The 111,726-nt window shown below is 68.1% G+C and carries 101 protein-coding genes and 10 pseudogenes (1 of these 111 only partly in view); 55 read left to right on the top strand and 56 right to left on the bottom strand.

Annotated features, from left to right (window positions below; genetic code table 11):
- Positions 1-412 precede the first annotated feature (412 nt).
- Positions 413-574 (bottom strand): annotated as a pseudogene (locus ACZ4RZ_RS40505) (hypothetical protein); the annotation flags it as partial.
- A gap of 353 nt (positions 575-927) precedes the next feature.
- On the opposite strand from ACZ4RZ_RS40505, the gene ACZ4RZ_RS40510 reads away from it, so the two are divergent.
- The 3 genes and pseudogenes from ACZ4RZ_RS40510 to ACZ4RZ_RS40520 form a co-directional block, all read left to right on the top strand.
- Positions 928-1,518 carry a hypothetical protein gene (locus tag ACZ4RZ_RS40510; protein ID WP_467752434.1) on the top strand — a complete coding sequence of 197 codons (591 nt, stop codon included), beginning with the start codon at positions 928-930 and terminating at the stop codon, positions 1,516-1,518.
- 271 nt (positions 1,519-1,789) lie between these two features.
- Positions 1,790-2,143, top strand: coding sequence for a VOC family protein (locus ACZ4RZ_RS40515; RefSeq protein WP_467752435.1), 354 nt, complete (start codon positions 1,790-1,792; stop codon positions 2,141-2,143).
- Between the two features lie 121 nt (positions 2,144-2,264).
- Positions 2,265-2,354, top strand: a pseudogene (locus tag ACZ4RZ_RS40520) (IS5 family transposase); the annotation flags it as partial.
- Positions 2,355-2,597: 243 nt separating this feature from the next.
- Here ACZ4RZ_RS40520 and ACZ4RZ_RS40525 read toward each other — a convergent pair.
- On the bottom strand, positions 2,598-2,771 hold the full coding sequence (locus ACZ4RZ_RS40525) for a DUF6207 family protein (RefSeq protein WP_467752437.1): 174 nt from the start codon (positions 2,769-2,771) through the stop codon (positions 2,598-2,600).
- Between the two features lie 130 nt (positions 2,772-2,901).
- Between ACZ4RZ_RS40525 and ACZ4RZ_RS40530 the strand changes: the two genes are divergently transcribed.
- From ACZ4RZ_RS40530 to ACZ4RZ_RS40550, 5 genes are all read left to right on the top strand, one after another.
- Positions 2,902-3,165, top strand: coding sequence for a hypothetical protein (locus ACZ4RZ_RS40530; RefSeq protein ID WP_467752439.1), 264 nt, complete (start codon positions 2,902-2,904; stop codon positions 3,163-3,165).
- 436 nt (positions 3,166-3,601) lie between these two features.
- A complete protein-coding gene (locus ACZ4RZ_RS40535) occupies positions 3,602-3,856 on the top strand; it encodes an alpha/beta hydrolase (RefSeq protein WP_467752441.1) in 255 nt (84 codons plus the stop codon).
- A gap of 69 nt (positions 3,857-3,925) precedes the next feature.
- Complete coding sequence (locus ACZ4RZ_RS40540) at positions 3,926-4,324, top strand: hypothetical protein (protein ID WP_467752585.1); 399 nt, start codon at positions 3,926-3,928, stop codon at positions 4,322-4,324.
- A complete protein-coding gene (locus ACZ4RZ_RS40545; RefSeq protein WP_467752443.1) occupies positions 4,273-4,539 on the top strand; it encodes a hypothetical protein in 267 nt (88 codons plus the stop codon). Before ACZ4RZ_RS40540 ends, ACZ4RZ_RS40545 begins: the two co-directional genes overlap by 52 nt.
- 699 nt (positions 4,540-5,238) lie before the next feature.
- Positions 5,239-5,802: a DinB family protein gene (locus ACZ4RZ_RS40550; RefSeq protein ID WP_467752445.1), complete on the top strand. Its 564-nt coding sequence runs from the start codon at positions 5,239-5,241 to the stop codon at positions 5,800-5,802.
- Between the two features lie 176 nt (positions 5,803-5,978).
- Here the strand turns inward: ACZ4RZ_RS40550 and ACZ4RZ_RS40555 are convergent, their stop codons facing one another.
- The 3 genes from ACZ4RZ_RS40555 to ACZ4RZ_RS40565 form a co-directional block, all read right to left on the bottom strand.
- Positions 5,979-6,497 carry a transposase family protein gene (locus ACZ4RZ_RS40555; RefSeq protein WP_467752586.1) on the bottom strand — a complete coding sequence of 173 codons (519 nt, stop codon included), beginning with the start codon at positions 6,495-6,497 and terminating at the stop codon, positions 5,979-5,981.
- A 177-nt stretch (positions 6,498-6,674) separates the two neighbouring features.
- Complete coding sequence (locus ACZ4RZ_RS40560) at positions 6,675-6,965, bottom strand: zinc-ribbon domain-containing protein (RefSeq protein ID WP_467752447.1); 291 nt, start codon at positions 6,963-6,965, stop codon at positions 6,675-6,677.
- Positions 6,966-7,449: 484 nt separating this feature from the next.
- Entirely contained in the window at positions 7,450-7,887 is a 438-nt protein-coding gene (locus ACZ4RZ_RS40565) for a GNAT family N-acetyltransferase (protein WP_467752449.1), read from the bottom strand.
- A 181-nt stretch (positions 7,888-8,068) separates the two neighbouring features.
- Between ACZ4RZ_RS40565 and ACZ4RZ_RS40570 the strand changes: the two genes are divergently transcribed.
- Together ACZ4RZ_RS40570 and ACZ4RZ_RS40575 are read left to right on the top strand one after the other, a co-directional pair.
- Positions 8,069-8,326: a hypothetical protein gene (locus ACZ4RZ_RS40570; RefSeq protein WP_467752451.1), complete on the top strand. Its 258-nt coding sequence runs from the start codon at positions 8,069-8,071 to the stop codon at positions 8,324-8,326.
- Complete coding sequence (locus tag ACZ4RZ_RS40575) at positions 8,323-8,694, top strand: fic family toxin-antitoxin system, toxin component (protein WP_467752453.1); 372 nt, start codon at positions 8,323-8,325, stop codon at positions 8,692-8,694. The genes ACZ4RZ_RS40570 and ACZ4RZ_RS40575 overlap by 4 nt, the downstream gene beginning before the upstream one ends.
- A 155-nt stretch (positions 8,695-8,849) precedes the next feature.
- Here the strand turns inward: ACZ4RZ_RS40575 and ACZ4RZ_RS40580 are convergent, their stop codons facing one another.
- The 6 genes and pseudogenes from ACZ4RZ_RS40580 to dhaM form a co-directional block, all read right to left on the bottom strand.
- Positions 8,850-9,338, bottom strand: coding sequence for a DUF6207 family protein (locus ACZ4RZ_RS40580; protein WP_467752455.1), 489 nt, complete (start codon positions 9,336-9,338; stop codon positions 8,850-8,852).
- Positions 9,339-9,739: 401 nt separating this feature from the next.
- Entirely contained in the window at positions 9,740-10,912 is a 1,173-nt protein-coding gene (locus tag ACZ4RZ_RS40585) for a N(5)-(carboxyethyl)ornithine synthase (RefSeq protein WP_467752456.1), read from the bottom strand.
- 292 nt (positions 10,913-11,204) lie between these two features.
- Positions 11,205-11,582, bottom strand: a pseudogene (locus ACZ4RZ_RS40590) (IS701 family transposase); the annotation flags it as partial.
- A 45-nt stretch (positions 11,583-11,627) separates the two neighbouring features.
- Positions 11,628-12,083, bottom strand: a complete 456-nt coding sequence (locus tag ACZ4RZ_RS40595) for an ATP-binding protein (protein ID WP_467752458.1) — start codon at positions 12,081-12,083, stop codon at positions 11,628-11,630.
- 76 nt (positions 12,084-12,159) lie between these two features.
- Positions 12,160-12,450 (bottom strand): HPr family phosphocarrier protein, encoded by a 291-nt coding sequence (locus tag ACZ4RZ_RS40600; RefSeq protein ID WP_467752459.1) that lies wholly within the window; start codon positions 12,448-12,450, stop codon positions 12,160-12,162.
- On the bottom strand, positions 12,434-12,826 hold the full coding sequence (gene dhaM, locus ACZ4RZ_RS40605; RefSeq protein WP_467752461.1) for a dihydroxyacetone kinase phosphoryl donor subunit DhaM: 393 nt from the start codon (positions 12,824-12,826) through the stop codon (positions 12,434-12,436). Before dhaM ends, ACZ4RZ_RS40600 begins: the two co-directional genes overlap by 17 nt.
- Before the next feature lie 60 nt (positions 12,827-12,886).
- Between dhaM and ACZ4RZ_RS40610 the strand changes: the two genes are divergently transcribed.
- The 6 genes and pseudogenes from ACZ4RZ_RS40610 to ACZ4RZ_RS40635 all read left to right on the top strand — a co-directional run.
- Positions 12,887-13,666 carry an IclR family transcriptional regulator gene (locus tag ACZ4RZ_RS40610; RefSeq protein ID WP_467752463.1) on the top strand — a complete coding sequence of 260 codons (780 nt, stop codon included), beginning with the start codon at positions 12,887-12,889 and terminating at the stop codon, positions 13,664-13,666.
- A gap of 334 nt (positions 13,667-14,000) precedes the next feature.
- The gene (locus ACZ4RZ_RS40615; RefSeq protein WP_467752464.1) at positions 14,001-14,771 is read left to right on the top strand and encodes an MIP/aquaporin family protein; all 771 of its coding nucleotides are present in this window, start codon (positions 14,001-14,003) and stop codon (positions 14,769-14,771) included.
- Positions 14,768-15,766 carry a dihydroxyacetone kinase subunit DhaK gene (gene dhaK / locus ACZ4RZ_RS40620; RefSeq protein WP_467752466.1) on the top strand — a complete coding sequence of 333 codons (999 nt, stop codon included), beginning with the start codon at positions 14,768-14,770 and terminating at the stop codon, positions 15,764-15,766. Before ACZ4RZ_RS40615 ends, dhaK begins: the two co-directional genes overlap by 4 nt.
- A 152-nt stretch (positions 15,767-15,918) precedes the next feature.
- Positions 15,919-16,545: a dihydroxyacetone kinase subunit DhaL gene (gene dhaL / locus ACZ4RZ_RS40625; protein ID WP_467752467.1), complete on the top strand. Its 627-nt coding sequence runs from the start codon at positions 15,919-15,921 to the stop codon at positions 16,543-16,545.
- Positions 16,542-18,230: a phosphoenolpyruvate--protein phosphotransferase gene (locus ACZ4RZ_RS40630; RefSeq protein ID WP_467752469.1), complete on the top strand. Its 1,689-nt coding sequence runs from the start codon at positions 16,542-16,544 to the stop codon at positions 18,228-18,230. Before dhaL ends, ACZ4RZ_RS40630 begins: the two co-directional genes overlap by 4 nt.
- A 65-nt stretch (positions 18,231-18,295) precedes the next feature.
- Positions 18,296-18,490, top strand: a pseudogene (locus ACZ4RZ_RS40635) (dihydroxyacetone kinase subunit DhaK); the annotation flags it as partial.
- A gap of 88 nt (positions 18,491-18,578) precedes the next feature.
- On the opposite strand, the gene ACZ4RZ_RS40640 reads toward ACZ4RZ_RS40635, so the two are convergent.
- Positions 18,579-18,776 carry a hypothetical protein gene (locus tag ACZ4RZ_RS40640; protein ID WP_467752597.1) on the bottom strand — a complete coding sequence of 66 codons (198 nt, stop codon included), beginning with the start codon at positions 18,774-18,776 and terminating at the stop codon, positions 18,579-18,581.
- Between the two features lie 175 nt (positions 18,777-18,951).
- A pseudogene (locus ACZ4RZ_RS40645) lies at positions 18,952-19,086 on the bottom strand (hypothetical protein); the annotation flags it as partial.
- A 313-nt stretch (positions 19,087-19,399) separates the two neighbouring features.
- Between ACZ4RZ_RS40645 and ACZ4RZ_RS40650 the strand changes: the two are divergent.
- On the top strand, positions 19,400-19,858 hold the full coding sequence (locus ACZ4RZ_RS40650) for an SRPBCC family protein (protein WP_467752471.1): 459 nt from the start codon (positions 19,400-19,402) through the stop codon (positions 19,856-19,858).
- A 464-nt stretch (positions 19,859-20,322) separates the two neighbouring features.
- Here ACZ4RZ_RS40650 and ACZ4RZ_RS40655 read toward each other — a convergent pair whose 3' ends face one another.
- The 5 genes from ACZ4RZ_RS40655 to ACZ4RZ_RS40675 form a co-directional block, all read right to left on the bottom strand.
- Positions 20,323-23,073: a bifunctional YncE family protein/alkaline phosphatase family protein gene (locus tag ACZ4RZ_RS40655; protein ID WP_467752472.1), complete on the bottom strand. Its 2,751-nt coding sequence runs from the start codon at positions 23,071-23,073 to the stop codon at positions 20,323-20,325.
- A 4-nt stretch (positions 23,074-23,077) separates the two neighbouring features.
- A complete protein-coding gene (locus tag ACZ4RZ_RS40660; RefSeq protein WP_467752474.1) occupies positions 23,078-24,436 on the bottom strand; it encodes an ABC transporter permease in 1,359 nt (452 codons plus the stop codon).
- Complete coding sequence (locus ACZ4RZ_RS40665; RefSeq protein WP_467752476.1) at positions 24,433-25,374, bottom strand: ABC transporter ATP-binding protein; 942 nt, start codon at positions 25,372-25,374, stop codon at positions 24,433-24,435. The genes ACZ4RZ_RS40660 and ACZ4RZ_RS40665 overlap by 4 nt, the downstream gene beginning before the upstream one ends.
- 352 nt (positions 25,375-25,726) lie before the next feature.
- The gene (locus ACZ4RZ_RS40670) at positions 25,727-26,620 is read right to left on the bottom strand and encodes an RNA polymerase sigma-70 factor (RefSeq protein WP_467752478.1); all 894 of its coding nucleotides are present in this window, start codon (positions 26,618-26,620) and stop codon (positions 25,727-25,729) included.
- Entirely contained in the window at positions 26,617-27,819 is a 1,203-nt protein-coding gene (locus ACZ4RZ_RS40675) for an NAD(P)/FAD-dependent oxidoreductase (RefSeq protein ID WP_467752480.1), read from the bottom strand. The genes ACZ4RZ_RS40670 and ACZ4RZ_RS40675 overlap by 4 nt, the downstream gene beginning before the upstream one ends.
- A 266-nt stretch (positions 27,820-28,085) precedes the next feature.
- On the opposite strand from ACZ4RZ_RS40675, the gene ACZ4RZ_RS40680 reads away from it, so the two are divergent.
- Positions 28,086-28,982, top strand: coding sequence for an MFS transporter (locus ACZ4RZ_RS40680; RefSeq protein WP_467752588.1), 897 nt, complete (start codon positions 28,086-28,088; stop codon positions 28,980-28,982).
- Positions 28,983-29,075: 93 nt separating this feature from the next.
- Here ACZ4RZ_RS40680 and ACZ4RZ_RS40685 read toward each other — a convergent pair whose 3' ends face one another.
- From ACZ4RZ_RS40685 to ACZ4RZ_RS40705, 5 genes are all read right to left on the bottom strand, one after another.
- Positions 29,076-30,476, bottom strand: coding sequence for an FAD-dependent oxidoreductase (locus ACZ4RZ_RS40685; protein WP_467752482.1), 1,401 nt, complete (start codon positions 30,474-30,476; stop codon positions 29,076-29,078).
- Between the two features lie 626 nt (positions 30,477-31,102).
- On the bottom strand, positions 31,103-32,401 hold the full coding sequence (locus ACZ4RZ_RS40690; RefSeq protein WP_467752484.1) for an MAB_1171c family putative transporter: 1,299 nt from the start codon (positions 32,399-32,401) through the stop codon (positions 31,103-31,105).
- Between the two features lie 226 nt (positions 32,402-32,627).
- Entirely contained in the window at positions 32,628-33,812 is a 1,185-nt protein-coding gene (locus tag ACZ4RZ_RS40695; protein WP_467752485.1) for an MAB_1171c family putative transporter, read from the bottom strand.
- A gap of 3 nt (positions 33,813-33,815) precedes the next feature.
- Complete coding sequence (locus tag ACZ4RZ_RS40700; RefSeq protein ID WP_467752487.1) at positions 33,816-34,346, bottom strand: toxin-antitoxin system, toxin component; 531 nt, start codon at positions 34,344-34,346, stop codon at positions 33,816-33,818.
- A 772-nt stretch (positions 34,347-35,118) separates the two neighbouring features.
- On the bottom strand, positions 35,119-35,442 hold the full coding sequence (locus tag ACZ4RZ_RS40705; protein WP_467752488.1) for a putative quinol monooxygenase: 324 nt from the start codon (positions 35,440-35,442) through the stop codon (positions 35,119-35,121).
- A 146-nt stretch (positions 35,443-35,588) separates the two neighbouring features.
- Between ACZ4RZ_RS40705 and ACZ4RZ_RS40710 the strand changes: the two genes are divergently transcribed.
- The 3 genes and pseudogenes from ACZ4RZ_RS40710 (at position 35,589) to ACZ4RZ_RS40720 (ending at position 38,210) form a co-directional block, all read left to right on the top strand.
- Positions 35,589-36,422 carry a helix-turn-helix transcriptional regulator gene (locus tag ACZ4RZ_RS40710; RefSeq protein WP_467752490.1) on the top strand — a complete coding sequence of 278 codons (834 nt, stop codon included), beginning with the start codon at positions 35,589-35,591 and terminating at the stop codon, positions 36,420-36,422.
- 152 nt (positions 36,423-36,574) lie between these two features.
- On the top strand, positions 36,575-37,267 hold the full coding sequence (locus ACZ4RZ_RS40715) for an SDR family NAD(P)-dependent oxidoreductase (RefSeq protein WP_467752492.1): 693 nt from the start codon (positions 36,575-36,577) through the stop codon (positions 37,265-37,267).
- A gap of 90 nt (positions 37,268-37,357) precedes the next feature.
- Positions 37,358-38,210 (top strand): annotated as a pseudogene (locus ACZ4RZ_RS40720) (IS5 family transposase).
- On the opposite strand, the gene ACZ4RZ_RS40725 reads toward ACZ4RZ_RS40720, so the two are convergent.
- The 3 genes and pseudogenes from ACZ4RZ_RS40725 to ACZ4RZ_RS40735 all read right to left on the bottom strand — a co-directional run bounded on the left by ACZ4RZ_RS40725 (position 38,203) and on the right by ACZ4RZ_RS40735 (position 39,257).
- Complete coding sequence (locus ACZ4RZ_RS40725) at positions 38,203-38,442, bottom strand: hypothetical protein (RefSeq protein WP_467752598.1); 240 nt, start codon at positions 38,440-38,442, stop codon at positions 38,203-38,205. The pseudogene ACZ4RZ_RS40720 and the gene ACZ4RZ_RS40725 sit on opposite strands and share 8 nt — an antisense overlap.
- A pseudogene (locus ACZ4RZ_RS40730) lies at positions 38,399-38,677 on the bottom strand (helix-turn-helix domain-containing protein); the annotation flags it as partial. The gene ACZ4RZ_RS40725 and the pseudogene ACZ4RZ_RS40730, both read right to left, overlap by 44 nt.
- A 67-nt stretch (positions 38,678-38,744) precedes the next feature.
- A complete protein-coding gene (locus ACZ4RZ_RS40735; RefSeq protein ID WP_467752493.1) occupies positions 38,745-39,257 on the bottom strand; it encodes a PadR family transcriptional regulator in 513 nt (170 codons plus the stop codon).
- Positions 39,258-39,312: 55 nt separating this feature from the next.
- Here ACZ4RZ_RS40735 and ACZ4RZ_RS40740 point away from each other — a divergent pair, with 55 nt between their 5' ends.
- The gene (locus tag ACZ4RZ_RS40740; protein WP_467752495.1) at positions 39,313-40,002 is read left to right on the top strand and encodes a cysteine hydrolase family protein; all 690 of its coding nucleotides are present in this window, start codon (positions 39,313-39,315) and stop codon (positions 40,000-40,002) included.
- A 33-nt stretch (positions 40,003-40,035) separates the two neighbouring features.
- Here ACZ4RZ_RS40740 and ACZ4RZ_RS40745 read toward each other — a convergent pair whose 3' ends face one another.
- From ACZ4RZ_RS40745 to ACZ4RZ_RS40765, 5 genes are all read right to left on the bottom strand, one after another.
- Positions 40,036-41,361, bottom strand: a complete 1,326-nt coding sequence (locus tag ACZ4RZ_RS40745) for a serine/threonine-protein kinase (RefSeq protein ID WP_467752497.1) — start codon at positions 41,359-41,361, stop codon at positions 40,036-40,038.
- Positions 41,358-43,283 (bottom strand): caspase, EACC1-associated type, encoded by a 1,926-nt coding sequence (locus ACZ4RZ_RS40750; RefSeq protein WP_467752499.1) that lies wholly within the window; start codon positions 43,281-43,283, stop codon positions 41,358-41,360. The genes ACZ4RZ_RS40745 and ACZ4RZ_RS40750 overlap by 4 nt, the downstream gene beginning before the upstream one ends.
- A 2-nt stretch (positions 43,284-43,285) precedes the next feature.
- The gene (locus ACZ4RZ_RS40755) at positions 43,286-43,711 is read right to left on the bottom strand and encodes an effector-associated constant component EACC1 (protein WP_467752501.1); all 426 of its coding nucleotides are present in this window, start codon (positions 43,709-43,711) and stop codon (positions 43,286-43,288) included.
- Positions 43,712-44,264: 553 nt separating this feature from the next.
- Positions 44,265-44,927, bottom strand: a complete 663-nt coding sequence (locus tag ACZ4RZ_RS40760) for a response regulator (RefSeq protein WP_150497990.1) — start codon at positions 44,925-44,927, stop codon at positions 44,265-44,267.
- Entirely contained in the window at positions 44,902-46,074 is a 1,173-nt protein-coding gene (locus ACZ4RZ_RS40765; protein WP_467752502.1) for a sensor histidine kinase, read from the bottom strand. Before ACZ4RZ_RS40765 ends, ACZ4RZ_RS40760 begins: the two co-directional genes overlap by 26 nt.
- A 175-nt stretch (positions 46,075-46,249) precedes the next feature.
- Between ACZ4RZ_RS40765 and ACZ4RZ_RS40770 the strand changes: the two genes are divergently transcribed.
- Positions 46,250-48,520, top strand: a complete 2,271-nt coding sequence (locus ACZ4RZ_RS40770; RefSeq protein WP_467752503.1) for an MMPL family transporter — start codon at positions 46,250-46,252, stop codon at positions 48,518-48,520.
- A gap of 67 nt (positions 48,521-48,587) precedes the next feature.
- Here the strand turns inward: ACZ4RZ_RS40770 and ACZ4RZ_RS40775 are convergent.
- The 3 genes and pseudogenes from ACZ4RZ_RS40775 to ACZ4RZ_RS40785 all read right to left on the bottom strand — a co-directional run bounded on the left by ACZ4RZ_RS40775 (position 48,588) and on the right by ACZ4RZ_RS40785 (position 51,412).
- Positions 48,588-49,591, bottom strand: a pseudogene (locus tag ACZ4RZ_RS40775) (IS5 family transposase).
- Between the two features lie 87 nt (positions 49,592-49,678).
- A complete protein-coding gene (locus ACZ4RZ_RS40780; protein ID WP_467752504.1) occupies positions 49,679-50,647 on the bottom strand; it encodes an IS481 family transposase in 969 nt (322 codons plus the stop codon).
- Between the two features lie 225 nt (positions 50,648-50,872).
- Positions 50,873-51,412: a GNAT family N-acetyltransferase gene (locus tag ACZ4RZ_RS40785; RefSeq protein WP_467752506.1), complete on the bottom strand. Its 540-nt coding sequence runs from the start codon at positions 51,410-51,412 to the stop codon at positions 50,873-50,875.
- Positions 51,413-51,724: 312 nt separating this feature from the next.
- Here ACZ4RZ_RS40785 and ACZ4RZ_RS40790 point away from each other — a divergent pair, with 312 nt between their 5' ends.
- Positions 51,725-51,928 (top strand): hypothetical protein, encoded by a 204-nt coding sequence (locus tag ACZ4RZ_RS40790; protein ID WP_467752508.1) that lies wholly within the window; start codon positions 51,725-51,727, stop codon positions 51,926-51,928.
- 419 nt (positions 51,929-52,347) lie between these two features.
- Here ACZ4RZ_RS40790 and ACZ4RZ_RS40795 read toward each other — a convergent pair whose 3' ends face one another.
- Entirely contained in the window at positions 52,348-52,701 is a 354-nt protein-coding gene (locus ACZ4RZ_RS40795; RefSeq protein ID WP_385424196.1) for a VOC family protein, read from the bottom strand.
- Positions 52,702-53,347: 646 nt separating this feature from the next.
- Here ACZ4RZ_RS40795 and ACZ4RZ_RS40800 point away from each other — a divergent pair.
- Positions 53,348-53,757: pseudogene (locus ACZ4RZ_RS40800) on the top strand (nSTAND1 domain-containing NTPase).
- Between the two features lie 352 nt (positions 53,758-54,109).
- Here the strand turns inward: ACZ4RZ_RS40800 and ACZ4RZ_RS40805 are convergent.
- Entirely contained in the window at positions 54,110-54,829 is a 720-nt protein-coding gene (locus ACZ4RZ_RS40805) for a helix-turn-helix transcriptional regulator (protein WP_467752510.1), read from the bottom strand.
- A gap of 132 nt (positions 54,830-54,961) precedes the next feature.
- On the opposite strand from ACZ4RZ_RS40805, the gene ACZ4RZ_RS40810 reads away from it, so the two are divergent.
- The 3 genes from ACZ4RZ_RS40810 (at position 54,962) to folE (ending at position 56,661) form a co-directional block, all read left to right on the top strand.
- On the top strand, positions 54,962-55,507 hold the full coding sequence (locus tag ACZ4RZ_RS40810) for a DUF2231 domain-containing protein (protein WP_467752511.1): 546 nt from the start codon (positions 54,962-54,964) through the stop codon (positions 55,505-55,507).
- A 79-nt stretch (positions 55,508-55,586) separates the two neighbouring features.
- The gene (locus ACZ4RZ_RS40815; protein ID WP_467752512.1) at positions 55,587-56,006 is read left to right on the top strand and encodes a hypothetical protein; all 420 of its coding nucleotides are present in this window, start codon (positions 55,587-55,589) and stop codon (positions 56,004-56,006) included.
- Position 56,007: 1 nt separating this feature from the next.
- Positions 56,008-56,661 (top strand): GTP cyclohydrolase I FolE, encoded by a 654-nt coding sequence (folE, locus tag ACZ4RZ_RS40820; RefSeq protein ID WP_467752513.1) that lies wholly within the window; start codon positions 56,008-56,010, stop codon positions 56,659-56,661.
- A gap of 175 nt (positions 56,662-56,836) precedes the next feature.
- Here the strand turns inward: folE and ACZ4RZ_RS40825 are convergent, their stop codons facing one another.
- Positions 56,837-58,057 (bottom strand): MFS transporter, encoded by a 1,221-nt coding sequence (locus ACZ4RZ_RS40825; protein ID WP_467752515.1) that lies wholly within the window; start codon positions 58,055-58,057, stop codon positions 56,837-56,839.
- Positions 58,058-58,125: 68 nt separating this feature from the next.
- Between ACZ4RZ_RS40825 and ACZ4RZ_RS40830 the strand changes: the two genes are divergently transcribed.
- Positions 58,126-59,163 (top strand): ArsR/SmtB family transcription factor, encoded by a 1,038-nt coding sequence (locus tag ACZ4RZ_RS40830; protein WP_467752517.1) that lies wholly within the window; start codon positions 58,126-58,128, stop codon positions 59,161-59,163.
- Positions 59,164-59,828: 665 nt separating this feature from the next.
- Here the strand turns inward: ACZ4RZ_RS40830 and ACZ4RZ_RS40835 are convergent.
- The gene (locus tag ACZ4RZ_RS40835) at positions 59,829-60,071 is read right to left on the bottom strand and encodes a transposase (RefSeq protein WP_467752519.1); all 243 of its coding nucleotides are present in this window, start codon (positions 60,069-60,071) and stop codon (positions 59,829-59,831) included.
- 657 nt (positions 60,072-60,728) lie between these two features.
- On the opposite strand from ACZ4RZ_RS40835, the gene ACZ4RZ_RS40840 reads away from it, so the two are divergent.
- Together ACZ4RZ_RS40840 and ACZ4RZ_RS40845 are read left to right on the top strand one after the other, a co-directional pair.
- Positions 60,729-61,298: a carbonic anhydrase gene (locus tag ACZ4RZ_RS40840; RefSeq protein ID WP_467752521.1), complete on the top strand. Its 570-nt coding sequence runs from the start codon at positions 60,729-60,731 to the stop codon at positions 61,296-61,298.
- Positions 61,299-61,947: 649 nt separating this feature from the next.
- The gene (locus ACZ4RZ_RS40845) at positions 61,948-62,475 is read left to right on the top strand and encodes a DUF2716 domain-containing protein (protein WP_467752523.1); all 528 of its coding nucleotides are present in this window, start codon (positions 61,948-61,950) and stop codon (positions 62,473-62,475) included.
- A gap of 14 nt (positions 62,476-62,489) precedes the next feature.
- On the opposite strand, the gene ACZ4RZ_RS40850 is transcribed toward ACZ4RZ_RS40845, so the two are convergent.
- On the bottom strand, positions 62,490-62,741 hold the full coding sequence (locus tag ACZ4RZ_RS40850; RefSeq protein ID WP_467752590.1) for a transposase: 252 nt from the start codon (positions 62,739-62,741) through the stop codon (positions 62,490-62,492).
- Positions 62,742-62,749: 8 nt separating this feature from the next.
- On the opposite strand from ACZ4RZ_RS40850, the pseudogene ACZ4RZ_RS40855 reads away from it, so the two are divergent.
- Positions 62,750-63,741 (top strand): annotated as a pseudogene (locus ACZ4RZ_RS40855) (IS3 family transposase); the annotation flags it as partial.
- A 249-nt stretch (positions 63,742-63,990) separates the two neighbouring features.
- Here the strand turns inward: ACZ4RZ_RS40855 and ACZ4RZ_RS40860 are convergent.
- The 5 genes from ACZ4RZ_RS40860 to ACZ4RZ_RS40880 all read right to left on the bottom strand — a co-directional run bounded on the left by ACZ4RZ_RS40860 (position 63,991) and on the right by ACZ4RZ_RS40880 (position 68,141).
- On the bottom strand, positions 63,991-65,007 hold the full coding sequence (locus ACZ4RZ_RS40860; protein WP_467752525.1) for a Gfo/Idh/MocA family protein: 1,017 nt from the start codon (positions 65,005-65,007) through the stop codon (positions 63,991-63,993).
- Complete coding sequence (locus ACZ4RZ_RS40865) at positions 65,004-66,023, bottom strand: Gfo/Idh/MocA family protein (RefSeq protein WP_467752526.1); 1,020 nt, start codon at positions 66,021-66,023, stop codon at positions 65,004-65,006. Before ACZ4RZ_RS40865 ends, ACZ4RZ_RS40860 begins: the two co-directional genes overlap by 4 nt.
- Positions 66,020-66,772 carry an HAD family hydrolase gene (locus ACZ4RZ_RS40870; RefSeq protein ID WP_467752527.1) on the bottom strand — a complete coding sequence of 251 codons (753 nt, stop codon included), beginning with the start codon at positions 66,770-66,772 and terminating at the stop codon, positions 66,020-66,022. Before ACZ4RZ_RS40870 ends, ACZ4RZ_RS40865 begins: the two co-directional genes overlap by 4 nt.
- The gene (locus ACZ4RZ_RS40875; RefSeq protein ID WP_467752528.1) at positions 66,769-67,230 is read right to left on the bottom strand and encodes a PTS sugar transporter subunit IIAB; all 462 of its coding nucleotides are present in this window, start codon (positions 67,228-67,230) and stop codon (positions 66,769-66,771) included. Before ACZ4RZ_RS40875 ends, ACZ4RZ_RS40870 begins: the two co-directional genes overlap by 4 nt.
- Positions 67,231-67,409: 179 nt before the next feature.
- Positions 67,410-68,141 (bottom strand): GntR family transcriptional regulator, encoded by a 732-nt coding sequence (locus ACZ4RZ_RS40880; protein ID WP_467752529.1) that lies wholly within the window; start codon positions 68,139-68,141, stop codon positions 67,410-67,412.
- A 296-nt stretch (positions 68,142-68,437) separates the two neighbouring features.
- Between ACZ4RZ_RS40880 and ACZ4RZ_RS40885 the strand changes: the two genes are divergently transcribed.
- The 9 genes from ACZ4RZ_RS40885 (at position 68,438) to ACZ4RZ_RS40925 (ending at position 78,620) form a co-directional block, all read left to right on the top strand.
- Complete coding sequence (locus ACZ4RZ_RS40885; protein WP_467752530.1) at positions 68,438-69,664, top strand: PTS transporter subunit EIIC; 1,227 nt, start codon at positions 68,438-68,440, stop codon at positions 69,662-69,664.
- Positions 69,665-69,731: 67 nt separating this feature from the next.
- Positions 69,732-69,884: a hypothetical protein gene (locus tag ACZ4RZ_RS40890; RefSeq protein ID WP_467752532.1), complete on the top strand. Its 153-nt coding sequence runs from the start codon at positions 69,732-69,734 to the stop codon at positions 69,882-69,884.
- A 395-nt stretch (positions 69,885-70,279) separates the two neighbouring features.
- Positions 70,280-71,059 carry a glucosamine-6-phosphate deaminase gene (gene nagB / locus ACZ4RZ_RS40895; protein WP_467752533.1) on the top strand — a complete coding sequence of 260 codons (780 nt, stop codon included), beginning with the start codon at positions 70,280-70,282 and terminating at the stop codon, positions 71,057-71,059.
- A complete protein-coding gene (locus tag ACZ4RZ_RS40900; protein ID WP_467752535.1) occupies positions 71,059-72,003 on the top strand; it encodes an ROK family protein in 945 nt (314 codons plus the stop codon). Before nagB ends, ACZ4RZ_RS40900 begins: the two co-directional genes overlap by 1 nt.
- Before the next feature lie 128 nt (positions 72,004-72,131).
- A complete protein-coding gene (locus ACZ4RZ_RS40905) occupies positions 72,132-73,067 on the top strand; it encodes a hypothetical protein (protein WP_467752592.1) in 936 nt (311 codons plus the stop codon).
- Positions 73,068-73,288: 221 nt separating this feature from the next.
- On the top strand, positions 73,289-73,786 hold the full coding sequence (locus tag ACZ4RZ_RS40910; RefSeq protein WP_467752536.1) for an ATP-binding protein: 498 nt from the start codon (positions 73,289-73,291) through the stop codon (positions 73,784-73,786).
- Between the two features lie 1,069 nt (positions 73,787-74,855).
- Positions 74,856-75,803, top strand: a complete 948-nt coding sequence (locus tag ACZ4RZ_RS40915; RefSeq protein ID WP_467752538.1) for an ABC transporter permease — start codon at positions 74,856-74,858, stop codon at positions 75,801-75,803.
- Positions 75,804-75,903: 100 nt separating this feature from the next.
- Positions 75,904-76,923 carry a sugar ABC transporter substrate-binding protein gene (locus ACZ4RZ_RS40920; RefSeq protein WP_467752540.1) on the top strand — a complete coding sequence of 340 codons (1,020 nt, stop codon included), beginning with the start codon at positions 75,904-75,906 and terminating at the stop codon, positions 76,921-76,923.
- Between the two features lie 125 nt (positions 76,924-77,048).
- Positions 77,049-78,620, top strand: a complete 1,572-nt coding sequence (locus ACZ4RZ_RS40925; protein WP_467752542.1) for a sugar ABC transporter ATP-binding protein — start codon at positions 77,049-77,051, stop codon at positions 78,618-78,620.
- A gap of 1,111 nt (positions 78,621-79,731) precedes the next feature.
- Here ACZ4RZ_RS40925 and ACZ4RZ_RS40930 read toward each other — a convergent pair.
- From ACZ4RZ_RS40930 to ACZ4RZ_RS40940, 3 genes are all read right to left on the bottom strand, one after another.
- Entirely contained in the window at positions 79,732-80,112 is a 381-nt protein-coding gene (locus ACZ4RZ_RS40930) for a hypothetical protein (RefSeq protein ID WP_467752544.1), read from the bottom strand.
- Between the two features lie 959 nt (positions 80,113-81,071).
- Entirely contained in the window at positions 81,072-82,283 is a 1,212-nt protein-coding gene (locus ACZ4RZ_RS40935; RefSeq protein ID WP_467752545.1) for a hypothetical protein, read from the bottom strand.
- A gap of 5 nt (positions 82,284-82,288) precedes the next feature.
- The gene (locus ACZ4RZ_RS40940; RefSeq protein ID WP_467752546.1) at positions 82,289-82,834 is read right to left on the bottom strand and encodes a hypothetical protein; all 546 of its coding nucleotides are present in this window, start codon (positions 82,832-82,834) and stop codon (positions 82,289-82,291) included.
- Positions 82,835-83,837: 1,003 nt separating this feature from the next.
- Between ACZ4RZ_RS40940 and ACZ4RZ_RS40945 the strand changes: the two genes are divergently transcribed.
- Complete coding sequence (locus ACZ4RZ_RS40945) at positions 83,838-84,689, top strand: hypothetical protein (protein ID WP_467752547.1); 852 nt, start codon at positions 83,838-83,840, stop codon at positions 84,687-84,689.
- Between the two features lie 251 nt (positions 84,690-84,940).
- Here the strand turns inward: ACZ4RZ_RS40945 and ACZ4RZ_RS40950 are convergent, their stop codons facing one another.
- A complete protein-coding gene (locus ACZ4RZ_RS40950; RefSeq protein ID WP_467752549.1) occupies positions 84,941-85,303 on the bottom strand; it encodes a DUF6207 family protein in 363 nt (120 codons plus the stop codon).
- Between ACZ4RZ_RS40950 and ACZ4RZ_RS40955 the strand changes: the two genes are divergently transcribed.
- Positions 85,199-85,414, top strand: a complete 216-nt coding sequence (locus ACZ4RZ_RS40955; RefSeq protein WP_467752600.1) for a hypothetical protein — start codon at positions 85,199-85,201, stop codon at positions 85,412-85,414. The genes ACZ4RZ_RS40950 and ACZ4RZ_RS40955 overlap by 105 nt on opposite strands.
- A 177-nt stretch (positions 85,415-85,591) precedes the next feature.
- On the opposite strand, the gene ACZ4RZ_RS40960 is transcribed toward ACZ4RZ_RS40955, so the two are convergent.
- Entirely contained in the window at positions 85,592-86,293 is a 702-nt protein-coding gene (locus ACZ4RZ_RS40960) for an NAD(P)-dependent oxidoreductase (protein ID WP_467752550.1), read from the bottom strand.
- Positions 86,294-86,407: 114 nt separating this feature from the next.
- Here ACZ4RZ_RS40960 and ACZ4RZ_RS40965 point away from each other — a divergent pair, with 114 nt between their 5' ends.
- The 3 genes from ACZ4RZ_RS40965 (at position 86,408) to ACZ4RZ_RS40975 (ending at position 90,843) form a co-directional block, all read left to right on the top strand.
- Entirely contained in the window at positions 86,408-87,127 is a 720-nt protein-coding gene (locus ACZ4RZ_RS40965) for a TetR/AcrR family transcriptional regulator (RefSeq protein WP_467752552.1), read from the top strand.
- Positions 87,128-87,329: 202 nt separating this feature from the next.
- Positions 87,330-89,069 (top strand): ISL3 family transposase, encoded by a 1,740-nt coding sequence (locus ACZ4RZ_RS40970; RefSeq protein ID WP_467752553.1) that lies wholly within the window; start codon positions 87,330-87,332, stop codon positions 89,067-89,069.
- Between the two features lie 514 nt (positions 89,070-89,583).
- Entirely contained in the window at positions 89,584-90,843 is a 1,260-nt protein-coding gene (locus ACZ4RZ_RS40975) for an MFS transporter (protein WP_467752554.1), read from the top strand.
- A gap of 356 nt (positions 90,844-91,199) precedes the next feature.
- Here the strand turns inward: ACZ4RZ_RS40975 and pdxR are convergent, their stop codons facing one another.
- From pdxR to ACZ4RZ_RS40990, 3 genes are all read right to left on the bottom strand, one after another.
- Entirely contained in the window at positions 91,200-92,618 is a 1,419-nt protein-coding gene (pdxR, locus tag ACZ4RZ_RS40980; protein WP_467752556.1) for a MocR-like pyridoxine biosynthesis transcription factor PdxR, read from the bottom strand.
- A gap of 8 nt (positions 92,619-92,626) precedes the next feature.
- Complete coding sequence (locus ACZ4RZ_RS40985) at positions 92,627-93,010, bottom strand: MmcQ/YjbR family DNA-binding protein (protein ID WP_075033306.1); 384 nt, start codon at positions 93,008-93,010, stop codon at positions 92,627-92,629.
- An 845-nt stretch (positions 93,011-93,855) separates the two neighbouring features.
- Entirely contained in the window at positions 93,856-94,527 is a 672-nt protein-coding gene (locus tag ACZ4RZ_RS40990; RefSeq protein ID WP_467752557.1) for a TetR/AcrR family transcriptional regulator, read from the bottom strand.
- A 396-nt stretch (positions 94,528-94,923) separates the two neighbouring features.
- Here ACZ4RZ_RS40990 and ACZ4RZ_RS40995 point away from each other — a divergent pair, with 396 nt between their 5' ends.
- The 4 genes from ACZ4RZ_RS40995 (at position 94,924) to ACZ4RZ_RS41010 (ending at position 100,449) form a co-directional block, all read left to right on the top strand.
- Positions 94,924-96,072 (top strand): PAS domain-containing protein, encoded by a 1,149-nt coding sequence (locus ACZ4RZ_RS40995; RefSeq protein WP_467752559.1) that lies wholly within the window; start codon positions 94,924-94,926, stop codon positions 96,070-96,072.
- 139 nt (positions 96,073-96,211) lie between these two features.
- A complete protein-coding gene (locus tag ACZ4RZ_RS41000) occupies positions 96,212-97,111 on the top strand; it encodes a zinc-binding dehydrogenase (protein ID WP_467752561.1) in 900 nt (299 codons plus the stop codon).
- Between the two features lie 462 nt (positions 97,112-97,573).
- Positions 97,574-98,515: an NADP-dependent oxidoreductase gene (locus ACZ4RZ_RS41005; protein WP_467752563.1), complete on the top strand. Its 942-nt coding sequence runs from the start codon at positions 97,574-97,576 to the stop codon at positions 98,513-98,515.
- Positions 98,516-99,561: 1,046 nt separating this feature from the next.
- Entirely contained in the window at positions 99,562-100,449 is an 888-nt protein-coding gene (locus ACZ4RZ_RS41010) for an SDR family oxidoreductase (protein ID WP_467752594.1), read from the top strand.
- 69 nt (positions 100,450-100,518) lie between these two features.
- Here the strand turns inward: ACZ4RZ_RS41010 and ACZ4RZ_RS41015 are convergent, their stop codons facing one another.
- Entirely contained in the window at positions 100,519-101,931 is a 1,413-nt protein-coding gene (locus ACZ4RZ_RS41015) for a DUF2399 domain-containing protein (protein ID WP_467752565.1), read from the bottom strand.
- Positions 101,928-103,412: an SbcC/MukB-like Walker B domain-containing protein gene (locus tag ACZ4RZ_RS41020; protein ID WP_467752567.1), complete on the bottom strand. Its 1,485-nt coding sequence runs from the start codon at positions 103,410-103,412 to the stop codon at positions 101,928-101,930. The genes ACZ4RZ_RS41015 and ACZ4RZ_RS41020 overlap by 4 nt, the downstream gene beginning before the upstream one ends.
- A gap of 3 nt (positions 103,413-103,415) precedes the next feature.
- On the opposite strand from ACZ4RZ_RS41020, the gene ACZ4RZ_RS41025 reads away from it, so the two are divergent.
- The 3 genes from ACZ4RZ_RS41025 (at position 103,416) to ACZ4RZ_RS41035 (ending at position 105,558) form a co-directional block, all read left to right on the top strand.
- Positions 103,416-103,703, top strand: coding sequence for a hypothetical protein (locus tag ACZ4RZ_RS41025; RefSeq protein ID WP_467752568.1), 288 nt, complete (start codon positions 103,416-103,418; stop codon positions 103,701-103,703).
- A gap of 159 nt (positions 103,704-103,862) precedes the next feature.
- Positions 103,863-104,450: a TetR/AcrR family transcriptional regulator gene (locus ACZ4RZ_RS41030; protein ID WP_467752569.1), complete on the top strand. Its 588-nt coding sequence runs from the start codon at positions 103,863-103,865 to the stop codon at positions 104,448-104,450.
- An 88-nt stretch (positions 104,451-104,538) separates the two neighbouring features.
- The gene (locus tag ACZ4RZ_RS41035) at positions 104,539-105,558 is read left to right on the top strand and encodes a zinc-dependent alcohol dehydrogenase family protein (RefSeq protein WP_467752570.1); all 1,020 of its coding nucleotides are present in this window, start codon (positions 104,539-104,541) and stop codon (positions 105,556-105,558) included.
- Between the two features lie 415 nt (positions 105,559-105,973).
- On the opposite strand, the gene ACZ4RZ_RS41040 is transcribed toward ACZ4RZ_RS41035, so the two are convergent.
- Both ACZ4RZ_RS41040 and phoU read right to left on the bottom strand, forming a co-directional pair.
- On the bottom strand, positions 105,974-106,552 hold the full coding sequence (locus tag ACZ4RZ_RS41040; RefSeq protein ID WP_467752572.1) for a suppressor of fused domain protein: 579 nt from the start codon (positions 106,550-106,552) through the stop codon (positions 105,974-105,976).
- Between the two features lie 506 nt (positions 106,553-107,058).
- Positions 107,059-107,727 (bottom strand): phosphate signaling complex protein PhoU, encoded by a 669-nt coding sequence (gene phoU / locus ACZ4RZ_RS41045; RefSeq protein WP_467752573.1) that lies wholly within the window; start codon positions 107,725-107,727, stop codon positions 107,059-107,061.
- A gap of 207 nt (positions 107,728-107,934) precedes the next feature.
- Here phoU and ACZ4RZ_RS41050 point away from each other — a divergent pair, with 207 nt between their 5' ends.
- A complete protein-coding gene (locus ACZ4RZ_RS41050) occupies positions 107,935-109,998 on the top strand; it encodes a SpoIIE family protein phosphatase (protein WP_467752575.1) in 2,064 nt (687 codons plus the stop codon).
- Positions 109,999-110,393: 395 nt separating this feature from the next.
- Positions 110,394-111,726: the 5' portion of an IS1182 family transposase gene (locus ACZ4RZ_RS41055; RefSeq protein WP_467752577.1), read on the top strand. It continues 404 nt past the right edge of the window; only the first 1,333 of its 1,737 coding nucleotides appear in the window; it begins with the start codon at positions 110,394-110,396; its stop codon lies beyond the right edge, outside the window.

The raw sequence follows: 111,726 nt of genomic DNA on the forward strand, positions 1-111,726 counted from the left end.
GCGCCACACATCTCGTTGCGGTCAACAGTGCAGATCCGTAAACACAGTTGAGGTCAGAGCAGCCCAAAGAAGCGATTCCCCCCACGCCTAAAGGCGCGGGTCCCCTCGCTAGATATCGGATGGTGACCACGGCGAACGCTCCGTTCGCCGACGTCTCGCCGGATCCTTCTTTCACGCACACGATCGTGCCCGGCGTGATCTCCAGAACCCCGTGCCGCCGTCACCGGTCGTCTGAGCCGAGTCGCCCAGCGCCATCACCTTCTGGGCGTCGGCCGATGCGCCGGACTCCTTCGAAGCTGAAGTCATCGCCTTGTCCGGCGGCTGGTCCCGGTCACCGAGACACAGTCGCCCACCCCGCAGCAGGGCGACACCGTCGTACTTTTCGGCCGGCGTCGTGCAGCGCCTGAGCGGACTACGTGCCGCCTTTCCTCGTGCGGTTCAGCATGGCGTCCAGCGTGATCGCCGCATCGAAGTGCGCCAGATGGGTGAATGCCTGCGGGAAGTTGCCCAACTGGCGCCCTGGCAGGTCGATTTCCTCCGAGTACAACCCCAGATGCTTCGCGTACGTCAGCATTCACCTGCCCAGCGGCGTCAATCTCGCTCAGGGCGACAACGGATGGGGCGGACAGGCCCGCGTCGGTCGGATACGGGACGCGCGCCCGTCAGGAGGTGCCCCCGCCAGGTTTCGAGGTAGCTTTCAGTGAAGTAGAGGGCGGCCGCACCGCCCGACCCCCGAGGAGACTGGGGTGAGGACATGCCGGACGCCCCCCTGTCCAGTCGGCGCGATGGCACCACGCGTGGCAGCCGAACATGACAGGACGTCACCCCACCGATCCCGGCGGTCCGAGCAGTTCGCACGAGCCGGAGCCGCACCAGGCGGCGTAGGGCGAGGCCCGCTGGCCGATGGCGGTGGCCGTGGTCGCCGCCATGGTGCTCACCCTGCTGCTGCCCGACGACCTGCGCCTGGGGCCCCGCTGGCTGCTCCCATTGGCCGAAGGGCTGCTCCTGGTGACACTGATCGCGGGAGACCCGGGGCGGATCAGCCGCCGCTTGGCCACCCTGCGTGCGGTATCAATCGCCCTGGCCGGTGTGCTGGCGGTCAGCGCCATCTGGTCGACCGTCCAGCTGATCGACGACCTCATCCACGGCGGGACCGAGACCAATTCCGCCGCCGGCCTGCTGCAGGCAGGCGGCAGCGTCTGGGCCTCCACCGTCCTTGCCTTTTCCCTGCTGTACTTCGAACTCGACAGCGGTGGAGCTGCCGCCCGGGCCCACCGCATGCCCACCACCCCCGAACTCGCCTTCCCCCAGCAGCTCAGCCCCGACCTGAACGCCACAGACTGGCGCCCCCGCTTCATCGACTACCTCTACCTGGGGCTCACCAACTCCACCGCCTTCAGCCCCACCGACGTCATGCCACTTGCCCCATGGGCCAAGATCGCCATGTCCGTCCAGTCCCTCGTCTCCCTGCTCATCCTCGGACTCGTGATCGCCCGAGCCGTCAACGTTCTCGCCTGAGAACCGGCCGCCGCAACAAACCACCGGATCGTGCGTCCTGCGCGCGGGATCGGCGACAAAGAGGCGCGCACGCCCCCGGTCCCGACCTCGTTCGGTGGAATACGTAGCCTCCCTCGGCGCATGGTGGTCACACAGCCGCGCGAGGCGGAACGGGGCCGGGGCGATCGCGGGAGGAGCGTGCCACCGGGGCGGTTCTTAAGGCGGTCGTCGACCTGAGCGGGCGATGGTGTGGTGCCAGCCCGTCCGATTGCCGTCCTGGCAAGATAGCGGCATGGAACGTGTGCTTGGAATCGGCGGATACTTCCTGCGGGCCACCGACCCGGGGGCCCTGAGTGCGTGGTATCGCGATTGCCTGGGCCTGGACGCCGATGAGAACGGCATGTGGCGTCAGGAAGCCGGGGTGACGGTGTTCGCGACGTTCGAGTCCGAGACCGACTACTTCGGGTCCCGCGCCCAGCAGACCATGCTCAACTTCCGGGTCCGCGACCTGGATGCGATGCTCGCGCAATTGCGCGCCAAGGGAGCGGATGTGGCCCCAGAGACTCAGGACATGGAGGGTGTCGGTCGATTCGGCTGGGTCGCCGATCCCGAGGGCAATCGGATCGAGCTCTGGCAGCCCGCCTGACCGTGTCATCACGCAGGCAGTAACGTGCTGGTATCCCACCAGGTTGTCTGATCCCAAGGCGCCCCTGCATGACGCCGTTTGCGCCCTGAGGACAGGCTGTGCCCGACGGTACTAACGAAACGTGACGCGTCATCGCCCGTATCCCAGCGATCTGTCCGATGCCCGCTGGGAGTTGATCGGGCCCACCCTGACTGCCTGGCGAGCCGGGCGCAGGGGCAAGGGCGGACAGAACTCACCGAAGCCCTCGCCCGATACGGCGGCCGACGATGGAAGCCGTCCAATACCCAGAGCCTGTCTCCTTGACCGGTCAGTGACTCGTGGCGGGGCTGGGTAGGTCGTGCTCGTATACGGAGACCCTCACTCGGCCGTTCCTGCCACCGTCAAGGTGCTTCGCCGACAGGACGGGCAGGTGTTATTTCGCGCTGGGATTTCGCGACGTTCTCTCATTTGAGTGTCACTTGATGGTCAGGGTGAGCTGGGAAATTGCTGGCCTGACGTGACATCTAGTGAGAGACGATCTTGGCAAGTCATGCAAAAGCGCAGCGAGGACGGTGTCCTCGTCGAAGCCCGCCACGTCGATGACGAGCAGGCCGGGTTCGGACAGGTGCGCTTCTCGGGTCGGGTCCACGTCTGTCAGTACGTGTTCGTGTACGGCCGGAGTTCTGTTCAGGCTCCGGATTCATCCGACCGGGCGAGTTGTCAGTGGCGACGTCTACCGTCCCTTGTATGACCAAATCGCCGAACTCCCCTGAGATTGCATGGGTGTTGGAGGCCACCATCCGGACAGCGCCAGCCGCCTCGCGCTGCCACCACCGGATAGCTCCGGTGAGGTCGAGGACGGCGCCGTCCTCGATCATCTGCACGCGCGGCGTGAAGTCTTCCAGCAAGCGGCGCAGTCGTTCCGGGAGTTCGACGTCGACCTCGGGCGGCAGGTCGAAGGAGAGGTGGAGGATGCGGCGGCCGCTCATCGTGGGAAGTCCACCGGCCGCATCCAGTCCGCGACTGCACGATCCGCCCCGTAGGGCGAGGTTCGCGAGCCCGACCATTGACGCGACGAGGTTCAAGGTAAGGACCGTGCCGAGCCGGCAGCCGTCCATCAGGTTGGGCTGCCGGCTGGAGCGCAGGCGCGGGGGCGTCTCGCGCAGCAAGCCCCTCATCCCGTCCGGGCCGTGCCACGGGGTGAGGGAGAACCCGGCGTTGGCCTCGGCCGGGAGAGCAGCCCTCCGACCCCCTACCGTCCGTGGGCCGCGCCCCGTACGCGCGCGGATGCTGGAACGAAAGGGGCAGATCTCGCCCGGCGTGAGGACGGCAAGCCGGTGGGGCTGTCCGCCATGCGCGGCACGATTCTGTCGGCCAACAGCATTTGAACCATTTGCGGGATGGGACTCCGCGGGGGAAGGTGGAAGGCGTGATTGTCATGCTCAATGACACCGGACGCCCACCCCGGAAGAAGCAATCATGAGCCAGCCCACCCACCTTGACGTCGAGGTTCCGGCTCCCGACGGCCTGATTCTGCGCGGAAGGCTCTCTCTTCCCGACGGCCCTGGCCCGCATCCCGCGATCACCATGGCCCACGGGTACGGCGCAGTGAAGGAACAGACCCTCCTGCGCCTCGCCGACGTATTCGCCGAGGCCGGCTTCGCCGTCCTGGTCCACGACCACCGCACCTTCGGCGCCAGCGACGGCACCCCGCGCCAGGACATCGACCCCTGACGGCAGATCGAGGACTGGCGGCGCGCCCTCACCTATCTGGAAGCCCGCCCCGAAGTCGACGCCACCCGAATCGGCCTGTGGGGATCCAGCTACGCCGGCGGACACGCCCTCGTGCTCGGCGCCCCCGACCGCCGCCTGAAGGCCGTCGTCGCCCAGGTACCCACCATCAGCGGCTTCGAGCAGTCCAGGCGCCGCGTCGCCCCCGACAACCTCCCGGCCCTGGAAGCCGCCCTCGACGCCGACGAACGCGCCCAACTGGCCGGTGAACCACCGCACACCCAGGCCCTGGTCAGCGCCGACCTGCCGTCGCCGCCTCCTACAGGGCTCCGGACGCCGTCAGCTACTACCTCCAGGAGCTCCCCAGCGGCACCCGCTGGGACAACTCCGTCACCGTCCGCTCCACCCGCAAGGCGCGTATGTACGAGCCGGGCGCGTTCGCCGATCGCGTCTCTCCCACCCCGCTGCTGATGATCGTTGGGAAGCAGGACACCGTCACACTGACCGACACCACTCTCGCCGCCTACAACCGGGCGTTGCATCCGAAAGAGCTGGTGATGCTCTCCGGCGGGCACTTCAGCCCGTACACCACCGAGTTCGCTCAAGCCTCGGCCGCAGCCACCGACATCCTCCGCAGCCACCTGGCACCGAACGCGAGCCGACAGGCGGGTACGGCGGATCGCTGAGCCCCGTCAGGGGACGACGGTCAGCAAGCGCGATCCGCACCACGGGCCGGCTGCCGAATCGCGTCCGTCCGCGCGGTCTGCGAGCACGCATTCGCGCACCTGAGGAATTGGCGCATCATCACCAAGCTTCGGCTGTCAGCCCGTTACGCGACGACGCTGCTGCGGGCGCTGCTCGTGCTGACCAACACCGAAGTCGCACGCTGACAGACGATCTTGGGATCTGGCAACCGCCCGCGGTCAGTACGAGTACGAGTTCGCTGCCTCACCTGTCCCCGATGACCAGCGGGTTCGAGTTGGAGGAGGCTCAGTGTCCTTCTCCTCATCCATGCCTGGACGACGACCGGTGGCGCCGGAAGCACCGGCCCAGCCACAGAACGTCACTGAGTCTTCGCCATCTTCGAACATGCAGGTCGGAGGCTCTGGCGTGGCGCTCGCTCGGGATACTCATGCTCATCTCGGGCGGGAGTCTGCGGCCTTGATCATCCGTCATGTCATCGGTCGAGGCTGCCACATTTGGGTCATTGAACCCAACCCAGCCAGCCGGGTTGTTAATGTCGAACAACCGCTCGCGGCGGCGCGGCCCGAAGGGCACATCAGCCCCCAGCGTCATCTCCCGTGCGGTACGCTCTCGCGGCCCACGGCCGGCGACGGCGTCCGCGAGGGTCGCAGCCAGGTCTCCGTTGTATGTAGTGTGCGGAAATGACAAGAAGCGAGCGGCTCGCGGAGCAGCTGGACTGGTACTGGCACAAAAACCTGCGGCCGCGGCTGGACGGTCTTACCGATGAGGAGTACTTCTGGGAGCCGGTGCGTGGCTGCTGGAGCATCCGCCCACGTGGCACGTCGGCCGCACCGATGTCGGCAGGTTCGGGGGAATGGACGATGGACTCCGCGTCCCCTGACCCGGTGCCGGCGCCGGTGACCACGATTGCCTGGCGGCTGGCGCACATCATCGTCTCCTGCCTGGGCTATCGGGTCGGATGGCACTTCGGCGGCCAGGACGTCGACTCCCAGACATTCGCCTACGCGGGGACCGCTGACGAGGCGCTAAAACAGCTCGATGAGATGTATGGGAGATGGAACGCGGGGGTCCGCGAGCTCTCGGACGCTGACCTGGAGAATCCGCCCACGGTGGGTCCCGAGCGGTTTCCCATGGAGAACAGGGTCCTGCACGTCAACAGGGAGCTGATCCATCACGGCGCCGAGATTTCCCTGCTGCGCGACCTCTACCGCTGGCAGGACGGAGCCGTACCGCGCCGAATATGACTTTCCGGTAACCGGCGATCGAGTTTCGGAAACCTACGTGGACTCCGTGACGCTCCGTGGCTGCGAGCTTCAGTGAAGCTGCGCCCTCTTGAAGTAGCTGGTCAGGGTGGTGGCGTGAGGGTCGTTCGGGGTGGTCATGCTGGTGTTGGGCGGATGTCTCGGGTGTAGATCATCTGTCAGCGGGCTCCTTCGAGGTTCGTCAGGACGAACAGGGCGCGCAGCAGGCCGGTCGCGCGGGCGGGATCGGTGCGGAGCTTGGTGAGGATCCGCCAGTTCTTGAGATGGGCGAAGCCGTGCTCGACCGGGGCGCGTGCGGCGGCGCGCGCCCGGTTCGCTTCCTTTTCGCTGGTGGTGAGCTTGCGGGCGCGGGTGGCCTTGAAGCCGGTGACGACCACGGGGTCATCCGGGTCGTCGTCCAGGCCGCGGAAGCCGAGATCGGCCAGGGCGCCGAGGCCGGCGGCGCGTAGGTGGGACAGGATGCGGTCACGGCGGGCGGCGGTGATGTCGTGAGTGCGGCCGGGCCGAGCCGCGGAGATCCAGATCATCCGGCCCCGTTCGTCGGTCAGGGCGAGGACGTGCAGGCCGTGGCGGTGGTGTTTGCCGGAGTAGTTCGGCCGGTTCGCCGTCCCGGTGCGGCGCTGGGTGGGGATCAGGGTGCCGACGATCAGGACGACCTCGCCGCCCCGCCGGGCGATCTAGTGATCGCTAGTCGTCCCCGCGCCCGCGGGGGTTGCTCGAGCGGTGGTCCTGGCCGCGGTCCGTGGCGCGTCGTCCCCGCGCCCGCGGGGGGGGCACAAGTAGATGTATGCCATGGCCTGGCCCACCTTGGGACCCTCCGCACAGGCGCGGGGAGCAGGCGAGGACGAACCTGCTCAGGACTGGTGCGGCTGCTGCTGCGGTTGCTCCAACGTCTGACCGCCGTGGCCACTCGAGGACTGCGCCAGCAGCTGCTCCGCCTGCTCCTTGGTCGCCTTCTGCTCCGCACCGCAGAAAGTGCACTGCGTCGCGTACTTCGTCGAGAACGGGAAAAGCGGAACGAAGAACAGCGTGAACTTCGTGACGCGCTTCCTGAGCGTGTGCGCGGAGGGATTGCCGCACTGGCCGCACACCAGCGTCAGTATCGCGAGCTGATACAGGTATCCCTTGGTGCCAAAGATGATCACGCTGTGGTCCCTCCCAGGTCAGTGCTCGGAGCGGCGATGTGCGCTCACGGGGCACAGTCTCGTGCACATCGTGCGCGTGGCGGAATTGCGCACCCGCAGCGTCATCTTCCGCCACCGCCAGGGGTATTCGTAGTGCATCAAGTGGTACGACGCCAAGGCCGACGCCGCCGACAGACCCTGGGGGCTGCCGGAAGTCGAGAACAAAGCCCACGTCCGGCAGCGAACCCATCAGGTCAGGATCGAAGAAGTACGCGACGTCGTCCCACAGCAGATCGGACACACCGCCATGCTGCCTGGCAGCCCATCCCCGCGCAGCCCGATTTCCTTGACGAACCACATGGGGGCCCGGGGCGGGTGTGACCGGCCCGGGGTGTCGCGGGCGGCACCAGCCTCTGCCGGTCTCCGGCCGTGAAGACGCCCTGCGACAAGGCGGCGCGGGCCACCGGGAGTGTCCCGCTTTCCTGCGATGGCTTGTGCTTGTTCCTCAGCTGTCCATCGGGAACCGATAAACCCTCGACTGCCGGGCTTGGAAGCCCAGACGTTCATACAGCCGGTTCGCTGAGTCGCGATCCGGTCGAGAGGTGAGGTCGACCGTCCGGGCGCCCGCTTCCCGGGCAATCCGGAGGGCTTCCTCGGTGAGCAGGGCCGCGACGCCCTGGCCGCGGGCCTCGCCGTCGACAACCACGTCTTCGATACGGGCCCGCAACCCGGAGGGCAGAGGCAACAGCACGAGAGTCAAGGTGCCGATGATCGAGTGGGGCATCCGAGCGACGAGCACGGTGTTCGCATCACACGTCACCATCCGGTCAACGGCCTCGAAGTCGAGGGGCTCGGCAGTCGAAGACAACTGCGGCAGCAGCCGCCTGAACGCGTCGACGAGTTCCTGGCTCGCTTCCCGGATGATCTCAACACGGACGTCCATGCCGCGAGCCTATCTGTGCCACGTCCCACAGAGGGGGCCGCGTTTCCCCAGCAGGTCGACCGGGATTCCAATGCTCCGCAGGTCAATTTCATCGGGACTGCGCACCTTCGCGGGGGACACGCATGGAGTGCAGGGCGACCATCACTTCCAGGGCTGCTACCACCCTGCTACCTTTAGGTGTATGACCTCCGCGAAGAAGCAGACGCAGGTCCGGCTGGAGCCCGATGTGCTCGCGGCCGGCAAGGACGCCGCGGCCGCCCGCGGGCTCGACTTCAACCGGTACGTCGAGCGCCTCATCATCGAGGACACCACCGGCGCCCGCGCCGCCGGAATGGCCGCCGCGCAGCGCCTCATCGACCAGCACGGCGCCTTCCTCGACGACTTGGAAGAGCAGCTGGACGCGCCGTATGAGCGGTCGCAGCCCGGTGCCGCTGCGTGATCCTGCACATTGACGAGGCCTGGATCCTCGAAGTCGCCGAGCGGGCCGGCCGCAGCGATCCCGGCGTCGACGACTACGGGGTGCCTGTTGCCGCTGTCGCCCGCCACCGCGGTGAGCTCCTCGACCACCCCGTCTACGACGGCCCGTACGCCCGGGCCGCTGCCCTGGTACACACCCTGGGCCGCTGCCGCTGGCTGGAGCGCTCCAACCTCACCGTCGCCTGCGCCGTCGCCGTCATGTACCTGGAAGCCAGCAACATCCCCGTCAACCCCACCCGCGAGCAACTCACCGCGCTCGCCCACGAACTGAACAACCCGCGCTCCACGGCCACTCGCATCGCCGCCTTCCTGCGGACCTGGAAACCCTGATCGGCAGGGCGGTCGGCTGCCCTGCAGCGTGACCGCATCCCGGCTCCGCTGAACATGTTCACCCCGAGGACGAGCGGGCCGCCCGTGGAGTGTCGCCTGGCTGCCGACCGTCACGGGGAGACGGAACGCGTGCGCCCTGGTGTGGACGGGCGAGTTCACCCAGAAACCGCCCGCACAAGAGGCGCGCGTGGCACGGTAGAGACAGACGTGGCCCGTCGCTCTCCCCCGTAGCGGCGGGCCATGCCCGTGCCGTCGGGGCCATCCGGCGTGCGCGGCGGTCCATCGCTGGCGTCGGAGTACCAGCGCGGCGGTAGCGGGACGCAGAGCGGCTGTGGCCCGTCCTGGTGGGGGAGTGTCTGGCGCAGGTCAAAGCAGAGGCGCAACCGTACCCCGGGCTGGCCGGGTTCTCGGGTTGTCCTGTCTGCCGTCGCGGTCGCCCACGTGCGGACGAGCATGTCCTGGAACGTGAACGCCGTCGCATCGTCGGCGGCCGCGACTTCTAGCTGTGGACGGCAGGAACCGTTCCATCGGCATTTCTGATCCGAGAGATCACAGCGCTGAGTACGTCGGCGAGTTCTGGAGTCACAAGCGATAGTCGTTCTTGGTGGTTTTTGACGGCGCGAGCTGAAGGAGTGGAACGACATCGCCTGTTGTGGGCAGCTTGGACCTGATGATGCTGTGGTGCCCTAGCTCACTGAGTTCTTCGATTCGGATGCCGGTGTGTCGCAGGATCTCGATAGTGGCCCAGGCCCAGAATCCCATTTCTCCTCAATGCCCAGTTCGCGTCGGTGGCCTTGCGTATCCCGGACGGTCAATGGCCGTCCGTCGGCTAGAGGGCGTCTGAAAAGCCTGTCAGCGGGCAAGCTGCCTGGTAGCGGGGTGGTGGCGCAGTTTCGGGGGCTGGGGTGTGCGGGCTGCGTACCCGATGCTCGACGGATCTTTCTGATTCGGAGTGGGAGATCCTCCGTCCATTGGTTCCGGCGGTCAAGGCCGGTGGACGACCGGCGAAACACACCCGGCGGGAGATCCTCAACGCGCTGGCGTACTAGACCCCTGAGCTCAACGGAGTCGCCGGGACCTCGGGAGCGTGGGGGTAGGCGGCTGACCGGTGCTGGAAGGAGAGGATCTTCGGGTTCTGGACGACGCCGTCGCGGATCTCGATGGCCTTTTGGATCGTGACGTCGGTGTCCCATGCCGCGGGGCCGCTCATGACCTTGCGCAGGTAGGGAAGGAGCGCCTCGCTGATTTCCCAGGTGGCGGAGTTCCACAGGTGGGACGGGCTGTGATCCACCGCGTAGTAGTGGCAGCCCGACCCCACCGAGGGCATGGGTTCGCCGAAGGTGGTCGGGTGGGCCCATGCGAAGCCCATGCCCTCGTCGCAGGCGACGTCGATGAAGAAGGTTCCCGGCCGGAAGAGGGCGAGTTCCTCGTCGGTGACGAACATGAGCGGCGCGTCGGTGTCCTGCAGGACGCAGTTGACGATGATGTCGAACCCGGCCAGGTACTCCGCCAGCGGCTCGGAACCGGCCGCGGTGGTTGCCCGCAGGCGCGACGGATCGTCCTCCTGCGCCTCGAAGTGGCCCATCACGACCGAGGGCATCGGTGACGCCACCGCTGCCGCGGCGCGTTGGGTGAGCACGGTGACGTCGGAGACCCCCATGGCGCCCAGGCCCGTGACCGCTCCGCGCGCCGTGGCGCCGAAGCTGATGACCACCGCCCGCAGGCGGCGCCCGTAGCTACCGGTCAGCCCGCCGAGCTGCAGGGCGTGCAGCACCGAGCAGTAGCCGGCGAGCTCGTTGTTCTTGTGGAACACATGGACGCTGAAGGCGCCCGTGGAGGTCCAGTGGTTCATGGCTTCCCAGGCGATCAGGGTCAACCGTCGGTCGATGCCGATCTGGGTCATCTTCTCGTCCTGCACGCAGTGCGGCCATCCCCACAGCACCTGGCCCTCACGCAGCGCGGCGATGTCGTCGTGCATCGGTTTGGGCAGCAGCGCGACGTCGCACTCGGCGAGGAGTCGCTCGCGGGAGCGCAGGCCGGCCACAAGTGGTCGCAGCGCGTCGTCGGCGACGCCGAACCGTCGGCCGTAGCCCTGTTCGAGGAAGATCCTCTCGCGTATGTCCGGGGCGATCCGGTCGAGGTGGCGGGGGTGCAGCGGCAGTCGGAACTCGTTCTCCTTGTGGGAGGAGGCGAGTACTCCGAGGCTCATCAGGCTCATGTGGGGCGGCTCATTTCCGACCGGACGCGATGTGCTCCGACCTTGCCGTTCCCCGAGGGCGACGCCGACATGGATGACGGCGTGCGAGGTGCGCTCGGTACCGCCACCGTACTCCGGTGCCGGCCGCTCAGCGCCCGCCGCTCGTTTGAGCTCGAAGGATCCACAGGTCCAGTAGTGCTTCGTTGGGTTCTGGCTCTGCTTCTGCCTGTGGTGAGGGGGCGGCCGCAGGTGGTGCAGGTGCCGGTCCATCACCTCAGCAGGTCCTGGAGGGCGTTCAGGACCTGGTAGAGGGTCAGGCCGGCATGTGTGCTTTTGGGTCGAGCCGCCGCAGGGTGAGGAAGGCCTGGGCGGCGGTGACGAGGGTGACGTGGTGGTGCCGGCCGCGCCAGGTGCGGCCTTCGAAGTGGTCCGGGCCCAGGCCGTGTTTGAGTTCGCGGTAGACGTGTTCGATGCGCCGGCGCATCTTGGCCCACCGCACCAGGTCTGCGATCGGGGTGGTGGCCGGCAGGTTGGTCATCCAGTAACCCGTCGGCTCCGCTGCTTGTTCGGGCTGTTCGGCCAGCAGGGTCCGCAGCGGCAGCACGCCGTCCCATCGGCTGTGTCCACCGGCCTTCTCCTGGGCGGTGCGGGAGGCTGCCTTGCCCGACGGCCTGACCTCTGCACGGCGAAACGGGAGGTCATCACCCCCTTACTGCGGCTGCCGTGCCACGGATGGTCAAGTCCTCATGTGGAGATCTGCCCATCGGGTGGTCCTCTCGGGATGGCGGGATATTCCGTGGCGTGTGGAGAGGGCCGCGACGATGCCGTTTCCGCGACCGTTTTCCTTGTGTTCGGAGGGGTGGGCGCCGTCGGGCGATGTGCGCCGTTGAGGTCCTGGCCCCGCGTCGGTGACTTCGATGCGGAGGGCGCGGCAGCTGCCGACCTCGGGCATGGACAACCGCAGCACTGCTGGAGGCAGTGCGTGGACGATCGCGTTGGCGGTCAGTTCGGAGATCACCAGGAGGGCGTCGTCGGCTGTCGGGGTGGGCACGCGCCATTGGGTGAGGACGGTGCGTGCGCGTCGGCGCACGGCGGAGACGGTCTCGGGGATGTGCGGCAGCGCGCAGACGTGCTCGGCCCGGGAGGGCGGGGCCAATTCGGCGTCAGACGTGCTCGTGGCGGGGACGTTCACCCTCGGGCACCTCCACTGGTCTGTGCTTTTCATGCCGGAAGCGGCGGCTGGTTCCGTACCGCTGGTGGCGGTCCGGTTACTCGGCGGTGGCGAGGAGCTGGGCCAGAGTCATGACGGCCTGTTCGGCGTCGTGGCCTTGGGCGCGGACGGTCACGGTGCTTCCGGCTGTGGCGCCCAGGCCCATCACGGCGAGGACGCCGGTCGGATTGACTGTCCGGTCGGCGTACTCCAGCTGTATGGCGCTGGTGAATCCGGCTGCGGCCCGGGCGAGTTGGCCTGCGGGGCGGGCGTGGAGGTTGGCGGGCAGGACGACGGCCGTCTCGTGCTTGGACGTGGTCGTGGCGGTGGTGTCAGAGCTTGTGGACATGGCGGGCCTCCATGGCGGCGTCGGCAACGGTCTTCAGGTCGGCGCCGGATGCGGCGGTGACGACGGCTGCGACGGCTCCTTCGACGAAAGGTGCGTCGACGATCAGCACGTCGGGGTGGGGATGGTCTTCCAGGACGGTGCGGGCGGTGAGGACGGAGCTGCCGAGGTCTGGCAGGACGACGACGCCCCCGCCGCGGTCGGCGTGCCGGATCGCGGCGAGGACGAGGTCGTAACTGGTGCCGATCCGGCCGTCGTCGGTTCCGCCGGCGGTGGCCAGGGGGACCGTGTCGGAGCCGATCTGTTCCACCAGCAGGCGAAGGCCCGCGGCGAGCTCGGCGCTGTGGGACACGAGTACGATGCCGACAGATGCGCTCATGAACGCTTACCCTAAATCTCGGAACGCTGTTCATCAATACTGAATCCAGGAGAATTTTCGATGGTGCAGGCGGTACAGCGCGCGGTGCAGATACTGCGGGAGCTCGCGTCCACCGGGCCCCGGCTCGGAGTGACCGAGCTGGCCGACCGCCTGGGCGTGGCCAAGCCGACCGTGCACGCGCTGCTGCGCACACTGGAGGCCGAGGGGCTGGTGGTGCAGGACCGGGACAGCTCGAAGTACCAGCTCGGCCCGGACCTGGTGCAACTGGGCAACGCCTACCTGGACACCCAGGAGCTGCGGACCCGCTCGCTGACCTGGGCGGACCAGCTCGCGAACCGAACGAACGAGGCGGTGTGGGTGGCCGTGCTCACCGGCGACCACGTGCTGGTGGTGCACCATGCCTTCCGGCCCGAGGGGGCCGTGCAGATCCTCGAGGTGGGCGCCAGCATCCCGTGGAGCACCTGCGCCCTGGGCAAGGCCATCGTGGCCTTCGTTCCGGCCGACGAGCGCGAGCGACTGCTCGCGGGCGAGCCGGCCGTGCTCACCGGCGCCAGTATCACCGACCCGGAGGAGCTGGCGGGCCAGCTGAAGGAGGTCCTCAGGACGGGTTACGCGATCGAGGACCAGGAGTCCGCCATCGGGGACGCGGGTATCGCATCCCCCGTCTTCGACCGCTCCGGCGAGGCGGTCGGCGCCATCGGCATTGTCGGGCCTGTCGAGCGCCTATTGGACGAAACGGCACGTCAGGAGCTTGCAGTCGCCGTCCGGGAGACCGCCCGCAACCTCTCCCGCGACCTGGGCGCCCCCAGAGGGGCGGCCGCACGCACCACGATGACCTGACCTGCCCCCGCAGCCCGGTAGCGGCTGTCCTCCTTCCCGCACCCCGCCCTCTGATCCAGGCCCCTCGGCACGCCGCCGCGGGGCCTTCTCCTTGTCGAAGGATCGCGCGATGGCTGCCGAACCTCTTGACAGGTAGGAAACGCGGGCTTAACTTCCGGAACAACGTTCATCCATAGTGAACATTCTTACAGCCGGGTGCTTAAAGCTGCCCGGTTTCCCCTGAGCCGGCCGCCAGGTTGCCCGACCCCTGACCTGGCGGCCACCTCCCTTCACAGCCCGCTCGCATGCGGAGGAGGTGAGACGCCCAAGCTGCCGCTCGGCACTGGGCGCCATCATGGAAGAGAACACTTACCCTCAGAAATTGCTCGCCGAGGTGCTGGGCACCGCGATGCTGGTGTTCATCGGCGTCGGTTCGGTCCCCGCAACGCTCATCGTCAACGGCAAGGCCCCCTTCACCTTCGCCGATCTGGGCATGATCTCGCTGGCGTTCGCCACGGTCGTCATTGCGATGATCTACGCGATCGGCCATATCTCCGGCTGCCAGATCAACCCGGCCATCACCCTCGCGCTCGCCGCGACGAAGAAGATGCCCTGGCGGGACGTCCCCGGCTACATCACCGCCCAGGTCGCCGGCGCGGCCCTGGGAGCGCTGGCAATCATCGGGGTGCTAGGCCACAAGGCCGTAGACCTCGGTCTGGGTATCGCCTCCTACGGCCCTCAGGTCAGTGCCGGCCAAGCCTTCTTCGCCGAAGCCGTCGGCACGGCCATCCTCGCCTTCGTCGTCTTCGGCGCCATCGACCACCGCTCGGCCGGCGGCTTCGCCGGGCTCGCCATCGGGCTGGCGGTGTTCGCCATCATCATGGTCGTGGGACCCGCCACCAGCTCCGCGATCAACCCGGCCCGCGTCATCGGTCCCATGCTGGTCGGCCAGCTCTTCAGTGGCACAGTCCACTGGAACCAGCTGCCGGTCTACCTGATCGGCGACGTCGTCGGCGCGGTTGTCGCCGGCTTCCTGTACATCGCCTTGAACGCCCGCCGCAGCGTCGGCGCCACGGCCAAGGAAGCAGCCGAGCCTGCTGCGACTCCCCAAGGAGCCCTGTCATGAAGAAGCTCATCAATGCCCCTGAAGCGGTGCTGGACGAGGCGCTGGCCGGGATCGCCGCCGCCCACCCCACGCTGAGTGTCGACACGGAGAACAAGGTGATCGCCCGGGTGGGCGGCGCCAGGCCGGGCAGGGTCGCCCTGATCTCCGGGGGCGGTTCCGGGCACGAGCCTCTGCACGGCGGCTTCGTGGGACTCGGCATGCTGAACGCGGCCTGTCCCGGTGAGGTGTTCACCTCGCCCGTCCCCGGCCAGATGCTGGCCGCGGCCCAGGCCGTCGACGGCGGAGCAGGCGTGCTGTTCATCGTGAAGAACTACACCGGTGACGTCCTCAACTTCCAGATGGCCGCCGAGCTGGCCGCCGAGGAAGGCATCACGGTGGAGACGGTCCTGGTCGACGACGACGTCGCCGTCCAGGATTCCACCTGGACCGCCGGACGTCGCGGCACCGGGGCCACCGTCTTCGTCGAGAAGATCGCCGGCGCTCTCGCCGAGCAGGGTGCGGACCTCGCTGCCGTGGCGGAGATGGGCAAGCGGGTCAACGCCGCCTCCAGGTCCTTCGCCGTGGCGCTGACCGCCTGTACCTCCCCCGCCTCCGGCAAGCCCGGCTTCGACCTGCCCGAGGACGAGATGGAGGTCGGCGTCGGCATCCACGGCGAACCCGGCCGCAGCAGGGAAAAGCTCCGCCCGGCCAAGGAGATCGTGGCCACCGCCCTGGACGCCATCCTCGCCGACCAGCCGCTGGGTGCCGGGGACGAGACCATCGTCATGGTCAACGGCCTGGGCGGCACTCCGCTCATCGAGCTGTATGTCGTCTTCCACGAAGTCGCCACCGCACTCGCCGACAAGGGCATCGTCATCGCCCGCAACCTCGTCGGCAACTACGTCACCAGCCTGGACATGGCCGGTGTTTCCCTCACTGTGTGCAAGGCCGATGCCGACATGCTCTCCCTGTGGGACGCACCCGTGAACACCCCGGCCCTGCGCTGGGGCACCTGAACCGAGTCGGGGGCGGGGCCGCGCGTACGCGAGGGCCGGGCCGCCGGAGCCTTCCCGCGTCGGCTCTCCCCGGACTGCACCCCGCGCATCCGCCCCCGCCCCCGGCTCACCCAACGTCAGCCAGCCACACCCCAACCAGGAACGGAGACTCCGTGGACACCGACCTCGCCCGTACGTGGGTGCAGGCCATCGCCGCCGCGGTGGAGACGCATAAGGACTATCTCACCCAGCTCGACTCGGCCATCGGCGACGCCGACCACGGCGTCAACATGCACCGCGGCTTCTCCGCCGCCACCACGGCCTTGGCCGACTACAAGGCAGACACCCCCGGGGCAGTGCTGGTCAAGACGGGCAGCACCCTGATCTCCAGCGTCGGGGGCGCCTCCGGTCCGCTCTACGGCGGCGCCTTCCGCGCCATCGGCAAGGCCCTGGACACCGCCACCGCCGACACACAGCAGTTCGCCGCCGCACTCGCCGCCGGCCTGGCGAGCGTCCAGAAGCTCGGCGCGGCCGCACCCGGCGACAAGACCATGATCGACGCTTACGCCCCCGCACTGGCCGCCTTCCAGCAACAGGCCGACGCTGGAGCCGACTTCGCCGCCGCAGCCGTGGCTGCTGCCGACGCCGCCGAAGAGGGCATGCGTGCCACCACCCCGATGCAGGCCCGCAAGGGCCGCGCTTCCTACCTCGGCGCCCGCAGCATCGGCCATCAGGACCCGGGCGCCACGTCCACCGCCTTCATCTTCCGCGCCCTCGCGGAGACAGCGGTGGCCCGATGACCGACCGCCGCACCTACACCGGGCACACCGCCGCACCCGGCATAGCCCTCGGCTTCGTCCACCGCACCGACCGGCCACCCACCAGAACGGTGCTCCCTCACCGCACCAGCGGCGACCCCACGCTGCAGATCACCGACGCCTTCGACGCCATCGCCGCCCGCCTGCTCGACCTGTCCACCTCACTGCGCGAACAGGGCAAGGACGAACAGGCCGACATCATGGAAGTCAACAGTTACATCGCGCAGGACCAGGATCTGCGTGACCAGGCCATCAAACGAGCGAACGACGGCCAGCCGGTACCCGTCGCCGTCCGGCAGGCCATCGACGCCTACGCGGGAACCATCGCTGCCCTGCACGATCCAACCCTTGCCGAACGCGCCGCAGACGTCCGGCAGGTCGGCCGCCGCGTCCTGGCCCATCTGCACGGCGACACAGGCCCCGTCCCCGACCAGCCCCTCGTCCTGGTCGCCCACGAGATCGGCGCCGCCGACCTGCTGGAACCCGGCCAGACGGTGACAGCGGCCATCTCCGTGACCGGCGGCCCGAATTCCCACGCTGCGATCGTCGCCCGCTCGCTGGGCATTCCCCTCCTTCTGGCCGTCGACCCCCGGCTGCTCGAGCTGCCGGACGGGCGGGAGATCCTGCTCGACGCCGACCTGGCCAGCGCGGTCGCCCACCCCGACGACGACGAACGCGCCAGGGCCCGGCACGCGATGGCGACCGCCCGAACCCGCAGGCTCGCCCTCGCCGAAGAGCGCCACCTGCCCGCAGAGACACTCGACGAGCACCGCATCGTTCTGCGGGCCAACGTGGCCACTCCGGCCGAGGCCCGCGCGGCCCTGACCACGGGCGCCGAGGGTGTCGGCCTGCTCCGCACCGAGCTGCCCTTCCTCAACCACCCCGCCTGGCCCACCCGCAATCAGCACGCGGCCACCCTCGTCCCCGTCCTGCGCGCTCTCACTGGGCAGGTCGTCACGGCTCGCACTCTCGACTTCGCCGACGACAAACTGCCGCCGTTCCTCGCCGACGGCCGCGAGGGCCGGCGGCTCGGGCGAGGTCTGCCCCTCATGCTCGCCCAACCGGACGCCTTCGCCGAGCAGTTCCGCAGCCTGCTCAGCGCCGGAGCCGACACCGACCTGCGCATCATGATCCCCATGGTCGCGAGCATCGACGAACTACGCGCCTGCCGACGCCTTCTCCAGGCTGCAGCCGCCGAAGCCGGCGTCCCGACGCCACCCCTGGGCATCATGGTGGAACTCCCCGAAGCCGTCGCCGCAGCCGACGACCTCGCCCGCGAAGCCTCCTTCCTCTCCATCGGCACCAACGACCTCACCTGCCAGGTCCTGGGCCTGGACCGGCGCGACCCCACCGCCACCCCCGCCATGGCGGCACACCCCGTCGTACTCGACGCCATCGCCCGGGTCGTCACTGCCGCCCACCGCCACAATCGTCAGGTCTCCGTCTGCGGCGACGCCGCCGCACACCCCCTCGTGACCCCCCTCCTCATCGGCATCGGCTGCGACAGCCTCTCGGTCGCCCCCGCCGCCCTCGACGAGGTCCGCGCCCGCATCCGCCGACTGCGCCATGACACCTGCGCCTCCCTGACCGCCATTGCCCTGACACGCGAAACCCCCGAAGAGGTCTGGCGACTCGCCGAGCAGTGCTGCCAGCCGTCGCTGCCCTGACCCGAACAGCGCACACGGCGCGATGTCCGCTGATGTTCTTATCCAGTCGAGAAAGGGCCTGAACCGTGAAGAAGCTCATCAACTCGCCCGATGTGGTGCTTGCCGATGCTCTCGTCGGCGTGGCCGCCGCGCACCCCTCGCTGACGGTCAACACGTCCGACCGCTACATCGTCCGCGCGGGCGGGCCAACCGCTGGGAAGGTCGGCCTGGTGTCAGGTGGCGGGTCCGGGCACCAGCCGCTGCACGGCGGGTTCGTCGGGTACTGCACGGCCGACGCGGAGTTGATCAGTGCCGGCCAGGGGCTGGCGCCGGTGGAGGAGCCGAAGCACTCGCGGTAGCTGTCGAATGTCAGGGGGCGGAGAGGGAGGGAGGTTTGGTGGCGGCGTCCTGTTCGCTGTGAAAGGAGGTGAGCAGCATCCACGCGATGGGCAGGAAGAAGAAGACGCCCGCCGTCCAGGCGCTCAGCCCCAACAGGGCACTGCTGCGCCGGGACTTGCCTGGCCGCCCGTCGGCCCGGGTGGGCTTCGGCATCACGCTCGTGCTCATATCGTCTCCTCCTTGAGGAGTGTTCGGCGCCGACGCTCGCGGGCGGCGGGCTCGGTTCGACGACGGCTGTGTCACGGCCGTGCGTGCGCTCGTCGAGGGTGCCGGCGCCGAGCAGCCGCTGCAGGGTGAGCTGGGGGACGTCGGCGATGTCTCCAGCGGTGTGCAGGCCGTACTCGGCGAGCAAAGCGGCGGCCTTGGAGCCGACGCCGGGCAGTTCACGGACAGGGCGGGGCCGCAGGAACACGGCGATCGCCTCAGGGGAGTCGTCGACGATGGTCCCCGGACCAGACGGGGTGAGGGCGCAGGCCAAGCCGGCGAGTATCCGGTTAGGACCGGCGCCCGCCGAGCTGCGCAGCCCGAAGTAGGCCAGGGCCCGCAGCTGGACAAGCTCGGTGATGCCGCGGGCATGACGCTGCCGAGTCGGGGCCGCGTCCTCGTGGTCGTGCCGCTCGCGTCGCGAGATGCCCGGTGGTCCCGTAGGGTCGCGGTGCCGCTACGTCAGGACGGGCGTACGGCGCGGCCCTCGCGCGTGCCCGAGGCAGTTCCCATGCGGCCCAGCGTTCCGGCGGACGCCTGCCGAAGGGGCCACGGGCGCGTTGCGGCTCGACCGATCAGGAGTGCCCATGTCAGGACAGTTCGAAGCGATGGTCGAGGTCGATCGTCCCGTCGAGGAGGTGTTCGCCTACCTCGCCGACGGACGCAACGATCCGCAGTTCAGCCCCCGGGTGCTCAGGATCGAGCGGGTCCCCGACGCCCCGACGACTGTGGGTACGGTCTTCCGGAGCACAGTCAAGGACGCTGGGATGAAGACCGCCAGAGAGTTCCGCATCACCGACCTCGAAGCCCCGGTGAAGATCCGGTGGGCCGAGGTGTCGAAGAACAGCGTGACGGCACGCGAAGGCGGCTACGACCTGGAGCCGCTGGCCAGCGGCAGAACTCGGGTCCGTATCTTCAACGTTCTGGAAGGTCACGGGCTGGGCAGGCTCCTCGTCGGCCTGGCGCTCGCCGCCGCCCGCAAGGACGCTGACGGCTTCGGCGCCCGGATCAAGGCGGCAGCCGAGGCGGCGATCGATCCGCGCTGACGCCACTCGGGCGGGCCCGCCGGTCAGGGCGGTGACAACTGGCAGCCGAGGCCCGCTCTACCTTCCCGCGGTCCCGGCCCTTGAAGGACTCCAGGGTGAGCCCGCAGTACAGCGGGTGGCCCCAGTAGTCACCTCGAGTGGGCAGGTGGCCGCGGCGGGCGAGTCCGACGGTTGTGCCCGGGTGCACGGTCATGCTGCAGCGCTCGGCGAGGTGGTGTTCGGCGAGGGTCGCGCCCACGTCCGGCATGGTGCCAACGGCCTGCAGGATGGTGCTGATGCGGGCCAGGGCGTCGTCGAAGACGGCCGCGGACCAGCGCTCGCCGGCGACGTCGGGCTGGGGGATGAGTCCGAGGCGCTGCGCGCGCTCGAACTGCCACGTGGCGGTGATGAACCGGCGGGGGACAGAAGAGGCCCCTGGCCGGCGGTGACGCCGGCCCGGGGCCCCCTTGACGCGATCAGCTACGTCAGCCGTCGGACTCCGACGACGGGATGTAGGCGCCCGGCACGTCCTCCGGCGCGAAGATCTTGCTCTCGCCGGGGTACGGCTTGGTCCAGTTGTGCGTCTGGTACCACGTGAAGTGGTTCATCTGCTCGGGGTTCGCGAAGTCGGGAATGGCGTTGGGCCCGGTCAGCCGCTGGTGCGACTTCCAGCTCTCCCACTTCGCCGCGACCGACTGCTTGTCCGCCGGCACCGTTGCAGACGTCGGCGCGGGCGCCGCCTTGGCGTCCTGCGGCGCCGGGGTGTCCAGGCCGCAGGAAGGCGGGGTCTTCAGGCCGAGGGTCAGCGAGGTCCGGTTGGGTGCTGCCGTGAACGGCGTGTTGTTCGCGTTCTGGGTGAACGCCCCACGCATCGGGGTGGCCGCGCTGTCCTTCTGGTTCATCGGGTGGACCCCGAGGATCTGCTCGATGGTCCGGATCATCGTGATCTGCGAGTAGTAGTGGTTGTCGACGGTGCCGTGCTGGGCCCAGGGGCTGATGATCTGGATCGGGGCACGGTGGCCGTCGACGTGGTCGAGGCCGGCCTGGGAGTCGTCCTCGACAACGAAGATCGCCGAGTCCTTCCAGTACTTGCTGTGCGAGATCTCGTCAACCATCCTGCCGACCGCGAGGTCGTTGTCCGCGACCTGAGCGGCCGCGTTCGCCGGACCACCGGTGTGGTCGTTGGAGAGCCAGAACATGTTCAGGTTCGCAGGACCGTTCTTCTCGAAGTCCTGCTTCCAGATCTCCTCCTTGTAGATGTCCGGGACGCTGGTGTCGAACTTCGGGAAGCCGGGCACCGACACCTTGTTGAGCGACGGGATCGCCGAGCCCGTTTGAATGGGGTAGGCGGTCTTCTGCCCGGTCGCCTGCATGTTCTTGGTGTCGCAGTACAGGTTCTGCCAGGACGCGCCGGACGGCTTGCTCTCGAACGACTGGAACTCGCCGAAGTCCTTGACGGACTTCCCCGCCGCCTGCGCACCGGTCCAGATGAAGCCGGACTTCTGGTGGCCGAGAGCGTCGTCCTCCGTGTCGTAGCTGCGCGTGTACTCACCGGCCGAGGACTCGGTGTACTCCGGGTCGTCGGCCTGCATCAGCCAGTTGTGGCCCTCGGCAGAGTTCGTGCCTATGTCGTACGTGTTGTCGTACAGCCCGAACTGCTCTGCCAGCGCGTGCTGGTTCGGCGTCACGTTCTCGCCGAACTGCGTCAGCGACGCATCGCCATTGCCCTGCGGCATGTCACCGAAGACCTGGTCGTAGGTCCGGTTCTCCTTGACGATCATGAAGACGTGCTTGATCGTCGAGGGGTCGCCGAGCTTCACCGGGACCGGCACCGGCTTCGCGTCGCCGGCACCCTGGGTGACCGAGCCACCGTGCCAGCCGTTCTGGGTGAAGACCTTGCCGGTGTAGGACTTGATGACGCTGTCGTCCGGCAGCGTGAACTGCGTCAGGCTCGACGTCGTGTCGTGGGTGCCGTGCCCGGCCTTGTTGGTGGGGCGGCGGGCGTCGATACCACGGGTGTTGGAGACGACCACGTTCTTGCCGACGGTGGTGATCTCCGCGGGGAAGTAGTCCGTCGGGAGCAGGCCGACGTAGCTGGCCGGCTCCTGCGGGGAGGTGTACCGGTAGACGGCGACCGCGTTGGCGCGGCCGAGCGTCACCAGCAGGTGACCGTCGTCGGTGAGCGTCACCGCGTTGGGCTCGTAGCCGACCGACGCCTCCGGCCACGGCTGGGTGGCGATGGTCTGGACGACCTTGTCGTTGGCGGTGTTGATGACCGACACGTTGTTGTCGGCGGTGTTGGTGACGAACACCGCCCCGTTCTTGGCGTACATCGCGGTCGGGTGCAGACCGACGTCGATGCTCCCGACGGCGGCGGACGGGTCCGCCAGGTCGATGACGCTGACCGTGCCGGTGGTGGTGGCACCGGTGTCCGGGTTGGCCGGCACCTGGGTGCCGTAGGAGTTGATCGTGGTGTCGTCGGCCTTGGCCGGACGCCCGCCCTCGTTGCTGACGTAGAGCTTGTTGCCGACCAAGGCGATGCCACGGGGGGCGTTGCCCACGGTCCAGTTCTGCTTGATGGTCCCGGTCGCCGCGTCGATGGCGACCACCCGGTTCTGGCCGTTGACCGCGGAGTACACGGTGGAGCCGTCGGCCGAGAACACCGCCGCACCCACCAGTGCGTGCTTGGAGCCGTCGGCCGGGATCGAGATGGTCGTCGGGTTGGAGAGGGTGCCGTCCGGGTTCACGGTGAACTTGGTGTAGCCGTCGCTCTGGCCCAACCACAGCTGCGATCCATCGGGCGAGTACGTCGGGCCCTCCTGGCCGACGGCACCGCTCGTGATGCGCAGGTCGTCCGTCGAGGAGATGCCGACGCGCTGCTTCACCTGCCCGGTCTTGAGGTCCATGACGACCAGCGACGCATCACCGTCGGCGATCGAGGCCGCGAGATGGCTGCCGTCCGGGCTGACCGAGGACGACATGATCTTGCCGTTGTTGATGACGGTGCGGCTGCCGTACGGGGCGATGTACTGGTCGGCGGAGACAACCTGGCCGTTGGCGGTGACCTGGCCGACCTGCTGGGTGCCGAACTGGCTCGTCTGGGCAACAGCAGTGCCCGTGACGGCGAGGGCGACAGCGATTCCCGCCGTTACCAGAGTGGTCCGGCGGCCGACGCGTCTACCGAAAAGGCTGATCTGCTCCTTCTCGTTAATCCGACGCTGCCGTGTTACCTGCATGGAATTATCCCTTCAGGGTGGTGTCGAGCAGTTCGACGTTGCCGTCGAACTGCCACATCGGGTTCGGTGCGTCCCCCTGCGGGGTTCGCACCAGGAAGTAGCCGTTCACTTCCTTCGGTCCATCGCCGTCGGCCATGAACCGCCCGTCTGGGGTGACGTCGAGTTGGTAAATGGCCGTGCCAATGGCCTCGACGTCGGGGAGATGCCAGGAGACGACGCAGCGCCAGTCGTTGCCCGGCCCCTCCGCGGCGACCCTGACGCTGCCCTTGTCACATGTCGCCGTGGCCTTCAACTGCGCTTCGGTGACGGCGGGGCGGTTGAGCTGCTGGGTCTGCATGCGGTAGAGGTGGGCGAACGCCGTGGCGACCGAGCGCTGCACCTTGTCCTGCTCGATCCCGGAGCCCGTGGCCCCGGTCGTCGCGGTGACGACCACGACCGTCACGGCGACCAGTCCGACGAGCGGCAGGACTCCGGCGGTGACCGCGCGGCGCCCCGAGCCGTCGTAGCTCGGGTTGGTGAAGTCGCGCCGCACGAAAAGCACGTAGGCCAGCACTGTCGCGGTCACGGCCCACAGCAGGCTGACCACGATGCCGATCAGAAGCGGGCCGAGCTGTGCCGGGCTGGTGAACAGACCGTTCCAGGCGATGAAGGCGTAGCTGGGCAGGGAGATGCGTACGGCGACGGGGAGCGGCATCATCTGGGCGAGCTGCATCGCGAGCGCGACGAGCGCGGGCAGCAGCAGTCCCATCGGGGACCGCCCCAGCGTGACGGACCCGAGCAGTCCGATCGCGGCCAGGGCCAGGGTCGGGGCGAGTACGCAGACCCAGGCGAGGAGGACCTTCCCTGCGGCGTCCGCCGACGTCAGCAGGTGGCCGTCGAGGCCTACCAGCGGCTGGTTGCCGACCGCCACGACCCCGCCGACCGCGCTGGAACAGGCCAGCCCGGCCACGAGCAGCAGGATGACGGTGAGGCTGGCCAGTGCCTTCGCCGCGAAGATCCGCCGGGGCGACCGGACCGCCACGAGCAGGTGGCGCCAGGTGCCGAGCCGGTCCTCGGAGGCGAACACGTCGCCGGCGACCACCGAGGTCAGCAGCGGGAGCGCCCAGGTGCCCGCGAAACCGAGCATCACCAGCGGTCCGGCCCACCCCGTGGCGTGCATCCAGCGGCCGAAGAGGGTGTCGACGGGGAGCGTGCTCTGCTGGCTCACCGCGGCGACGAAGAGCGCCGGCGCGATCCAACAGGCCAGGACCAGCAAGCGGATCCGCCATTGCGAGACCAGCTTGACCAACTCGAACCGGTAGCCGCGCGGAACCGAGACGCGGCGGGCAGCGGCAACGTTGTCGTCGGCGATGATCGCGGTCATCGACCGGCCTCCTTCTGCTCGGTGAGGGCGAGGAACGCGGCTTCGAGCGGCGACACCACCGGGGCGAGCTCGCGCAACGCGATGCCCGCGTGCACGAGCCGCACCACCAGTTCGTCGAGCGCGGGCACCAGCGCGCGCACGACGAGCACCTCGGCGTCGTGCCGTGCCCCGGCGTCGTCGACGACCCGGATCCCGGCCGAGTCGACAGCGAGCCGGCGGGCGGCCTGCGGGTCGGAGGTGAGCAGCCGGTAGTCGAGTTCAGAGTTCTCGGCGGCCAACTTGCCCAGCGGGCCGGAGAAGACGACCCGTCCGGCGGCGACGATGGTGACCTCGGAGCACAGTGCCTGGAGGTCGTCCATGCGGTGACTGGAGAGCACGACGCTGGTGCCGTCCGCCGCGAGCCGGGTGAGGACACCGTGTACGTGCTTTTTGCCGGCCGGGTCGAGGCCGTTGGAAGGTTCGTCGAGCACGAGCAGCCGGGGCTTGGTGAGCAGGGCGGCCGCGAGCCCGAGCCGTTGACGCATGCCGAGGGAGAAGCCGCGGGCCTGGTCGTCGGCGACATCGGTGAGCCCGACCTGGTCGAGCACGTCGTCGACCCCCGCTGTCCGCGCGTCACGGCCGCGGAGAGCGGCCAGCGCCGCGAGGTTCTGCCTGGCGGTGAGCGAGGGGTAGAGGCCGGGGCCGTCCACGAAGCCGGTGACACCGTCGGGAGCGGCGAGCGCCCGCCTGACCGGCGTACCCAGGATCTCGAGGCGGCCGCTGTCGGCGACGGCCAGGCCCAGCAGGAGACCGAGCAATGTTGTCTTGCCGGCGCCGTTCGGTCCGACCAAGCCGTGGATCTGACCCTGCGCCACATCCAGATCGACGCCGTCGAGTGCGACGACGTCGCCGAAGCACTTGGTGATCCCGCGAGCCTGGACTGCGAGGAGTGTGTCCATGAGCCCCTTCTTTCGAAACACACAGGGACCTTAGGGACGGCACACAACGCAGGCACGGACGGCTGGTTGAACGCTCATGGAACGGATCGTCAAGGCGTCGGCAAGTCCGTGTGCACAAAATAGCCAGCATCGAGCCAGACTTGGGCAACCCTCAGCAGACTGCGCCAGGACGGTATTCTCGGCGAAGCCGAAGCCCGTCGGCTCGCCCGCCTACGTCTGCGTGGCACCGATGGGCCTTTGGGTGGCGACCAGCGGAAAGAACGCATGCGACCTTTTCAACGATCTCGGCCTTCCGATTGCGCTTCTGCGGTAGGGAAACATTTCGACGACGATCCCGTGCTTCCTGGTCTCCCTACCGGCTGATCTGACGCGGAACCGCCACAGCGACGAGCTTGTCCGGGTTGCGGATGGCGTAGATGTTGGTGATCTTCCCGTCGATGATCTCGACCAGGAAGACGCCTTCTGGGTGGTCGCCGCTGGAGACCACCATCGCGGGCGTGTTGTTGCAGTTGACTACCTTGATCCGCGGGTCCGCCAGCCGTCCCATGCGGAAGATGCTCATGAGGACCGCGGCCACCTTCTCCGCCCCCACCACCGGCCGACGCGCCGCGGTGGTCTTGCCGCCGCTGTCTGCGGTCCAGGTGGCGTTCGGTGCGAGCAGCGAGAGCAGCCCCTCCAGGTCACCGGTTGCCGCCGCGGTCATGAACTGCTCGGTGATCCGCGCGGTCTTCGCCGCGTCGACGGGCTCGAAGCGCTTACGCCGCGCCCGCACGTGCTCGCGGGCGCGGTGCACCACCTGGCGCACCGTCACCACGGACTTACCCACCGCCACGGCGATGTCGTCGTAGTCGAAGCCGAACACCTCGCGCAGCACGAATACCGCACGCTCATCGGGGGTGAGTGTTTCGAGCAGCACGAGCATCGCCATCGACACTGACTCGGCGAGCACCACATCGGCCGACGCGTCGTTCTCGTCGAGCAGCAGCGGTTCGGGCAGCCACGGGCCGATGTAATCCTCGCGACGGCGCGCACTCGCCCTCAGTGCGTTGAGCGCCTGACGGGTCACCAGCTGTGCCAGGTACGACTTGGTGTCCCGCACCGTCGCGAGGTCGACGTCGGCCCACCGTAGGTAGCTGTCCTGCAGCACGTCGTCGGATTCGGTTGCCGAACCGAGTATCTCGTAGACGATCGTGAACAGCAGCGGCCGCAACAGGGTGAACCGCTCGGCGTGCTCGTCGGTGCTCACGGGGAGGTGACCTCCTGCGAAGCGGAGGTCGGCTGCTCGGGACGCGGGCCGCCCTTGGGCCACCCCATGGAACCCGGCTTGTGGGCCTCACGGCGGATCCTCTTCGACACTACGAACTTGCAGGTCACTTCCTTGATCGCCGCGCCCATGCGGCCGCCGATGTAGACGTTCACCGCGGTGTCGTCCTTGCGGGCGAGCTGTCGGATGGCGGCGCGTCGGCCGAGGCTGACGCACGCCCCCGTGAAGGCCAAGTCGATCACCGCCGGTTCGGTCCCCGCAATGCGGCTCAGCACGGTGTTGGCCGCCTGTGCCCCGAGCGGCCCGGCGGCGTAGCCGCTCATCCGCAGCGGCTGGCCCGACGGTGCGGCGGCGTCGCCGGCCGCGACGATGCGGTCGTCGTCGACGCTGGTCAGCGTCTCGTCGGTGAGCAGCCGGCCGAGCGTGTCGGTGCGCAGCCCGCTCGCCGCCGCCAACTCCGGCACGCCGAAACCTGTCGTCCAGATGGTCAGTGCGCTCGGACGCACCGCACCCTCGGCAGAACCGTCGGCAAGGACGACCGCATCCGGCCGGACCTCGGTCACCACGCCGGCCTCAAGTACGGCGACGCCGTGCCGGGTCAGCCACTTGGCGACGTATCGGCGCCCCGGTGCACTCAGGGAGGGCGCCAGGGTCCGGCCACACACCAGCGTGACCGTGCGTCCTTGCTCGGCCAGTTCGGCGGCCGTCTCGATGCCGGTCAACCCGCCGCCGACCACGGTGACCGGAGCATCGAGGGGCAACTCCTCCAGCCTGGCGCGCAGCCGCTGTGCGGACTCGAATTCAGCGATGGGCAAAGCGAATTCGACCGCGCCAGGCACCGATGACGGTGTCGCTGCGGTGCTGCCGACCGCGTAGATGACGTAGTCGTAGTCCAGGGCGCGGCCCGATGCCAGCTGCACGGTGCGGGCGGCGGTGTCGATGCGTGTGGCGCTGTCGACGACCAGCTGGATGCCCTCGCCGAGCAGCGTGCCGTAGTCAATCGTGGCATCGCCGGCACGGGCCACGAACTGGTGCAGCCGGATGCGTTCGATGAACTTCGGGCGGGGATTGACCAGAGTGATGTCGACGTCGGCGCGCATCCGCAGACGGTTGGTCGCGAGCGTTCCGGCGTAACCACCGCCGATGACCACGACCTTGCTGGGGTTGCTGTGTTCGGTCATGCCCTCAAGACACCGCGGACCGCCGAGACGTGACACGATGCGACGTGACGCACGTCACTCCACTTGAGGACGCGGAAAGACGCCGACCGGGGCGGGCAGCGACGTTCCCGGCGGCAGTCGGGTGCCGACGGCCGCGAACGTCCGCTGGTCCTCGGGGAACATGAGGAAGCACTGCAGCCCAACGAGCCGATCCTGCCCTCAAGTTCACCTTCAACAGCCCTTCGGCATGCTGAACTCGTGGCCCCCTGCGCGGCATCGTCTCGAATCTGGCGGCGGGACGCGGCCTCCAGCAGGCCAGTTCCCTGCTGGCGTCCGTCAGGAACGCCACTCGAATCCTTGGCCCGACCGCAGCCGGCCTGCTGACCGCTTCCGTCGGAGGCGGCCGGGCGATCGGCGCGGACGCCGCGTCCTTCCTCCTGACGGCCGCGTTCTTCGCTCGGATGTCGCTGCCCGACCTGCCACCGCGCACCGAGGGCGGCCCGACGATGCTCGGCGAACTGCGCGAGCGCTGGAGCTACTTCAGCTCCAGGCCGTGGATCTGGACGGTGACGTTGGCCTTTGCCGTCTGCAACGCCCTCAACATGGGTGTCTGGCAGATCCTGGGCCCGGTGATTGCGAACGGCACGATCGGTGCTGCGGGCTGGGGAATGGTGCTGAGCGCCCGCGGTGCCGGGGCGCTGCCGGCCAGTGTGGTGAGGGTGAAGCTGACGGTGCGGCGGCCCATGGTGCCGGCGCTGTCCTCGATGACGATGGCCGCCGTCCCGCTGATCCTGCTCGGCGTTGGCGAGAACACGTTTTGGCCGGCTGCGGCGGCGTTCGTGGTGGGAGTGGTCTCCGAGTTCTTCACCGTCGTGGGGGAGACCGTTCATAACACCCACCTCCCGGAGCGGCTGTTCTCCCGGCTCGGCGCCCACGACGAGTTCTGGTCCTTCGTGCCCATCCCCATCGGCCAGCTGTCCACGCCGGTCCTCGCCGCGGCGTTCGGAACGGCGACGATCGCCGTCACCGGCGGCGGGGTGGCGGCGGTGACGATGCTGGTGCCGTTGCTGGTGCGGGCCGGTGACGACATACCGCAGGGCGCGTCACCTCACGCTCGGGGGCGCGGTTCCCGGTCTGGGCTCTCCGTCATCGAGACTTGCCGAATGGATCGAGTTGCGTTGTAGGCGAGCAGCACGCCGGTCACTGCACATGCCAAGAAGGGAGGTTCAGCCATCCCGGGGTGTGGGATGCACAACTGACCTCAGATGGGAACGAGTTCAGGTGGTGGCGGCTCCGCGTTCGTGCTCCGTCAGCGGCGGGCCTTCTAGTGAAGGTTTCTTCCGGCCGAGGTAGACCAGGGCGAGCATGTCGGGCATGAGCAGTCGGGCAGGCGGTCTTTCCATGCTCATCACATCCAGCAGGATGCGTAGGGCATGCGGGTTGCGCGAGCCGGCGTCGACCGCCTTGTCGACGAACGCGGCGAGGGTCTTTTCGAGGCGGGTGGGGGGCTGGTCACTGGCGCCCGGGTAGAACACGTCCTGGCCTACGGCCAGGCTCCAGGCGTTCTCGACTGGGCGTGCCGCAGCTTTTTGGATGCGCCGGGCTGTGCCGGGTGCGCCGATGTGCTGCTGCTGCAGGATGCGGCGCAGGGCGATGACGCTCTGCGCGGCAGCGCTCAGCCCGTGACCGTAGACGGGGTTGTAGCCGGCGACGGCGTCCCCGAGCACAGCGAAGCCATCGGGCCAGCGGGTGGCCTTCTCGTAGTAACGCCGCTTGTTGGCGGTGCTGCGGGTGGTGACGACGTCGGTTTCGGGTTCGGCGCCCGCGAGCAGTTCGCCGATGATGGGGTGGGGCAGGCTGAGGGCGAAGGGTAGGAACTCGTCGTTGTGGCTGCTGGGCTGCCCACCCCGGGTTCCGGCGAGCGTCACGAGCCATCGGCCGCCTTCTATGGGGGTGATGATGCCGCCCCGGCCGGGGACTTGGCGGGGATCGGCCTGGACATTGACAATGGGGAAGCCGTCTGCGGCGCTGCCTGGTGCGCGGTATGTCCGGCTGGCGTAGCCGATGCCGGCGTCGACGGTGCGCTCGTGGATCGGTGGAAGTCCGAGGTTCTGTAGCCAGGCGGGGGCACGGCTGGCGCGGCCGCTCGCGTCGATCACCATGTCGGCTGGGAGGGATGTTTCGGACCGATCCGCCCGTATGCTGACGCCGGTCACGCGGTCGCCGTTGCCCTGCAGGGAGAGCAGTTCGGTCTGCTGTAGGAGGGTGATGCGTTCGTCCTGCAGAACCCTGGTGCGGATCACGGCGTCGAGGAGGTCGCGGCTGCACAGGAGGTTGGTGTGGCGGGCGTGGCTGAACCTGCGGAACCACTGGCCCGACGGGGCCTTGGACACCAAGTCGGTCATGATGTGCGGTGTGTGGGCGCCGCGGGCGACGAGCTGCTCGATGATGCCAGGCAGGATGTCCTCGAGGGCTTTCACGCCGCCGGACCACAGCACATGAGCGTGGCGGGCCTGCGGCAGTCCCTTGCGGGGTTGCGGGCCATCGGGCAGCACATCGCGTTCGATGATCCGAACGTCTGCGAAGTCGGCGAGCACGGTTGCGGCGAGCATGCCCGTCATACCCCCTCCGATGACCACCGCGGTGCGGCGGGAGGCGGTTCTGGCTGGCGATGACATAAGGTGCACTCTTTTCTCTTGCGGGCAGAGAGGAGCCGTCGGACTTGGCTCAGCCATACGCGACAGCGCATCACTTACGACTGGGCGGCGCGGAGTGGCTGACTGGTCGGCGAGCAGCCGGCGCACCGTCTGTGGCGGGATGCCGGGAGCGGCGGCCAGGCCGTGCTTGTCCAGTGCCTTCTCCGGGGCGTGGTCAAGGGACACGGGCAGGCAGACGAGGCGTTGCCCGATCGTGTGGGAGGCCGTAGCCGTGTCTGGCGTAGCCGCGCTAGCGCTCACGTCCCCCACGTTGTTGGCCTTCTCCCCAGGGCGCGCGGTGCCGCCGTCTCTATTCCCTGTGTGCCAGGTCGTACGTCTCCGGAAGCCGATACGGCATCCTATTGTTCAGTGAAAGATACGGAGTTGACCACCGCGCGTTGCGCGTCAGTCAGCGGCGGGTAGAGCAGGGGTCAGTTGGCCGATCATCGGATGTGGCAGCTGGAGTGCGAAAGGGACGAAGGCGTAGGGGTTGTCAGTGGCCTCTCCGCCGCGTGCGCCGCTCAGACTTACCTGCCAGAGGCCGTTCTCGATGGGGATCAGCAGTCCGGCCTGGTGTGGGCCGGCCGTATGCGGCACCTCCCTTTGCGCTAATCATGGCTGGTGGTCTGGGCGGCGGCGTGCCGCCGTGCCTTGGCCACGATCGGCGACGACGACAGCGCCCGCGAGAGACGCACCATCAGTTGCGGTTTCGAAATGGACTGCAGCGTCCCCGTTCTCGCCGGTACCTCGGCGCTGTCATTGTGGGAAACCTGTACGCGGGCCGCGGCCAGCATCGCCGCCTCGGCCACCAGCGTGGCCTGGTGTGCAACATGCTGGGGTACGCCGTCACCTGCGGACGTCGCCGGCGTTCGCGGCGCTGCACGGAAGGGCTGCGTGACCGCACCGGCTGTCGACCGCAGGAGCGTTCGCACTCCGGAAGTACCATCGGCGGCAAGTGCTGCCACAGCCTCGGCGTACGCGGTCGTGCGCACCTGGTCGTCAAGATAGGGCGAGCAGGCCAAAACACCGTCCCAGATTGCGATTTCCTGTCGTGCCAGGCGCACGACGGGCGGATCCCACCAGCGGATGATCCCCTCTGCCGGCGCGCGCAGCGATTGCATCTCCGCCCACAGGGGCTTCAGAAGCCGGTAGCGCCTCAAGGCGCGGAGATTGTCAACTGCTGGCGGCCCGAGCCTCGGTATGGCGAAGCCGCAGGCGCTGGTGATGCCAGCGAGCATGACCAGCGGAGGGGACACATCGGTGGAGAGGAAATCCCAGTCGACGCCCTCCCAGCGAGCTGCCATGGCGGTGTACTTGGCGACCTGGTAGCCCGCGTCGAACGTCAGGCCGACGATGAGCAAGATCAAGCCGGCGCGGGTCACGCCATGCACCTCCCGGAGCCAGCTCACGCTCATGACGGCAAGGGCGACGGTGGCGGCTGTATGCGCGACCATGTACAGCACGATCATTTCGCGCATGTAGGGCGTGTTGGCGTAATACGTGTCCAGGTCCCGGGCCCGTTCCACGGGCACGTCGGCCAAGGCGAACAAGACCCAGATGCCTGCGATCACCAGCCCGTACACGGCCAGTACGAGCCGGGCAGCGTGCTGACGTGTCTCCGGCGGCCCGCCCTTCCAACTGATCATCAGTATGAGGTAGCCCGCGCTGAGGGCGGTCATGCCCGCGTAGACGAGCGGGGCGCTGAAGTTCGCCACGCCGGTCGTGTCATTGACGAACCGGATCGTGGGCGGGGCGGACAGGATGCACACACAGGAGCCGACCAGGAGAATCGCGCTGCTCGATGCGATGAGGGCATCCCGCCAGACTCCCGTGCCTGCCGACAGCTTCAGCCCGGCGGCAAGCAGGAGGAGAACGCCTGGAATGTAGAAGACGATGCCGCTGTCCACTAGGTCGCCCCTCCTTCGGGGGAGTTGGCCGGGGTCGGCCGTCTGGACGGCGGTCGCGGCGCCGCGACCCGACGCGGCGGACGTGGTGGCTGCGGCGACGCGGCGGCGGATGCGGGCACGGCGGCACGGCACACGCGCCTGCCGGCGGCCCGTGGGGGCAGCCACGATGGTGGTCGGTCAGGAGGGACGGGGCGACTACGTAACCCGGCGTGGAGGGTGGAGGGGCTCATGTCCGGTTTCCTTCGTCAACTGCGGCCGCAGCCGCGCCACGGGCTGTCGCGACGATGGGGGACGTGCGCAAGGCACGTGCCACGCCGACCAAGGTGGCGCGCGCGGCGAGGCCTGCAGAGTGGTCAGATCCATCGGTATTGGCGAAAGCGCCGTTGGACTGGGCGCGGACAGCAGCAGCGATCATCGCCGCGAGGCCGATGCGTGAAGCATCCTCGTTTCCGTGGCCCGCGGCCCGGGCCGCTGTCTGCGCACGCGAGCGAACCCGGTCATCGAGATGCGGGCGGACGAGGTTCAGCCCGTCCTGGATGCCGGCCTCACGCTGGGTGAGCCGCACGGAGTACGACGAATACCAGGGGATAGGGGCGGCGAGCGGGCTACTGGGGGAGACACTGCTGAGTTCGTGCCACAGGGGGCCAAGCCGCCACCAGGTCACCACGGCGTGCCAAAGCCCGATCACCCGCGGCCCCAGCAGGGGCACCGTGAATCCGACGGTAGCAACGGTAGCGGCCAGGCCCACGAGGCCGGGCGCCAGGATGGTGCTCAGGACGTCCCAGTCGTTGCCGGTCCACCGCGCCGCCACCGCGATGAGCTTCAGTGTGCTGAACGACAGGTTCAACAGCCAGGCTGCAACGAGGAGCCACAACCCGGCCCGCAGCCATCCGTGGACCTGCAGCGCCCAGCGCCAGCACAGCACCGTGGTTGCCACCGCGGCGGTCATGTGGCCGAGCAGGTACAGCGCGATCATCTGCCCGATCCAGGGCGTGGTGGCGTAGTAGGTGTCAAGATCTGTACGCCGCTCGATGGGGGCATCTCCCATCATGAAGAGGACGACGAGCAGCGTGATCAGGATGGTGTAGCCGATCTGCCAGCGCCGAGCTAGACGCCGCACATGGTCGGCTGACCCTCCGCGCCAGTGAAGAATCAACAGCAGGCAGGAGGCGCTGTAGGCGCTGACGATGGCGTAGTCGAGGGGAGCGGCGAGATTCGGGATGCCGCTGGCATGGTTCACGGCGGCAACAGTGGGCGGGACGGCGAAAATGAATCCGGCGCCACCCAGGAAGATCACCCAGCAAACCGACCGGACCAGCGGGTCACGCCAGGTTCGCACCAAATCAGGCAGCTTTGCCCCGAGGCCGGCCCACAGAGCAAGCGCGGGTATGTAGTAGGGCGAGGCGTCCACGGGTCAGACCTTGGACCGGCGGTGTCCCAGTGAGGCCCCGATCCGGCCCGCAATCTGGGTCCGGTCTGTGGAGGGGCTGCTGGGTTCCCCCTCCAGCCAGATCCGCAGATGCGTGACCGCCCGCAAGGCGAAGGTCTCGGCTTCCTGCTCCGAGCGCTCATGGAACTCGGTACGTGCGGCCACAGCCCTCACCACCTGCTGGAGATCGGCCCGGCCGCTCAGCGCTCGTGCAGCAACGGAGACGCCCGCGGCGTGGTGGCCGCAATCTCCTCTGACCATGTGCCAGATCTCGTGGCACATGATCGCAAGCTTGTGGACAGGCGCCGCCCGTTTGTCGACGAGGATGATGTCGTGCTCCGGCATGTCGAGCCACAGGCCCGTGGCGGTGCGGTGCGGGAACTCTTCTTTGAGGAGGATGACCTGACGGCCTCTGATTTCGGCGACCCTGTCAATCAGGGCGGCGAACAGTGCGTCTGGGTCCGTGGGAATGGGAAGGCTCAGCCCGTCGACCAGCTGGCCGATCAGGTTCCGCATCGCCCTGGCTTTGCCTGTGCGCACTGCTCTCCCCCCGTGAACCTCAGCATGGGGCACCGTCGGACGGCGCCCGCTGTTCCCACCCTGCCTGCAAACACCCGGTCGAAGGTGTTCGGTGCTCGTGCCGATGGGTCAGTCCCGGCGCAACACCCACAGCCAGATCAGCGGCGCGGACTCGAGCACGCCCAACTCGGTACGCAAATATGTCAAACCAGGTACCCCGTCGGCCACACCAGGCCCTGCGAAGTGCACAAGCTGAGGGGGGCTGAAATCCTGATCAGGCCGGATACAGACCGATCTGGATCTGGCGCATCCGATGCGCTCACGACGCCGTCCAGCTCAGCCGAAAGGCCCCGCCGGTGACTGCGCCCGCCGGGGCGCGCAGCGTGAACATCCCGCCTCGGACGCCATCGTGTCTGTCTACGGGACGAGGGTGCTCCCGTGATCAGTGTGACTCGTTGTGAGGACTGTCCGCTCCGAACCCTGTGCGTCCTGTGCTTTTCTGCGCTGCAGGATGGCGTCGATCCAGTCAGTCACCAACTGGAGTTCGCCTTCGGCCAGTTGCGGTGTTACCCGCGGCCAACTCCCTTAGAACGACCGGCAATAGGCATCGGGTGTGGGGGAGGCTGCAGAGCAGGCACGGGTCCACGTGATCATGGAGTCTCTACGCTCAGTGATCACGAAGGATGGCCGTGCCCGCGCTGCCGTCTTGCTACTCGAAACCGCTCAGCATCGGAGGACGACCATCAGGACCGCCGTGCTCCGGGTCGGCCTACCGTGCCGGGCGGAACGGCTGCAGGAAGCGGATCCCGTCCTTGATGCTGCCGTCCATCAGTTCCAGCAGTTGGGGCACCAGGTCCTGCATGCGGGGTGCCTGCAGGTGGCCTTCGAGGGCCTCGCGGCTCTCCCAGCGCTCGAAGATGACGAACGCGCCCGGTTGTCCCTCGACCTGGTGAGCCTCGTAGTCGATGTTGCCCGCGTCGTAGCGTGATGCGGTGACGGCGGCTGTCATGAACGCCTTCATCGCGGCTTCCTTCCCGGATTTGGCCCGGGCTTCCCACAGCACGGTGACGTAGTGGTTCGACGTGGTGGTCATGCTTGCTCCTCCTGACTCCGAACAGCATCGTTGTGCGCCGTTCACGACTCGACACTGAGCCCAGGGGAGCGTCGGCGGGAGCTACGGGGCTTCGTGGTACAGCGCGTACCACCCAGCGGGGCGGGGTGTGCGGGAGGATGGTGTGCATGGATCAACTCGGTGCCGCGCTGCGGGCGTGGCGGGACCGGCTGGATCCCGTGACGGTGGGCTTGGCACACGGGTCACCCCGTCGGGTCCCCGGTCTGCGACGCGCGGAGCTGGCGACGCTGGCCGGCATCTCGGTCGAGTACGTGGTCCGGCTGGAGCAGGGACGGGTGGCGACACCCTCGGCGCAGGTCTGCTCGGCCCTGGCTCGCGCCCTGCACCTGTCCGACGACGAGCATGCTCACCTTTTGCGCATGGCTGGTCACGCAGCGGATCCGAGCCGGGTTCCGCGAATGATCCCAGGGAGCCTGTACCGGATCGTGGACCAGCTCGCCGGCAACCCGTTGGCGATCTACGACGCCACCTGGCAGTTGCTGCACTGGAATCCGCTGTTCGCGGCCACGTTCGGCGATCCCACGGTCCGCGGTGTGGGAGATCGCAACGTCCTGGTCTGGCAGTTCCTGGGTGAGCTGCCCCGGGTCCGGCAGACGGCGGCCGAGCGGGCGGCGTTCGAGGAGTCCCTCGTCGCCGACCTGCGCGCGACGACGAGCCGGTACCCCGACGATCCCGACCTCGCGGCGTTGGTATCGAGGCTGAACCTCAGCCCACGGTTCTGCGAGTTGTGGAGCCGCCGAGCGGTGGGCGGTCACCAGAGTGCGCACAAACTCGTCCAGCACCCGGATGTCGGAGACATCGCCATGAACTCCGACATCCTCAACACCCAGGACACGAACCTCCGCCTCGTGGTGTACACGCCTCAGCCAGGCACCGCCGCCCGCAGCAAACTCGAATTCCTTGCGGCCATTGGGGTCCAGAGGATGTCTCCTCAGAAATGAAGGCCCGCGTTCCGCCTCGTCCGGTGGACCAGGCTGCTGGGTGGTACGCGCGGTACCAGGAAGTCCCGTAGCTCCCGCCAACCCTCCCGGGGACCCAGCATGGAGTGCGTGAACAGCGCACGACCGTGCTGTTCGGACCAGGAGGAGCCAGCATGACCACCACATTCATCACCGGGGCCAACAAGTCCCTCGGTTTTGAAACCGCTCGTCGCCTCGTCGAGGCGGGGCACACCGTCCTCCTCGGTGCCCGCCACCGTGAGCGCGGTCGGGCCGCGGCCGAGTCGCTCGGCGCCCGGTTCGTTCAGATCGACGTGACCGACGACGCCTCGGTCCAGGCCGCGGCCGCGGATGTCGCCGCGCATGAGGGAACGATCGACGTCCTGGTCAACAACGCCGGCGTCCTTGGCAAGGTCGGCCCCGTCGAGGAGTACACCGCGGCCGACGTGAGCGCCGTGCTCGACGTGAACGTCGTCGGGATCGTGCGCGTCACGCACGCCTTCCTCCCGCTGCTGCGCAAGTCGCCGAACCCCGTCATCGTCAACGTGTCCAGCGGGATGGGCTCCTTCAGCATGACCCAGGACCCGGCGCGGATCGAGTCGCGGTATGCCCTGCCCCTCTACTGCGCCTCGAAGGCCGCGGTCACGATGCTCACGACGCAGTACGCCAAGGAACTGAAGGACGTGAAGGTCAACGCCGCAGACCCCGGGCAGACCGCGACCGACTTCACCGGCGGCCTCGGACACAGCGTCGCCGACGGCGCAGAGTCCATCGTGACCCTCGCGACGATCGGCCCGGACGGGCCGACGGGACAGTTCATCGACCGATCCGGGAACCTCCCGTGGTGAACCTGCCCTGAGCTCAGGGTCGGTCGACCCGCCGCCCTGCGCGTACCTCATGCTCGTAATCTCTACGCTCAGTGATCACGAAGGACGGCCGTGCCCGCGCTGCCAGCTTGCCTGCTCGAACCCCTGTGGGACCAGTTCGCCGCGCTCCTCCCCGTCCGGGAGGAGTTCGTCGTCGGCCACCCGCTGGGCTGTCACCGCCGCCGGATCCCCGACCGAACCGTCTTCGAGCACGTCGTGCTCGCGCTGGTCCATGGTTCCGGCTACGAGCGGATCTCCACGCCCGGATGCTCGGACCGCACCATCCGCCGACGCCTCAAAGAGAGGGTCCCGGCAGGGGATTTCCAAAGTGCTGCACGCTCTCGCCCTGGACGCCTACGACCGGATGATCGGCCTCGACCTTGGCGAGATCTCGGTGGACGGCTGCATCACCAAGGCCCCGTCCGGCGGGGAGAAGGCCGGCCGCTCGCCGGTAGACCGGGGCAAGCAGGGGCTGAAGCGCTCCGCCGCCTGCGACGCCCGCGGCGTCCCGCTGGGGATCGTCTCCGAGGGGGCCAATAGGCATGACTCGCCACTGCTCGGACTGACCCTGGACGCCGCGCAGGAGCAGGTCGGCATGCTGCCGGACACCGTGAACGTCAACCTCGACCGGGGCTACGACAGCATCAAGTCCCGTGCGTTGATAGCCGAGTTGGGGTTCACTGCCGAGATCGCCCGCAAGGGTGTACCCGCCCCGATCCAGGCCAGCAGGCGCTGGCCCGTCGAGCGCACGCATTCGTGGATGAACGGCTACGGCAAGCTTCGGCGCTGCACCGAGAGAAACGGCAGGGTCGTGGACTTCTACCTCTACCTCGCCGCTACCCTCGTCACACTTCGCATGCTGATCTGGCAGGCACGCAGCCGCTACCGCTGGGATGGCCGACCCACCAGCCGCCGCCTCAAGTGATCCATTTGCCGGTCGGTCTTAGCCCGTGCGTGTTGCGCAGCCGGGCCATCGGATCGGCGGCCTGACGCTCCAGGTCCTGCAGGATCGACTGGAGGGCGATGTTGAGTGAGGCGTGCGGTTCTGCGGAGAGCCAGCCGTTGGGCTGGCCGAAGAAGAACTTCTCGATGCCGGCCTGCGTGGAGGCCAGCGGGCCGCCAGAACGGACTGGGCGCCGCTCCGCGCCCTGCGGCAACGCTGATTGGGGCGTCGAAGCCGTCGGCGTTGAAGTTGTGGATCACGTCCGGGACCCGGTCGTCGCTGGTTAACGTCACCTCGGCGATCTTCGCCACCGGCATGCCCTGCGCGGACAGCAGCACCATCTGGGCCCGCCGCCAGGTCACCACCGAGCCGGCGCCCCGGCGGATGATCCGCAGCGGGCGCTGCCCCTCGTCGTCGTCAATCTCGCGGACCCGTACCGGCTCTGCCACTCCCACAGTCTCTTGGAAAGAGGAGGTGTCCGGGTCCAGAACATGCGGGGTGCCTGCCGACGCCGTGTCAGGCCAACGCGCCCCGAAGCCAGGATCTTTCAGCGCGGCTGGTGGCGCGGGCGATGGTGAGCATGCCGCGTCGGTAGGGGTCGTCGGTGTCGTCCGCGCCCAGTGAGCGGTCACCGTCATGGAAGAAGCTCGCCGGCTGTTCCAGGAACTCCAGCCGGCGGCGCGGTACCGCGTGCTGGTCAGCAGTGTCGGGCAGGTGGGAGAGGAAGTCCAAGATCGTGAAGTACCGGGTGCTGTCGCTGATGTCCAGGCCGTTGGCATCCCGCAATCGGCGCAGCAGCTCACAGCGGCCGGCGTCTGTCAGGTTCAGGGTGTGCCGCTGAGCGGCCAAGGCGCCCGGTTCGGCCCGTCGGCCGAGCAGCCCGGCGTTGACCAGCCGGTTGATCGCCGGGTAGAGGCTGCCGTCGCTGACCGGCCGGACATGGCCGGACAAGTGAGCTATCCGGTGGCGCAGTTGATAGCCGTGCAGCGACCCCTCGGCCAGGAATCCCAGGATCGCGAGTTCGAACATGCCGTTACTCTCGCACATCGAAACGAGATACCTCGAATCGATGCAGGAGGCGGGAATGACGTACACCGAAGAATGGGTGACCACGCGAGCGCGCAACACCTACGAGCGAGGCCGGGCATCGTTCGACATACGGCCCGAGCGGACAGCACTGCTGGTCATCGACATGCAGGACGAGCTCGTTCAGCCCGGCTGGAGTCCCTACTGGGTGCCCGCGGCCACCCGGATGGCGCCCCGGCTGCAGCAACTGGTCGAAGACTGCCGGGGCGCCTCGGTCCCGGTGATCTGGACCATCGTCGACGACACCCATCTCGGACTGGACCGGCCGCACGCCCTGCGCTTTCTCCCGCACGCCGACAGCGACCGGCACCGACCAGGCCCTGCCGAGGTATGGGGCCACATGGGCCGCCGTCCCGATGAAGCCTTTATCCGCAAGCCCTCCTACGGGGCGTTCTACGACACTCCGCTCAACACAGTGCTGCGCAACCTCGATCGCAACACGGTCATCGTCACGGGAACGCTCACCAACTACTGCTGTGGCACCACGGCCCGGCAGGCATATGAACGCGGCTACAAGGTAGTCTTCGGATCCGATGTGACGGCCACCGACGACGAGTCTCGGCAGGAACCAGAACTCGCCGTTCTGCGTAAAGGTTTCGCGCTCGTGCTGACCGCCGAAGAGATCGCCAATCGACTGACCGCAGCTGCCCCGGGGTCAGACGACGAGGAGCGGGCGAACGTTGCTTGATGCGGCACTAGTTTGGGGAGACAGCCGAGGAGATCACTTCCGGACCTTCCCGCGGAAAGCCGGAACCCAGCGGAGCCAGCCGCGACGCGGGATTCGCGGCAGCGGTGGTGTGTCGGCGGGCAGGAGGGCCGTGTGGGTGCGCATGGACACCTCGTCCATGGGGCCGGGCTCGGGTTCGTCGCGGTCCGTGGTGCCGGGGACGTACGGCGGACCGCTGCCCGGAGGCGGGCCGAAGGTGCCGAGGGACGGTGGCGCAGGCAGGGTGAGCGGTGCGGGTACCGGGGCGCTGCCGTTGAGTACCACGGTGCTCGGGTCCGTCGGCTGTGCCTCGTCGGGCGTCGCGGCACGGGGGGCGAACAGGGACCTGGTGTCGTCGTCGGTGGGGAGCGGCCAATCCTGCAGAACGGTCTGCGGCGACGACTGGCGCGAACCATCCCACGCGAGGGCCCTGCCCTCGTGTTCCAATGTCTGGCGTTGGATGTGTGCGGGCAGCCATTGCCCATGGGCCAGTAGCCGGGAGATCCGATCCGTCTCCGCAGCGGGCAGCGTTTTGATCAACGCGTCGATCGAGGGCCGGCGCTCCGGTTCCTTCTGCAGGCAGGGTTCGACCAGTGAGGCGATCTCCTCGGGGAGCCCCGTGAGGTCGGGGTCCTCGCGGATGACCCGGAAGGCCGTCTCGACCGCGTTCGCCCCCACGAAGGGGCTGACGCCGGTGGCGGCGAAGGCGAGCGTGCACCCCAGCGCGAAGACATCACTGGCGGGTCCCACCTCGGTGCCCCCCCGGATCAATTCCGGTGACATGTAGCCCGGCGTTCCCACGGCCACGTTGGTCGCGGTGAGCCGGGTCGTGTCGACGGCGGCCGAGATACCGAAGTCGATCACGCGAGGGCCATCCGCGGCGAGCAGGACGTTCGAGGGTTTCAGGTCGCGGTGGATGACCCCCGCAGAATGGATCGTTTCCAGCGCGCCGAGCAGTCCGAGACACAGCGCCAGCACCGTCTCAGTGTCGAGCGGTCCGGACGCCTCGACCGCCTCGAGTACCGAGGGCCCCGGGACGTACTCGGTCGCCAGCCACAGATGCTCGTCGCGAAGTCCGCTGGATCCCAGAACAGCGGCGCTGAACCTCCCGCTGATCCGCGAAGCCACGTCGAGCTCGCGCACGAACCGGCTCCGGAAAAGCTGGTCCTCGGCGAGCTGATCGTGCAGCACCTTGACCGCGGCCAGCTGCCCGGTCATCGAGCGGCCCAGATACACCCGGCCCATGCCCCCGGAGCCGAGCCGTCCGAGCAGTCGGTAGGGGCCGATCTGTACGGGGTCCGAGGCCCGCAGGGTGTGGTCCGGTCCGGGGGCTGCGGTCACCGTGTACCTCCGGGGGTCCCGGCCCCGTAGAAGATATGCCTCTTGAACCGGCGGTCCGCCTTCTTGCGCCAGTGCGCCAACAGGATGCGGTTCTCAGTGGTTTCGGGTGCATCGGGGCCCAGCACGCGGTCGAGGTCCGGCAGGACGGCGTGGAACTGGCGGATTGCGTCACCCACCGCGCCCTGGACCGCCATCCAGTGGGCCAGCCGGGCTCGGCTGACCACCGTGACCCGGTCGTCGGGGCCGAGCACCCAGGCGAGGTCGCTCACCAGCAGGGTGAACAGCGCCACCGCTGACTCCGGTTCGCCCGTCTCGCCGGTCCAGTGGGCGAGCTGGCTGCGGGCGAGCAGGGTCTCGCGGTCGTCGGGGCCCACGACACGGCTCAGGTCCGGCACCACGGCGTCGAACAGCTCCCGGGCCCGGTGCCGACGGCCCGCTGCTCCTGACCACTGGCCCAGCCGCGAGCGGCTGATGAGGGTGTGCCGGTCGTCCGCCCCGAGGGTCCAGGACAGGTCCGGTACCAGGGTGGTGAGCAGCCGCACGGCGGGCTTCGCGCCACCGGCCCGCCCCGTCCAGTGCGCCTGGTTGAGCCGCCCGGTGAAGGTCTCGCGGTCCTCCGCGCCCAGGACGCGAGACAGGTCGGGTACGAGTTCGCCAGTCAGCCGTGCCGCCGCCGCAGGGGCGCCCGCCTCCCCGGTCCAACGGGCCAGCCGGCCCCGACCGATGAGGGTCTCGCGGTTGTCGGGGCCAAGGATGCGCGTGAGGTCGGGGACGACGGACGTGGTGAGTCGCAGCGCCTCGTGGTGCTGGCCCGATTCGCCGATCCAGTGGGCAAGTTGACTCTGACCGACGAGGGTCGCCTGGTGGTACGGGCCCAGCACCCGCGTCATGTCCTTGACGGTGTCGGTGGACAGCCGCAGCGCTTCCGCGGCGTCGCCCTCCCTGCCCGTCCAATAGGCGAGGTTGATGCGGCCGATGAGGGTTTCGGGGTTGTCCGGGCCAAAGGTCCGGGTGAGATCGGGCACGACCTCGCTGAGCAGCCGGATGGCCTCGGCCGTCTGGCCCTCCTCACCGCGTCGGCGGCCGAGGTCCCGGCGTGCCAGCAGCCCGTCCCGGCTGCCCGGCGGCCCGGTCACGTTCGGCTCGACGACGGCGCCGCGCCTGCCGCGACGCCTGGGGCGGGTCAGGATCAGGAACTCGGCGGTGTCGGTGCCGCACTGCTGCGGTTCGGGCAGGCCCTTCGCCGGCAGGACACGCTTGAGGTGCCGGAACAGGGCGCCGAGCGTGACCTCGGCCGCCGAGGTGGCGGGGATGCCGTCGCGCAGGGCGAGCAGCAGTTCGCCGGTGAACGCGGTGTGCCGTTCGCCATCCCGGAAGCGGGCGGGTTCGTTCGCGGCGGCAGATGTAAGGGTGTAGGTCCCGGTGATCTCCATCTGGTCGATGAGCGGCTCGTGCACGTGAGTGGGGGAGAGGCCGCCCGTGATGGCCCGCCCCGAGAAGCAGCAGTCGAGGATCAGCACCCTGTTGCGCGCCGGGCTGGCCAGGAATGCCTCGCGGATGCCCTGGAAGGGGAAGGCTGTGAAGGAGGGCGCGTCGGCTACGGACTTGGCAAGCCCGAGGTACAGCTCACGCCGCTCGGGGCCGACCATCCCGTGCCCCGCGTAGTAGACGAGGAAGACGTCCTCGGCCTGTCGTGCGGCTTCCAGCAGCGGCAGTCCGAGATCCCGCGGGGTGGCCGGGTCGAGCACGACTCGGGTGGTCTCTGCTGAGAAGGCGCCGGGCCGCCCTTCAGTGAGCAGCCGTTGGAGGTCGCGGACGTTGTTGCGTACGGCGGGGACGTTCGGGAGGAGAGGGTCCTCCGTGTACGCCGCTGTGCCCAGCAGCACGGCGCGTGAGCGGCCCGGGTTGGGTGGACGCAGCATGGTCAGCTTTCCGGTGAGGATGCCTCGCCGAGGGCGGGGGCGGCGTCGGGGGAGACAACGCCCCGGGCCGGATCGGCGTCCGGGTGCAGGGCCGTCCGCAGCAGGTCCTCGACCGCGGTGAGGTCCTTGGCGTGCTCGACCGCCACTTCCGTGCGCCTCCCGTCGGGGGCGACCACCTTGACGCGGACTGTGCTGCGGCGGGGCTGCTGCAGATACACGGAGAGCGCCCTCGCCAGCGCGGTAAGTGCGCCTCCCGCGCCGACCGCGACCACCACGATGTCGGTCCAGCCGCCCAGTTCACCGGTGCCGGGCGCGGGCGCGGGGGTCCGTACCCGCCCACGTAGGAGTGTTTCGTCGTTCAGCCAACTGATGAGGTCCGCAAGGGAGTCGGGCCCTTCGGAGCTGTCCACCGCCAACAGGGATCGCATGGCAGACCGCCTCTCCACGTACGCCTGATCGCATTGGGCCCGCGAGTGGGCCCCCCGTATGCCGTGCGTCATCAAAGTGTGCCACTGCGGGATCGGAGAGTGGCAGGAAAGCCGGAGCACCCGGCAACAGCGGTCAGCCGACCCGGTGTTCCTCCCTGTCCCTGGCGCGCAGGACCAGGTCGTGGCCGAGCTGATTGACGTACACCGGCTCGGAGCCTGCCTCGGTGAAGGCGGAGGAACGGCGACGTGCTGTGCGCTCGCGTCCAGCCGCCGCCCCCAGGGCAAAGGTTCTCTGACGCGGCACTAGGGCGCGTATCGAGTCGTGATCATCGGGTGGTCCTGGTGAGGTCTTTGATCCAGATCATCGAGGCGTGCAGGTGGAGACTGGCGAGGTAGCTGTCGGGAGTCTTGTCGTATCGGGTGTCTCACCGTCCCAGTTCCGGCCTCCTGGTACGTCACGCTCTGGGGCGGGTGAGGCACGTGGAGCCGACGTGAGCCGACCGGTGCACTGATGTCCGGGCGGGGACTCATGGGACATGGCCCGGCACCCGGCTCAGGTTCCGGGGAGGATACGGCGCGTTTCGTAGGCCCACATCGCGATCTCGACCCGGTTGCGGGCGCCGAGTTTGGCCATCAGGCTGGCCAGATGCGTCTTCACCGTGCTGAGGCTGATGTGCAGTGCATCGGCGATCTCGGTGTTGGTCAGCCCGCGAGCGACGGCGAGGAGCACCTGCTCCTCGCGGGCGGTGACGGGGGAGACCGGCTGGGCCACGGGCCGGCCGGCGGGCAGGTCCGCGAATGCCTGGAGCAGACGGACGGTGACGCTGGGCGCGATGAGCGCCTCACCGTCGGACGCCGACCGTACGGCCTGCGCCAGAAGGTCCGGTCCCGTGTCCTTGAGGAGGAATCCGCGGGCGCCGGCACGCAGTGAGCCGTAGACGTACTCGTCGAGGTCGAACGTGGTGATGACGACCACGGCCAGCGGGTCGGCGACGCCCGGGCCGGCGACCAGCCGGGTGGCCTCGAGCCCGTCGAGTACGGGCATGCGGATGTCGAACAGGCAGACGTCGGGGCGTAGTTCGCGGGCCAGACGTACCGCTTCCCGCCCGTCGGCGGCCTCGCCGACCACCTCGATGCCGGGCTGGGCGTTCAGCATGATCCGCAATCCGGTGCGGATGATCGTCTGGTCGTCAGCGACGAGGACGCGAATGGACACCGCTCTCGCTCCTCGCTCTCGGCAGTTCGGCTTCGACATGCCAGCCCCGGTCAGTACCCGGGCCGGCTCGTAGTGTGCCGCCGAGCAGGGTCGCGCGCTCGCGCAGTCCGGTAAGTCCGTATCCGTCGCGACCCCGGCCGGTGCGCCGGCCGTTGTCGCGCACGCTCACCCGTACCGTGTGCCGTTCCGCGGCGACCCGAACGACGAGCTCGGTCGCGTCGACCGCATGGCGCAGCGCGTTGGTCACCGACTCCTGCACGATCCGGTAGACGGCCGCGTCCACGGCCGGGGGCAGCGATTCCAGTTCGCCGTCCAGCCCCAGGTCGACCCTGAGGCGGCCACCTGGGGTGCGCACCAGGCGCTCCAGATCCGCGACACCGGCAGGAGGCGCCAGCTCGGCGCCAGCCCCGCGGTCGCGCAGCGCGGCGACCATGGCTCGCATTTCCTCCAGCGTGCGCGCACCTTCCTCCTCGACGCCCTCCAGCGCCTCGACGGCGGCGGCCGGGTCGGTGCCCGCGAGCACCCGGCCCGCCTGGGCGCGGATCACCATGGCCGAAACATGGTGGGCCACCGTGTCATGCAGTTCCCGGGCGAGCTGCTCGCGCTCGCGGGAGCGTACCTTCTCCAACTGCCGCTCGCGAGCGGTCGCCAGGAACCGCACGGCGGCCCCGATCAAGCCGGGCAGGAACAGGAAGACGAAGCCCCCCACCTGTTCCGCGGCCGGGGTGTCGTCCGTAACGGCCGACATGGCGAAGGCCCCGAGGATCACCGCGCCGCCCAGCACGATCTCCCGTCCCGACCCCCACCGGGGCAGCGCATACACCAGTACGAGCACGATCGCGCCGGTGTTCAGGCCGACGGGCTCGCTGGGTGCGGCGACCAGGGAGGCCACCTGGAGCAGGATCATCGAACCGAACGCCAGCACGACCATCGCCAGCGGGCGGGTCCGGCGCCACAGGGGCAGCACGCACAGCCAGACGGCGAGCACCACGGCCACCGGCCGCCACACCACGTCCTCGCGCAGTGCGGCCTCCAGCACCACACCGCCCAGGCCCGCGCCGAGCAGTGCCCAGTCCCGCCACACCCGGGCGGGCGCGTCGGGCGGCCGTGGTTCGGTCCACAGGGTTCGAAGGTCGTCTCGCAGCACGGTTCTCAGCCTAGGGACCGCGCCGTGCCGCGCATCGGCCGAAAGGACGGGGCGCTACTCCGTCCTGGGGCCGACGGATCCGCGGCCCGCGAGCCGATGTCCCGCAGCGCCGCGGCGACGAGCCTCGGCATCGGCGGCCGTACAAGGACGGCCGACGAGGTGGTTGGAGGACCCGATGCTCTCGAAAGCCCTCTTGCGCGTGGGCGCAAGCGCCGCCCGCCATCCCTGGCGGATGATCGCGGCATGGCTGATCGCCGCCACGCTCGCCGTCCTGGCCGCGGTCACCGTCGGCGGGCGTACCGCGGACTCGATGACCGCTCCGGGACTGGACTCCCAACGGGCCGCGGAACTGATCGAGCGGGCAGGCACCGGCCAGGAGGGGATGACCGCCCAAGTGGTCGTCACCCCCCTCGACGACGGTGCGACGTTCCTCGACCACGGCAGCGCGCGCACCGCGCTCGCGCGGCTCCAGGACGAGGTGAGGCGGCTGCCTCATGTGCTCGGCACGACCGACCCGGCGGGGGCACTCGACACAGGCGGCGACACCGCCGTGCGCGGCGGCCTGGTCTCGGCCGACGGACGGATCGCCGTCGTCCGGGTGCAGTACCCCGACCAGAGCCGGCTGTCGGCCAAGGACCTCCACGCCCTCGTCGATCTCGGCGACCGGCTGCGCGGCGAGCTGCCGCTGCGCATCGAAATGGGCGGGAACCTCTTCTACGTCTTCTCCGACCCCGACGGCGGCGCGAGCGAGCTGATCGGCCTCCTCGCCGCGGCCGCGATCCTGTTCCTGGCGTTCGGTTCGCTCGTCGCCGCCGCGCTGCCGATCGGCATGGCGGTCTTCGGGCTGACCGTCGGAGTCGCCACGATGACGGTACTCGCGGGGATGACGGACGTCCCGACCTTCGCCCCGGTCCTGGGCAGCATGGTCGGGCTCGGGGTGGGCATCGACTACGCCCTGTTCGTGCTGGCCCGCCACCGGGAGTACCTCGCGCGCGGACTCGATCCCCACGAGGCGGCCGGACGGGCGGTGGCCACGGCGGGGCGCCCCGTGGTCTTCGCCGGCGGCACCGTCGTCGTATCGATCCTCGGCCTGGCGGTCGCGAACGTGCCGTTCATGACGGTGGGCGGGGTTGCCGTCTCGATCGTCGTCCTGACGATGGTGCTCGCGTCGGTGACGCTGCTGCCGGCCTTCCTCGGCGCGGCGGGCCCGCGCCTGGCCCGGGCCGGCCGGATCGGCCGGGCTCTGCAGACCAGGAAGCTGGGCCGACTCGCACGGCGGCGGGACCCGGCGGCAGGCGCCGCCCACGCCGCCGGGTGGCGTCGCTGGATCGGGCACGTCAGCCAGCACCCGGTGCCGTACGCGGTCGGCGCGGCGGGGCTGCTGCTGACCGCGACGCTGCCCGTGCTCGGCCTGCGCGTCGGCCTGCCCGACGACGGCTCACTTTCCCACAGCCGTACCGAGCGCCGGGCCTACGACCTCGTCGCCGAGGGGTTCGGCCCGGGCACCAACGGTCCCCTCGTCATCGCCGCGGACCCCACCGGTGATCCGGGAGTGCTGGACCGACTCGTCGCAACGGTCGCGGCGGATCCGGGCATCGCATCCGTCGCGCCGACGCACATCGATCGGGCCACCGGCATCGCGACCCTCGTGGTGTTCCCGACCACCAGCCCTCAGGACAAGGCCACGGCCGACACCATCGCCCGGCTGCGCACCGACGTGCTGCCCACGGCGATCGGGCACGGCCCGGCCAGGGCCCACGTCGGCGGCGCCGCCGCGAGCCTGTCCGATGTGGGCCAACGCACCAGCCAACGCCTGCCGGTGATCGTCGCCGCCGTGCTGGCGATGTCGTTCCTGCTGCTGATGCTGGTCTTCCGCTCGATACTCGTACCGCTCAAGGCGGTACTGCTGAATCTGCTGAGCATCGGCGCGGCCTACGGCATCATGGTCGCGGTCTTCCAGTGGGGCTGGGGAGGCGCACTCATCGGGCTGGAAGCGACGGTTCCGATCGTGTCGTTCATCCCGATGTTCCTCTTCGCCATCCTGTTCGGCCTGTCGATGGACTACGAGGTGTTCCTCCTCTCCCGCGTACGCGAGGAGTACCTGCGCACCGGCGACAGCGGCACGGCGATCGTTGAGGGCGTCTCGCGCACCGCCCGGATCATCACCTCGGCCGCCCTCATCATGGTGGCGGTCTTCCTGTCCTTCGCCGTCGCCGAGGACCCCTCCACCAAAATGTTCGGGCTCGGCCTGGCCACCGCGATCCTCATCGACGCCACGGTCGTACGCATGGTGCTGGTACCGGCGACCATGACACTCCTCGGCCGGACCAACTGGTGGCTGCCGGGGTGGCTGGACCGGCTGCTTCCCCGCGGCCCGGTCGGCACCGACGACACCGACGCGGAATCCACGGGTGAAGCCCCGCGTCCACGGCTGGTTGACCGTTGACTCAACTCCTGCCCGCCCTTGGCGTCCGGCACCTCAGCGCGTCACCTAGGGGCATATCGAGTCGTGATCATCGGGTGGTCCTGGTGAGGTCCTTGATCCAGATCATCGAGGCGCGCAGGTGGAGACCGGCGAGGTAGCTGTCGGGAGTCTTGTCGTATCGGGTGGCGATGCCTCGCCATGCTTTGAGCTTGTTGATCAGGCGTTCGACGGTGTTCCGCTCCTTGTAGAGATCGGCGTCGTGGCTGACGGGTCGGCCACCTCTGGAGCCCTTCTTCTTCCGGTTGGCGGCCTGGTCCTTCTTCTCCGGGATGACCGCCTTGATACGGCGTTTGCGCAGGTGGGCGCGGTTTCCGCGGGACGAGTACGCCTCGTCCCCGGCGACCGCGTCCGGCCGGATGCGGGGTCGGCCGACGGGCCCGCGTACCCGTACCTTCTTCAGGGCGGGGATGAACTGCGGGCTGTCCGCTGCCTGGCCTGTGGTCAGGATGAACGCCAGCGGGCGGCACTTGCGGTCGGCGGCGAGGTGGACCTTGCTGGTCTGCCCGCCTCTGGAACGTCCGAGGAGGGCGGCCTTCAGCCGGAGTTTCCGCCGACGCCGGATGCGTCGTCGTTCTTCCAGCGCGGGATCACTTTCGGCCTCTTGCCCGTTTTGCTCTTCGAGGCCGCCCCCTTTGCCCTGGCCTTCTCCTCCTCGGCCGCGGCTTTCTCCAGGGCGGTGACGACGTCCTCGTCGAGGTGCATCCCGGCCGCGTCGTGGTGGGCTCGGGCGGTGGTGGAGTCGATGCTGACCAGGGACAGGTCCACCTCACCCCGCTTCGCGGCTTCCGTGATCATGCCCTCCAGCAAGGCCTCGAAGACACCGGCGTCACGCCACTGCCGGAAGCGGTTGTGGACGGTCGACCAGGCGCCGAACTCCGTCGGCATCTCCCGCCACTGCCCGCCCGTCTTGAACCGCCAGATCACGCCCTCGAACTGCTGCCGCAGTCGCTCGGGGTACGGGCCGTACTCGCCGATCGGCAGGTACGGCTCGATGAACTCCCAATCCGGATCGGTCAGTTGCACTCGCGTCACGTAAGACCGTCTATCGGACCGGACCGTGCCACGAAGGCACATCCCGCAAATTGATCACGACTCGATACGCGCCCTAGATGTACTCGGTCATGACGTTGGTGACAGTCGGTTGATCGGTGGCTGGCCGCCGAGCGCGGTGTGTCGGCGGCCAGTGTTGTAGAAGTCGAGCCAGGGCGCGAGTGCTCGGGCGCGTTGGGCGTTGCTGGTGAAAACCTTCCGGTAGGCCCATTCGGTCTGCAGCGTCCGGTTGAAGCGTTCGACCTTTCCGTTGGTCCACGGGCAGTGCGGGCGGGTGAACTTCTGGCGTGCGCCGAGTGCTTGGCAGGCGGCCTGGAAGTCGTGCGAGAGCCGGTAGTTCTTGGCGTTGTCGGTCATGACCCGCTCGATGTGGGTGATGCCGTGGGCGTGGAAGAACGCGGCCGCGCGGGTGAGGAAGCCCGCGCAGGTGGCGCCCTTCTCGTCGGGGAGGATCTCGGCGTAGGCGAGGCGGGAGTGGTCGTCGACGGCGGCGTGGACGTAGTCGTAGCCCAGGCCCCACAGGGATGCGGGTCGTTGGCCGCGGCCGTGGGCGCGGTGGCCGCCGCCGGCGGGGATCTTCCCGAGCTTCTTGACGTCGATATGGATCATGTCGCCGGGCTGGGGGTGTTCGTAGCGCTGGCTGCTGGCCCTGGTGGCTCGGATGACCTGGCCGGTCAGCGGGTCGCAGGCGGCGAGCGGTGGTACCTGATGGCGCTTGAGGATGCGGCTGATGGTCCGGGCGGGGACGCCGGTGTGCTCGGCCAGGGCGTCCGGTCCGCGTCGCAGAGTCCGGCGGGCCTTGAGCACGCGGCGTTCGTCGGCCGCGGGTGTGCGGGTAGGGCGGCGGTGCGGGCTGCTGCTGCGGTCCTGCAGCCCGCTCCAGCCCTCGGCGCGGTAGCGGTTCACCCAGCGGTGGGCGCACTGGCGGGAGACGCCGAGTTCCTTCGCGACGTGAGCGACCGGACGCCCGTCGAGGACGACACGGCGCACCAGCAGGCGTCTGCCGTGAAAGGTCAGCCGGGCATTAGCGTGGGCCACCAGGACCTCCGAGGTGTGTGAAGACGGCTATCTCCACTACGCCCGGAGGTCCTTCCTTGATCAACTACCGACGACTGCGTGTCACCAACGTGCTGGCCGAGTACACCTAGATCCGAAGCCCAAACAGCACCTAGAGGTGACGCCCGGTTTGCGCGCAGGCAAGTCGCGGTTGCAGGCCGCTCGCGCGTGGATGGGCGGGTACTCCCCGGCGGTTCCGTCGCAAACTCAACTGGACGGCGCGACCGGGGACCACATGCCGAGCCACTGCTCGGCGCCCCAGGCCTCGAACCGCTCTACCTCAGTGAACCCCAGCTTCGCCGCCAGACGCATCGAGCCGACGTTGGCGGTCTGGGTGGTGAGCACCACCGGCTCACCGGGAAGCGCGTCGGCGAGCCAGCCGAGTGCCGCCAGGCACGCCTCGGCGGCGTACCCGAATCCCCACGCTCGCGGCAGGAACATGTAGCCGAGATCGGCCTTCCCCGCGGCAGCCGGACGACGGTGCCCCGTTGCTCTCCTGAGCAGGATCTGGCCGATCATCGCCCCGTCGAGATCAACGACGAAGCTCCCGGGCCACCGCTCGGGCGCCCCGGACATCTCGCGCTCAAGCTCGTCACGCGGCCGGGGGCCGCCGAGGTAGGTGTGCACCTCTGGCGAGGCGAGCAGCTCGATGAACGCCGCACGGTCCCGGGTCTCGGGCTCACGGAGCACGAGCCGCTCGGTCCTGATCTGCTCAGGAGGCCAAGCCACGAGTCCCAGATCTTCCATCCGCGCACGCTAACAGGTGGTCAAACCAACCGAACGGGAAACGCTTAACTCCACCTAGATCCGAACCCCGAACAGCACCCAGGGGACCGCCACCGGATACCCCGTGCTTTGCAACCCTCCGCGTCGCCGTGGTCGGCCAGGAGCGATCGGTGATCTTGCGGATCGCCCCGGAGCCGGCCCGCCAGTTCTCCTCGGAGCGGGCCTTGATGCGCAACGAATACGCCAGCAGGCCCTGTCTTGTGGCGCTCGCGCCCCTCATGCCTCGCCTCCTCGCGGTGGACTTCACCCACGAGGTCATCGGCCTGCTCGCTGTTGAAGCAGCACGAGGAGGCGGCTCGGCAGCGGGCGGTGACCGGCCTGCTGCTGGCCACGCTGCTTGGCATAGTGCAGAGAAGGTTCCTGTGGACGCTGGAGATCCCGTGGAACAAGGCGACCCGAGCCGACGCCCGGGACTTCACCCGATGGCTCCAACTTGCGGACAAACCAGTGCGGTTGCACTGGCGCTACCAGAAGTAGGGTCTCCCGCCCGGCGGGATTCCACGGCAGAGCCGACCAGACCGCGGCGCCCCGAACCCGCTGACGGGCAAGTCCGGCCCGGGCGAGAAGTACGCACCGACGACCAGGGCCCACAGTGAGACGGCCATCCGGCTGTTCTACGACTTTCACTGCGAAGAGGGCGCCGGGCCGCTGCTCAACCCGTTTCCGTTGCATCGGTCCCGACGCTCCCGCAGGGCCCAGGCGGCGGCACGATCGAACGCGCCAACGTCGCCCGGACCCGGTTCACTTCATGTGCGTCCACACGCTCGACATGCTCCCGAACAGGCCCGACAGGAAGACCTAACCAAGTCCTACTAGGAATGCCCTCATTCGGTGAGATCGCCGCACGAGCCACCTGATCCCGGCTCCGCCGGCATGCTGATGGACCAAACGCTCAGTTACTGACGCCGCTGGCCAAGGACACAGAACTCGTTACCTTCGGGGTCTGCCAATACAACCCACGATTGATCACCCTGGCCAATATCAACACGCTGTGCGCCATGAGCCACCAGACGAGCCACCTCGGCGTCCTGGTCATCAGGCCTGAAGTCGAGATGCAGTCGGCTCTTGGCCTTCTTGCTCTCATCAAGCCGGACGAAGTCCAACCCCGGCAGGCGATCGGGCTCCGGGCGGATCTCGAACTCCTCATCAGAGGAGTGGACCACAACCCAACCAAGAGCCGTAGCCCACCACTGCCCCAAGGCCACCGGATCTACCGAGTGAACAATTACCTGTTCCCATTCCAAGGTCATCAGCCGAGCCTATACCTGCCAGGGCTTCGAAAACAGACACGCATGCAGTGGGCCAACTGACCTGCTGTTTCGCATAGTTCGGAGGACACCCAGAGAACCCGAAGATGTCAGGACACGACCTGTCTGGGCAGGCTGTTCCTGGGCAAACCTCTGCCGGATGGCACACGCTTCATGTTCATCGTCAACGAGACGCCCCAACGGGACCTGCACGAGTTCGCGGTGGAACGCAACCAGCCGCGTGGTCCGGTCAGCGTGGCCGTCCGGGATGACGCCATCAGCAGACTGAACGGTCTGAGCCTGCCCGATGGGCGCGACGTCGCCTGGTGCATCGACCGCCTGGATGTACTGGTCGAGGCTCGCACGATCGAGTACGTCGAAGGGGAGGCACTGCAGCGCCTGGCTGCGGCCTGCGGCGACGTCAGCGGGAGAGAGGGGCCGCCTGCGCCCGCCACTGCCACAACAGGCTCGGAGAACCGGTGCGCGGCCGATGAATACCCCCGTGAGACATCGGCCGCGTGCCGCGTGGCCTGGCCGAGAGGACCGGGCGGGCGGTCCCACGGCTGCCCTGCCCGGCGTCATCTGTTGATCACCGCTTGTAGGAGGCCCAGACGTAGGAATCCTGGTCGCCCTTGATCACGATGCGCAGATGGTCGAGGCGCTGGAACGCGGGGGACTGGGCCGCTTCGAACCCGGCGATGCCGAGCTGTTCTTCGGCCGAGATGACCTCACCGTCCGCCTGTTCCAGCTCACTTCCTCCCACCGCTTCACTGCGGTGTTCGGCCCGTCGGGCAGCGGTAAATCCTCGCTGCTGCGTGCTGGCCTCATCTCCCGTCTCCGCGCCCTGGAGGCGAACCGGCCGCAGTTGGCCGCGCTGCGCGTCCTCACCCCTGGCGGGCATCCTCTGCGCGGCCACGAGCAGCGCCTGATACCGAAGGACAGCACCTGATACCGAAGGACACTGACGGCGATACGTGGCTGATCGCCGACCAGCTCGAAGAGCTCTACACCCTCTGCACTGACCCAACCGAACGCGATCAGTTCATCGGCTGCCTCTGAGCCGCCACTGATCCCGCGAGTCGGCTGCGCGTCGTCATCGCCGTGCGGGCCGACTTCCTCGGCCGCTGCGCCGAACACCCCGGGCACCGGCAGCCCATCGACGGCCAGCTGGCTCGCGTGCCAGCTACCCTGATCGGCCTGCTGCGCGACCCCGAGAGTCCCGAGCCAGTGGGCGCCGCAGCCTGACAGCACTCAGGCAACGGTCGCCCCTCCGAGACAAGCCGCCTGCCGGTGGTCGTCGGGCGCGGCCTGCCGACCGCGGCCGTCGCCGTTCCAGTCGTGGTCACTGTCTTCGGAGTCGAAGGCAGAGGCCCCTCCCTGGGCGCCTGCGAGGATCGCTGGGGCAGGTGTTTCACCGCGGGTCGGGTGTGGCGGGGCAGATCTCGACGCAGCATTCGCCGGGGCGGGGCGCGAGGACGGCCTGGATACCGGTGATTTCCATGGCCTGGAGATAGCCGGTGACGAAGGCGTGGTTCATGCCGCACACCAGGTCGGTGGCCTTGGCCGCGAGAGGCTGGAAGGGGCAGTTCCCGAGCCGCAGGTGAGTGGGGGTCTCCCGCACGGGCTCGAAGCCGTGCTGGTCGAGCATCCGCTCGCAGGCCGTCAGGCCCCGCTCGGCGCCCAGCCGGCCGGGCCGTGTCGCCTCGCGCTGGGCCTCGCCGAGCTCCCGGCCGCGCTGCCCGGCGGCGCGTACGGCTGCCTGCGCGGCGGTCTCGCCGTCGCCCTCGGTCAGCACGGCCTCCACGAGCAGGTCGGCCAACAATTCATGGCGGCGGTCGGGGATGCTGACGCGGATTTCGGCGTCGGTGGGTTCGTAGACCTTGGGCTGACGGCCGACCTTGCGGACGGCGCCGGGGGCGCCGTACGCGGCCCGCAGCAGGCCGGCATCGACGAGCTTGTCCAGGTGGAAGGCCGCGAGCTTGCGCGAGATGCCCACGCTCTCGGCGGCCTCGTCGCGGGTGACGGGACGGCGGGCCCGCCGGATGAAGGCGAACATCTGCCGCCGTGAGTCCTCGCCGAGGACGCTGACCGAGTCGATTGCCGCATCGCCCTCGAAGGGCGGCTGGGTCATGTCGGAAGCCACCTCTTCACATTAACTCCCAAATCCTTGGGTGGAGAGCTCGAGACATGCTTCCGGCGACGACCACTTGACTGCCGACCGAAATAAGACCAATGTTTATTAGTGAAATGGGAGGTGGTCGGCATGCCTGATCCGCTGCATCAGCAGGCCAAGCGACCGGTGAGCGCCGCGCTGGCCGGACCGTATGGGCACCCGTTCCACCCGATCCTGGTGACCGTCCCGATCGGCGCCTGGGTGGGAAGCCTGGTCTTCGACATCGCCTCGCACCTCGTGGACGACCCGGACTTCCTGGTGAGGGGAGCCATGTGGCTGATCGCCCTCGGAGTGACCGGCGCGCTGGCCGCGGCGCTGGTCGGTTTCCTGGACCTGTTCGCGATCCCGCCCCGTACCCCGGCCTTCCGCGTCGGGCTCATCCACATGACGCTGAACCTGCTGGTGACCGCCGCCTACGCCGGCAGTTTCCTGTGGCGCCACGCCAGTTCCGGGCCCTCCGGCAGCGTCGGAGCGGGGATGCTCGCCCTCAACGCCGCGAGCCTGGCCGTCCTCGGCGTCTCCGGCTTTCTGGGCGGAAAGCTCGCCTACCGCTACGGCGTCCGCGTCGCGGACGAGACCACCCAGGCGGAGGGCTTCGCCTCCGCCCCCAGGCGCCCGCCCCGGCGCACCGGCTGACGACCTTCACGACGCGGTCCGGCGACCGTCGAGGCGCCGGTCGCTCGCACTTCGCAACCCTCACACCAAGGAGTTCCTCATGGACCTCGCCGCACTGGTCACCTGGGTGATCACCGCTCTCGGTGGTTTCTACATGCTTGGCACCTGGCTCTCGCGCGGTGGCGCACGAGGCGGCAGCAGTCGGCTGCCCGTCCCGGTCGTCTTCGGGCACTTCGCACTCGCCGCGATCGGCCTGGTCGTCTGGATCGTCTACGTGATCACGGACAAGGACGCGTTGGCCTGGGCCGCCTTCGGCCTGCTGGTGCCCGTCGCCCTGCTCGGCTTCACGATGCTGGCCCGCTGGATTCCCGTCTACCGGGGCCGATCCGCCACTTCGGCAGAGCAATCGGAGCCCGCCGAGCGGCACTTCCCCGTGCCGGTCGTCGCGGGGCACGGCCTGTTCGCCGTCGTCACCGTCGTCCTGGTCCTGCTCACCGCCCTCGGGATCGGTGGCAGCTGAGATGACCCAGCGCTCCCACAACGCACTGCGCATCTCCTCGGGCGACGATCCGGAGATACCAATACCCGCGGCCACTCTGCGCGTCATCCACGAAACGGACGGCGTCGACCTGGTGGCCGCCGAACGCGCCGCGGGCCAGTTCCTGGAGGCGCTCGGCATCAGCACCGCATCCGAGAGCCTGCGCGGCACTCCCGGGCGGATGGCCCGCGCCTACGCCGAACTGTTCAGCCCGCGCTCGTTCGACCTGACCACCTTCCCCAACGATGAGGACTACGACGAACTCGTGCTGGCACGCAGCATTCCGCTGCGCTCCGTGTGCGAACACCACCTACTGCCTTTCGTCGGCACCGCACACGTCGGCTACCTGCCGGGAAACCGCATCCTGGGCCTGTCCAAACTGGCCCGCGTCGTCGAGCACTTCGCCTGCCGCCCCCAAGTACAAGAACGCCTCACCAAACAGGTCGCCGACTGGCTGCAGACACACCTGGAACCCAAGGGCGTCGGCGTCGTCATCGAAGCCGAACACACCTGCATGACCCTGCGCGGCGTACAGGCAACCGGCTCCAGCACCCTCACCTCCACCCTCCTCGGCACACTCCGCAGCGACGCCCGCTCCCGCAGCGAATTCCTGGCCCTGACCGGAGTGGCCACCTGAAACGACCGCCACTCCCTCTGGTACGCCGACGCCCAGGCAGCAGAACGGTACCAGTGGGGCGGTCCGCGTGCCTCCGTGGACCGCCCGATGGTCGTCTACACAGTCCACCTACAACGGCTAACACAACGAGGTGGATCGGTCCTGGTTGGCGTGTCCGGTAAGGGACTTGAGCGTTCTAGTCCGTGGCGGCGGGTTCCGACAGGACGCCCGGACGCGTACCGGGGACGGCCGGCTGTCGTTCCTCGTGCCTGCCCAGCGCCGCGAGGGTCAGGGTCACGGTGACCGATCCGACCGCCAGCACCGTCATCGCCGCGGCCGGGGAGGTCAGTTGGGCCACCATGCCCGCGAGGGCCGCACTGACGCCCTGCAGGGTGGACATGCCGACGAAGTGCAGGCCGAGGGCTTGGCCCGCGAGATCGTCGGGGGTGAGGGACATCAGGCGTTCTTGCAGGACCAGGCTCGCGCCGAAGCCGACGGAGGCGACGGCGGCGGCCACGGCCGACAGCGCCACTCCCGGCCGTAGGACGAAGAACAGGTACGGCGTCGCCAGCAGCAGGCGCAGCGGGACCGCGAGACGGGGGCGCAACGCGGGCGGTACCAGGCGGCCCACCGCCACGTCGCCCAGGAACATGCCCAGCGCCCCGCACGCGAACAGCGTGCCGGCGGCTCCAGGGGCGTAGGAGACGTAGAGCGACTCGCAGCCGACCACCAGGCCGTTGGGGATCCACAGGCCCAGGTACGTTAGGCGGCGGGGGCGCGAGGACCACAGGAGGGCGTTGGTGCGCCAGGTCGCCGAGACGGACGGGCGGCTGGAGGAGCGCGGCGGGCGGGCCGTGAGGCCCAGGCGGGTACCGAGGGCCGACATGACGTACAGCGCCGCCGCCAGGAGCAGGCACGTCCTCGGGGTCAGAAGCGTCATCAGCGCGCCGCCCGTCGCGAAACCGGCCACCTGCATCAGGCCCCAGAGCATGTTGAACACCGAACGGCCCAGGACATAGCCGTCTTTCGAGAGGATTTCGTTCAACAGTCCTGAGCGCACTCCCCCGCCCAGGGACGCGATCAGGCCCTGCGCCAGGACGACGGCGAAGACCGCCGCGACCGGCAGACCGGGCAGCGCCAGCACCGCCGTACCGGCCGCGAACGCGAGCGCGAGGCCGGAAAGGATCGCGCGCGGGGGCAGGCGGTCGGCGCCCGAGAGCAGGAACGTGGCCCCCACCAACTGCGCCAGCTGTGGGCCGAACATGCTCACCGCCGACAGGAGCGGGGAGCCGGTGGCCCGGAAGACCAGCGTGCCGAGGGCCAGGGCCCCGATCGTCTGGGCCGCGGCGAAAGCGGCGAAGGAGAGTAGGAACGGGGTGAACTCCGGGGTGCGGAACAGGGTTCGGTAGCTGCGCATGCGTCAGAGTCTCGGAGCGGCCCGGGGGCCGTGTTTACTGTTTCGCCGACACGCGAAAGGTCGTATGCATGGGCTTGTGGCAGATCGACACCGACACCCTCGCCCGCAGCCGGTTCGTGCTCTCGCCGTTCGCCGAGACCTTCGCGAGCTTGAAGCTGCTGCACGCGGGGACCGGTGCCCATCCGGGCGAGGCGGCCTGGCTGCGCGCGCACCTGCCCGGCTACCGCGCGCGCCTCGCGGCCGACCCGATGGCCGCGCTGCTCGTGCGGGCGGCACTCGGCACGTCCTGGATCGCCGACTTCTTCTGCCCCACCTCGTGCACGGGGGAGAGCTTCGAGGAGACCGTGGCCCGGGTGCGGGCGGCCGGGGCCGGGGAGGCGCGGGCCAACCTCCGCGTGTCCCTCCGGGGCCCGCTCCCCGCCGCCCTGGAGCGGGACGACCTGCCCGAGCGGGCGACCGCGCTCCTGACGTACGTCTGGGAGGAGACCGTACGGCCGTACTGGGAGCGTCGGCGGCGCGTCCTGGAGGCGGACGTGGTCGCGCGGATCGCGCGGGTGAGCCAGGGCGGCTGGGCGGCCGTGCTGGACTCGCTGCGGCCGGGGACGCGGTGGCTCGGGGAGAGCCGGTTCCAGGTCAACCTGAACGCGTATCCGCCGCGGGAGATCGCCGCCGGGGCCGAGCTGCTGTTCATGCCGGTGACGCCGAGGACCGGGTGGGTGTCGTGGGAGGGACGGGAGCGGTACGCCGTCGTCTACCCGTGTCTCGGGGTGCTCGCCGAGGACCACGACCGGCGGCCTGTCCCGGCCGGGCTCGGGGCGCTTATCGGGACCGCGCGGGCCGGATTGCTGGTGCTGCTGGGGACTCCCATGAGCACGACCCAACTCGTCGCCGTGACCGGGCAGGGGCTGGGGTCGGTGGGCCGGCATCTGCGGGTGCTGCTGGACGCGGGGCTGGTGGAGCGGCGGCGGGCCGGGCGGTCGGTGCTGTACGTGAGGACGGCGGCCGGGGAGGTGCTCGTGGATGCGTCGGCGGCCGGTACCGGTGACCGGGAGCCGGAACCGGGGATCCACTGGGTACTGTCCGGCGGATCACGGACGCAGCCATAACCTGATCGCCGCGGTTGTGACGGTGTTGTGGATTCCTAATGGCGTTTCTCAAGCCGTGAGCGCGACGGGCGGCGTTGCTTGAGAGCACCTCTGGTCGCGTAGGTGGGCCCAGAGGACGTTGACGCGACGTCACCTCAATAGGGCATGCACGCCAAGCTCAAGCGCCTGGTCGGCCGCGGCCTCCTCGCCGAGCCCGAGCCCGGCATGTTCACCCTGGTCCAGCCGTAGGGCCACCCGGATATCTCGCGATCAGCGCGCCTCACCCAAGGCCAACGGCGAAACGGACATCAACTCGCGAATCGCCCTGTTGGAAGCCGTTGCCCTTCCGGGTGCGAGCGGTGAGTTTCCGCTGGTCGGGCATGGTTTCGGTGTCGTCGTGGGGGGGTGGACGTTCCGTCCGGCCTCGACGATGCGGAGGTGTCCGATGGCTTCGGTGATGGGCTTGCTGGAGGAGCGGGAAACCGCTGCCCGGGTGCGGGTGGAGGAGCTTCAGGCAGAAGCGGACCGGATCGTGGCCGAACTCGGTGCGGCCGAGGCGGTGTTGGAACGCCGGGTGATCGCGTGCGCGGAGCTGGCCGAGGACCTGGCCGCCGGCGATATGGCAGACGCGCCCGTCCATCAGGTGCAGGCCGCGGCGCCGGTGACCACATCGGGGAAGGTCCCGGTCAGCTGGATGCATCGTGCCGCGGTGCGAGGAGGGGATGAGCGTGCAGGCGCTCGCGCCGGAGGGAGATCGTGCGGAACTGCTCGTGCAGGCAGGGCAACACGGCCCGGGCGGCCTGGCGGTCGGTGACATCCGCGGTGGTCACCAGCACCATCAAGAGCAGGCCGAGACAGTCCGTGATGACGTGCCGGCGCCTTCCGTTGATTTTCTTGCCGCCGTCGTAGCCGCATGAGACGGTCGGCACCGAGGCGGCGCCCTTGACCGACTGAGAGTCGGTGATCGCCGCAGTCGGATCCGCCTGGCGGCCCTCGGCCTCGCGAGCCTTGACGCGCAGTTGGTCGTGGAACTCCTTGACCAGGCCGTTCTTCCGCCACCTGCGGAAGAAGGCATTGCAGCAACAGGTGCGCGAGGGCCCGAGAGGGTCGCTGGTGTGCAGTCGGTGCCTCTGTTCGCGACTTCCGGCAGCGAATGCTCAGCACTTCGCAAGACGCCCGGTCCGGACTGCGCTCGGTGTTAACGAGAACGGACAGCACCCGGTCCGTCGGCACTCCAGTCGGGCAGGGCGGGCCTCGGCATCAGAAGCTCAACCCGCTACCCGAGCCCGTTTCTGTGCGCCATCGGTGGCGAAGTAGCCCGCGCCCGCTTGCGCCTGCTGCCAGGTCACCCACACCACGATGAACAATTGCCCTGGTCAAGACGCACGGACGTGTCTGAGCGGCACCGAGGGGAACGACCGATGAACAGAGCAGAACGTCCGGATCGTAGAGCTCTGCTTGCTGGTGGACTTGCGGGCGCCACGGTCGCGCTTGCGGGGTGCTCATCGACCAGCACCGCCACGTCATCGACCAGCGCTTCGCCGGACACGCGTCCGACCACGCCCACCGCGGCATTCGCGAGACTGATGGAAGGCAACAAGCGCTGGGTGAGCGGAGACCTTCAACACCCCGACCGGGATCCGAACCGGCGTCAGCTCGTGGCCCAGGCGCAGGAGCCCTTTGGGGCGATCCTCTCGTGCATCGACTCCCGAGTGCCGCCCGAACTCCTCTTCGACACAGGGCTGGGTGACCTTTACGTGATGCGCACGGGCGGGGAGGCGATCGACCCGGTGGTCACTGGTTCTGTCGAGTACGGGCCCATGACGAGTGGCACCCCGCTCATCGTTGTCCTCGGGCATCAGCGCTGCGGCGCCGTCGAGGCGGCATACAAGTCCATTCGTGACGGCAAACCGCTGCCCGGCAACTTGCAGGCGATCGTCAAGGCTCTGCAGCCGGCGTACGAGCAGGCCGTGAGGGAAGGCGGCGCCGACCCGGTCGAGACCATGGCCCGCGCTCAGGTCACGTTGACCGCGACCGCTCTGCGCTCCAACCAGGACCTCGCCCCCCTCGTGGACAAGGGCGCCCTTGCCGTGGCCGGCGCCTACTACTCGCTCGACACCGGCAAGGTGCAAGTCCTGACCGGCGCGCCCTCCTGAACCGGTCGGACGAAACGGGGGCCTCCCGGCATTGCTCGGTGAGATTCGCATCCCCGAGCTACCGAGAGGCCCTACCTTCATGCGCGTACAACGGGAAGATCACGCCGGCGGGAAACCTGTTCGACCCGCACGTTCCATGATCGGTTGAGATGCGGCTTCTGAGCTCAAGCAGCGCCTGGAGGCCGAGGCCGAGCGACCGCGCACTGACGCCGACCGCGCCGCCGCCCGCGCGACCTGGGACATCTGGCCGACCGTCGCCGAGCGCTACGGCGAAGACCCCGACGACGCCCTTGACCTGTACGGGCTTGCCTTGTGCCAGTACGCCGTGGCCCAGGCCGCTCACCTGGCCAGCCGCGACTACCTCTAGCCTCCCGCTTTCATGAAGCGGGCTGTCCGGTAGGCGGTTGGCTCAGTGAAAAGTGCCTCTGAACGGCGAGAATGAGGATTGTCGAGGCTCTCGTTCCCACACCAGCCGGAGGACCTCTCAGGTGAGCGCGAATCTAGTTGCGCTATCGGGTGACCGTCGCCGAACTGGTGAGGCGGCGCAGTCGATCGCCAGCTCATGGCGATATCTGCAATTGGTTCTGTCCGCACTTTCGTGACCGATCCAGCAGTGATCTCCCCTCAGGCGAGTCGATAGGATCGACCGATGATGGAAGAACCCGTGGCCGCGCTGCCAGAGGCTGAGTACCGACGCGTCTGGGACCGCTTTTACGAGGAGTTCAGCTTCCAGCCGAGTGTGAGTTCGCTCAAGTGGCCGGCCATCAAGGAGCCCGACGCGTCGGTCACCTGGAGCCTGGCGACGCTTCCCGACGAACCTGACTACGAGCGTCTGGACCGCCTGGTCGAGGAGGTCCAGCAGGGGCTGGCCTCCTGCGTCGGCCCGCAGGGCACGCTGTTCGCGCTCGACTGGCAGCACACGTCGTACCGCTTTACCCCGCAGGAGGTCGGCGGCCCCGGGCAACCGGCTTGGCCACTGAGCCCGTACCCCGACGGGGACTACTACATCTACCTTTCGGAGGACTTCTGCATGGGCAGCTTCGGGCACCCTTGGGAAGAGTCCCTCTGCCTGTTCGGTGAGGAACTTCTCGACGCCGTATCAACGGAGGTCGATAAGGTTCTTGGGCCGCCGATCCGCAAGGCCGGCAAGGCCGGCAAGGCCGTAGATCACACCTGAGCTCGAGTCTTGGCTCATGGTCTTGCGAGAATCCGTGCACGTAGCAAGGCGAATGAGGCGCGTCCGTACATGCTCCTCTTGAGCAGTTTAAGGCGGCAGACATGGCCTTCAACCACTCCTGAGCTGTAGGGCAGGGTGAGACCGGCCGCCACCGCGTCGAAGTCCTGCCGCAGGAAGCTGCCGAACGATCTGATCGGTCCGAGGCTGGACTGCTCTGCCTCCCGGATCCAGAGACCGAGCATCGTGCCGCGGCGATGCCGCCCCAGATCCGTAGGAGAACAAACGGCTGCGCAAGGCGGAGGCCGAGTGGCAGCTGGAGCGCGAGATCTTGCGCCGAGCAGCCGCCTATTTCGCTCGGGAGGTGAAGTGAGCCCCCACCGCTGGGACTTCATCTCCGACCACCGCGCCGACTTCGGCGTCAAGCGGCTGTGCCGGGTACTGGGCGTCTCCCGCTCCGGCTACTACCGCCACCAGGCCACCGCACAGGCCCGTGCCGAGCGCCTGGCCAAGGAGAAGCAGACGGTGGCCGAGATCCGCGAGATCCATGCCGAGCACCGGGGCGCCTATGGCGCACCGCGCGTCCATGCCGAACTACGCTCGCGTGGGCGACGGATCAACCGCAAGTGCGTCACACGCCTGATGCGAGCCAACTACATCGTCGGTCGGCACCTGCGCCGGAAGAAGCGCACGACGATCGCGGACAGGGCCGCGCCGTCCGTCCCGGACCTGATGATGCGCGACTTCACCGCCCAGGCACTGAACACCAAGTGGTGCGGCGACATCACTTACATAGCCGTCGGCTCCACGTGGCTGTATCTGGCCACGGTGATCGATATCTGCTCACGTCGGGTCGTGGGCTGGTCGATCGCGGACCACATGCGCACCTCGCTGGTCACCGACGCCCTTGAGATGGCTGTCGCCACCCGTGGTGACCGCGTCGGCGGAGTCGTCTTCCACACGGACAGAGGCGCCCAATACAGTGCGGCGGACTTCGCGGATGCCTGCCGCAGGCATGGCATACGCCGCAGCATGGGCCGCGTCGGGTCGAGTTGTGACAATGCCCTGGCCGAGTCGTTCTTCCAGGGCCTGAAGCGAGAACTGCTGCACGGACGGCGCCTCACCTCGAAGGCGCAGACGCGGTTGGAGGTGCTTCGCTGGCTGTCGTACTGCAACCGACGCCGCCGTCACTCCGCGCTCGGCTACCTCACACCAGCCGAGTTCGAACAACAGCTGGTCTCGGCACGTACGCGGTCACTCGTCGCATGAAACTCGGTGTCCACTCTCGAGGTTGAGCCTCACATCGGTGCCTGCTCCGTCGAGGAGGTCATGGCGGGGGTTGTCCTGGCGGGCTGGCCGCAGTGTTGATCAGTGGGCGATAGGCGGCGAGCGGCACGGATCGGACACTCCGCTACATGATCAGACGCTGCCCGCACGACCAGCGTGCTCCAGGCGGCGGTGGCCTCGGCGTCCAGACGCGATCGGCCCAGCTCGCCGCCTCCGTTTGTCTTGATTCGGCTACGTGGTTAGGGCGACTGGTTGGTTGTTGCCTAGGGATTGGTAGGCGGCGAGGACGATCTTGAGGGTTCGCAGGCCGCTCTGTCCGTCGGGATGGGCGCGCTGTCCGGTGCGTGCGGCCGTGAGGAACGCCTCGAGCATGGCGGCGTCGACGTCGGTGGCGCTGGGTGTCCAGCGAGTCTGGGCGCGTTGGGTGTCGTAGCCGCGCAACAAGGGCGGGAATGCGTCGAAGGTGGCGACACCTTTCTGGCCGATACAGGCCATGGTGAGGCCGCCCCACGTGGGGTGGGTGGGGGGATGGCTCCAACTGCAGTCGATGGTGGTCACCAGCCCGCTGGCATAGGTCAGGGTGATCAGTGCTGCCGATTCCACGTCAGTTGGCCCTGTGTCCTGGGTGAGGAGCTCGTTGGCCTGGGCGTAGATATGCGTGGGTTGTTCTCCGCCGAGGAGGACGTCCATGAGGTCCGCGATGTGGACCGTATGGTCCATGATGGCGCCGCCCCCGGACAGGGCCCGGTCAGCGAACCAGCTCTGCTTGAGGGCCGGATTGGATGAGTTGTTCACCCCGTGGATGGTGAGGAGCTTGCCGATGGCGCCGCTTGTCACGATGAGCTGCAGGTTGGTGAAGGCGGGGTGAAAACGGACCGGGTAGGCGGTCATGAGGCTGACGCCTGCGGATTCACAGGCGTCGATCATGGCCTCGGCGTCCTCTGCGGTGGTGGCCAGGGGCTTCTCGCAAAGGATGTGCGCGCCGACGGCAGCGGCGCGTTCGACCAAAGGACGGTGTCTGGCGTTCTCACTGGTGATGATGACGGCCTGGGGGGCCTCGGCGAGGACTTCGTCGTAGCTGTCGGCGTACGGGACATCGAGTGCCTGGGCCAGGTTCTTGCCGCGGGACGGGGAGCCAGGATCGCCGTCCGGGTCCGTGGTGATCAGGTCGATGCCGGTTCGGTCACGCAGCAGCAGAATGTAGGTGGCGGCATGGACGTGCGCGAAGGACAGGATGGCGATCTTCATCGGTTGGCTTCCTCTGAGAGCAGGGTCGTCGCGGCGGGCAGATCGATGGCTCTGCCTGTTGCGGCGGACTGACGTGCGGCCTCGGCCAGCTGAACGGCGGCGACTCCGTCGCCGGCGCTGACTCTGGGGGCTGGTCCGCCACTGAATGCGGTGGCGACCTCGCGGATTTGTGCGAAGAAGGGATCCACTCCGTAGTCGCCGGTGGGCACGCCGTCCGTCTCGCCCGGGGAGGTTGTGGTGAGGCGAAGGGCCGGATGAGCGAGAGAGTCGTGGGTGAGCGTGCCGTTGGAGCCGGCGATGTGGAAGGTGTACCGGAACTCGGTTGCGGGCGGTCCCCACAGGCCCTGGACCTGTGTGATCACTCCGGAGGCGTGGGTGAGTGTGACGCAGCCTGCTGCCACGGGTTCCTTGTGGGCAAGGGCGGTGTGGTGGCCGCGCTGTGCCGCGTGGATGCGTACGACGTCTCCGAAGATCCACCGGGCGACATCCATGTCGTGCAGCATCTGGTCGGTCAGGATGCCTCCGGACAGCGTGGGGTCGGCGAACCACGGGCTCCAAGTCGGGTAGCGGCCCGCGCGCGTGAAGCGAGCTACAGCAACGCGGCCAAGCTCGCCATCGAGAATGGACTGGCGGGCGCTGGCGTAGGCGGGGAAATACCGCACAACGTGAGCGGGGAAGAGATGCCGCCCCGCCTGCGCAGCCGCGTCAGCCATCGCACGGGCGTCGTCGGAGGTGAGAGCGAGCGGCTTTTCGCACATGACATGCGCACCGGCGCGGAGGGCAGCCAGTGCGATGTTCCGGTGGGTGGCTGTGGGGGTACAAATGTCGGCGATCATGGCGCCGTCGAGTGCCTGGGAGAGGGAGGTGGCGGCGACGGCACCGAAGTCGTCAGCCAGCCCAGCCGCCTGATCATCCGTGGAGTAGATCCGTACCCGTGCGCCCAGGGCCGTCCAAGCGGGCAGATGGGTACGGGCGATGAACCCGGCACCGATCAGTGCAACGTCGAGTGTGGTCATGGGCCTTTTCTTTCTTGGTCGTTACGAGGCGGCGCCGAAGGCTCGCCAGTTGCGGCCGCGGCCGTGCGTATGGATTCGTAGGCGAGGCCCGGGCTCGTCCAGCGGGCACCCGCCCGTACGAGGCTGGCCGCAGCCGTAGTGGTGGTCACGCCGACGATGTCGCGGACACCTGCCGCAGTTAGTGCGCGGACGCCCGCGGGGGAGTCCTCGAAGGCCATGCACTGCTGGGGGGTGACACCGAGCGCGCGGCAGGCGGCAAGGTATCCCTCCGGCGACGGCTTGCCGTGCGTGACCTGTTCGGAAGTCACGACGACATCCACGAGGGAACGGACCTTCAGGACGCCGTCGAGAATGCGCTGCGCCCATACGGTCCCCGCGCTGGTCACCACGGCCACTGGCACACCCTGGTTGTGAAGGCGCTCGATGAGATCCGCTGCTCCGGAAACGACCGGGATGGTGTCGGCCTGGTCGAGGATGAAGCCGGTCATCGTGGCGACGATGCGTTCGATGTCGGCCGCTGCCCAGGGGCCCGGCATACTGCTCAGGACGTCTGCGGGGCGTCGGCCCATGTAGTACTGCTCGTACTCGCTGTCCGTGACCGACATGCCCCAGACGTGGAAGAGGGCACGCCAGCTTTGGTGGTGGGCGTTCTCGCTGAGGACCAGAGTGCCGTCCATGTCCAGCAGTACGCCTTTGCTCTTGTTCAAAGCCGCGACGGCGCTGGGCTGAGTGTGCCGTGCGCCGGTCATGAAGCGGTCCAACTGAACGGCAGTGCCCCGGTGGTGATGGTGCCGGTTGCAGCAGACGGCAGCGCGGAGCCAGGGGCCGAGTGCCGGATGACGAGAGGGCATACAGCGGATACGCCCTGGTCACGGATCGCGTCCAGATCGAAGGTGATCGCTTTAGGGCCGGCCTGGATCTCCTCCCCTTCGGTCACGTGGACGGCGAAGCCGCTGCCGTCCAGCCGCCCAGTGCCGATGCCCAAATGCACCAGCACACCAGTGCCGCCAGCTGTATTGATCACGAAGGCATTCGGGTGCCCTTTCCTGACCGTTCCGCTGATAGGTGCCTGCTTGAGGGCTCGGGGGATGTCGACCACTGCCGGGTCGCGAACCTCGGAGCGGAGCCCGGTGATGCAGGCCTCGAGGGCGGCGATGTTTCCGGCCCGGCCCGGCCCGTGGATGATGCGCTGCGCTGTTGATGACATCGGGTGCTTCCTTCGGGCCGCGTACTGCCGAGGGAGGGGATTGGTTATTACCAGGGTATTGGTTATTACCAGTTATTACCACTGACGCTGACCGTAGCGTCGGCGGCAGAGAAGTGCAACCTCATTACGTGTGCATGACAAACATTAGGTGCCCCCGGTGGTCCGGGGAGCGGTGGCCTCTACGAGCGAGTGAGCGTCATGTGCAGCTTGTAGCGATCGGCGCGGAACCACGAGTAGGCGTGCTCGACCGGCTGCTTGCTGCTGTAGGCGATCCGGTCGAACGCCATCACCGGCGTTCCCTTCGCTACCCCCAGCACGGTGGCGATCTCCGAGGGCGCAGGGCCGGCGCCGACCGTCTGCTCCGCGTGGTCCACCGGGTGGCCGTAGCGCGTGGCCAGGGTCTCGTAGACGGAAACGGTGAAGTCGACATCATCGAGGTCCGGAAGCAATTCTGTGTCGTACCAGGCGTCGTCGACGGCGATCGGGGTTCCGTTTGCGAGTCTGAGGCGGCGCACATGCCAGGTCTGCCGCCCCTCCGGCAGGCGCAGGGCGGCGGCGGTGGCCGGCGAGGGGGCGTCGCGGCCGACGGACAGCACCACAGTTCCCGGCTCCAGTCCGAGGCGGCGCATGTCTTCGTGGAAGGAGGCCAGGCGCAGCTCCGAGCGGTAGGCCCGTTCGGCTACGAAAGTGCCGCGCCCGTGCACGCGGACCGCTAGCCCCTCGGTGACCAGCTGGCCGATGGCCTCGCGTACGGTCACGCGGCTGACCCTGTGATCGGCGCACAGCTGGCGTTCGCTGGGCAGTGCGTCACCGGGGGAGAGCTGGTTGGTGCACATGTCGACGAGGATGGCGCGTAGCTGGGCGTGCTTGGGGACCATGCCCTTGGCTGAGATCTGCTGCGTTTTCGCCACAGGTGTTTCACCTTTGAGTGAGGGTGGCGGACTGTCGCCGCCGTGTACTGGTCATGACCAGTATGCGCCTTCGATCAGCGTGATGAACCTTGCGATGGGTGTCGACTCAAGGGCGGGTTGGCATATGTGCCGACTATTGACACTCCTCTACTGGCGAGATATCTCTGGCTGAACACTGGTAATAACCAGACAGGACCTGTACGGTCCACTGTCGTCCCGGTGCCGCTCACAGCCGGATCCCGGCCCATCTGTCTGCCACGGCCGTTCTCTCCAGCACGCACATCCATGAGGTCGTTATGAGTGCAAGCACATCCGCTTCCGCATCCCGCCGCTCGGGATTGGGAGGCCTGCAGAAACTCGGTCGCAGCCTGATGCTGCCGATCGCTACATTGCCTGCCGCAGGACTGCTGTTGCGGCTGGGGCAGAACGACGTATTGGGGCGCTTCTCCGCTCTTCACGATGCGGCCGCGGTGATCTCTGCCGCCGGGGGCGCGCTCTTCACGCACCTGCCTCTGATCTTCGCTGTCGGCATTGCGATCGGCTTCGCGAAGAAGGCCGACGGCTCCACAGCGCTGGCCGCGGTGGTGGGCTACCTGGTCCTGGACGGTGTTTTCGCCGCCATGTCCCCCGTGGTCCTCAAGGGCGTCAAGGACCCCTCAGGGGCCCCGGCCACGATCAATTTTGGAGTGCTGGGTGGCATCGTCATCGGCCTGCTGGCCGCCGTGCTCTGGCAGCGCTTCTACCGCACCGTGCTTCCGCCCTTCCTGGGATTCTTCAGCGGCCGCAGACTCGTACCCATCATCATGGCGGTCACGGCCCTCGCCGTCGGCGTCCTCATGAGCCTGGTCTACCCGTTGTTCATCAACGGCCTGACCGCCGTTGGCAAGGCCGTCGACCAGAACAGCATCATCGGCGGCGGCATCTATGGCATGGCCAACAAGCTGCTGATTCCCCTCGGCCTGCACCACATCCTCAACTCCGTAGTGTGGTTCATCCTGGGCGACTACAACAACGTCCACGGCGATCTCAACCGCTTCTTCGCCGGCGACCCCAACGCGGGCATCTTCATGACCGGCTTCTTCCCGATCATGATGTTCGCCCTGCCCTCCGCCGCCCTCGCCATCTGGCACGAAGCCAGGCCCGAGCAGCGCAAGGCGGTCGGCGGCATCATGCTCTCCGCTGCGCTGACCAGCATGGTCACCGGCATCACCGAACCGATCGAGTTCTCCTTCCTCTTCGTGGCCTGGCCCCTGTACCTCGTCCATGCCTTCCTGACCGGCACCTCGCTCGCCCTGGTCAACGCTCTGGGCATTCACGACGGATTCACGTTCTCCGCCGGTCTTATCGACTACGTCGTCAACTGGGGCAGGGCCACCCATCCCCTGCTGCTCATCCCCATCGGCCTGGGCTACGCCGCCCTCTACTACGTGCTGTTCCGATTCGTCATCCGCCGCTGGAACCTGCGCACGCCCGGCCGTGAGGAGGTCACCGAGCAGAGCCAGGCTGACGCCATCTCCTCCTGACGCCCCTGCCTGCCCCAGGAGAGGTCCCGCCTCATGGCACAGCGCGTCGTAGCGATTGACTAACGCAGTGGCATTGACGCCCGGTCCCGCGGTCACCTCCGCCCACGTGTCCGTCAGCATCATCCTCGACGGCAAGGAACTGGTCGCCACCAGCAGCCTGCTCGGAGTGATGACACCCGGTGGCCGGTACGGCGATCTGATGGCGCTGAGGGGATGGTGACCAGGCTGAAGCGGCTCTGGAGCCGTTGGCGCACCTGCTCATCTATCAGGTAGGCAGCGCTCCCACCGACCTCGACTAGCTCGTAGGCGTCCTGCTGAGAAGCGGCCGCCGATCCGCTCCTGGCGGCGGTACTGGTTGGCCTGCAGATAACCAGTCTGTCCATGGCGGCCCAGCCGTTACCGCCGTCCGTGACCAACTCGCCCGCTTGACCTTGCAGTAATGCCAGAAGCTGGGCTCGGCGGCCCGTAACACCACCGAACCGAAACAGGCCCGTGCTGCCGCACAGAAAGTGATCAGTCAGTCCTTATGAACAAGCCTTCTCACCTCATCACCCGCCCCACCGATCCCCGACTGGTCATTCCAGGACGCGAGCGATTCACGACGGGAGCACCGGCATGGAGGTCGTGATCCGCACTGATGCCGCCGAGGCAGGACAGACCGTGGCCGGCATAGTGCATCGTGCTCTGCTCAACGGTGCCAAGACCCTCGGCCTGGCCACGGGCTTGTCCCCCCTGAGCGCCTACCGCGAACTGGCCCGCCGGCACCGAGAAGAAGGTTTGACCCTCGCCGACGTCGATGCCTTCCTCCTCGACGAGTATGTCGGGCTGCCACCGGACCACCCCCAGTCCTACGCGCACGTCATCCGTCGCGAACTTGCAGACCACACCGACCTCAACCACGATCGCGTGCACGCCCCTTCAGGCATGACAGCCGACCCGCTCGCCGAGGCCCGCCGCTACGAAGCGGCCCTAGCCGCAAGTGGCCCTGTCGACGTCCAGATCCTCGGTATCGGCGTCAACGGCCACATCGGCTTCAACGAGCCAGGATCCTCACTGGCCTCGCGCACTCGCCTTAAGACGCTCACGGACGCCACCCGTCGCGCCAATGCGCACTTCTTCGAGAACCTGGTGGACGTGCCCCGGCACGTGATCACCCAGGGACTGGCCACAATCGGGGAAGCCCGTCACCTCATCCTCATCGCCACCGGTCCCCACAAGGCCCAGGCCGTTGCCGCCGCCGTTGAGGGACCCGTCAGCGCCCGCTGCCCGGCGTCCATCCTCCAGTTGCACCCCCACGTCACCGTCGTGCTGGACGAACTGGCGGCCTCGCAGCTCCGGGATCAGCTCTATTACCGGTGTGTGGCTCGCCACAAGCCGGCCAGCCAGGGGTACTGATGAGTGGCCCTTCCACCGTGGTCGCCGTCGATCTGGGCGGCACCACCATCAAGGCAGCCCGCATCAACACTCAGGGAAGGGCAGAGGAAACCCTGCGCGTTTCCACCCCCGTCTGTGACGGCACAGAGACGGTTCTTGCCGCAGTCACTGAAACTGCCGCCGCGCTCACCCGGCCCGGGACCGTGGCCGTTGGCCTGTGCGCCCCGGGACTGATCGACCGCGCTGCGGGAGTGGTCCGCTTCGCGGCGAACCTCAAGCTGTACAACACACCGCTGGTCCGCGCAGTGGCAGACCGTACGCGCCTGCCGGTAACCCTTGAGCACGACGTCCGGGCTGCCACCCTGGCCGAGCAGCGCCTCGGTCGCGGCAACGGCTGCCAAGATCTTCTGGTCGTTGTCCTCGGCACTGGAATGGCAGCCGGGATCGTCAGTGGCGGCGCCCTCATCAGCGGCGCGCAGGCCATGGCTGGCGAATTCGGCCACATCTGCGTCCACAGGGACGGTGAACTCTGCCAGTGCGGACAACGCGGCTGCGTTGAGGCCTACGCCGCAGCCCGAGCCGTCGTTGACCGCTACCGCCGCTCCGGCAAACACGCTGAGTCCGCAGCCGACGTGACCGCCCGGTTGAAGATCGACCCAGACGCGGCGCGTGTCTGGGCCGATGCAACCGATGCCCTGGGCCGCGCGCTGGCCATCACTACCGTGCTGCTCGATCCCGAGAAGATCGTCCTGGCGGGGGGCATGAGCGCCGCAGGACCTCTCCTTTCCGAACCAGTTCGCACGGCGCTGCAACGCCGCCTGGCCTGGCGGTCAGCACCACCTGTGGAGATCTCGCTGCTCGGTGCGCATGCCGGCTTGTTCGGTGCAGCCCTCTATGCGCTCGAGACGACGGAAGCCTTCACTCTCACCGAACCCACGCCCGACCCTTTCCCTGGTGGTAGTTGACGTGTCTGACCCGTACTGCCGCTCCTTCTCCGGCGGAAGCAGCATCGTCTTCGGCTGCCTCCGCTGTCCATTACGAGAGAGTGATCGCTGTGTTCCGTCAAGGAAGCCGGAAACCGCCACGCCGCCTGATGCCAGAGTTGGACGACAGCGACCTGGCGCGAGTCCTGTCCCACCTAGAGGCCCAGATTGCTGCTCAGGGCGACAACCTGGCCGAAGCTAACGACCGTGGCGCCCTGACCTATCCGATCGAACAGGCACTACGCGACCCTGCCCAGGATTGGGACAGGCGCATGCACCGCCTTCTCGTTCTCACCGCGCTACCGGACGCTCCTGTCCTGGCCCGCCAATGGCGTGCACGGCACCCGGATTCCCCCGATGCCCTGCTGTTCCAGGCCTATGCCGCGTTGGCACAGTCATACGCCGACGACGCCGCGCATGACGTCATCGCTCTCTGCCGACAAGCAGCAGCACTCCTCCCCGCCGATCCGGCTCCCTGGGTGGGCATGCTCACCTGTCATCGGCTAACCCGCACCACGGCTGCCCACCTCCGCCCGCTCTGGGGGGAAATCAAAGCCCGCGATCCGTGGAACCGCGAAGCCCACCTGCAAATGCTCCGCTACTTGTCCCCGCATGAATGCGGCTCTCATGCACAGGCTCTGTACTTCAGCGACGATGTCAGGGCCGGCGCTCCTCCGCGCGCGCCCGTTGCGGCTTTGGCCCTGACCGCCAGCCTTGCCCGATACCGTGCCATGCAGACAGCTGGCGGAATCACGGAGTTGACGGCGCACCGTCACTGGGGCCAGCCGCAAGAGCGTGCCCTGATCGCCCAAGCCCTCGCCGACTGGCTTCAACCGGGTTACCTCACGCACGCAGCCGCTCTCGCCGACCTGAACCTCCTCGCCTATGTGCTGGTCACAGCCACACGCCCTGGCGAGGCATGGCCGGTGTTCCAGATGATCGGGCCTTTCGCCGCCGCCTGGCCCTGGCTGGAGGATGGCCAGCCGCTGGCAACATTTCAGCAATGGCATCGCCGAGCTCGGCGACGGGCACAGCAGCGTCAATGAATGCCGACAAAACAAGTTCCGCTGGGTGGAAATCATTTCCCGCACCGAAGCACGCGTTTTCGAGGCGCCGAGCCCCAGCGGCTGCCGCCAGCCGACGACGGAACAGCCATGCGTTCGCAGTATTTTGCGCTCACTGTTGACAGATACCTACGAGGGACCTAAAACTGGACATAACTGGTAATTACCAGTAGGTCTGCATCGATCAGAAGCCGAGATCCGCCATGGCACCTCAAGCACCCCCGCAGACGGGAACAGCCACCAGTTACGGTGCGTCCTCGACGGTTACCGACAGTCTGCCTTGTGATGAACCACGAAACCTCGACCGTGCAGCCATCGAAACCGCAGCCTGCCTGGTGTTGTCGGTGAACGGGGCTGATCCCGCAGAGGTACCGTTGATCCGCCGCGATGTATGCGCTTTCCTGACGCCCCGCTGTGCGATAGGCAGCGCCCTCGACACTGCGCTGCTCGTCACCTCCGAACTACTCACCAATGCGGTTATCCATGCACTGCCGCCAGTGATCTTGCACATCCACTGGGATAACGAGACCGACAGCCTGCGCATCGAGGTCTCCGACAGCGGCCCCCGACACGCTTCCGGCGTGTCGGAACCGGATGACGAACACGGCCGCGGCCTGGAAATCGTCGCCGCCGTCTGTGTTCGACACGGCACATACGCCCACGCGCAAGGCGCCACCTACTGGGCGGAAGTTGGCCCCTGAAGCTACGGCACGTAAGCCGGGTGACGCCTTGTCACATCTGAGCTAGCACCCGCCCGGGAGGCGACGGCCCTGGGTCTGTTCTCCAGCGTCGACGCCATCACAGCGCTGGTGGTCTCACCGCCCTCACCGCTGGACGGCGCTGGAGCCTGCCACGGGAAAAGGCGTTGCTGGATAGGGGTGTCGTCGAGGGGCGCCAGCCGGGCTTCCTCAGTTATGCGGCTATCTGGCGGAGGCGACCGGTGCGCAATCTTCGCCCGGCGGCCGTCCGGCGGCGCGGCGAGCGGATCGGCCTCAGGGCCGGTTCCCTTGACCGGGCATTTGCTGAACGGGCTGAGTGCGCCGAACGAGGTGTGAGGCGCCTGCAGACTTCGTAGTCGTGCGGCCGAAATCCGCGCAGTAGGCCACGGGCGGCAGCTCGATGATGTGAGAGCGGTTGCCTTTCACCGCCACCGGGTGCTGGGCGCCGCACTCGTGGGCCGGCGCCCTTCGTGCCCTCGCCTCGGGGTGCGTCACTGTCGCAGCGGGCTGCTGCGCAACTCGCCCCACCCCCCAGGCCTCTTGGCGTCAATAGGCCAGCTTGCCAGCTTTGTACTTTTCTAGTCAGGCGGGTTGACACGCCCGGCCCCTTGGCCCATGCTCTCTGGCTAACTGGTAATGACCAGACACTACCAGTTTCGAAGGGCAGGCCGGGCGATACGACTCGGCCCGCTGCGGTGGGTCTGCGCCCCGTAGGGGCTCGCTGTTTGTAGCCGCAGGGAAGTCCCCAACGATCTGAGAGAGACGCGAGGTTGGAGATGCGAATAGGTCTCATCGGCGCGGCCGCCCTGGGCGCCGTACACGCGGTGAACCTTGCGGCAGTGCCGGATTGCTGGTTGCGCGCTGTGGCTTCGAAGCAGGCCTCGCCCGCTGCCTTGGAAGTCATCCGCTCCGCAGGAGCCGCTCGGCGCTGCACGGTCGTCGACATTACGAAGCAGGAGAACACGCCGGTATGAGGAACGACGCAATCACAAGCGGTCTACTGCGGCGCTTCGGTCTATGGCTGGTGTTCGCCCTCGTTACCGTCGTGTTGATGGCCGTGTCCCCGACGTTCCGCTCAACGGTGAACCTGGAGAACATCCTCGAGCAGAACGCCATCATCGGCATCGTGGCCTGCGGCATGACCGTCATGATGATCTCCGGGGGCTTCGACCTGTCCGTCGGCACCGTGGGAGCCGCCGCATCGGTCGTCGGCGCCGTCATGTCCAGCAGTCACGGCACCGTCCTGACGCTCGCCGCCGGGCTCCTCGTCGGCATCACGGTCGGCATCGCCAACGGCATCCTGATCGCCAAGGTCCGCATCAACGCCTTCGTCGCCACGTTCGCCATGGCCAGCATCGTCTCGGGCCTGCTGTTCGTCGCTACCGGCGCGGAGTCCAAGCAAGGCGTGACACCCCTGCTGGAGAGCGCGGCCAACTCCCGGGTCGCTGGCATCCCGGTCATCTTCGCCGTTTTCATGTGCTGCCTGCTCGCCGTGTGGTTCCTACTGACCCGCACCAAGTACGGGCACTACATCTACAGCGTGGGCGGCAACGCCGAAGCCAGCCACCTGTCGGGCGTCCCGGTGCAGCGAGTGCAGATCTTCGCCTTCGCCGTCGGAGGGCTACTCGCCGGCGGCGCGGGCCTGCTGCTGCTTGGTCAGACCGACGTCGGGCAGCCCTCGGCCGCGGCCGACTGGCCCTTGGAGGCCATCGCCATCTGCGTGGTCGGCGGCATCGCCCTGACCGGCGGAGTCGGACGCATCGAGGACGTCCTCGCCGCCACCCTCCTGCTCGGCGTCATCTCCAACGGACTCAACCAGCTCAACGTCTCGCCCTTCTGGAAGCCTGCTGTCACCGGCCTGGTGATCCTGTTGGCCGTCGTCATCGACCGCTACAGCCGACTCCATGACGGCGCCGGGCGCGGCAGGAAAGCTTCCCCGCCGCCTTCCGTGTCCGGCGCTTCCTCCACCACCCCACTGACCGAGTCGGCATCAGCCTGAGCGCCGACTGGCACGTCCGGGCGCGCCCACACGCTGCGGACACGCATTCCGTACCAACTGCCCTCTTTTTCTAACCTCGCACAACGCCCAAGGGAGAACCATGTCCGCATCCACCCCCACCTTCCGCACTTTCAGACGCGGTCTGGCGGCTGTGACCGCCGCCGTCTCCCTCGCCGGGCTCACGGTCGGCTGTCAAGACAGCAGCGGTTCTGCCGCCGGAGGTAGCGGCCCTGCCACCGGAGGTAAGGACAAGACCTTCACCATCGGTCTCGCCAACGCCGACAGCGAGATCCCCTTCCTCGCTTCGATGCAGTCTGCCTTCGAGAAGGAGGCGCGGCGGCAGGGCATGAAGACTGTCGTTCTCAACGGCAGCCTCGACAACGCCAAGCAGGCCGCCAACGTTCAGAGCCTGGTGGCCCGCCGCGTGGACCTGATCCTGGTGTGCTCCTCCAGCCCCACCGCGGTCATCCCCGCCATCAAGCAGGCCAACCGCGCCGGCATCCCCGTGATCGCACTCAACGCTCAACTGCACTCCGGCGCAGACCTCGTGACCTACATCGGCGCCTCGGACCGCCAGTACGGTCAGGGCGAGGGCAAGCTCATCGTCGAGGCCTTCCCGAACGGCGGCAAGATCGCGATCGAACTCGGACCGCTCGGCGACACCCCGCAGGTCGAGCGACTCAAGGGCATCAAGGACGTCCTGAAGAGTCACCCCAACATCAAGATCGTCGCGACTCCCGTCGACAACTTCAAGAACAGCGAGAACCTGTCCGTCACCCAGGACCTGCTGTCGAAGTACCCCAAGGGCAAGTTGGACGCCATCGTCGCCGAAGGACCTGAGATGTACGTCGGCGCCCAGTACGCACGCAAGATCGGGCGCAACGAGATCCGCTTCATCGCCGGCGACTACTCAAAGCAGGTCGAGGCCGCTATCAAGTCCGGCGCACTGTACGGCACCGTCAACCAGAGCCCCGTCCTGGAGGGGAAGCTCGGCGCCCAGTATGCGTACCACTGGCTGTCCGGCCAGAAAGACAAGGTCAAGCAGCCCAACTACTACATCCCGCTGCCCCTGATCACCAAGGACAACGTCGACGCCAACCCCGCCGAGTGGAGCGGGTGACCTGACAGCCCTGCGCGCCTGCCCCTCAGCACCGCAGGCGCGCAGGGCCGACCCGGTACCGCTTCGTTCACACGATCTGCGCCGCCCACGACACGCCACACCGCACACAGAGGAATTGAGTGTCCATGCCCAGCGACATCAGGCTTCAGCTTTCGGGCGTAACCAAGCAGTTCGGCCCGGCCGTGGTCCTTGACCACATAGATCTCCAGGTGCGCGCGGGTCAAGTTCACGGGCTCATCGGGCAGAACGGCGCAGGGAAATCGACGCTGGTTAAGACGCTGGCGGGCCTGTACCCCAACCACAGTGGCCTGGTCACCCTCGATGGCAAGCGCGCGGCGCTGGGCAGCCCCCGACAGTCCCGGGCCGAGGGCATCGCCGTCATCCACCAGGAATTCAGCCTCGTGTCGAACATGACGGTCGCCGAGAACCTCCTGCTCGGACAGGAACCCGGACGGTGGCGTTACAGTGCTCGCGCCGTCCGCAGCCGCGCCGAGGCCCTGGTTGAACAGGTCGGCATTGAGATCGGCGAAGGCGTCGACGCCACCGTCGGCACGCTCAGCCCCGCGATCCGGCAGCGCATCGAGATCGTCAAGGCCATGGCCGACGACGTGAAGGTGCTCATCCTGGACGAGCCGACCGCCCGCCTGTCCGAGGCCGAACGGCAGTCCCTGTTCCGTGTTGTGAGCGAACTGGCCGACCGCGGAGTGGGGCTCTTGTTCATCTCCCACTTCCTCGAGGAGGTGAGGGAGGTAACCGACTGGCTTACCGTGATGCGCAACGGCCGGGCCATCGCCTCCGAGCCCACGAAAACGCTGTCGGTAAGCCAGATGGGCGCGCTGATGCTGGGCGAGAAGTTCAAGCACACCCTGGACCAGGAGGTCGCTGCCCACCACGCTGACGACGAGCAGCCCGTGGTGCTGGAAGCAAACGCGGTGAGCTCTGGACCTCGCCTCAACCACGTTAGCATCAGCCTGCGCGCGGGCGAGATCATGGGAGTGGCCGGCCTCGTCGGCTCCGGCCGGACCAGGCTCTGCAGGATCCTCACCGGTGCTGAAAGGCCCACAGACGGACGCCTTCGGCTTTACGGGAAGAAGGTGTCCTTTGCGAACCCGCGCATGGCCATCGCCAACGGGGTCGCTCTCATCCCCGAGGACCGCAAGCACCAGGGACTGAGTCTGTCCGCCCCGCTGACCCGGAACCTCAGCCTCATGGCCTTGCACCACCGGCTCGGGCGCTGGGGCGTCGTGCCACAGCGTACGGTCCGACGCCTGAGCAAGCGGCTCGTAGAAGACCTGGAGATCCACCCCGGCAACATCGACGCACATGCCGCGACATTCAGCGGCGGCAACCAGCAGAAAGTCGTACTCGGCAAGACGTTCGCTGCCGAACCCGACGTGCTCATCATCGATCAGCCCACGGCCGGCGTCGACATCGGGACCAAAGCCCAGATCCACCGCCTGCTGCGTGAGCGCGCTGCGGCTGGCGCCGCCATCCTCGTCGTCTCGGACGACTTGGAGGAGCTGTACGCCCTCGGTGACCGCTTCCACGTCCTGCGGCAGGGGCGAACCATCTGGCAGGGCACCTCGGCCGACGTGACACACGAGCAGCTTGTGCACCTCGTCGCCGCAGGCAGCCCGCTATTGCCCCGCCCGGCGGCTACCGAGGACACCATCGAGGCGGAGGATCCTGCCTCCTGACCCCAGTTCATCAAAGAGCGCACTCTATTTCGAGTGTTCAGGTGTCTCGCCAGGTTGGGGTGAGATTCCCCGGTGCGGCGGCGGGCCATGAGGTCGATCGGGGATCGGTGCGGCCGAGACGGTGCGGACCCGGGTCCGCAAGGCCGAGGTCGACGCCGACCAGCGGCCCGGAGCCACGTCCGAGGAGGCCGCGGAGATCAAGCGACTTGGTAACTGTTCTCGATCTATTGAGTCAGCTCGGCTGGGCCGAGTTGCTGGCGGAGCGCTATGACGACGCTGTCCGGCACGTGGCACGAGGAATCCGCATTGCCCGCCGTACATCCTCATACTCGACGGCACCCAGTGGACCTGGGCTCGCACGGGGAGTTGATAGCCCACAACGACATGTACGCCGAACTCGTCGGGCGGTGGGAAACGCGCCCTTCGGTACCGACCTTCGGCCGACGGTGATCTGTAGGCCGACAGCGTTCGACCCGAAGAAGGAAGGGGGTGACAGTCGTGGACATGAACATCGACTCGGACCTCGACTCCCTTCAGACGCTGGAGGAAGGGCAGGTCGAGGAAGAGCAGCGCTGCATGCTGACGTGCCTCCTCAGCAACTGGTGACCACTGACCAAGTGAACCAGCAGCGCCGCGTCGAGGATCGGACGTGTGCCCTCCACGTAGACGAATGGGCCAATCCGATACTTCAGCGTCTGCACCAACAGCGTCTCAGAGAAACGCTGTGACCAGCTCGAAGTGGCGTCAGTAGAACGACCACTCCCGCGCCCCGTGGCCGGTCTGTATCTCCCCGGCGGACCGGCCACGGCCAACTCTGTGACTGGGGGAACAACTGGCCCGGCGGTGCTGCTGGCCGGTGCCCGACGAAGGCCGCCGGGGTTCAGGGGATCGATGACTGAAGCGCACTCGGCCGGTTCAACATCGCCACGCAGGCGGGCGACTGAACTCCGGAAACGGCAACGGCCGCTGGGACGGCGACACTGCGTACGACCGGGCGGTCGGCCCTATGCAGTTCATCCCCTCCACCTGGGAAGGCCCGTCCGGCGCGGACGGTAACGAGGACGGCATCAAAGACCCCAACAACGCATTCGACGCCGCGCTCGGCACCGCCCTATATCTGTGCGGCACCGGAAAGAGCGACCTGAGCAACGACGCGCAGCTGCGCAAGGCGATCCTGCGGTACAACAAAGCCGGCTGGTACGCGGACAAGGCGCTCGGCTTCATCCACCAGAACGACCAGCTCGCCCCCGCCGTCACGACCGGCGAGACCGCCGTGGCTCTGCCAGCGTTCAGCAATGCCTTCCGCCTCCTGCGCCACGGCCAAGAAGCGCGTGATCGAATCCTTGCGCTCCGCGCGCAGAGCCTGCGCGCGTTCGGTCGCCGCATGCCGAGCCGAGGCCTGGGTCGACAGATATTGACCCACCAAGGTTCCCGCGCTGCCCAAGGCCACTCCGGCGAGCGACGCGAGCGTGGGTTTGATCGACCAGTCCATGCGCCATGGTCCGGTGCGCTGGCCTGGTGCCCACCCCGACTGTGGAACGTCACGCGCTGCACGACCGTCGACATCCGACGTCGAGCAAAGAATTCTCGGCGCGGGTGGTCACGTTCGGCGGCTTACGGCTCCTTGTGGTGGGTGAGAGGGCGGCAGTGGGCCGCCCGGGTCTCGGAGAGCCACAGATATGGGTTCGTCGGATGTCGGGTCGGAGCGCAGCCGCAGGGATGTGGCGCTGGACGTCGTCGTGAATTGATGCGGGTGGCTGGTCGCGGTGGTGTTCGTGCTGGGGTGCGTGCGAGGCTCGTGGTAGGGCGGTGACCTGCGCAACCTGACCACCTGCCGCTCATAGGGGATTCGGTGGCGAAGACGGCGGTCGAGCGGCGAGGGTGGCCGTTGGTGCCGCTGCTGGCCGTGGTCTGCGGCACGGTCCTCGTACGGCGGGTCTGGTTCCTTCTGGTGGACGTGGCATGCGGGGAGGAGTCGCGTGCGCGACGCCGCCGTCCTGCCCGCTTCCGAGCACCGAGGGGCTGCTGATGCTGGGCGTCTCCTCGCTGATGGACTGGGTCGCCACGGCTCCGGAGAGCCTGGTCAGCTGGAGCTGTGCATACGCCTGGTGGCCGGCCGCAGCCGCGGCCGCCGGCACAGGGGGGGTGGGCAGCCGGCTGGGTGTGGTGGCAGGGACGTGCGCGAACGGTGCTGCGCGATCGGGCGGTTGTCGAGCTGGTGCCCTCGGCCGGGTTCGGGGACCACGCGCATATCGGCCTGTCGCGGCAAGAAGTAATCCTGCCGACCGGGCAGTCGGCCCCCTTCATGGCGGTGGCCATGCTGCAGCAGACGCCCACGGCGAGCGACCAATGACGGCTTGACACACTGCGGACGGCGTCAATGACCTCGTTGCAGGCCGCAGTTGCCTCGATCAGGGGGCGGGGTGGATTGTCCGAAGGACGTGCCCGTGGTTAGGGGGTGGGTGGGCCGGCTTCGGCGATGGCGCCGGCCCATCCGAGCATGGCGCGGGATTCCAGGCCGTCGTCGTCTTGGTTGAGAGCGTGTGTGCAGGGGTGGCCGGTGTGTTGGAGGGAGGCGTTGATCCAAGGAAAAGCTGGCCACCACGGCGTCTTGTCGTCCCTGGCTCCGCCGGTCACCCAGAGGGTGACCAGTTCCCGGTCGCCTTCCGTCATCAGGTCCAGGAGGCCGGCGTGGCGGATGGGCTGTCGGGTTTCGATGATCGTGGTGCCGTCGCAGTCTTTCTCGACGCGCTCGGGGCCATGTGGGTTCGCTTCGACCTCGACCTGGTCGGCGCGGGCGACGGCGACGTCGGTGGTGATACGCAGGAGGTTGAATCGGTTTCGGGGGGCGTGCGCGAGCACGGTTGTCTGGGTTTTTTCGCCGGGGCCGAGCCATGCGTGGTCCCAGGCGACGGTGCCGACCTGGATCTGTTGTGGGTCGGGGTAGGTCGCGTAGGTGTTGTAGCGGGCGACTGGGCCGTAGTTCTTGCGCACCGCATCGGTCATCGTGGTGGTGTGGGGGTGGCGGCGGATGCCGTCGGCGGTGACGACGCTGCCGGTGATCTCGTACATGGACACCAGGACCGTGACCGGAGTGTCCCCGGAGTTCTCCAGCGTGATGGTCGCTGTGATCTCCAACTGGCCGCCGTAATTGCGTACTTGCTTGATCTCATTCTCGGCCGACATGACAGGCGCGGAGGCGTACGGCTTGTAGCGCACGGCATACCAGAACTGAGGGAGAGCGAGGCTTGCGGCCAGGAGCGTTCCGACGGCCCCCAGTGCACCAGCGAACATCGTGGCCCGGGCGGACAACGACTGGTGTGGGTCCGAATCGCCGGCGGGTTGAGGGACGGGACGGGCATGGCGCGCTTGCCGGACATCCCCCCATGCCAGGAATGCCGCGATCAGCATCGTCGCAGACACACTGACCAGCACAGTGGTCAGGCGGATCTGCCAGACGAAGTTCGACTGGATGCGGGAGAGCAGCCACAGGTTCGTCAGTAGTGCTGAGATGTCGGCGGTCGCGAGTAGGAAGATCCGTGGGCGCTGGGTGGCATGCTCGGAGAACGACGCAGCGCACCCCAGCACGGTGACGAGAGCGAGGCAACCGAGTACCGCTCCGTCCATACGAATGCTCAGGTCGTCCCCGGTGAGCAGATCCACCCCGGCTACGGCCCCCACCACCAGCGCGTAGATGAGCAGAACCCACCGAAGCGCGGACCTGAGACGCCCCCTTGCTGCGGGGTCTGGTGATGGGCTGGTGGAGTCGTCTGTGAGCCTGGAACTGTCGTCGTCAGCCATTGCCCGCCTCCCCCTTGCGTGCCTGATGGTGGATCGTAGGGAAACATGCTCGGGGCCGGGAGAGCGCGGAGACGCTTCGGCGCGAGACTTTCCCCGGCGTTCGCGCCGGGGCGTGCGGTGGTGCGTACGGTCTGCGCGTAGTGCTCAAGGTTTCCGACACGCCCGACGATCGCGTCCAGCGCAGCGGCGAGGGTCCGGCGCGGGGCCTCCCGCGCTTCGGTCACCGCGCTCTCGTTGCCCGGTGTCCAGATCGCGTTGGACTTGCAGGTCAACTCGGCGTGGGACCACAGCAGGAGCGTGATGGCCCACACCTCGTCTTTCAGTGCCGCCTGTGCCGACTCTTCCTCGACCTCAACGGCCATGAGCTGATCGAGGCGCTCCTGGTACGGCTTCAACTCCTCAGTCAGCGCCATCTGTTCGAAGACGCGGTAGCGGCCGCGGTTACGCGCGGCAGCCTGGTATCCGTGCGGTAGGAGTCGCCCCGTTTATGCCACTTGGGCGGACGACCGGCCCAGGTCGGCCGGTCAGGCACTGGTCCTTCTGGAGGCGGGAGCAGCCCAGGCGGCACGTCGGCAATGAGCGCGGCGTCCTCGGCGCGGACACGACCCGGGTCGATGACCACGTGAAGGGCGCGGTCAGGTCGGGACATGGAAGCTCCGTAGCGAAGGGCGGGGGAGGGGCAGGTTCGGAGTCGACCCGGTGGCCGGCTACAGGCGACCGGGACGCCGTGCAGCTTGGGAAAGACGTGCAGCTGCGGAGAGTGGCGGCCTGCCGGAAGCTGAGGGCCGCGAAGCGGCGATGGCCGGTTCCGCGAAGCCGTGCGGCTTCGCGGCGGAGAGGTGGCTGGCCTCTCTATACCGTCCATCGTGCGGCGTTCTGGTCCACCGGGCGTTCGTCGATCCCATAGCCGGAGGCCGCGGTCTTACGGTATCCCGCGTACGACGCGGTTCGGTGCGCTGCAGTCAGGATGTGGAGGAGGAGCGGCGGGCGGCCAGTTCCTCAACGCGGGAGCGTTTCCAACGTTGTTGGCGCGGTCGGCCGGCGCTGCCGCGGCGGTACTCGTATCCGTCAGGCTGCTCGAGGTCGGGCAGATGCCCGTGCCCGAGCGCGCCCATGAAGCTGTCGGCCTTGTTGTAGCCGAGGATTTCAGCCGCTTCCGCAGCGCCGACCAGACGGTGACCACCCCGAGCACCCGCACTGATGTGGTGATCTACACCACGGACCCGGCAAGATGGACCCGCTGGTCGACGTGTGGCGCGACAGCGAATCCCCCTCTTGCCCGGCCAGTGCCGGATTGGAAACCATGACGGCATGAGACGGGCCGGCCCCGCGGGCACATGAGGCGACGCCGGGCGGCTCGGTACGGGGGAAGGGTTGCGCATGTCTGTGCCAGGGAACGGGTCGGCCGAGCCCGGCGTGGCCCATCGTCTGAGGCGTTGTCTGACACGTTTCGAGCCCGCGGTGACGCGGTTCTTTCTCCTCGGAATCTTCACCGTCGGGCTGACTGCCCAGTTCGTCACACCGGTCGGAGACGCCCTGCAGGGCAAGACGTTCGTCGGCGGCGCGCTCCTCAGCCTCGTGGCGTACGTGCTGTACGACGCGGTGCAGGACCTGGCCGCGTCGCTTCGGCTGCCTGAGCGGTCACAGGTGGGATCGCCTGAGGTGGGCCGATTCGTGGACGAGGCCTTCCGTGCCCGGACGGTGGAGATCACCTTTCTCGGCTATACCGGGGAGACGATCGTCGGCGCGCTTTACCGCCGCTTGGAGGACCTTCTCGACGACCCCGGACGCACCAGGCGTGTTTGCATCAGAGTGCTTGTGCCGGATTTCGGGCAACCCATGACTGTCCCGTCCAGGGTGGGGCCGAACGGTGAGCCGCTGGACGACTCTGCATTCCGGCGAAGCCAGGAACTGAAGTGCCAGGGGTTCGACGAGGCGCTGTCCGTGCTCGCGGACCGGCTCAACAGGTTGGGACGGGTGACGGTGGAGAGCGAGTTCCGCCTCTATCACGGGATACCGAGAGACAAGATCTGTATTTTCAACCGGGAGTTGGTGCTGCACGGTCTTTACGACGTGGTCGCCCGCTTGATCCTGCGTACCTCGGGCCCTGAGTATTACGACCCCAAGGGCCACCGCACCGATCTGAATGTCTGGTCCGCGAGGGACACCGACGCCACCAGGGCCGCTGTCGCCACTTGGAACCAGCACCTGGACGCTTTGTGGAGCCTGGCTGCGGTGCCACCCTGGCGGCGAGTGACGGCGACGTGAGCAGAGGCTTTTCGCCATCCGCTGCCCCGTTTGTCCCAAGGCCGGTATACGGCGAGAATCGGACAACTAGCGAAGCCGCAGGTCAGTGATGCATAGAGGAAACTCGCGGTACTTAGCAGATCCTTGCCAGGTACCCGCCAGTTCCTTTGAGTGCCCGTCACTTAACCTGCCCGGATGTGCCCCATGGCGCGGATTGCAGCGCCCTCAGGCGCGAGGTCGGCGATGTGGCATACCGTTCCCGCATCCACAGCTCAAGTGGCCGAAGGGAACAAGGAGTTTGCCATGCCACCGCAATGTGCCGACATCACATCCCGAGATTCGGAGTTGCCCATTCCTCCCGGTTTCCTCCGTGTTCCTCTGGATTGGACGGGACTGCGGGGGACTGGATGATACGACGCCCTTAGTGTCTGGCGCAGGTCAAGGCAGAGGCGGAGCCGTACGCCGGACTGGCCGGGATCTCGGGTTGTCCTGTCTGCCGTTGCGGTCGCCCAGGTGCGTGCGATCACGTCGTGGAACGCGAACGCCGTCGCATCGTCGGCGGCCGCGACCTCGACAACGAGCAGGCCGGGTTCGGAAAGCTGCACCTCGTGGATCGGTCCCCTGCCTGGCAGCACGTCCGCGCCCGCACGGTGGTTCTCAGCATGCCGGAGTTCACCCGCCCGTGTCCGAGCCTGGCTTGTTGGGGCTCCTTGAAATTGAAAATGGGTCTGGTCGGAATTTCGTGACGGTCACGATCACGTAGTCCTCAGCGTCTGTGAACGGTCACGATGATCTCCATGGGGAAGTCCATGAACTTCCCCATGGAGATCCCGAACGCGCTTCCGTGGTTTTCCGGTCCTACCGGCGCGGCGGCGCACACTCAGGGCGATCCGACAGATGCAGCCTTGGTCCGTTGGTGTCGGTCAGTAGCCGATGGTGAAGCGGCGTTGGATGAAGCGAGGCAGTTCGGCCTCGTCGACAAGGGCGACGGCGGAGTCCTCCATGGAGATACGGCTGCGCCCTTCCGCGTCGAGTACCGGCTGGTCGCCTCCGATTCGGAACCGGCCCGTACGTTCGCCGGGTGCGATGTCCTCCGCGGGGCTGAAGTAGGTCCACAGCCGGTTGGAGGTGCGCAGGACGTTCAGGGCGTCGCGGTGTCCTCGCACCGCGGCGGCGTACTCCCTCGGCAGGCCGATCTCGTCGAGGGTTTCGTGCAGGAGTTCGTCGGAGTCGGCCCGTACGACTCCGGGCTCGATCTCCAGGCTGCCGGCACCGCCGATGACGATGAGCCGGGTCCGTGGGTGGCTTTCCAGCGCCTTCAGGAGTGCTCGCGCGGCGGTGGCGTACACCGTGGGATCGGCGATCGATCGGGCCACGGTGTCGGCGATGTCCTTGGCGGCGTTTCCGGGCTGGAATCCGCTGATCAGTACGTCGAGGCCGGGTATGACGGCGGCGACGGCGTCGGCGTCGAGGACGTCGACGCTCTTCCAGACGACGTTCTTGCGGTCCTCGTCGATCCGCGTGGCGTCGCGGCTGAAGGCCGTGACGTGATGCCCCCGGTCGAGGGCTTCGGTGACGACGCGACTGCCGATGCCGCCTGTGGCCCCGATGACTCCGATGTGCATGGCTCTCCCTGGGTAGTTGCTCGTACCGCCGCCTACCTTCACGGCAGGCAGAGACTATACGGCGTGAAGTATTAATACGGCGCACAGTATTGTGACGCTGTAGAGTGAGTAGCCATGGAAAGCGTGGGAAACACCAAGGGGCGCCGCGAGCGGTTGAGGGCCGAGACGACCGCTGAGATCAAGAAGGTCGCGCTGGAGTTGATGGCCTCGGGGGGACCGGGCGCGATCACGCTGCGGGCCATCGCGCGCGAGATGGGTATGACGGCCAACGCCATCTACGGCTACTTCGCCACCCGCGACGACCTGGTCACCACGCTGATCAGCAACGTCTACACCTCGCTGGCCGACACCGTGGACGCCGCCTGGGACGCCGCCCCAGCTCAGGATCCGGCCGCTCGGATCCAGGCATGGGCCCGCGCCTTCAGGAACTGGGCGCTGGCCAACCCAGAGGGCTTCCGCCTCATCTACGGCGACCCCGTCCCCGGCTACCATCCGCCCGAGGGCGGCGCCGCTCCGGAAGCCGCCCGCCGTGTCTGCACTGGCATCACCGCACTCGCAGCGGCGGCCTGGCCGCACGCCGAACTCCGTTACTCGAACAGCGACTTCGAGTGGTCCGACTTCGACCTCGGTCTGCTGGACAAGGTCCGCCCGGCCTTCCCCGACCTGCCCCCGGCCGCCGTGGCCCTTGCCCTGCGTATCTGGAGCCACCTGCACGGCCTGGTGTCACTGGAGATCTACGGCCACCTGCAGACCCAGGCCCTCAGCCCGGAGAAGCTCTTCCGCGAAGAACTGGCCCAGCTCATCCAGTCCTTGGGCATCACACCGCAGAGCTGACTGCCCTGCGCAAGCCACCCAGCTACAGGACCGCTGACTCGCCTCTGTAGGACAAGCAACTACCGCCGGGGCATCAATCCCACGAGCGTGCGCGCCGCCGCCGGGGGTGCCTCCCAGGCATTGCGTGACGCTCAAGCCGCCGTCAATGGCGAAATAACTGACCCTCGACCGCGTCGTGTTTCCGTGCGGGAATGCCCTGGTCATGAAGTTTCTGTCCGCGATGAAGGACGTGCTGTTCCCGGATGCCGTGGGGATGGTGCTGGACCGGTTGGCCGAGGTGGACGGGGTAGTTGTGGCCGAAGCCCACAGCGTCGTACCGGAGTTGACGTGCCCGGACTGCGCGACCGTCTCGCGCCGGGTGCACAGCCGTTACGGACGACGGCTCGCCGAGTACCCGGTCAGCGGGCGCCGAATGGTGGTGAAGCTGGAGGTCCGGCGATTCTTCTGCGACGCCGCCGGCTGCGCACGGCGCACGTTCGTCGAGCAGGTCGAGGGCCTGACCACGCGCTATGCCCGTGCCGGGCCCGGCGTGAAGACGCTTTGGCGCTCCGTTGCGCTCACGGCGGGCGGTCGGCCGGGTATGCGGCTGTGCCGCTCGCTGGCCATACCCACCGGCCAGGCCCGGCTGCTCGGCCAGCTGCACGCGCCCGACGTTCCCGCCTGCAGCCCACGAGTGCTGGGCGTCGACGACTTCGCCTTCCGCCGCTCGCGCACCTACGGGACCATCCTGCTCGACGTCGAGACCTCCACACCCATCGACCTGTTGCCCGACCGCACCGGCGAGACGCTGGCCGCCTGGCTCACCGCACACCCCGGCGCCGAGATCATCTGCCGGGACCGCGACAGCGGCTACAGCCGCGCGATCAAGGAGGCGGTGCCAGATGCCACCGAGGTGGCCGACCGCTGGCACATGCTGCAAAACCTGTCCGCCGCGATCGAGAAGACCTGCCACCAACACCGCGCCTGCCTGCACAAATACGCCCTGGACGACGCGGACGCACCCGCGCCGCCAACCGCACCACCCACGGCCCTGCTGCCACTGACGCCGCCGCTCAACAACACCCCCGCCACCCCGCTCATACAGCGGGTCAGCGAACGGTATGCGGAGATCCACCGATTACGAGAGGCGACGTGGACGATCAGCGCCATCGCCCGCCGGTTCGGACTGGACCGCAAAACCGTCCGCCGCTACCTGACCACCGATCTTGAGGTGCTGATCGCCTCGGCCCGCGACCGCCGCCCCCGTCAACTCGACCCCTACCGGCCTTACCTGCAACAACGGTTCACTGACGGCTGCACCAACGCCGCCCAGCTCTACCGCGAGATCCACGAGCACGGCTACCGCGGCAACCATCAGGCCGTCCGCCTCTACATCCGCACCATGCGCGGCGGCACCGCCGCGGCAGAGCCTCCCCGTCCCATCCCCACACCACGCAAGATCACCTCATGGATCATGAGACAGCGCGACGGACTCAGCCGTGAGGAACAAGACCAGCTCGACGAGGTGCGCATCGCCTGCCCGGACATCGCCACCGCCTGCGACCTGGCACGCGTCTTCACCGGCCTGGTCCGCGACCGGCGAGGGCACCTCCTCGCCGACTGGGTCCGCGAGGCCGAGACCAACGGGCCCGGGCCCGTGCGGGGCTTCGCCGGATTCCTCCGCCAGGACTGGGACGCCGTCCTCGCCGGCATGACACTCGACTACAGCTCCGGCGTCGTCGAAGGCCACGTCAACCGTTTAAGACGATCAAGCGGCAGATGTACGGCCGAGGCTCCTTCAGACTCCTCCGCACCCGCGTCCTGCTGCGATCGTGACCGCCACGAAATTCCGACCAGACCCGTTTTCGTTTTCGCAGATCCTCATCAAACGAGCACGTCGTTGCCCGCGGCCTTTGGCTCCGGACGCTCGGTCAGCGTCATCCCGGCCGTTCCCGCTGCCTGATCCGTCACCACAATCGCCTTCACGAGACGCCTCCCTGTCTCCGGTTCCCTGCCTGCGCGGCACGGTCCGTCCAACCAGAGCCGGCCAATCCAACGGGCTGCTGCGATCTCGGCTCGGCCCTCGAGTCACTACCTTCACCCTAACCCCAAAGTGGACGTCAGAGTCCAAAGATGGGAAGGCGGAAGCACTACGGGGTGATGGCAGGTAGTCCCGCGTACAGACGCACCCGATCACCGTTTACTCAGTCCAAAGGCGACATTAATCGAGCCTGGCGCGGAAGCGCTGGCGAGCGCAGGGCAAGGGGCGTGTTTGTCGGAGCATGACGCGTGCCTCAGTATGGACGAAACAGTCCCGTTACTGCATGATCGAAGGGCCAGGCGAACCTACGGGGCGAACCACAGCCGTGACGCGAAGACGGAGCTCGCAGGAGCCAGCAGTCGCGGGGCCGGCTGTAACCGCCCACGACAGAAGCCGGTGCGCTGCCTGATTCAGAACGAGAAAAGGACACTGCTCGATGCACAATGTGGCCCCAGCGCCGAATCAGGATCGTCAGGGCAGAACATTCCGGCTTGCATTCCTGTCCGCGGTGCTCTCCCTGGCGGCCGCGTTTGCCGCGGTGGGCTCGACGATCCCCCTGTTCAACGTCTACCGGGCCCAGGACGGGTTCACCAACGCGGGCATCTCGATGACAGTCGTCGCCTACTCCGCCGCCACCATCAGCACGCTGCTGGTACTGGGACGGCTGTCCAACCATGTGGGCCGGCGGCCCACGGCCCTCGCCAGCCTCGGCCTGCTCGTGCTGGGCTGCGTGGTGCTGTTGAACGTGCACCACATAGGCGTCCTGATCGCCGGCCGGCTCCTGATGGGTCTGGGTGCCGGGTTGGCCAGCAGCAGCCTCACCGCGTACATCGTCGACACCGCACCCGCAAAGCCGGCCTGGCTGGCCTCCGTCGCGTCCAGCCAGACAGTCATGCTCGGCCTTGCCATAGGCGCCATCGCCTCCGGTGCCCTGGTCCAGTTCGGCCCCTGGCCACGCGACCTCATCTACCTCATTTCCGTCGGCCTGCTCCTGCTGTCCACCGTGCTCATCGCCATCAGCCCGGACACCGTAGCCCCCGTCCCCGGCGCGTGGCGATCACTGAAGCCCACTGTCCGCGTACCGGTCCGGGTCAGGCATCTGCTCGCCGTCACGGCTGCAGTCCTCTTGTCCACCTGGGCTACCGGGGCGTTCTACCAAGCCTTCGTGCCCGCGCTGGTCGAAGACCAGCTTCGCACGCACAGTTCACTCGTCCTGGGCCTGGTGTTCGCCGCTTACATGGCCCCCAGTGCTCTGGGCGCTCCCCTCAGTGGCCGATTCGCACCGGGGGGAGCTCAACGCATCGGCATGGCGGCCTTCTTCGCCGGCTGGATCGGCATCATCACAGCGATCGCCACCGGTGCACTTCCCTTGTTCATCGCCGCAACTATCGTCGCCGGGGCCGGTCAGGGCATCGCCATCAGTGGCACCACCCGCAGCCTGCTGTCTGGCAGCAGCCTGGCAGACCGGGCACCGATCTTCGCCGTGGTGTATCTCCTCAGCTACAGCGGCGCGACCATTCCCAGCCTCATCACCGGCCAACTGGCCAACGCCTTTTCGCTGCCGAAGATCGCGCTCGGCTACGGCGCTTTTGCCCTCGTCGCCACCCTGTTCACCGTCATCGCGGCACGCAATCCGCACACCGACACGACCAGTCAGCACGATGAGTGCTCACGGCAAATCTCGCCGTCACCCTGACGGCACTTGACGCCGAACAAGGCCGCCGCCAGTACTCGTCCACGCCTGCCTGTCGCCCCGCGGATCGCACGTGCTGCTTCATCGGCCCGAACGGGCCTCGGCGAGGATCACATCCCCATCCGTGGCTCGGTCCGGAGTGGAATCAGCGGGCGGACAGGCTCTCGATATACCTGCCCGGTCGCGAGCTGGTCGATCGGCGCCTCGGGAGGAAGCGCGTGACTGTCTCGAAGCCTGCGCAACACGCCGGCCAGCCCAATCTGCGAGTGCATTCCTGACGGCGCACCCCAGGCAGCTGTGACGTGAGACGTCGCACCTAGAAAGATACGCGTTCGAGTGCCCGGCCACTTGGGGGCGCGTCAGGAAAGGATCCGCATGAGCGCGGAGAGTGCCTGAGGCCACACAGCGTCGGAGGGCCCCCCGTATCCCACGACGAGGGCATCGGCCATGACGTGCAGGGACCGTGCATGGCGGTATCGAGACAGGCCAGCCACTTTGAGTCCCTGCCGGGTCGCCGACTGAAGGACGCGCTGCTCGGTCCCGGGCGGCAGACTGAGCACGGTATGCAGGCCAGCCGCTGTCCCTGTGACGCGCACCTTCGGGGCGTGCTGGGCCAGGGCTGTGACCAGAGAGTCCCGCCGATCGCGGTAGCGCCGACGGGCAGCACGTACGTGACGGCTGTAGGTGCCGGAGGTGATGAATTCCGCCATGGCCAGCTGGCTCAATACCTCGGACGAGTCGGTCTGTCCCTTGGCCGCCACAGCTTCCTCAGCGAGCGTGGGAGGCAGCGCCATCCAGGCCAGCCGCAGGCCAGGAGCAAGGGTCTGGCTGGCGGTACCCAGATAGACCACGCAGTCTGGAGCGAGTCCCTGGAGCGCTCCGACAGACTGGTGGTCGAACCGGAACTCACCGTCGTAGTCATCCTCCAGGACCAGCCCGCCTGTCCGTCTGGCCCAGTCCACGACTGCCGTCCGGCGATCGCGCTGCAGTGTCGTGCCCACAGGGAATTGGTGAGCCGGCATGAGCAGGACCGTATCGGTGCCGTCAGGCGGGACCGGGTAGGTCCCGTGAGTATCCAGGGGAAGCGAGAGGGTCTCCAGCCCGGCAGCCGCCAGCAGGCCGCGGTGCCTGTCTGGGCCGTAGGACTCGACGGCGACATTCCTTGCCCCACGGCCGGCCAGGACTTTGCTCAGGATCTGCAGGCCGTGGGAGATGCCGGCGCAGATCAGTATGTGCTCCGGACTCGTGTATACGCCCCGGGCTCGTGCGAGATGGTCTGCGAGTGCGGCCCGTAGCTCCGGCCGGCCGCGGGGGTCACCGTAGCCGAACGCGTCGTCGGGAGCCGCGGCCAGGGCGCGGCGTGTGGCCCTCAGCCAGGCTGCGCGAGGAAAAGCGGTGAGGTCGGGGTTGCCTGGGATCAGGTCGTAGCAAGGTTCACCGGGCGGCTGGGCGGACGAGCGGACCGAGACCGGTCGAGTGATCGTTCTGTCTGCCACGAGTGTGCCCGAGCCTCTGCGGGCGGTAAGCCATCCCTCGGCGACGAGGTCGCCATAGGCGTCAGCCACGGTGTTGCGGGCAAGGCCGAGGTCGGCGGCGAGTTGGCGGGAGGAGGGCAGCCGTGTGCCGGGTGCCAGGCGGCCGCTGCGGACAGCGTCGCGCATGGCTGCGGCCAGCGCGCGGCGCACACCCCGTCCAGCTCGAATCAGATCACTCTCAAAGGCCTGCCGTAGCCGCGCTGGACTGGTCGTACCGCGGGCGGCGAGGGGCTCGACGGGCATGGCGGAGGTCAGGCCCGGTGGCCGTAGGTGTGCGGATCCACAGGCTGCTCGGATTTGGGAAGTCCGCCGACCACGAGACGGTAGGAGTCGATCACGAGTTCCTTCACCAGCTTCTCGTCGACGGTGCCCCCGCCTTCCACCGTGATCCAGTGCCTCTTGTTCATGTGATAGCCGGGGGTGATGTCTGTGTGCCGTTCACGTAGGGCTGCGGCGTCGTCCGGATCAGCTTTCAGGATCACGACAGGGTGCCCCGGCATGTCGGTCATGAGCATGAAAACCTTGCCGCGCACCTTGTAGAGGTCCCAGTCGGGGCCGAAACGATGCTCCAGGTCGGCGCCGGGCAGTTCCACGGTGCAGTCGCCCGCGATCTTCTGCAGCTTCTGTCCGTCCATGGTGATCAACTCCTCTATCAATCGAGTGCCCCGGCCGACCGGCCAAGGCCCCAAGGTGGGTTCCGGCGACCGCCTGACGGCGCGGCGTTGGCGCTCCCGAGGTCCTGGGCGAGAAGGCCCGCCACGGATGCCAGGCCGTCGGCGCTGCGGGCCTTCCACGCTCTTGCCGTCACCTCCGTGAACCTGTTCAGGTCTAGGGCGTCCCGTTGGCTCTGCCGCGGGCGGCCCCCCCGTCTATCAGGCTCACGGAACTGTTGCTCTGCTCCCTCAGTGCCTGCCTGGGGCGGTAGACGTACGCGCGAACGTAACCGGCGGCGGCCGGAGGGGCGTCGCCGCCGGGCACGTGCTCCGCCGGTTTCGAGGCGCTCACCGGTTTGCCTGGCCTGAGCAACAGCGCAGCTAGGACAGCGCGCTGCCCCGGCTGGCCGGCTCCGGCCTCGACCCCCTGGTTGCGCAGCCGGATGGGACCGACCATTGAGCACTGGACGTCCACGTGCATGGTGCTTACCGCCCTGGAGATCCTTGTGAGGCTTGACCGCTCAGCTGTCCGCAGGAGACCGCTCTCTCCAAACGTACCGCAAGTCGGCCACTTTTCAGGACTAAATAGTCCTCTCTTGCGGAGAGGGCCTCTGCTTTTGACTTGAGGCTGGGCTACGCACAGGCGCAGAAGGGGCTACGCCGGGCGCGGAATGTGAGGACGGACGCCTCCTTCTGCCGGCAAACCGAGGCCCGTCCGGCCCGGCTATGGATGTCGGGAGGCGGTGAAGGTCCGGTGCCGGAGACTGCGACGCGACCGCCTGCGGTGCGGCACCAGGATTTCTTGGTGCCGCTCTGCCGCAGACGGCTTAGTGCCCTGAAGGGCCTTCCGCCGGTGGACTGGTGTCCTCGGCAGGCACGGTATAGGCCTTGACGTGGCCGATCGCCATGTCCAGGGCGATCCTCATGGGTTTGACGTCCTGGGCTGTCTGCGCAAGGAGGTAGCCACCCTGAAGGGCGGCCATGAGGCCGGTGGCCAGCTCTGTGGCATCTGCGTCGGCCCTGAGGACTCCCGAGTCCTTCATTCGCTCGAGCCCGGCCTCGAGTAGTCCCTCCCAGCTGTCGAAGTGCCGGGCGAGCGCCTCGCGTGCCTCTTCGTCCTGATCGGCCAACTCGCTTGCAAGGGATCCGAGCGGGCAGCCGTACGCTCCGTTTCGGAGCGCGTTGTGTTCGATCAGCACGTCCCGCCAGCGCCCCAGCCCGCGGAGGGAGTTGAGCCGCTGAAGTAGCTGGTGCTGACGTTTGAGCAGTTCAGCAGCTTGCAAGGCGACAACGTCCCGCACCAGTGCATCCTTGTCGGGGTAGTGGCGGTAGAGCTGGGATTTGCTCGTTCCGCTCGCCGCCCTGACCTCGTCGAGGGTCGTGGCAGACACGCCCCTGACGTACATCATGTCGGCGGCAGCCCTCAAAATGCGCTCCCGAGTCGCCCGCCCGCGCTCAGTCAGCCGGGAGTCGTTTCTGTCGCGCGCCTGTTCCGCCACATAGGCCAGATTACCGCTGCGTAGGCTAGCAGGATTGAAAAGGGACCTCAAGGTCCTTTTTTCTGTGCGTCTCCCGGGCGGCGAGACCGGCCGGAGCCGCACCCGGCCGAGTGCGCCTGGGTTCCGGGCCGGCACTACCACGGGACGATCCAGGCCCCCAGCGCCGCCTCTGAGGCCGAAGCGGTCCCCGCCCCTCTGTTTGTCCCCTCCCCATTGACCAGGCGCACGTGACCATCGGCAACGTCCCGACCCGCGATGACGCCGCTGTCGCCTTCGATCCGACCGAGCGGATCACCGGGAGGACGATCGTAGGCGTTCGTCGATACACGCAGTCGGCCGGTGCCGCCCCAGAGTGACCGGCCGCGTGGACGAGGCCTGCTCTGCGGCAGATAGTTGATGAAGGACGACGAGGTCATATCGCTCGACGATGAGGGTGAGCGGCAAATGGACGCCTCGGACGAACTTCTTCAGATGGCTACACCGTCGGCTCTTTTGACCCCGGACGGAGCGATCCGCAGCCTCAACGCGGCAATGGCCAGGACACTGGGCAGGTCCGTGGAGCAGTGCGTGGGTCGTGGCTTCGGTGATCTGTTGCCCGCAAGCCAGCTGACTGCGGTCAAGAGTCTCGTGGCCCACGCCGCCACGACGAAGACGGTCGCGATGCGGGTGCTGGAGTTCCCCGGGCCAGGTACAGCATCTGTCGTCTGCCTTGTCGAGGCACGACCAGTGAATGATCCCGTAGGTCGCGAGTCGCTGGTGTGGGTGCACTCATTGAACGCGGGAAACGACTTGGGCGCCCTGCTGATCCCGTTCCGTCTGGCAGCCAAGGCCGCCAACCTCGGTCTGTGCATGTTTTCACCCCAGGAGCGCGAGCTGGAGTGGCTGGGTGGTGCACCCGCCTTGGCGGCGCTGTTCCCGGAGGCCTCCATGTCGTTGTCCGAGGTGGTTCGGCGAGTCCACCCCGATGACCGCGGGGCGCTGCGGTGGCTCGTGCGTTCGACGGCCGCCCGGTCCCCCTGGATCAGGTTGCGGTTCCTTACCGAGCGCGATGGCTGGCACCTTCTGGTCTGCCGGGCCCGTCGGCTCATTCTGGGGTCTGGCGGCCCTGAGCGGGTCTTCGGAGTGATCCGCGATGACACCAAGAGGGAAGCGCGCAGACGCAGAGCGAAGGACGCGCTGAGTGCTGAGCGTCAGCGCGCAGACGAGATCGCGGCCTTCTCTTCCGCCGTGATGACTGCAGTCACGGAGCAAGAAGTACGGCAGGTCGTCCTGACCCGGCTCGCCGCGACATTCGGTGGTACCGGCGCCGCGCTAGCGTTCATCACGCAAGGCCGCCTACGCGTTTCCTCCGATGCCGGGATCCCGATACCGGTGGCGGCCCTGCAAGGCCTGCCGCTAGACGCCCCCAGCGCGCTGCCCTATGTGATCCGCACTGGCGAGCCGCAGTTCATTCCCAACCAGGAGGACTACATCCGCCGCTGGCCGCAGGGGGCCATGGTGCCGTACTTCGACCAGCCCGACTCCGGCTTCGCCATCTCGAACTGAGCGCGAGGACAAAGATCTACTGTGAAGGTGTGCGGAATGCCCCTATTCGGCATCGATGCCGGATTTGGGTTCCCGGCCCGTACCTCCTGGTCGGCCGGACCGAGTGAGAGGACAAAGATCCACTATGAAGGCGTGCGGAGTGTTCAGGGCAGAGACGGAAGTCGCCCTGCTGGAACTGCCCGAACCGTCATCTCCCGAGCCGGGCCAGATCCTGGTCGCGGTTGAGGCCGCCGGGGTCGGACCGTGGGACGAACTGGAAATCGACGCTCGTTGGGACGTGGGGCTGCGCCCCCCGGCGGCGCTGGGAGTGGAGGGCGCAGGCAAGGTGCTGGCCGTCGGTGCGGGTGTCACCCAGTTTGCCGTGGGCGACCGGGTGCTCGCGCACGAAGCCCCGCTGCCCGGAGGAAGCGGCTTCTGGGCCGAACGCGTTCTGATCAACGCGGATCACGCGGCGGCCTGCCCACCAGGCTTGGACGCGGCACACGCAGCGGCACTGCCTGTCAACGGGCTCACCGCGCTGCAGGCTTTGGAGAAGCTGGACCTCAGCCGAGGACAGCGGCTCCTGATCACCAACGGAGGCGGGGGCACCGGAGCCCTGGCCGTCCAACTCGCCGCGGCCCAGGGCATCGAGGTAACCGCGACCGCGTCTGCTACCGCTGCAGAGCGTCTGCTCGGTCTGGGAGCGATGGAGGTCGTCGACTACCACGATCCGCACTGGTCGACCGAGGTACGCGGCGGGTTCGACGCTGCCCTCATCATCGCCGCCGGCACGGCGGCCGCAGCCCTGCCTTTGGTGCGTGACGGCGGCCGGCTGTGCTCCCTGACCTCGGACGCGCCTCCGGAGGAACGAGGCATCACGAGTTGGGACCTCTACATCGAGCCCAACGCCGCGCAGCTTGCCCAGCTGGCGGAGCAGGCCGCGGCTGGAACCTTGAAACTCGCACCGGAACCCCTGCCGCTCAGCGAAGGACCGGCCGCATTCACCCGAGTGGTTGCCGGACGGGCCGGCGGTAAGAAGATCGTGCTCATGCCAGCATGACGCGCCCTGCCACCGACCGATCCCGATGGTGGGCCACGGTGCGCGCGGGGCACGAGCCGCGAGACTGCGCATCGGCGTGGCCATGCAGTGACGGGACTTGGACGCGTCCCATCTGTCGGCCGCGTCGACCGAAACGGAGCCGTCCCTGCGCCCGCTGCCCACTAGCGCCGGGCAGTAGTGAGCAGCGGCGGGCCGGAGCAGCTACGCACGCGACTGAGTGGGTGGCGATACCGGCGAAACTCATCACGAGATCGGACCAGCGAGGCGAGCGGCCTCCCAACCACTGCCTGCAGTGGCAGCCGGGCTTTCCCATCGACGCGAACGTGACCCTGCAGGGTCTGCGCCACGGCCGCGACGACCCTGCCCAACCGGCCGAACACGTTGTGGCGCCCGGCACGCACACCGTTCCCGTCCACCTCGCGACGGGAACGGACAGAGCTTGTACAGAAGGAGGAAACACCTATGAAAGCGATCGTGGTCACGGACCCCACCGCCGGAACCGCGGGGATGACACTCGCTGAACGGCCCGATCCGGACACGGCACGGCTCGCCAGCCTTGACGGCGCGAACTACGGCGACGTCGTCGTCGAAGTTCATGCGTCGGGTTTCACCGGGGACGAGCTGGAGTGGCCCTCGACCTGGGTCGATCGTCTCGGCCGGGACCGGACGCCCTCGATCCCCGGACACGAGGTGGCCGGCGTGGTCACCTCGCTCAGCTATGGAACGGCAGGGCTGTCGGTCGGGCAGCGCGTGTTCGGCCTCACGGACTGGACCCGCGACGGCACCCTCGCGCAGTACGTCGTCGTCGAGGCGCGCAACCTCGCGCCGCTGCCCGGTGACGTCGACTTCACGGTCGGCGCGAGCGTCGCGATGACGGGCCTGACTGCCTGGCAGGGACTGTTCGAGCACGGGCACCTCTCGGTGGGGCAGAGCGTGCTCGTGCACGGCGCCGCCGGCGCGGTCGGATCGATGGCGGCCCAGCTCGCGCGAGAGGCCGGTGCCTACGTCATCGGCACCGGACGCGCCGCCCACCACCAGAGCGCACTCGACTTTGGCGCGCACGAGTTCGTCGACCTCGACAACGACACGCTGGAAGACGTCGGCGGAGTCGACTTCGTCTTCGACGTATTCGGCGGCGACATCGGCGCTCGATCGGCCCGGCTGGTGCGAGGTGGAGGAACATTCGTCACCGTCACCGGCCCGCCGGAGGTGCGGCCGGCCGACGGCCTGGCGGTCGACTTCGTTGTCGTCTCCGACCGCGCCCAGCTGGGCGAGATCGCCCGGCGGGTACGGGAGGGACGTCTGCGGACGCATATCGGCCAGGTCGCGAACCTCGACGACGCTGTCGCCGCCTTCAACCCGGCCCAGAAAGTCAACGGAAAGACGATCATCCGCATGCAGTGAAGCCGCGGACGACATCTCACGCAAGCCGAGGTGACGGGGTGTCGTCGCGGGACAGCCCCGGCGACAGCACCCCGAATTGCGTCAGGTTCGGACCGCGTTACCAGCTGTCGCGGGTGCTCTTCATCTCATCGATGCCGTGAGCTGAGGTGGCTGCCACTGCCCCGGCGGCGATCAGGTGCCCGGCGCGATCGCCCAGGCTGACACGCAGTCCCAGGTCCCCCCACGCTTCTGATACGTGTCCGTGTACAGGGCTTCTTGCTCAGATCCATCAGCGAGCACGGTGTACGTGCTGCGGCCATGGATTAGCGCAACGTCACTGAGGATTCAGATCTTGACGTCATGTACCGAAAGATCCTTGAAGTACGTGGCTTAGCTATGTACTCCAAGAACTCGGCACGGTTCCGCGTGACGCCCGGAGTCTGCACGATAAAGTCCTCGGCGAGGAACTCACAGAAGCGCTTGACGTCGTTGTGCTGATCCGACTGGACGTAGTCATTGTTCAGCTGCTCAACGATCGCCAGATCCTCGGAAGACGGCTTGACGTCATTCATCTTCCCTGGTCCCATCTGAATGGTTCATTTCTTTGGTGAGGTGGATTCTCGTTCTGCGGAAATGCACGCTAAATCGTCGTAGCGGCTGGGGACTGCCGACGAGGTAATGATCCCCTCGCGCCAGCGGGTAAACGAGTCCGCCAAGGAGACCTTGGCAGCTGAGAAGCCAGCTGCAGCGTTCTCTATCTCCACGCGCATGGTCGGCCCCTACGGCCACACGTCATTCCGAATGTACCCGTTTTCCCCGAACCACCTAGGGTTCCTACTGTTATAGGGCAGCACGCTGGCAGTGGGTCTACGCACATCGGAGCAGCACCTGTACAGCGCGCAATGCAGCATAACGGCATGTATGCATTGTTAGAATGCTGAGTGGGGTCGATGAGATGCGGTCGCCTCGTCGGGGGAATTTCAGAGGTGAGCGTCGCCGACCCGAGCGGCTCGGCCGTCAGTTCCTTTCCTGCGACGCAGCGTCGCAGCAGTCATCTGGAGCCTCCCATGCGCGTGTTCGTTACAGGAGCCAGCGGCAGCATCGGCTCAGTCGTAGTTCCCGAACTCATCGCTGCTGGTCACGAGGTCCTCGGCCTCGTCCGTTCCGATGCCGCAGCCGCGGCCGTTTCCGTCGCGGGCGGGACGCCGCTCCGTGGCGACCTCACCGACCTGGACAGCCTCCGTGCTGGCGTCGCCCAGGCAGAAGGCGTCATCAACCTGGCCTTTGGGAACGACTGGAGCAACTTGGGGCCGTGCATCGACGCGGAGACACAAGCCCTGCAGACCTTCGCGGCCGCACTCGCAGGCAGCGGCAAGCCGTTCGTGCATGCCGGCCTCACGCCGATGGTGCCGGGCCACACCTCCACCGAGGAGGACTCCGACACCACCAACGGTCCCGTCGGTGGCCGCGGCCTCAATTCACAGATGGTGCTGGCCCTGGCCGACCAGGGCGTCCGCTCCTCTGTCGTACGGCTGCCGCGCTCCGTGCATCAGCGCGCGTCGCAATACGGCTTCTGCTCGGTGCTCATCGCCGCCGCGCAGAAAACGGGCGTGTCAGCGTACGTCGGCGATGGCACGCAGCGCTGGCCAGCGGTCAACCGGCTCGACGCCGCCCGGCTGTTCCGCATCGCACTCGAGGACGCTGCACCCGGCACGGTCCTACACGCGGTAGCCGACGAGGGCGACACAATGCGGTCGCTGGCCGAGGCTATCGGCGGCGTGCTCGCGGTGCCGGTCGAGTCGGTATCGCCTGGTAGTTTCGGCCTCATAGGCCGCTTGTTCGCGCTCGACATGCCATCCTCGAGTGCACTGACCCAGAGGCGGTTCGGCTGGGAGCCCACCCACCCGAGCCTGATCGCGGACCTCGCCGCTGGCGACTATCCCGCCCTGGGTTAGAAGCGTCTCCAGCCGCCACGCGATCACTGAGACGCCCGCGACACCGCGTGCATGAAGCCGACACCGCGTTCACGACGACCCCAGCGGCCTGACGGCCGCCGGGGTCGTTTCATCTCGTCCTGTCAACAACCCCAACGTCGCCTTGGTGCACATCTTCAGGGTGCTGGCCGGTGTAGTGGGGGACGGGTATGCGCGGCGGAGGTCGGCGAGTAGCTCCTCGATGAGTGCCTCCTCGTAGGCGGGTCGGCCGGATGCGCGCATGGCGGCGGCGAGCGCGGGGTCCCACGGGGTCTCGCCGAGACAGTCGGCGTCCAGGACGCCTGGTTCGAAGGGTGCTGGGTGCAGGCTGGCGGTGTAGTCGTCGGCTGTCATGCGCCACACCACGGCTTGGGGGACGGTGGCGAGGACGGCGCGTACGAGGGCGAGGCCCGCGCAGTCGAAGTCGGCTCGAACGGCGATGCGCCACCCCGCCGCCGCCAGGCGTGCGACGGCGTCCAGTTCCGTACGTGATGGCGTCCCCACCGTGCACAGCAGCCGTACGGTGCCCGGGACGCCGTTCAGGGCCGCGGCGGCGACCGAGGGGTTCTCGGTGAGGAAGACCCACCGGTTCTCGCTGTGCCAGGGGGCGGGCCAGACGGCGCGGTGCAGCACCCACGGGATCAGGACGTTGGGCTGGCCCGGAGGGATGTGCCAGCCGGTGGGATGGACACCCAGGGTGAGCAGTCCGCCGGTGAAGGTGTCGAGGTCGACGCCGAGCCGGTCCCAGGCCTCCCGGGCCGAGGTGCTGGCCCCGGCGTCGGTCCGGGCGGTGGCGGCTTCGGCGAGGACGAGCGCTGCCAGCTCGGTTCCGGCGTCCAGGGCGTGAGGGTTGCCGGCGGCCGCGTGCGCCAGGAGGCGCCGGTCGGCGCGTGCCGAGATGGGCAGCTGGTGCAGGACGGCGAAGGCGGTTCTCAGCAGCTGTTCGGGGTTCGGGTGCTGCAGGAGGCGGGCGAGGCTGCCGCGGCGGCGCAGGCTGTCCCAGCCGGTGTCGTCCGGCCGCAACGGCGCGGTGGGGGCCAGGGCGCGCGCCAGGCGGCTGCGCAGGTGCTGCAGGGTGGTGAGGCGCGCGGTGAGCCGGGCCTTGTCCGCGACGCGCTGGGCCAGGGGCCTGCCGAGTGCGTGGGCGGCTACCGCGCCCGGTGTCAGGTGCGGTCCCCGGCGCTGCAGAGCCTGGGTGAACCGCTGCAGGTCGATGCGGTGGGTGCGGCCGGCGGGCAGCGGGCGCGGGGCCAGCAGGCCGATGACGGCGGCGCGCTGCGCGGAGGCGTCCGGTGGGGTGATCGTGATCGTGCGGCTGTCCATGGCGGTGTCCCCGCGCTGGTCGGCTCGCCGGGCGATCTGCTCCCACAGCCATCGCACGTCGGGTGAGAGCAGAGTGGTCAGATCGGCATTCCGGCATGCCCCGTTGTGGCAGAGCTGCTGAGGGCAGTCAGTGGGGCTCATGACGTGCCGGCCGGGGACGTGGCGGGGTGGCCGGTGGCCTCCTGGAGCAGGGGACTGTAGGCGCGGACGGGGAAGGCGATGACGGTGTCGTTCGGGGCTTTCTCGAGTTCGAAGATGTCGATGCCGTCCCAAGCGACTGGGGAGCCGTCCCAGTTGTGGCTGGTGCTCATCAGGTCCAGGTCGAGGCTCTCGAGGTAGGCGGCGATACCGTCTCTGCCGTGGTCGTCGACGTCGCCGGGGACTTCGTCCAGCGCGCACAGGCGTGCCGCGTGCGGGGGCACGTCGCGGTACTCGGCGGCCAGCGCGGCGAGCATGGGTGCTAGGACGATCAGGCGGCTCTCGCCCTTGGAGACGGTCACTCCGCGAGCGCCCCACGTTTCCTGCTTGATCGTCCCGCTCCGGGTGATCTTGTACTGGACCTTGATCCAGTTGCGGATGTCGATGGCTTCGGCCAGCCGGTCAGCCCGGCTGCAGGGTTCGGTTGTGTCTGCCCCGCTCTCGCCGAGTCGCATCACCGCCAGGAGTTCCTGCCCGATGCGGCGTTGTTCCTCCGAGGTGCGCTCGGCATCCCCTTTTTCGCACGTCAGGTGGTGGATGGTGGCGAGGGAGGGCGGCAGGTCCTTGCGCTGGACAAGGCTGATCTGGACGCCGACTCCGGAGGAAGCTGCGGCCAGCTTCATCTGCTCGTTAATTTCACCCACCCAGTCCTGCAGGTCGACCCAGGCGGTGCCGACGGCCGCGGGGATCTGGCCGAGGATGAAGTTCTCCAGGGCGTTCTCGTCGGCCTGACTGTAGGCCCGTTCTGCTTCCACCCGGCGTTCTGCAGCCATCCCCGCGGCGGCGTGCGGGGACATGCGCCGTCCAGCCAGGGACAACCGGTGGCTGGGCATGCGCTCAGGGGCCAGCCCGTGCCCGAGGTGCCAGTCCTCGTCCGGAGCGGCGGCCAGGTGAAGGCGCAGAGCGTCGCCGCACGCCTCGATGCCCGCGGGCGGCTGCGGGACGGCCAGCAAGCGGGAGCGCAGCTCCTTGAGCCAGGACGCGACACCGCCGTGGTCCGCCGCGTCGTCCCCTCCGGTAGCCGAGAGGGCTTCAGCAAGGCCGTCGAGTGTGAGGCAATGGCGCACTGCCGCATGGGACGCCTCCGCTCGGGGCCGGCTCTCCTGCAGACGGCGTGAGGCCTCCTTCTGCGCCTGGCCCGCCGCGGCTGCTTCGGAGGCCGCCTCCTCCAGTTCCTTGCGAACCCTGCCCAGACGCTGCCTCACATCCGTGTGTGCCTGCCGGGCAGCCACCGCCTCCTGAACCAGCGTGAGTTCGTCCATACCGCTGCGCTGCCGGCAGGCCTCCAGTGCGGCGCGTGCATCGCAGAGCTGTCTGAAGCTGTCCAGGGCCGCGCGCCCGGTGAGCTGGGCTTGGTCGTGTGTGTCAGCCGCGTGTTGCGCCGCGTCCCGCACGTCGTCGAGGAGGTTGCTGGTGCCGCGCATCTGGTGCGCAGCCCGGCCGAAGAGGTCGGCGCGGCGGCCGGACGCGCGGTGGAGCAGCTCATCGAGGCGAAGCGGGAGTACACGGAGCCGCCCAAGGCGCTCGAGGAGCAGGCCGTCCCGGGCGGGGTCGTCGACCTGATGGCCGCGCTGAAGGAGTCCGTGGCGAAGGCGCAGGCCTCCCGCGGCGAGGACGCCACCGTCCACGAGATGCCCAGGAAGGCGACGGCCAAGAAGACGGCCGCGAAGATGGTTCCCACCAAGAAGGCGGCGGCGAAGAAGCGGAGTGCCTAGTCGAGCACCCCGAGGATGCTGTCGGGGTTGCAGTGGGGGCAGGCTGGGACGCGTTCGTTGCTCGTGATCCGCCGCGCCGTCCCACCGCCCGATCGGACAGACCTGTCTGTTAGTCTTCAGGTGGCGCATCCGACAGATCCCGGAGAGGTCGTTAACTGCATGCCTGCCACGGCCAAGCGCCTTCCGGCGCGCGAGCGCATCCTCACAACGGCGGAAGAGCTGTTCTCCGCCCATGGTCTGCGCGGCGTGGGCGTCGACCGCATCATCGCCGATTCGGGCGTCGCCAAGGCCACCCTGTATGTGCACTTCCCGTCCAAGGACGAACTGTCCGCCGCCTATCTGCGGCGCACCGACGACTCCTGGCGCGGCAAGCTGCGGGCCGCCGCGCTGGCGGCCGGCGACAACCCCCGCGATCAGCTGGTGGGCCTGTTCGACGCGGTCTCCGACTCCTACGAACGGCACGGCTTCCACGGCTGCCCGTTCATCAACGCCGCCGCTGAGAGTGAACCGGGGAGCCTCCCGCACACCGTGACCGTCGAGCACAAGCGAGCGGTGCGGGCGTGGGTGCGCGACCTGGCCGAGGCGGCCGGAGCCGACGACCCCGACCAGCTGGCTTTGCAGCTCACCCTACTGATCGACGGTACGCTCGCGGCCGGCAGGCTCGAGCAGGACCCGGCCATGCCCGCCGCCGCCAAGGAGGCGGCACGGCTCACGGTCGAGCGCTCCTGCCCGCCTCGCACCACCTGACCCTCGCTGTCCTCATGTGCCTGCCCGGGCGCACGAGGGATTCTCCGATTTGAAGAAAACAGACCTGTCTGTTCGAAAGGCAAAGACAATGATGACGCCCCGCCCCAAGGTGCCCGTATTTATGCGCGCGGTCGTCCTGGAAGCGTTCGGCAGCCCACTGACCCTGAGCGAGCTCACGACCCCTGTCGCGGGGCCGGGTCAGGTCCTGGTACGGGTAGTGGCGAGTGGGGTGAACCCGCTGGACACCAAGATCCGGGCCGGCAAGGCGGCCCACGCCCGCAGCCGGCTGCCCGCCGTCCTCGGACTGGACCTGGCGGGCGTGGTCGAGGCCATCGGCCCCCAGGTCACCGGCTTCGCCCCGGGCGACGAGGTGTACGGGCTCACCGGCGGCGTCGGCGACCTGCAGGGCTCGCTCGCCGAATACGTCGCCGTCGACGCCCGGCTGCTCGCGCACAAGCCCGCCTCCCTGAGCCTGCGCGAGGCGGCGGCACTGCCGCTGATCGTCATCACGGCCTGGGAGGGACTGGTGGACCGGGCACAGGTGAGGACCGGTCAGCAGGTCCTCGTCCACGGCGGGGCGGGCGGCATCGGGCATGTGGCCGTTCAGATCGCCCGGGCCCGGGGAGCCGAGGTCTTCGCAACCGGATCGGCCCGCAGCCTGGAGACCATCACCCGCCTCGGAGCGACACCGATCGACTACACCACCACCCCGGTTGAGGACTACGTCGCCCGGCACACCGGCGGTGAGGGCTTCGACGTCGTCTTCGACACCGTCGGCGGCGAGACGCTCGACGCCTCCTTCACCGCGGTACGCACCTACACGGGTCATGTGGTGAGCGCCCTGGGCTGGGGCACCCACAGCATCGCGCCCCTGTCGTTCCGCGGGGCAACGTACTCGGGCGTCTTCACCCTGCTGCCGATGCTGACCGGCCGGGGCCGGGAGCACCACGGGGAGATTCTGCGGGAGGCGGCCGCCCTTGTTGACACCGTGGCGCTCATGCCCATGGTCGATCCCCGGCACTTCACCCTCCGTACGGTCACCGAGGCTCACGATGCGGTGGAGAGCGGAACCGCCGCCGGCAAGATCGTCGTCGACGTTGCGGAGTGATCCCTCCGCTCCCCGGTCCGGCGCGGCGGCGCTAGGCCCGGGGAGCATACGCGTACCGGGGGCAGCAGGGCTTGGTCAGGTCGGGTGTGCGGAGTGACGGTCGCGGCCATTGCGCAGACCCGGCTTGCAGGCCTGCCCGAGCTGCGCATCCGCTGGGGCGGTGCGCGGGTTGCGCAACCGATCCGGCCTGCTGACATCGGCCGGTGTGCAATGGCCGGCCCATTGCGCAGGTTTCGGCCGGATGGCCTGCGCAACGCTGTGACCTGCTGTGGTCGGGCTACGGCGTCGTCGAAGGGCACGTCAACCGCATCAAGACGATCAAGAGACAGAGGTACGGCCGCGCTCATTTCCCCTGCTGCGAGCCAGAATCCTCATCGAGCCCTAGCAGCAGGGGGCGGCCCGAGACCGTAGATGGTCACACCGTGGAGGGACGTTGCGGGTCTACCGGGTTGATCTCTCGTTCCTCGAACCTGTCTTCCAGGGCTTCCAGCCCTTCCTCGCGCCTGAAGTCCTTCTCGGCCTTGGTGATCGGGAGCATCCAGAGGATCCGGGAGTGGGCGTCCTCGTCCCATGAGCAGATCTCAAACTCGGGGCCGTAGGGGTAGGGCAGGCTGATCAGGTAGTGATCACACGCCGAGTCGTCCAGCCAGGGACCGCCGATTGGGATGGTGTGGCCGACGTCGAGCCGCTGGTGGGGCGGGCCACAGTGGTAGTACGCGTTGATCGTGACGCTCTCCAGGTTCTTCCAGTCATCACGCGGTGCGGCAAGGAAGAATTCTGTGCCGTGGCCGTTCTCCTGGGTCGCCGTCCAGCATCCGGAGGTCACGTAGACCCACCAGTCTCCCGGATGGGCAGGGTGGATCCGGAAGATACGAAACCCAGGAACGCGCTCCTCGATCGGCCCCTCGACACCCTCCAGTTCGTCAATGGTCCTGCCCGGGAAGCGGCGACGAAGGTGCTCGAACAGAGCGGCACGCGAATCGGTCACAGTCACGCGGTCATGATGCGCCCACTGGTCCCAGACTCACGTACCAGGGTGCCCATTGCCTGACCTGGCTCTCAGCAGCTTTCCGTAGTTATCACGGAAGCGCGGGCACACCCATTTTCAAAGAGTCCCAACAAACCGGCCGCCGGAGAATCCGCCGGACCGGCACGACGGATCGAGGGTAGAGAAGCGCAGGTACTCAGAATCGCGCGCTGACAGATGATCTTGACGCCAGACAATCGCCCCCGACCAGCGCGAGTACACAACCCACCACCCACACCAGCCCCGTGACCAGCGAATTCAAGATGGTGGATGTTCACTGCGTGCCCGGTCGGGTCATGCTCGATCCATCCTCCCCGGTGGGTTCTGTTCCGGGTGATGGTGTGCACGACTGTCGTGTGTTCCGCCATGCGCCCATGCTGATGGCCGGGGCTCGGCCTGCCAACATGACGCCCGCCGAGTGGGCGACCGCTGCGGGCCAGCCAAGCGGGCACCCTCGCCGAGCCAGATAGGCGTCATGCGGGCGTGTCGGGGATCAGCTCGTCTGCGTGTTCGCCCGTGACCAGGTAGACCACGCGCTGGGCCACCGACACCGCGTGGTCGGCGAATCGCTCGTAATAGCGGCCGACCAGTGTGACGTCCACGGCGGTTTCCACGCCGTGCTGCCACCGGTCGTCCATGAGGTGCTGGAAGATCGTGCGGTGCAACTCGTCCATGCGGTCGTCGTCCTTCTCCAGCTGGAGTGCCGCATGGACGTCCTGGGTCATGATCACTTCGGCGGCCTGCGCCATCAGGCGCTGGGCGAGCTGGCCCATCTCCAGGACCGTACGGCGTAGATCGTGCGGAACAGCGCGGTTAGGAAACCGCATCTGGGCAAGCTTGGCCACATGCTGGGCCAGGTCACCAGAGCGTTCCAGGTCCGCGCTCATGCGCAGCGAGGTGACCACGACCCGCAGATCCGTGGCTACCGGCTGCTGCCGTGCCAGCACCGCGATCGCCCGGTTCTCCAGGTCGCGCTGGAGGTCATCGACCTTTTCGTCGGCTGAGATCACGCTCTCGGCAAGCTGCAGGTCGGCATCGAGGAGAGCGGTCGTGGCCAGGCCGATGGCCGAGCCGACCAGGTTCGCCATCTCCACCAGGCCATCGCTGATCGAGGCCAGTTCCTCGTGGTAGGTCTCCCGCATCGCGTCCTCACGGTCCAGTCGTGTGCCAGCCTTCGCCCGTTGCCAGGCTCGCACACATCGCGCGCAGAGCAGTGGCCGCCTAGCGCGACCTGGCGGCTACCCAGATCCGGGGGACCATGGAAGCACTGCGAGGTGTATGGGACAGGCCGCAGCCTGAAGGGGACGCGGGGCCGTGTGTCGCGCTGGCAGGCGGAGGGAGTGCCTGGGATGAGGACAGCCGACCTCTTCGGGGGCGAGGGCGACCAGGCTGGCGCGGGGCCGCAGCAGCGCAGTGGGCTGCTGGATCTGCTGAGTGTCGCGGCGGTACTGCTGGATGCCGAGGGGCGGATCGTGCTGTGGAGCCCGCAGGCCGAGGAGCTGTTCGGCTACACCGCACAGGAGGCGCTGGGCCAGTACGCGGCGCGGCTGCTGGTCGATGACCAGAACCTGGACCTGATGATCAGGCTGTTCACCGAAGTCATGAGGACGGGACAAGGATGGGCCGGCGCCTTCCCCGTCCGGCACAAGGACGGCAGTACCCGGCTGGTGGAGTTCCGCAACATGCGGCTGCTGGACGACCGGGGTGACTTCTATGCCCTGGGCATCGCCACCGACGAGGCGATCCTGCGCCAGGTGGAACGGGGCGTGGCCCTGTCCACGCGGCTGGTCTCGCAGTCCCCGATCGGGCTGGCCGTCTTGGATACCGACCTGCGGTACGTGTCCGTCAACCCGGCGCTGGCGCAGATCAACGGCGTCCGAGCCGAAGACCACCTCGGGCGACCAGTCCGCGAGGCCCTGCCTTTCCTGGAGGTCGATGCGATCGAGGCTGCGCTGCGGCAGGTCCTCACGTCCGGAAGGCCCGTGATCGACCAGCACAGCGTGGGACGCACTCCCGCCGACCCCGACAACGATCACGCGTGGTCCGTCTCCTACTACCGGCTCGACGGTCCCGGCGGGCGGGTACTGGGAGTAGCCATCGTGCTGGTGGATGTCACCGATCGGCACCGTGCCCGGCAGCGCTTGGCTCTGATCGCCGACAGCTCCGCCCGTATCGGCACCACCTTGGATATGGAACAGACCGCCCGCGAGCTGGCCGGCGTCGCCGTCCCCGAGCTCGCCGACGTGGCGGCGGTGGACATCCTGGACTCTGTCCTTGCCGACCGCCACGGGACGGGACCCGGCGCCGGCCGGGCACTCTTCCGTGCCCTCGCGGTGAAGGCCGCGTACCCGACTGAGGTCGTTTGTGCCGTCGACCCTCCCGGCCACCTCGCCAGCTACGGCGCGCAGCGCTTGGCCACTCAATGCGTGGGGACCGGACGCCCCATTCTGATAGCCCACGTCGGCGAGCGGGACCTGGCTCGCATCGCCCGTGACGCCGAGGCCGCTGCCACGCTGGCCCGCGCCGGCGTCCACAGCTATCTCATAACGCCCTTGATCGCCCGTGGGGAGGTGCTCGGCACCCTGGGTCTCACCCGCGCCCGCAACTCGGTGCCCTTCGACAACGACGATCTCACCCTGGCCGGTGAGCTGGTCGATCGAGCCGCGGTGTGCATCGACAATGCCCGCCTGTACCAAGGTGCACGCAACACGGCTGTGACCCTCCAGCGCAGCCTGCTGCCGGACCTCCCACCGCATCAGGCGGGCCTGGAGGTCGCCTCCCGATATCGGCCCGCCGGAACGACCATCGAAGTCGGTGGTGACTGGTTCGATGTCATCCCCCTCGTGGAAGACAAGGCCGCGCTGGTCGTGGGCGATGTGATGGGCAGCGGTATAAGCGCCGCCACCACCATGGGGCGCCTGCGCACCGCCACCTCCACCCTGGCCGACCTCGACCTCCCACCGGCCGAGGTGCTGCACCACCTCGACAAGATCACGGCTGACCTGGAGCAGTACGCCACCTGCGCCTACACCGTCTACGACCCGCACCGCGCCCTGTGCCACATCGCTGTTGCCGGACACCTGCCCCCCGTGCTGATGCGCGCGGGCGAGCCCCCCGAACTGCTCGATCTCCCCACCGGCGCACCCCTCGGGGTCGGCGGTGTCGCCTTCGAAGTCACCACCTTCGGCCTGGCCCCCGGCGACCAACTGGTCCTCTACACCGACGGCTTGGTCGAGACCCGCCACCACGCCATCGACGAGCGCCTGGACCTCCTCCTGCAACTGCTGCACAGCCCCGACCGATCCTCGGAAGAAACCTGCGACCGGCTCCTGGACGCACTGCGCGATCCGGACGACCACGACGACGTTGCCGTACTCATCGCCCGTGCCCGACGCTGGCCCCGGCCTTACTGATCGTTTCTGAATGAGTTGAGCTCCGGGTCTTGTGCTCATCACCCGGTCCACCGCGCTCCGGCTCGTGGCAGTGGGAGACCAGGAGACCGTCACGGTGCCCTGGCAGGGCGGCCGACGCGCGACCGGGGAGCTCCCCGGCCAGTCGGTGATCTGGTCGGGCTGATCCTCGGTCCCGACCTGGGGCCCCAGCGCTGACGCCGACAGCGGCGGACAATGAGCAGTCGGGAGGAGCAGGCCCGGTTCACCGGCTGTCCCTGCGGTGCAGTCGGCGGCCTCGACGACAATGATCCTCAGCTTGACTCTGTCGGGGATCTTGGATTTTCCCGGTGCGTCAGCGCGATCACCGTGCATGCTCAAGGCTGTTCCACAGGCCGATGCAGTTGTCGAGGTGTTCGTTGTCGCTCCGTCCCCGTTCCGGTGAGCAAGTCCCTTCTCTGACCGCGCAGATCGCGCGGGCGAGCAACCCGGACGGTACGACAGCGATATGGGTGCGGGACCGGTTGGACGGGCTCTGGCGCGACGAGGACTTCGCCGACTGGTACCCGCGCGACGGCCGTCCCGGTCTCTCGCCCGCCCAGTTGGCCACCGTCTGCGTGCTGCAGTTCCTGCTCGGTCTGTCGGACCGGCAAGCAGCAGAAGCGGTCCGCTGCCGCATCGACTTCAAGTACGCGCTGGCCATGGAGCTGGACGACCCCGGCTTCCACCACAGTGTGCTGGCCGACTTCCGCGAGCGCATCGCCCAGGACGACCGCGCCGACCGACTCCTGGACCTCGCGCTGGTTCGACTCAAGGATGCCGGGCTTGTGCGTGAGCGCACCACTCAGCGAACCGACTCCACCCATGTCCTGGCCGCAGTGCGCGACCTGACCCGGCTGGAACTGGTCACCGAGGCGGTCCGTGCCGCGCTGGAAGAAGTGGCACGCACGGCCGGGCATCTGCTGGTCGGCCTGGTCGACGAGGAGTGGGGACGCCGCTACGGCCGTCCGGTCCGCCTGGGCAAGAACCCCACCCGGCCCAAGACCAGGATCCTCGCCGCCGGCGACGACGCCTGTCGGCTGCTGGAACGCCTCCACCGGCCCGGCCCGCAGGCCAAGGCCCTGCGGCAGATCGTCGTGCAGAACTACTACCGCGACGCGGCAGGCCGCCTGCACTGGCGCACTGCCGACGACGGTGGGTTACCGCCCTCCTCCACGGCGATCGTCTCCCCTTACGACACCACGGCGCGCTACGTCCGCCACGGGCACATCATCCGCTGGAAGGGATTCGCCGCCCACGTCACCGAGACGTGCGCTTCCGACAGCGCCAACGTGATCACGGACGTGACCACCACCTCGGCCGCCACGAACGACGCCCAGACCCTGCCCGGCATCCACACCCGCCTGGCGCGTCGCGGACTGCTGCCAGCCGAGCACCTGGTCGACGGCGGCTACACCTCCCTGGTCCACCTGGAACGAGCCCAGCGCGAACACCAGATCACCGTCAGCGGACCGTTGCCGGGCAACCCCACCCGCCAGCACCGCAAGAACGAGGGATTCGACCGGGACGACTTCCACATCGACTTCGACCGCCGGCAGGTCACCTGCCCCCAGGGCCAGGTCAGCGCCGGCTGGCACGGCCCCTACCCAACGTCCTCGCCCACCGCCGCCCCGCTGATCGTGGCGCGGTTCACCAAGAGCCAGTGCCGCCCCTGCCCGGTCCGCACCCGGTGCACCACCACCGCCGACAGCG

Source organism: Streptomyces sp. NPDC027189, assembly GCF_055566975.1.

What these genes read in the sequence shown, in the direction of transcription:
- ACZ4RZ_RS40650 (WP_467752471.1), top strand. Translation starts at nt 19,400, where the DNA reads ATGTCAGGACAGTTCGAAGCGATGGTCGAGGTCGATCGTCCCGTCGAG.
- ACZ4RZ_RS41035 (WP_467752570.1), top strand. Translation starts at nt 104,539, where the DNA reads ATGATGACGCCCCGCCCCAAGGTGCCCGTATTTATGCGCGCGGTCGTC.
- ACZ4RZ_RS40515 (WP_467752435.1), top strand. Translation starts at nt 1,790, where the DNA reads ATGGAACGTGTGCTTGGAATCGGCGGATACTTCCTGCGGGCCACCGAC.
- nagB (WP_467752533.1), top strand. Translation starts at nt 70,280, where the DNA reads ATGGAGGTCGTGATCCGCACTGATGCCGCCGAGGCAGGACAGACCGTG.
- ACZ4RZ_RS41005 (WP_467752563.1), top strand. Translation starts at nt 97,574, where the DNA reads ATGAAAGCGATCGTGGTCACGGACCCCACCGCCGGAACCGCGGGGATG.
- ACZ4RZ_RS40535 (WP_467752441.1), top strand. Translation starts at nt 3,602, where the DNA reads ATGAGCCAGCCCACCCACCTTGACGTCGAGGTTCCGGCTCCCGACGGC.
- ACZ4RZ_RS40845 (WP_467752523.1), top strand. Translation starts at nt 61,948, where the DNA reads ATGATGGAAGAACCCGTGGCCGCGCTGCCAGAGGCTGAGTACCGACGC.
- ACZ4RZ_RS40830 (WP_467752517.1), top strand. Translation starts at nt 58,126, where the DNA reads ATGGGCTTGTGGCAGATCGACACCGACACCCTCGCCCGCAGCCGGTTC.
- ACZ4RZ_RS40940 (WP_467752546.1), bottom strand. Translation starts at nt 82,834, where the DNA reads ATGGCGCTGACTGAGGAGTTGAAGCCGTACCAGGAGCGCCTCGATCAG.
- ACZ4RZ_RS40915 (WP_467752538.1), top strand. Translation starts at nt 74,856, where the DNA reads ATGGCCGTGTCCCCGACGTTCCGCTCAACGGTGAACCTGGAGAACATC.
- ACZ4RZ_RS40705 (WP_467752488.1), bottom strand. Translation starts at nt 35,442, where the DNA reads ATGACCACCACGTCGAACCACTACGTCACCGTGCTGTGGGAAGCCCGG.
- ACZ4RZ_RS40710 (WP_467752490.1), top strand. Translation starts at nt 35,589, where the DNA reads ATGGATCAACTCGGTGCCGCGCTGCGGGCGTGGCGGGACCGGCTGGAT.
- ACZ4RZ_RS40740 (WP_467752495.1), top strand. Translation starts at nt 39,313, where the DNA reads ATGACGTACACCGAAGAATGGGTGACCACGCGAGCGCGCAACACCTAC.
- ACZ4RZ_RS40755 (WP_467752501.1), bottom strand. Translation starts at nt 43,711, where the DNA reads ATGCGATCCCTGTTGGCGGTGGACAGCTCCGAAGGGCCCGACTCCCTT.
- ACZ4RZ_RS41020 (WP_467752567.1), bottom strand. Translation starts at nt 103,412, where the DNA reads ATGCGCGGCACCAGCAACCTCCTCGACGACGTGCGGGACGCGGCGCAA.
- ACZ4RZ_RS40805 (WP_467752510.1), bottom strand. Translation starts at nt 54,829, where the DNA reads ATGACCCAGCCGCCCTTCGAGGGCGATGCGGCAATCGACTCGGTCAGC.
- ACZ4RZ_RS41015 (WP_467752565.1), bottom strand. Translation starts at nt 101,931, where the DNA reads ATGAGCCCCACTGACTGCCCTCAGCAGCTCTGCCACAACGGGGCATGC.
- ACZ4RZ_RS40995 (WP_467752559.1), top strand. Translation starts at nt 94,924, where the DNA reads ATGAAGGACGACGAGGTCATATCGCTCGACGATGAGGGTGAGCGGCAA.
- ACZ4RZ_RS40785 (WP_467752506.1), bottom strand. Translation starts at nt 51,412, where the DNA reads ATGGAAGATCTGGGACTCGTGGCTTGGCCTCCTGAGCAGATCAGGACC.
- phoU (WP_467752573.1), bottom strand. Translation starts at nt 107,727, where the DNA reads ATGCGGGAGACCTACCACGAGGAACTGGCCTCGATCAGCGATGGCCTG.
- folE (WP_467752513.1), top strand. Translation starts at nt 56,008, where the DNA reads ATGACCCAGCGCTCCCACAACGCACTGCGCATCTCCTCGGGCGACGAT.
- ACZ4RZ_RS40860 (WP_467752525.1), bottom strand. Translation starts at nt 65,007, where the DNA reads ATGAAGATCGCCATCCTGTCCTTCGCGCACGTCCATGCCGCCACCTAC.
- ACZ4RZ_RS40925 (WP_467752542.1), top strand. Translation starts at nt 77,049, where the DNA reads ATGCCCAGCGACATCAGGCTTCAGCTTTCGGGCGTAACCAAGCAGTTC.
- ACZ4RZ_RS40570 (WP_467752451.1), top strand. Translation starts at nt 8,069, where the DNA reads ATGACCTCCGCGAAGAAGCAGACGCAGGTCCGGCTGGAGCCCGATGTG.
- ACZ4RZ_RS40870 (WP_467752527.1), bottom strand. Translation starts at nt 66,772, where the DNA reads ATGACCGGCGCACGGCACACTCAGCCCAGCGCCGTCGCGGCTTTGAAC.
- ACZ4RZ_RS40905 (WP_467752592.1), top strand. Translation starts at nt 72,132, where the DNA reads ATGCCAGAGTTGGACGACAGCGACCTGGCGCGAGTCCTGTCCCACCTA.
- ACZ4RZ_RS40825 (WP_467752515.1), bottom strand. Translation starts at nt 58,057, where the DNA reads ATGCGCAGCTACCGAACCCTGTTCCGCACCCCGGAGTTCACCCCGTTC.
- ACZ4RZ_RS40970 (WP_467752553.1), top strand. Translation starts at nt 87,330, where the DNA reads ATGAAGTTTCTGTCCGCGATGAAGGACGTGCTGTTCCCGGATGCCGTG.
- ACZ4RZ_RS40960 (WP_467752550.1), bottom strand. Translation starts at nt 86,293, where the DNA reads ATGCACATCGGAGTCATCGGGGCCACAGGCGGCATCGGCAGTCGCGTC.
- ACZ4RZ_RS40665 (WP_467752476.1), bottom strand. Translation starts at nt 25,374, where the DNA reads ATGGACACACTCCTCGCAGTCCAGGCTCGCGGGATCACCAAGTGCTTC.
- ACZ4RZ_RS40610 (WP_467752463.1), top strand. Translation starts at nt 12,887, where the DNA reads ATGGTGCAGGCGGTACAGCGCGCGGTGCAGATACTGCGGGAGCTCGCG.
- ACZ4RZ_RS40615 (WP_467752464.1), top strand. Translation starts at nt 14,001, where the DNA reads ATGGAAGAGAACACTTACCCTCAGAAATTGCTCGCCGAGGTGCTGGGC.
- pdxR (WP_467752556.1), bottom strand. Translation starts at nt 92,618, where the DNA reads ATGCCCGTCGAGCCCCTCGCCGCCCGCGGTACGACCAGTCCAGCGCGG.
- ACZ4RZ_RS40580 (WP_467752455.1), bottom strand. Translation starts at nt 9,338, where the DNA reads ATGTCGTTCCACTCCTTCAGCTCGCGCCGTCAAAAACCACCAAGAACG.
- ACZ4RZ_RS41050 (WP_467752575.1), top strand. Translation starts at nt 107,935, where the DNA reads ATGAGGACAGCCGACCTCTTCGGGGGCGAGGGCGACCAGGCTGGCGCG.
- ACZ4RZ_RS40930 (WP_467752544.1), bottom strand. Translation starts at nt 80,112, where the DNA reads ATGGACTGGTCGATCAAACCCACGCTCGCGTCGCTCGCCGGAGTGGCC.
- ACZ4RZ_RS40885 (WP_467752530.1), top strand. Translation starts at nt 68,438, where the DNA reads ATGAGTGCAAGCACATCCGCTTCCGCATCCCGCCGCTCGGGATTGGGA.
- dhaM (WP_467752461.1), bottom strand. Translation starts at nt 12,826, where the DNA reads ATGAGCGCATCTGTCGGCATCGTACTCGTGTCCCACAGCGCCGAGCTC.
- ACZ4RZ_RS40985 (WP_075033306.1), bottom strand. Translation starts at nt 93,010, where the DNA reads ATGGACGGACAGAAGCTGCAGAAGATCGCGGGCGACTGCACCGTGGAA.
- ACZ4RZ_RS40655 (WP_467752472.1), bottom strand. Translation starts at nt 23,073, where the DNA reads ATGCAGGTAACACGGCAGCGTCGGATTAACGAGAAGGAGCAGATCAGC.
- ACZ4RZ_RS41010 (WP_467752594.1), top strand. Translation starts at nt 99,562, where the DNA reads ATGCGCGTGTTCGTTACAGGAGCCAGCGGCAGCATCGGCTCAGTCGTA.
- ACZ4RZ_RS40685 (WP_467752482.1), bottom strand. Translation starts at nt 30,476, where the DNA reads ATGTCATCGCCAGCCAGAACCGCCTCCCGCCGCACCGCGGTGGTCATC.
- ACZ4RZ_RS40815 (WP_467752512.1), top strand. Translation starts at nt 55,587, where the DNA reads ATGGACCTCGCCGCACTGGTCACCTGGGTGATCACCGCTCTCGGTGGT.
- ACZ4RZ_RS40865 (WP_467752526.1), bottom strand. Translation starts at nt 66,023, where the DNA reads ATGACCACACTCGACGTTGCACTGATCGGTGCCGGGTTCATCGCCCGT.
- ACZ4RZ_RS40660 (WP_467752474.1), bottom strand. Translation starts at nt 24,436, where the DNA reads ATGACCGCGATCATCGCCGACGACAACGTTGCCGCTGCCCGCCGCGTC.
- ACZ4RZ_RS40795 (WP_385424196.1), bottom strand. Translation starts at nt 52,701, where the DNA reads ATGACCTTGGAATGGGAACAGGTAATTGTTCACTCGGTAGATCCGGTG.
- ACZ4RZ_RS40565 (WP_467752449.1), bottom strand. Translation starts at nt 7,887, where the DNA reads ATGGACGTCCGTGTTGAGATCATCCGGGAAGCGAGCCAGGAACTCGTC.
- ACZ4RZ_RS40510 (WP_467752434.1), top strand. Translation starts at nt 928, where the DNA reads ATGGTGCTCACCCTGCTGCTGCCCGACGACCTGCGCCTGGGGCCCCGC.
- ACZ4RZ_RS40700 (WP_467752487.1), bottom strand. Translation starts at nt 34,346, where the DNA reads ATGCGGAACCTGATCGGCCAGCTGGTCGACGGGCTGAGCCTTCCCATT.
- ACZ4RZ_RS40770 (WP_467752503.1), top strand. Translation starts at nt 46,250, where the DNA reads ATGCTCTCGAAAGCCCTCTTGCGCGTGGGCGCAAGCGCCGCCCGCCAT.
- dhaK (WP_467752466.1), top strand. Translation starts at nt 14,768, where the DNA reads ATGAAGAAGCTCATCAATGCCCCTGAAGCGGTGCTGGACGAGGCGCTG.
- ACZ4RZ_RS40735 (WP_467752493.1), bottom strand. Translation starts at nt 39,257, where the DNA reads ATGTTCGAACTCGCGATCCTGGGATTCCTGGCCGAGGGGTCGCTGCAC.
- ACZ4RZ_RS40920 (WP_467752540.1), top strand. Translation starts at nt 75,904, where the DNA reads ATGTCCGCATCCACCCCCACCTTCCGCACTTTCAGACGCGGTCTGGCG.
- ACZ4RZ_RS40965 (WP_467752552.1), top strand. Translation starts at nt 86,408, where the DNA reads ATGGAAAGCGTGGGAAACACCAAGGGGCGCCGCGAGCGGTTGAGGGCC.
- ACZ4RZ_RS40840 (WP_467752521.1), top strand. Translation starts at nt 60,729, where the DNA reads ATGGAAGGCAACAAGCGCTGGGTGAGCGGAGACCTTCAACACCCCGAC.
- ACZ4RZ_RS40640 (WP_467752597.1), bottom strand. Translation starts at nt 18,776, where the DNA reads ATGAGCACGAGCGTGATGCCGAAGCCCACCCGGGCCGACGGGCGGCCA.
- ACZ4RZ_RS40910 (WP_467752536.1), top strand. Translation starts at nt 73,289, where the DNA reads ATGGCACCTCAAGCACCCCCGCAGACGGGAACAGCCACCAGTTACGGT.
- ACZ4RZ_RS40600 (WP_467752459.1), bottom strand. Translation starts at nt 12,450, where the DNA reads ATGTCCACAAGCTCTGACACCACCGCCACGACCACGTCCAAGCACGAG.
- ACZ4RZ_RS41030 (WP_467752569.1), top strand. Translation starts at nt 103,863, where the DNA reads ATGCCTGCCACGGCCAAGCGCCTTCCGGCGCGCGAGCGCATCCTCACA.
- ACZ4RZ_RS40875 (WP_467752528.1), bottom strand. Translation starts at nt 67,230, where the DNA reads ATGTCATCAACAGCGCAGCGCATCATCCACGGGCCGGGCCGGGCCGGA.
- ACZ4RZ_RS40530 (WP_467752439.1), top strand. Translation starts at nt 2,902, where the DNA reads ATGGGTGTTGGAGGCCACCATCCGGACAGCGCCAGCCGCCTCGCGCTG.
- ACZ4RZ_RS40810 (WP_467752511.1), top strand. Translation starts at nt 54,962, where the DNA reads ATGCCTGATCCGCTGCATCAGCAGGCCAAGCGACCGGTGAGCGCCGCG.
- ACZ4RZ_RS40545 (WP_467752443.1), top strand. Translation starts at nt 4,273, where the DNA reads ATGTACGAGCCGGGCGCGTTCGCCGATCGCGTCTCTCCCACCCCGCTG.
- ACZ4RZ_RS40750 (WP_467752499.1), bottom strand. Translation starts at nt 43,283, where the DNA reads ATGCTGCGTCCACCCAACCCGGGCCGCTCACGCGCCGTGCTGCTGGGC.
- ACZ4RZ_RS40675 (WP_467752480.1), bottom strand. Translation starts at nt 27,819, where the DNA reads ATGACCGAACACAGCAACCCCAGCAAGGTCGTGGTCATCGGCGGTGGT.
- ACZ4RZ_RS40630 (WP_467752469.1), top strand. Translation starts at nt 16,542, where the DNA reads ATGACCGACCGCCGCACCTACACCGGGCACACCGCCGCACCCGGCATA.
- ACZ4RZ_RS40585 (WP_467752456.1), bottom strand. Translation starts at nt 10,912, where the DNA reads ATGAGCCTGATGAGCCTCGGAGTACTCGCCTCCTCCCACAAGGAGAAC.
- ACZ4RZ_RS40715 (WP_467752492.1), top strand. Translation starts at nt 36,575, where the DNA reads ATGACCACCACATTCATCACCGGGGCCAACAAGTCCCTCGGTTTTGAA.
- ACZ4RZ_RS40550 (WP_467752445.1), top strand. Translation starts at nt 5,239, where the DNA reads ATGACAAGAAGCGAGCGGCTCGCGGAGCAGCTGGACTGGTACTGGCAC.
- ACZ4RZ_RS40900 (WP_467752535.1), top strand. Translation starts at nt 71,059, where the DNA reads ATGAGTGGCCCTTCCACCGTGGTCGCCGTCGATCTGGGCGGCACCACC.
- ACZ4RZ_RS40975 (WP_467752554.1), top strand. Translation starts at nt 89,584, where the DNA reads ATGCACAATGTGGCCCCAGCGCCGAATCAGGATCGTCAGGGCAGAACA.